This is a genomic window from Halomonas sp. AOP27-A1-41 (assembly GCF_052378605.1).
In the GTDB taxonomy this organism is placed as follows: domain Bacteria; phylum Pseudomonadota; class Gammaproteobacteria; order Pseudomonadales; family Halomonadaceae; genus Vreelandella; species Vreelandella citrativorans.
The window spans coordinates 344,581-459,923 of sequence record NZ_JBQSXT010000001.1 but is presented as its reverse complement, the minus strand read 5'-3'; the positions used below and the strand labels follow the sequence as shown (position 1 = coordinate 459,923).

Below are 115,343 nucleotides of genomic sequence, written 5' to 3'. Positions count from 1 at the left end.
TTGATCAAGCGAACGTGCCTGCCGTCACTCAGGAGTTGATGGTCTACGCCAACGTGATTGGTAATGACCTGGGACCCAAGTTCACCCCCATTGGCAGCCTCGCCACCCTGCTCTGGCTACACGTGCTAGCGGGCAAGGGATACAAAATTGGCTGGGGCCAGTATATGAAAATCGGCCTGCTGATTACGCCGCCGGTGCTACTGGCGACGCTGGTTGCTTTGGCGCTTTGGTTGCCGGTGTTGTCTGCGGGGTGAGCTATATAGGGATTTAGGTTGGATGGAAGCTAGGCAGGGATTCTGCCTAGCTTCTGGTATCGGCCAAGAACGGTCTTTTAGTCGTCTCTGATATAACACCGTAAGCAGGGGCGACTGTAAGGAGGCCTCCCCGAAGGGGTTTGCTGCCTTGCTTTATTATTCATAATTACCACGATCTCCCATTTTTACATGTGTAGACGCTGAGAAATATCCACAGCAGAGCAAATACACATTTCGATTACTCAATTCGGATCGAACTTCTTCTTGGTCACCTCTTAACTCGATTAAGCCCCTTAAGATTCCAATCCACTCTCTCACAGGGCTAGAATCAAAGGATGCATCTAGAGGGTGATGAGCAAAGTAATTTCTTACCTTTCTAATGTAGTGAAGAGTTTCAGCAGTGTTTTTTGATACTAGGCCGAAAGCTTCTGAAATAAGTATCCTTTGCGAGAAGGTTGATAAAGGGCCATTTGACCCAAACAACTCTTTCTCACTGCACTTATCTATTGTTTTATAAGCAAGATACTTTCCCAGAACATTCTCTGTGTAACTTCCTGCCAAAACTGCAGCGCCTCGATCTGATTCCGAATGAAAGACCTCAACCATCGAGTTGTAGTTTATTAGCTTCAGATCCTTTGGCTTCATTTCATGATCTCCTGTATACCTAACGCCGCGTTAAGTTGTGAGCAACGCTACCACCAAACCTCCCCCCCTGCACCGTAAACACAAAACTCAATTTAAAAATGAGAATGCCGAGCGTTGCGAATTTGTCTTAAATTCCTTGTTAAATTACTTGTTCGTATTCTTTTCACTTGCGATTGAGGGGATAGTTTTTTGAAAGATATTTAGATACAATTTCATTCACGATATCTATTGCATTATCCAAATCAATTGTATCTTTTGGGATTGCCCACCCTCTGACTCCATGCCTTGCTTCAATGCCTAAGACACCAAAGCTATTTGCTGTTCCAGTAAAAGCATTAACTTTTTTATCATCGAGTTTTAGGTTTGCAATTGCATCTTTCTGCCCATTACTGTGATAGCAAATAGTATCCCAAATACAATACAAATTACGCCAGTCAAAGCCTACTGACGATTGTCTAAGGAGATTAAAAATATCTTCGTGGTCTGTGCATAATTGAATATATGCTGTGGTTTTATGATTGAACGGATTAACAAATCGAGAACGTTGCTCGTCACCAATAAAGGGATTAGATGCAGGTATGTTATCTAAAAAATTTACCTCAGACCAATCGCTATCACGAGGCGCCCTTTTATCAGAATAAAAAATACGATCCACGGATATAGAGACATACCTCTTGTACTGATTAAAGCCATAGTCAATCGCCAATGCTCCATTTAGCAATTGAATCAACCCTTTTACCGCTGACACAACTTCTTCGACGTTATCATTACCTTGTATGTGATTAAAATTGAGGAAATATGCTTCACCTAGATGGTCTTCCGAATCTTCATAGACACTGAAATGGGGCGAAGTCATAAAATTAACCATGTTGTAGAGCACATTCCTATTACCGTTTAAAGATATTAACCAGTTCATTATACCCTCTCGTAATTTAAAAGTGACTATAACACCCTCTACATAACCTCAATGAACCCGTCGGCGAGTTTATTCAGGTTATACAGCCTTTTGTTCACGATCTATCCATAGAAATTAAATTAAGTATAAATAGGCAGCATTGCATAGATTATCGTGCCAACTATATAACACAGCTGAATCAGTATGCCGGTTTCGACGGAAGGGCCGCTTTGGGCCGATAGCGCCTATGCACGAACCTACTATTTCGGCCAAGAGCTGACGTTCAAGCCATTGTGATTAAGCTAGGGCTGAACCGCGTTGCCTTATCTGTATCGGCCCCAGCACGATGTTAGCGGAGCCCCTCCCAGCCTCATCTGAAGCTTTATGGCAGCATGCCGCAATGTCTTCGAACCTTGGATATGTCGGCCAGAAGGTCTTGAGTAGTAAAGGTGCTAAGAAGCACCTCACGATAATCCTCCGTAGCCTTTTTTAGATCTTTTAGCCGTCCCTCTGGGTCCTCTGTACGAAAGTATTCTCTTACAGCCTCGAAGAACGCATCCCCGTCATGAATATTCACATCCAATACAGTCTTTTCCCGACCGTTCCATCCGTATAAATACTTCTCCAACTCTCGGCGATCTTCTTTGGGTGGGTCTGGGGTGAACCAAAGTGTACGGTAAGCCCCGTCGGTCGAAGCCGGAAAAGCACTCGGTTCGGTTTCTGCTAACGGTAGGCGTCCGCTAGCGAGCAGCCACTCAGCATCGAACAAAATTCCAAACTTTCCTGGCATGAGGCGCCGATAAGCCTCAGCAAATTCGTTGTCGATCATACGAAGCTCGTCTAACAGATCATGTGTCAGTGTTTCCATTACGGCAAGGTTCGATGACTGCCGAGCGAGCAAGGAGGAAACATGACTTGGGTTTAGGTGGAAACGATGGCGCTCACAAACAACCTCATGGGATTCAAGAGCAGCTTGCAACTCCTCCAAAAGGATGCTGTACAGCTCTAATATCTCGTAGGACTGTACTAAGATCAGGTGTAGTCGCGCCGCAGCGCGGCGATTTCCTCGCTTCCTGACCGCTTCAGCAATGGATAAAAAGTCGAGTTTCTCTAATAAAAACTTGAGCAGTTCTAACACAGAAATGTCCTCTATCGTAATCCGCTAACACGAAGGAATCGCGTGCCACCTTTTAACGGCCAACTGTATTGACTCACGGAACGTCCCACCCCCATTTCAACCTGTCATAAAGAGCAGCGAGCTTTCTAAAGCTACTTGCATAGCTTGATATCTCGTAATAAAACTTCTCTTCATTCTCGACTAAAAACTGGTGAAGAATTTCTACATTTATTTTTTCTGAGCTAAGAAAAGGAATATAGGCCGCAGCGTTTTCAGGAGTGCAAGCCTCAATAATTTGCCCCATATCCATGTGACGATAGTTTCTAAAGAAGGGTTTTTTGTATGAAACAACCCTCAATTTTTTTAAGTCGCGGTAGACAACCTTATCCAAACTGTAACCACTTTCTCTATAATCTTTATCGTTATTAATTCCCGCTTTTCTCAAATACATGAATACAGGTACATTAGGTGTTGACTTACAGACCTTAGGGGCTACAGTATTAAGAATCTGTTCACAATCGTAAGCCTTGTCCTCATGTAGCAAGTCTTCAAATAAATCATTAGTGTTTATGCTGGCATAGCCAATTGGTGAAGGCCCCACCATTTCTTGTTGAGCAACGCCAACACCTACTAAAAATTCAACATCGTCTTTTGTTTCTATCTCATCAATATCAACGACACAAATCTTCTTCTCTGGCTCAGCTGATTGAACCAACTCGTACAACTGCTCTTTACAGTATCTCAGAACCCTAGCAGGAATTTTTCTTTTGGTAGAGTGTATAGCTTTATAAACTGGCAAAAAATCATTTGTTTTAACTAATACCAAAGGTATTTGTATCCCGTCAATAGTTAAATAAGTATCTGATATATTAGGATCTTCTCTATCAGAGAGTCTTTGTACAAATATCAAATTCCTTCTCAACTGCTCGATATTATCCTGCCCAATACAGCCAGATATAGCCTTAAGCAAGCTGCTGATATTTTCATCTGAAATAGAATATCCAATAAATACCACAGGATGTTCAACAAATAAAGTTATCAGCTTAGCTGCTAAGTACGTATTCTTATTATTGAAAGACTCATAGTCATAATCTGTTAAAACTAATGAACTTGAGCTAGTTGAACACCCGTGAATTTTATAAATTTCACCTATTTCTTGTGGGTTTGAAAATAGCAGTTCCTCTTGGCCTATATATGTTTTATAGTCTGGAAAAAGCTGCTCAATAAACATATCCCAATTCGTTGTAATAACGCCATCTACGTTCAAGTTTGCCAACAACTTAACTTCTTCTGAATGCACTGACTCCTTTGCTTTAGATTGATCCAGAGTTGACAAATAATTACAAACCTCAATCCTTAGGGCGGAGGTCTCATCCTGAATTTTTGATTTGTAGCGCTGGACATTCTGCACATATTCTGGCGCAGACCACCAATATTCATTAAAATCTTTAGCCAATAAGGCTGCTACTTTTGGATAGTTACCGTTCGCAGAAGATAAGTAGTACTCGAATGGTTTTCCAGCCACACAGAATTTGCTAAGCAACCCATTCCAGTCCTCCAGCCCCAAATATCTTCTTGAGAAACCAGAGCCCAAAAAGAGAAAAGGCCCAGCTGAACGGCTTCTGAAAATATCCACTAGCTTAGCTTCTATATCCATTCAATCCTCGTCCTCAGCCTCATCATCTAAAAGCGTTCAGCAGATATATAACTGCTATGAATGTTTATGTGTCGGCACGCTCGCTGCCTTTTCGCGCACGTCCGCTCAGGGTCGAAAGCAGGCAGTCAGCAGCTATTCACTGCAGCATCAAAAAACCACAATTAACCCACTCAACACGCCACAAGGACCAAATCTAATTAGCCCTAACGCTAGCAGATTGCACGTCCTCACGTCACTAGAAATTAGCCTTACATAACCCCGCTTCTCACTCACCTTCATTTCCTTATAGCAAACAAGCTAAGCTGAGCGACAACACTGCTACTGAGTACGTACCTGATGACCTCACACTGGATTCTCGGCCCAGGTGCCATAGGCCGCCTGTTAGCTCATTCGCTCTCTCCTCAAGCTGAGGTCACATTAATCGGCCGTCGCACACTGCCTGAGCAGCAAACGATAACGTCGCCCGAAGGTAAGCTGCGTAGCCAGCATTTAAACGTGATAACCACCTCGCAACTAGTAGCCAATACGCCAGCGCCGCCCGCTTTTGTACATATCACTACCAAGGCGATGGCTGCTGAAGCGGCGCTGGAAAGCGTGGCGGGCGTTATTCCCGCAACTACCCCACTGGTATTGTGGCAGAACGGTTTGTTGGCTCAGCCGAGGCTGACTGAACGTTGGCCGGGGCCGGTGTTGTGTGCGACCACGACGGAAGGCGCATATCTCAACGATGATGATGGCGTGGTACATGCGGGGCGTGGGCATACGTTTGTCGGGGACCTGGAAAATCGCCAAGGTGCGCTGGCACAGCAGTTAGCGCATCGGCTTAGCCAAGCCGGGCTTTCGGCCACGGCAGTGGATGATATTCGCAGCTGCCTGTGGCAGAAGCTGGCGGTGAATGCGGCGATTAATCCGTTGGTGGCGTTAAATGGGATTCGTAATGGCGAGTTGCGTGGCGCTGCTTACGCAGGCCGTGTTGAGGCGGTTGTTGAGGCAGTGGCGGCGATTATGGTGGCCGAAGGTATTCAAGCGCCCGATGGTGGTAGCGGTTTGGATGCGTGGTTGGCGTTGGTGTGGAATGTTATTGAGAAGACGGCAAATAACAAGGCATCGATGTTGCAGGATGTAGAGGGTAAGCGGCTTACCGAGCGTGGAGCGATTTTGGGGCCGTTGATTGAGAGTGGCGAACGGCATGGGATGGGTTGTGAAGTGTTGCTCGGGCTGGATGGTGAGTTGGCGGTGTTGGAGGCGGGGTTTTAGGCTTGCTCGGGCTTGGGGCGGCTTCGCCGCCCTTTCGCGGGTGCCGCGTTTCTCGCTGCGCTCGCTACTTGTTACCACGCGCTACAGGTTTGAAATTTCGCATATTTCAGATTTTATAGTTGATTGAGTGTGCCGAGCGGCGTGGGATAGATTGTGAAGTGTTGCAGAGGCTGAACGGTGAATTGACGGTGTTGGAGGCGAGTTTTTAGCCAATTCGAGTTGGGGCGGCTGCGCCGCCCTTTCGCGCCGGGCCGCCGCTGCGGGTGTCGCGTTTCTCGCTGCGCTCGCTACTTGTTACTACGCGCTACAGGTTTGAAATTTCACATATTTCAGATTTTGTAGCGCGGTGTAAGCGTTAGCGCACCCGCGAAGGGTGCGGCTATTCGTATGAGGCGGTTTAGGTAACCGGGATCATTACCACGTCGCGGAACACGGGGCGCTCGGTTAGCTGCTGATACCAGCGTTCCAAGTGGGGGCGCGGTTGCCAGGTGAGGCCGATATTCCAAAGGTTATAAACGAAGGGCGCAACGGCAATGTCGCCCAGGCCAAACGCTTCGCCTGAAAACCATGCCTGGTTGGCGAGTGCGTTATCCAGCAGTTCAAACAGCTTTTCACAGGCTTGCATGCCTGCTTCAATGGCGGCGTTATCGCGCTGCGCTTCGGGCGTTCTCACATAGCCCATTAAAATTACTCGGTGCGCAGGGGAAAGCGTGCTGTTGGCCCAGTCCATCCATTTTTCTGCCTGGGCGCGCTTGGCAGGCTGCTCAATCCACAAATTGCCTTGACCATACTGCGCGGCCAGGTAGCGGATGATGGTGTTGGATTCCCACAACAGGCTGTCGGTGGCGTCGTCCTTGAGTAACGGCACCAACCCATTGGGGTTCATGGCCTGGTATTCGGGTGTGTTGTTGACCCCGAACTGGAGCCCCGCCTGAATTTGTTCAAACGGCACTTCCAGCTCGTTAAGCACCCAGCGCACTTTTTTAACATTGGTAGAGTTATCGCGGCCCCAAAGCGTAATCATAATGTTCCTTATTGGTTGGTTTTTTAAGAGTTTACCTGATCACGCCATGAGATAAAGGTAGCTTGGGTGCGGGGGCGGCTTCACCCCTCACCCTCTTTATCCTGATAGAACTGTATCAGGCTTGAGAAGTCGAGCTGGCCGTTGCCGTTTGCCTTGTGCTGAGTAAACAGCGTGCGGGCGGCGGAACCCATCGGCACGGGGGAAGCGCTTTGCTGGCTGATATCCATGGCAAGGCCCAAGTCTTTCATCATCAGGTCCACCAGGAACCCGCCCTGATACGCGTTGGCAGCGGGTACGTTCTCCATTACGCCTGGGTAGGGGTTGTAAACATTGAGCACCCAGTTGCCGCCGGAGCTTTTTCGCATAATGTCAGAAAGCACCGCAGGGTCGAGGCCATTTTTGACGCCCATGTTGATCGCTTCGCAGGTACCCGCCATCAACACCGAAAGCAGCATGTTGTTACACGCCTTGGCCACTTGCCCTGCCCCATGGTCGCCCGCGTGGAAAATGTTTCTGCCCATTACGCCTAGCACAGGCGTCACTTTTTCAAACTGGGCCTTTGACCCGCCGACAATAAACGTCAGCGTACCCGCCAGCGCACCGCTAACCCCGCCCGATACCGGAGCATCGACAAAGTCGATCCCGCGCTGTTCGCCAATGGCCGCGACGCTGCGCGCCGTGTCGGCATCAATGGTGGAGCAGTCAATCACCAAAGCGCCTGGTTTGGTCACCTCGAACAACGCCTCATCGCCATCAACGTAAAGCGCCTTCACGTGCTTGCCTGCAGGCAACATGGAGATAACAAAGTCAGCCTCGGCGGCGGCTTCACGCGCCGAGCCTGCCACTTCACAGCCGTGATCTTTAGCGGCTTCAAGCGCTTGTTCAGAAAGGTCATACGCACGCACGGTATACCCCTCTTTCGCCAGGTTAGCCGCCATCGGGCCACCCATATTGCCTAAACCAATAAATGCCACAGTAGCCATAACGATTGTCCTTGTTGTTAATAACAAACGGTTAATAACAAACAGTTAATAAAAGCAGCTAATAACAAACGGCGAGTAACGAGCTGCTGGTAATAACCGTTGATCATGAAATGTTGGCAGTGTCCGTTTTAGCACCCCGGCGGTACGGCTTACTTACTTCAGGTCCGCGAGTGGGCTATCGGGCCACGGCGATGCTAACAGCGCATCCATAAAGTGATCTTCCACTTCCCCTACCGCTGAATACGTCCAGCCTGGCAAGCCATCTTTATCCACCAGTAATGCGCGTACGCCTTCTGGAAACTCCCGGTGGCGACAGCACTGCACAGAAAGCGCCAGCTCTGCCTGGAACACCTCAGCAAGCGACATGTGCTTGGCACGCGTTAGCTGCTCATGGATAAGCCGAATGGAGACAGGACTACCATGCGCCAGCGTCTTTTGCGCTTTGCTGAACCATTTATCCTCGCTTTCTACCGCCAGAACGGCGGCCACCCTTTGCTCGATGGTATCGTGGTCCATCAGCTCGCGTATTAATGGCGCGAAGTGTTGTATGGGGGTTTCCAGCGCGGCAAACTCTGCTTTAGAGGCTTGTTCAAGCTCGCGCAGCGCTTGATTGACCACGCCGTGGGCATCGGTCTTTTCACCGCTTCCCCAAGTGGCACTGGTCAGTTGCTGAAGCAATTCTTCCCGGCGATGGCTGGCAATGCCACGGTCGGCAAGGCCCAGGTAAAGGGCATCTGATGCATTGATCTGCGCGCCGGTCATGGCCAGAAAACGCCCCATGCCGTTCGGCAGACGGTTTAAAAACCAGCTGGCACCCACATCCGGATAAAGGCCAATCGTCACTTCCGGCATGGCCAGCCGAGAGGTTTCAGTCACCACACGATGGCTACTGGCGCTGAGCAGGCCCATACCGCCGCCCATTACAATGCCGCTGCCCCAGCAAATAATTGGTTTGCGGTAAGTGTGCAGCCGATAATCCAGGCGGTACTCTCTTTCAAAAAAGCGCTCGGGAAAGCTCGGGTCAGCTTCCCCGTTAATCGCTTTATACAGCGTGACCACATCGCCACCGGCGCAAAAGGCTTTTTCACCAGCGCTATCCAGCAGTATGGCGACAACCCGCTCGTCCGCCTCCCAGGCATCCAGCTGCGGCAGAATGGCGTCGATCATGTCCAGCGTTAACGCGTTGAGCGAACGCTCAGCGTTAAGCTTGATTTCAACCACCGTGTGGCCGTCCTGGGTGGCGTGTTCGGTAAACAGTACGCTACTCATTCAGCATCCTTACGTATCGACTCGAATGGCGACCGCGATCATGTCGGCAACCCTGTTTTTTTACAGCTCAGCGGCACCTTCGGCGAGTACCCGGCGCGAAATGATCAGGCGCATGATTTCATTGGTGCCTTCCAGAATGCGGTGTACGCGGGTATCGCGCACATAGCGTTCCATGGGGTACTCCTTAATGTAGCCATTGCCGCCATAAAGCTGTAGCGCCTCATCGCATACTTTAAAGCCTACATCGGTGGCAAAGCGCTTGGCCATGGCGCAGTAGGTGGTAGCGTCAGCATGACCGGCATCCAGTTTGGTCGCGGCCATTCTCACCAGTTGGCGGGCGGCGACCAGCTCGGTGACCATATCCGCCAGGCGAAATTGTAACGCTTGAAAATCCGCTAAACGCTTGCCGAACTGCTGGCGTTCCAGCAGGTAATCACGCGCTTTATTCAGCGCCTGCTGGGCGGTGCCAATAGAACAGGTGGCGATATTGATTCGTCCACCGTCCAGCCCCTTCATGGCAATTTTAAAGCCATCGCCTTCGTTACCCAGCAGATGATTCGCGGGCACGCGCACGTCTTCAAAGGTAATCATTCGGGTGGGCTGGCTGTTCCAACCCATCTTGTCTTCCTTGCGCCCATAGCTGATGCCTTCGGCCTTGGCATCTACTGCAAATGCCGAGACTCCACCCGCGCCTTCGCTACCGGTACGCGCCATCACCACCAGAAAATCGGTGCTGCCCGCGCCAGAAATAAATATTTTGCTGCCGTTGAGTACATACGCATCGCCCTCACGCCTGGCCGAGGTTTTAAGCGAGGCCGCATCGGAGCCCGCATTGGGCTCTGTTAAACAGTACGACCCCAGCAGCTCGCCGGTCGCAAGCTTTGCGCCCCACTGCTTAACCGCCTCTGGCTGGCCGAAGTCCGCGAGCATCCAGGTCACCATGTTATGGATGGTGAGATACGCCGTGGTGGAGGTACAGCCCATTGCAAGCTGCTCGAAGATAATGCTGGCATCCAGCCGTGAGAGACCAAGCCCTCCGACGCTTTCCGGCGCGTAAAGCGAGCAGAAGCCCAGCTCGCCAGCCTTACGAATAACGTCTACGGGAAAAATAGCTTCGGCGTCCCATTTTGCAGCATGGGGCTCAAGCTCATTTTGGGCGAAGGCTCGCGCCATATCGGCAAAGGCTACCTGGTCTTCACTCAACTCAAAGTTCATGGCCAATCTCCGCTAATGTGCGCACACATTAGATGTTGTCGTTGTAATTGACGTTTACGTTAACTTATCGCCTAAGCCAGTGCTGCGCAACCATTTGGCGCCCTCGACCTTCGGTGTAGAGTGGCACGTTTATATGTACAAAAAAGGCACCTCAAGGGCGCCCTATTCAAAGGCCTGCTCAACCAAAACAGCGCGGCTTTACACCGCCTGAAGTTACTTGAAGTTTTTACGATACATATTGCTAAGCGCCCCCACGATACCGCTTCGAAAGCTTAGTACGCAGACCACAAAGATCAGCCCCAGCAACACGCTCACCCAGTTACCCAGCGGCGACTGGGACAGAATATGCTGCAAGCTGACAACCAGCCCGGCGCCCATGACCGGCCCCAGCAACGTGCCCACCCCGCCTAACAGCGTCATCAGGATGACCTCGCCCGACATATGCCAGTGGGCATCGGTAAGGGACGCCAACTGGAACACCACGGTTTTGGTTGAACCAGCAAGCCCCGCCAACGCCGCGGAGATAACAAACGCCACCAGCTTATAGGCATCCACGTTGTAACCCAGCGAAATGGCCCGCGGCTCGTTCTCACGAATGGCTTTAAGTACTTGGCCAAACGGCGAATGTACGGTGCGCTGGATAAGCGCATACCCCAACAGAAAAACCGCAAACACAAAGTAGTACATCGTCAGGTTATTGCTCAGGCTGATAAACCCAAACAGATTGCCCCGCGGCACGCCGTGCAGGCCATCTTCTCCACCGGTAAACGGTGCCTGGATAAACACAAAGAACATCAGCTGCGCCAGCGCCAGCGTCACCATGGCAAAGTAGATGCCTTGGCGGCGAATAGACAACACGCCGAACAGCACGCCTAGCAGTGTTGCCACTAGCGTACCGGCAATAATTCCAAGCTCAGGAGTAAGCCCCGGGTAGCTTGCCAGCAAATACCCCGTTACATAGCCACCGGTTGCCAAAAACGCCGCATGACCAAACGACAGCAACCCGGCGTAACCCAGCAGCAGGTTGAAGGCGCAGGCAAACAGCGCAAAGCAGAGTATTTTCATCAAGAAAACGGGGTAAGCCAGAAACGGCGCCACCAATCCCACCACTATCAGTGCAATATAGAAGAGCGTGCGACGCTGGCTGGCCCGGCGCTGGCGTTTTGCCACCACGGAAGGCACTTTCAAGGTGTGTGATTCGGTCATAGCTATGCCTCCTTCCCGAACAGCCCTGCTGGGCGCAACATGAGCACTAAAATCATTACCAGGAAAATCACCGTGTTGGCAGCTTCCGGATAGTAGACCTTGGTTAACCCTTCAATAATGCCCATCCCTAGCCCGGTGAGAATAGCGCCCAGAATTGACCCCATCCCACCGATAACGACCACGGCAAACACCACAATCAAAAGACTTGACCCCATGGTCGGCGAAACCGGATAAAGCGGTGCCGCCAATACCCCGGCAAATGCCGCCAGCCCTACGCCAAAGCCATAGGTAAGAGTGATCAACAGCGGCACATTGACGCCGAATGCCTGCATCAGCTGCGAGTTCTCGGTACCCGCGCGCAAGTATGCGCCTAGCCGAGTGCGCTCGATCATAAACCAGGTAAACAGGCACATGCTGAGCGCGGCCACCAAGACCCATGCTCGGTATGTGGGCAGGAACATAAAGCCCAGATCCAACCCTCCCTGGAGTATTTCAGGCGTCGCATAGCGGGCACCTGACACGCCAAAGAAGTTAACCAGCGTGCCCTCAAAAATAAGCGCCAGCCCGAAGGTTAATAAAAGCCCGTATAGGTGATCCAAATGGGCAATACGGCGTAGTAGAAAACGTTCTACCAGCATGCCTAGCCCACCAATCACCAACGGCACCAGAATCAGCGCCAGCCAGTAGTTAATCCCCAGATAGCGAAACCCCAAAAGGGCCGTAAATGCGCCCAGCATGTACTGGGCACCATGCGCAAAGTTGACGATTTTTAAAAGGCCAAAAATGACGGCAAGCCCCAGGCTTAACAGTGCGTAAAACGCACCGTTGACCAGCCCCAGGGTAAGCTGCCCCATGAACACCGCCATGGGCACACCGAATATCATCGTCATAGCACGAATCTCCTCGCCGCGTGAGCCGCCTTACCCGGCGACCAAGCGGTAACGCTTAATAATGACCAAGTCGGGGCTTAGTTCTGTACCAGTTTGCACTGGCTTTCAGACAGCGGGCGGTAGGCTTCTTCGGCAGGAATGGTGCTGAGGATTTCGTAAAGATCCCACTCACCGGTGGACTCTTCCGGGGTTTTCACCTGCGCCAGGTACATATCGTGCACCATGCGGCCATCTTCGCGGATGCGACCGTTACGGGCGAAGAAGTCATTGATGGGCGCTTCAGCCATCTGGGCACGCACGGTTTCAGGGTCATCGGTACCCGCCGCTTCCACCGCTTTCAGGTAATGCATGGTGCTCGAATAGATACCCGCCTGCACCATGGTGGGCATGCGGCCAACTTCTTCAAAGTAGCGCTCAGACCACTCGCGAGCCTGGTCGTCCATATCCCAGTACCAGCCGGTGGTTAACAGCAGGCTTTGGGTGGCTTCAAGGCCCAGCGCATGCACGTCATTCAAAAATATCAGCAGGCCCGCCAGCTGTTGGCCGCTTTGCGTCAAACCAAACTGGCTGGCGGTGGTAATCGCGTTAACCGTATCTGCGCCGGCATTGGCCAGGCCGACAATTTTGGCGCCAGACCCCTGAGCCTGGAGAATATACGAGGAAAAATCGTTGGTAGGGAATGGGTGACGAACACCGTCCACAATTTCACCGCCGTTGGCTTCCACTACACTGGTGACATCCGCTTCCAGCGCATGGCCGAACGCATAATCAGCGGTGAGCAAGAACCAGCTGTCGCCGCCCTGTTCAACGACCGCTTTCGCGGTACCGTTGGCCAGCGGGTAGGTATCGTAAACCCAGTGGATATGGTTGGGCGTGCAGTGTTCATTGGTAACGCTTGAGGCGGCGGAACCCGACACAAGGCCTAGGCTATTGTTCTCTTCGAGCACTTTGGTAACGGCAATAGTGACGGAGGATGCCACCAGACCCGCCACCATATCCACGTTGCGCTGGTCGATCCATTCACGCACCGTATTGGCACCGACGTCTGCGCTGTTACGGTCGTCGGCGCTGAATACCACAATGGGCGAGCCATTAACGCTGCCGCCGAAGTCCTCAATCGCCATCTCAAGCGCTGCTAAGCCACCGGGGCCGGCCAGGTCGCGGTAGGTCCCCGACATATCGGCCAAGTAGCCAATCCGTACTTCGCCGTCACTGATCTCGGCCTGCGCTGTCGCTATTGCCATACTGGAGGCAGCTGCTACGGCAATGCTGGCAGCCAATGTTTTTTTCATCAACGTCATGTTCGTCTCCTGGCCCTTAAGCCTTTGTTGTTGTGTTGCGACGTAACCTGGTTATACCCCTAACATCGAATTGAGATGCTCCCGCCGCGCGGGCAGCTGTGCCGCGCTAATCTCTTCTACAATTTGGCCGTGATCCATCACAAAGTGGCGGTCGGCAAGCGGTGCGGCAAAGCGGAAATTCTGCTCTACCAGCACAATGGTCATTCCCTGGGCCTTGAGCAGTACCAATACCTCGCCAAGTTTTTGCACAATGACCGGTGCCAGCCCTTCGGTAATTTCATCCAGCAGCAAAAGGCGTGCGCCGGTACGTAAAATACGCGCCATGGCCAGCATCTGCTGCTCGCCGCCAGAAAGCCGCGTTCCCTGACTTTTGCGCCGTTCATACAAGTTGGGAAACATGGCGTAAATATCGTCCAGGCTCATGCCGCCCGAACTGACCGTGGGCGGCAGCAGCAGGTTTTCATGGACATCCAGGCTTGAGAAAATCCCCCGCTCTTCAGGGCAATAGCCAATACCCAGGCGAGGAATATGGTGTGGCTTCATCGCCAGCGTTTCCTGGCCATTAATGACGATAGAGCCAGTCCGCCGCCCTACCATGTTCATAATGGCCTTGAGCGTGGTGCTTCGCCCGGCGCCGTTGCGGCCTAACAGGGTGACAAGCTCGCCCTGCTTTACGTCAACATTCACCCCGTGAAGAATGTGCGATTCGCCATAAAAGGCGTGTAGGTCTTTTATCCTAAGTATCTCGCGCGACTGCGCGTGGGTGCTGGGTGTGGTGGCTTGCGTATCAATGGCTGCGGCATCGGCAATACTCATGCGCTGGCCCTCTCTTGTTCAGCGGCGTCACTGCCCATATACGCCTCACGCACCAGTGGATTACGCGACACACTTTGATAATCGCCTTCGGCAAGTACAGCGCCTCGGGCAAGCACCGTGATTTGATCGCACAGGCGGCTCACCACGCTCAGATTGTGCTCGACCATAAGGACCGTCCGCCCTTTGGAAACGCGTTTGATCAGCGCCACGATGCGGTCAACGTCTTCAGCGCCCATGCCCTGGGTTGGCTCATCCAGCAGCATCATCACAGGGTCTAGCGCCAGCGTCGTCGCGACTTCCAGCGCCCGTTTGCGCCCGTAGGGCATCTCCACCGTTAACGTGTCGGCATACTCGCGCAGCCCCACTTCTTCAAGCAGTGCCAAGGCACGCTCGTTAAGGTGATCCAGGGATTTTTCCGATTTCCAGAAATGAAAGGATGTGCCGAGCTGGCGCTGAAGCGCAACGCGTACGTTCTCAAGCGCCGTCATATGGGCAAACACCGCAGAAATCTGAAATGAACGCACTAAACCCAGCCGGGCAATCTGGTTGGATTTAAGCGCGGTAATCGGTTTACCGCGATACAGAATCTCGCCCCGCGTGGGGGGAAGAAACTTGGTGAGTAAGTTAAATACGGTGGTCTTACCGGCACCGTTAGGCCCGATTAGGGCATGAATATGGCCTTCCTGAACGCTGAGATTAACGTTATCCACCGCCGTAAAGCCACGGAACGCTTTTGTCAGCCCTCGCGTTTCGAGAACTGGCGCTTGGGAAGTGCTTGTTGTCGAAGTACTGTTTGCGGAAGTACTGTCTGCACTCATAGAGCAATAAGCCTCTTGTTGTTCTTATGCTGAGCGATTCTCGTGCTGACGTTTCACCAGCTCCTTACCGCTTTAATGAGGTAGGTTCGTTATTATTGTTAGCTGGTAATGCATCTTTACCTATACGTAAGGTTTAAGTGCAAACTAGCAACCTCTAGCAGGCAATTACAATTGCAACTTTGGTCTACAAAAAATAACGTCAAATGCCAATAAAACAATAAATGATTATTTTACATAGAGTTATAACATGTTATTAGACTATTGACCTAGGCAATGACTTCTTTACGTTAACGTAAACTTGTTTTAGCCTCATCAGCAGTGTTCCATAGGAACAGCCCCTTTTGAAGAGAATTAAACCCATGAGCAAAACCTACTCGATCAGTGAACTGGCCAGCGAGTTTGACGTCACCACCCGTAGCATTCGGTTTTACGAAGATCAGGAACTGCTTCACCCGGCACGACGGGGCCAAACACGCATTTACAGCAGTAAGGATCGAGTACGGCTTAAATTGACCCTACGGGGCAAACGGCTGGGGCTTTCACTAGCAGAGATCCGAGAATTATTTGAGCTTTGGGATGAGACCCGCAGCGGTAGTGAAAAACAGCTGCAGCTTATGTTGAACAAGATCGGCGAGCGCCGGGCAGCGCTTGAACAGCAGATGAAAGATATCACCATGGTACAGCTGGAGCTTGAAAGTGCCGAGATTCGCTGCCGCCAGGCGCTTGAGGAGTTACACGAAAAACAAGCCGATGAAGAACGCAATCAGGCTTCATCGTCTACTTAAGATTTAGTGGCGCCTCATTACCTGCCCAACAATCTTTTCAATAAACGTTTCTAACCAACAATTTCTAATAAACAGGTGATTGACCATGCATTCTCTCTACTCAGAACTGAATTTCGGTCTTGATGACGAAATGAACATGCTGCGCGAGCAGGTCAATGCCTTCGCCGCCAACGAAATTGCCCCGCGCGCCGCGGAAATCGACCGCAATAATGAATTCCCCAACGACTTATGGAAGAAATTTGGCGACATGGGCCTTTTAGGCATCACGGTGTCTGAAGAGGATGGCGGCAGCGGCATGGGCTACCTTGCCCACTGTATCGCCATGGAAGAAATCTCCCGGGCGAGCGCCTCTGTCGCGCTGTCTTACGGCGCGCACTCCAACTTGTGTGTGAACCAGATCAAGCGCAACGCCTCCGCCGAACAGAAGGCCAAGTATCTGCCCAAACTGATCAGTGGCGAGCACGTCGGCGCGCTAGCCATGTCCGAACCCGGCGCTGGCTCCGATGTAGTCTCCATGCAGCTGCGGGCTAAAAAAGTCGGCGATAACTACATTTTAAACGGCAACAAAATGTGGATCACCAACGGCCCCGATGCCGATGTGCTGGTGGTCTACGCCAAGACGGATCCAGATGCTGGCTCCAAAGGTATTACCACTTTCTTGATCGAAAAAGGCATGCCGGGGTTTTCCACGGCGCAGAAGCTCGACAAGCTGGGCATGCGCGGCTCCAACACCTGCGAGCTGGTGTTTCAGGATTGCGAGGTCCCCGCTGAAAACGTGCTGGGCGAAGAAGGCAAAGGTGTGCGCGTATTGATGAGCGGGCTGGACTACGAACGCACCGTGCTGGCTGCCGGGCCGGTCGGCATTATGCAGGCCGCTATGGATGTCGTAATGCCGTATATCCATGAGCGCAAACAGTTTAATCAGTCGATTGGCGAGTTCCAGCTGGTGCAGGGCAAAGTCGCGGATATGTACACCACGCTGAACGCCTGCCGCGCCTACCTGTATGCCGTCGCGGCCGCGTGTGATCGCGACCAGACCTCGCGCAAGGATGCCGCTGGCGTCATTCTCTACTGTGCCGAGAAAGCCACCCAGGTAGCGCTCGATTCCATTCAGTTGTTGGGCGGTAACGGTTATATCAACGAATACCCCACCGGGCGCCTGCTGCGCGATGCGAAGCTGTATGAAATCGGCGCGGGCACCAGTGAAATTCGGCGGATGTTGATTGGCCGCGAACTCTTCACCGAAAGCCAGTAGAGGCGCGCCATGAGCATTCTCAGCACTCAGATTAATCCGCGTAGCGAGCTCTTCCAGACCAATGAGCAGTCGATGCGTGGCGTGGTTACCCAGCTACATGAACTCACCGCCGCCGTTGCCCAGGGCGGCGGCACCAAATCTCGTGAGCGTCATGAGCGCCGTGGCAAGCTGTTTGTGCGTGACCGCATCGATCACCTGATTGACGAAGGCTCACCCTTTTTAGAATTTTCAGCGCTTGCCGCCCACAAGGTCTATGAAAGCGACGTACCGGCCGCCGGTGTGGTAACCGGCATTGGGCGCGTTTCGGGCGTTGAATGCGTCATTGTGGCCAACGATGCCACTGTGAAAGGCGGCACCTACTTTCCGCTGACGGTCAAAAAACATATTCGCGCCCAGGAAATCGCCCGCAAGCATCGCCTGCCGTGCCTTTATCTGGTCGACTCCGGCGGTGCCTTTCTACCCCGTCAGGATGAAGTCTTCCCTGACCGCGACCACTTCGGGCGCATTTTCTATAACCAGGCCACCCTGTCGGCCGAAGGCATCCCGCAAATTGCCGTGGTGATGGGCTCTTGTACGGCAGGCGGCGCGTATGTGCCCGCCATGGCCGATGAATCGATCATCGTTAAAGAGCAAGGCACTATCTTTCTGGGTGGCCCGCCGCTGGTCAAAGCGGCCACCGGTGAAAGCATCAGTGCCGAGGCGTTGGGCGGCGCTGATGTGCATGCCAAAGTCAGCGGCGTGGCCGACCATTATGCCGAAAACGATATGCATGCCCTGCAGCTTGCCCGCGCCTGTGTCTCGCGCCTGAACTGGCAAAAGCGCGGCAAGCTTGCCATGCAGGCGCCCGAGCCGCCCAAGCTCGACCCGTTGGAGCTTTACGGCATTGTGGGCACCGACCTTAAAAAGCCCTTTGATGTTCGCGAAGTTATCGGGCGCATCGTCGACGGCTCTGATTTTGATGAATTCAAACGCTACTACGGCGACACCTTAGTCACCGGATTTGCGCATATCCATGGCCACCCAGTAGGTATTGTGGCCAATAACGGCGTGCTGTTTTCAGAGAGCGCCGTCAAAGGCGCCCACTTTATTGAGCTGTGCGCCCAGCGCAAGATTCCGTTGGTTTTCCTGCAGAACATCACCGGCTTTATGGTGGGCTCCAGGTACGAGCACGAAGGCATCGCCAAGCATGGCGCCAAGCTGGTCACCGCCGTGGCGTGTGCCAAGGTGCCCAAGTTCACCGTGCTGATTGGCGGAAGCTTCGGGGCGGGCAACTACGGTATGTGCGGCCGCGCTTATGACCCTAACCTGCTATTCATGTGGCCCAACGCGCGTATTTCCGTGATGGGTGGCGAGCAGGCCGCCGGCGTACTGGCCCAGGTTAAGCGCGAGCAGTATGAGCGCGAAGGCAGCGAATGGACTAAAGAGGCCGAAGAGGCGTTCAAGCAGCCAACCCGCGAACAGTATGAGCACCAGGGCCACCCTTACTACGCCAGTGCCCGGCTCTGGGATGACGGCGTGATCGACCCGCTACAAACCCGTGATGTGCTGGGTTTAGCGCTGGCCGCGGCCATGAATGCTGAGATTGAAGAGACACGCTTCGGCGTGTTCCGGATGTAAGGGGCCTATCATGACGAATTCAACGTTAACCATAGATGCAGGTGTTGCCCGCTTAACCCTTAATCGCCCGGACGTTCACAACGCCTTTGATGACCAGCTAATTGCCGAGCTGAACGCACACCTCGACAAGCTTCAGCCGCTGATTAAAAGCGGTGAGGTACGCGTGGTGGTGCTGGGCTCTGAAGGCAACAGCTTCTCAGCGGGCGCGGATTTGAACTGGATGAAGCGCATGGTCGACTACGACGTTGACGACAATCTGGCCGATTCGCGCAAACTCGCCGCCCTAATGCACAGCCTGGATACGCTGCCCTGCCCCACGCTGTGCCGGGTTCAAGGTGCAGCCTTTGGCGGCGCCGTAGGTTTGGCCGCCTGCTGCGATATCGTTATTGCTTCCGATAAAGCCCGGTTCTGCCTTTCAGAAGTCAAAATTGGCCTCTCGCCTGCAGTCATCAGCCCCTATGTGCAGCGTGCACTCGGCGCGCGCCAGATGCGCCGCTACGCGTTGAGCGCTGAAGTCATCGATGCGTCTACGGCGCTCAGCCTGGGCCTGGCCCATCAGGTCGTTGAACACAGCGCACTGGATAGCGCGGTAGATGCCATGCTGGAAACGTTGCTCGCTGGTTCACCGCAGGCACAGCAGGCTACCAAAGCGCTGCTCCAAACGGTCAGCCAGTCGCCTGATTCTGACGCCACGCGCGAACAAACCTGCCAGGTAATCGCCAAACTGCGGGTTAGTGAGGAAGGCCAGGAAGGTCTGGCTGGATTTTTTGAAAAGCGTCGCCCCGCCTGGGCTGAAACGCCTCTATCCGGCAATGCCAAGGAGCGCCGCTCATGAGCCATCTAACGTCGTCTGAATCTAACCTGCGTACCACGCATTTTGACACGCTGCTGATCGCCAACCGCGGTGAAATTGCCTGTCGGGTAATGCGCACCGCACGCCGTATGGGGCTTAAAACCGTTGCCGTGTATTCCGATGCCGACGCCAACGCCCGCCACGTGCGCGAAGCCGATGAAGCCATTCGTATTGGCCCCGCCGCTGCGCGGGAAAGCTATTTGAATATCGAGGCGGTGATTGACGCCGCCAAGAGCACCGGAAGTGGCGCCATCCACCCTGGCTACGGCTTTCTTTCGGAAAACGGTGCGTTTGTAAAAGCGCTCGAAGAAGCGGGCATTACCTTTATCGGACCGCCCGCGTCAGCCATTGCTGCCATGGGGGATAAATCGGCCGCCAAAGCGCGCATGGCTAATGCCGATGTGCCGCTGGTGCCAGGCTACCACGGCGATAACCAGGATGATGACCTGCTCCGGGCCGAGGCCGATAACATCGGTTACCCAGTCATGCTCAAAGCCAGCGCCGGTGGTGGCGGCAAAGGCATGCGCGTGGTCGAAAATAGCGAGGCCTTTCAGGCGGCGTTGGAAGGCTGTCGCCGCGAGTCTAAAGCCGCCTTCGGCGATGATCGTATGCTGATTGAAAAATACCTGGTCCAGCCACGTCACGTGGAAGTACAGGTGTTTTGTGATCACCAAGGCCACGGCGTGTACCTGTTCGAGCGCGACTGCAGTGTTCAGCGCCGCCACCAAAAAGTCCTCGAAGAAGCCCCCGCCCCGGGCATGACGCCGGAACTACGTGCGGCGATGGGTAATGCAGCCGTACGTGCCGCTCAGGAAATTGGCTACGTGGGCGCGGGCACGGTTGAGTTTCTATTGGATGCTTCGCCAGGCCAAGGCGAGGCGTTCTACTTTATGGAGATGAACACCCGCCTGCAGGTCGAGCACCCGGTGACCGAAATGATCACCGGCCAGGATCTGGTCGAGTGGCAGCTGCGGGTGGCAATGGGTGAATCGCTGCCTAACACACAGGAAGATTTAACGATCACCGGGCATAGCTTTGAAGCACGGCTTTATGCCGAAGACCCTGATCAGGACTTTTTACCCGCCACGGGCACGCTTACTCGCTTTGCGCTCGATTTAGCGGGTACCGACCTGAAAGCCGAGCAGGTGCGTCTGGATAGCGGTGTGGAAAGCGGTGATACGGTTTCCATGCACTACGACCCCATGCTTGCCAAGCTGATTGTGCATGGCAGTGACCGGGATGCCGCCCTGGCTACGCTTAACCGTGCGCTAGCGGCCCTCGACATACAGGGCGTGGTCACCAACCGGGCTTTTTTGCAGCGCCTGGCGACTCACCCCGCGTTTAAGAACGTAGAGCTGGATACGCGGTTTATCGAGCGCCACGAGGCCACCCTGTTTGCCGCGCACCACTATCAGTCTGAAGAGTATGCCAGCGCCGCGTTACTGGCGTTACATCAGCTGGCCCAGGAGTGCGAAAGCAACTCGCCCTGGGATCGCCACGATGGGTTTCGGCTTAACGCGCCGCGCACGGTGCGTATTGCCTTGCATGATCCCAAGCATTCTCAGGCATCGGAGGACGCAAGCCCTCTGGTGGTAGTAGAAGGCAAGCGACACCCGGGCGACTCAGAGTGGCACCTAACCATTAATGGGCAAACCTTTAGCGCCAGCCTTCAACCGCTTACCGGCAATGCCGTGGCGATTACTCTTAACGGACACCGCCGCCGCCTGCAGGCCCAGCGCGATGGCAATGTGTTAATCATGGTCGACCCGCAGGGCGAGACCCGCCTTTACTGGCAGCGCATCGATGCGATTGATCACGGCCAGCATGAAGTGCAGGCGAGCTTTACCGCCCCCATGCATGGCACGGTGGTAGCGCTATTGGTTGAAGCCGGTACGAGCGTTGAAAAAGGCATTCCCTTGATGGTCATGGAAGCCATGAAGATGGAACACACCATAACCGCGCCGACTAACGGCCGCGTGGAAGGTTTCCGCTTTCAGGCAGGCGATACCGTTAGCCAGGGCGATGTATTACTCGACTTCGCCCTTGGCGAATAAGGAGCTTTACCATGGCACTGCGCCCATCCAGCCTACCCCAGCGCGTACGCCTGTTCGAAATGGCCCCCAGAGACGGTCTGCAAAACGAGCCGGGGGCCATGGTGCCTACCGCAACTAAAATCGAGCTGATTCATCGGCTTGCCAATGCCGGTATCCGCCATATTGAAGCGGCAAGCTTTGTATCGCCCAAATGGGTGCCGCAAATGGGCGATGCGGCCGAGGTCATGCACGGCATTACCCGCACTCCCGGCGTGGTGTACTCGGCCCTTACCCCTAATCTCAAGGGGCTTGAAAATGCGCTGGCTGCAGGCGCCGATGAAGTCGCGGTATTTGGCGCGGCTTCGGAGGCGTTTTCGCAGAAGAACATCAACTGCTCGATTGCTGAATCCCTTGAGCGATTCGAGCCTGTGCTCAAGCGTGCCCAGGAAGCCAATGTGCGCGTGCGTGGCTACGTGTCCTGTGTGCTGGGCTGCCCTTATGAAGGCGATATTCCTGCTGAGAAAGTCGCTCAGGTAGCCAAGGCCCTTTATGACATGGGCTGCTATGAAATTTCCCTCGGCGACACCATCGGGGTGGGTACGCCGCTGGCGGCCAAACGAATGATTGAAGCCGTATCCGTGCAGGTGCCGATTGATCGGCTGGCAGCGCATTTTCACGATACCTACGGTATGGCTATAGCCAACCTTTACGCGGTCATGGAAGAAGGCATTAGCGTGATTGATGCCGCGACCGGCGGTTTGGGCGGATGCCCTTATGCCAAAGGTGCCTCCGGCAACGTCGCCACTGAAGACGTGCTCTACCTGCTGGAAGGTTTAGGTATTGAAACGGGGATTGATTTGCAAGCCGTGCTGGATACCGGCAACTGGATTACCCAGGCCCTGGGCCGCAAGCCGACCTCAAACGTTGCCCTGGCCAGAGGCGGACACTCAACCTAACGCCAATCAACGCGGCCTGTTCGATCAGACAATAAAAAATACGGAGAGACATTATGGCGCTACATGACCCCAGCCTATCTACCCAAGCCCTGCCCAGCTATGCCAGCAGTACCGCTGACAAACCGCTGATTGGCATGACTATCGGTGATAAATTTGACCAAATCGCCGCGCAGTATCCCGAAAATGACGCTCTGATTGTGCTGCACCAGAACATTCATTGGCGATATCGCGAGCTTCATGAAGAGGTGAACCGCTGCGCCCGCGCGTTGCTTGCCATTGGCGTGAAGTGTGGTGATCGGGTCGGTATGTGGGCGCCTAACTGCAGCGAGTGGACATTAACCCAGTTCGCCACAGCCAAAATCGGCGCTATTTTAGTCAACATCAACCCGGCCTACCGCACTCATGAGCTTGAGTATGCACTTAACCAATCCGGCGCGCGCTTTTTGGTCAGCGCGGATAGCTTTAAAAACTCTAACTATCGCGACATGCTCTATGAACTGGCGCCGGAGCTTAAAACCAGTACGGAAGGCGCGCTTAAATCGCTAAAGCTGCCCCAGCTTGAGTGCGTGATTAACTTAAGCGTCGACAAGCATCCCGGCATGTGGCGCTGGTCAGATTTGATGCTGGAGTCAGCCAAGGTTAGCCAAACCGACGTCAACGACCTGCAAAGCACGCTTCAGTTTGATGACCCGATCAATATTCAATACACCTCGGGCACCACCGGCTTCCCGAAAGGCGCCACGCTTTCTCACCACAATATTCTTAATAACGGCTTTTTTGTGGCTGAAAGCATGGGCTTTACCAGCGAAGATCGCTTGGTCATCCCGGTGCCGCTTTATCACTGCTTCGGCATGGTGATGGGCAACCTGGGCTGTATGACCCATGGCGCGGCGATGATTTACCCCGATGAAGGCTTTGACCCCGGTAAAGTACTCAAAGCCGTACACGAGCAAAAAGCCACTGCGCTTTATGGCGTGCCTACCATGTTTATCGCCGAGCTGGATCACCCCGAGTTTGCCAACACCGACCTCTCTTCACTGCGTACCGGCATCATGGCAGGCTCGATTTGCCCAGCCGAAATCATGAAACAAGTCATCAACAAGATGAACATGAAGGGCGTACAGATCGCCTACGGAATGACTGAAACCAGCCCGGTCTCTACCCAAACGGGTGCGAATGACACTATTGAAAAGCGGGTTTCCACCGTGGGCCGTACCCAGCCGCACCTGGAAAGCAAAATCGTTGATCCCGGCAATGGTGCCATCTTACCTCGCGGTGAAATCGGCGAGCTGTGTACCCGGGGCTATAGCGTCATGCTTAAATACTGGAACAACGAGCAAGCTACGCGTGAGGCCATCGACGAATCCGGCTGGATGCATACCGGCGACCTCGCTACCATGGATGAAGAGGGTTATATTCAGATCGTAGGGCGCATTAAAGACATGGTGATTCGCGGGGGCGAAAACGTCTACCCCAAAGAAATCGAAGAGTTTCTGTATACCCACCCGGCGATTTCCGATGTGCAGGTCACCGGCGTACCCGACAAAAAGTATGGTGAGGAGTTGGTTGCCTGGGTAAAACCCAACGCCACGGCGGGAGAGATTAGCGGTGAAGATCTGCGTGAGTTCTGTAAAGGCAAGATCACCCACTTCAAGATCCCCCGCTACTTTAAATTCGTCGATGAATTCCCCATGACCGTGACGGGCAAAATCCAGAAATTCAAGATGCGCGAAATCTCGATTCAGGAATTGGGGTTGGGCGACGAGTCATCATTGTGACAATGTCTTTAGCGGCGCATTATCAGCAAGGGCTACGCGATGCCGAGGTGCTAGCGCAGATTCAACGCCATTACCCTGCGGGACCTACTCTGCATCAGTTAGCACCGCTGGACCAACTTCATATAGGCGGCGTAACGGCCTCCGCCCGGCTACTCGCCCTGCTGGACCCAGCCCTTCATCTACGGGTATTGGATATTGGCGCGGGGCTGGGAGGATTAATGCGCCAAGGGTCGGCGTTAGGTTTTCACATGACCGGCCTGGACATCACCCACCGTTTTAACGCACTTAATAAAACGCTTAGCACGCTGGCATCTTCTCAAAGCGCCTCGCTAAATTGGGTAACCGGTGATGCTTGCGCCCTTCCCTTTGCCGATAACAGCTTTGATGCGCTTGTGTTTCAGCACAGCCTGTTGAACGTGCCCAACGTTAACGAGGCACTTACCGAGAGCTACCGCGTACTGCGCCCCGGTGGGCAGTTGGTAATGCACGAAGTGGTTAGCGGCCAAAATGCAGAAGCCTTGCGCTACCCTATTCCCTGGGCGGCAACGCCCGTTCACTCCTGCCTGCTTAGCCATGAAACGCTCATTGAGCAATTAAGCTGCTGTGGTTTTATTGTCGAGCATAACGTTGACTGGAGTGATAGAGCGCTTGAGTGGCGTGAACGCCAGAGAAGAAAGGAGCAAACGCCCCAGGCATCTGTCTTGTCCCCCCAATGGGTCTTTGGTGAGCGCTTTATGGAAATGGGCAAAAATCTGGTGTTTAACCTCCAAAACCGCGCAATTAATTTGGTAGAAGTTAAAGCCTCTTGCTATGCTGGTTAGGCTTTGTACGAAAACTGCTTGCGCTCGACCATACGGCGTTAAAAATCAGCTCGTGCGCGAGTCCGATCAAAATACTCATTTACTCATGTAAACTCCGTTTTTTCGCTGATTTTTGCCTTGTCTGGCCTTCGCTCAGCGACTTTTCGTACAAACCCTAAGATAACAATCAAGACCAAGGATGAGGAACATCAATGAAACGCTTGGCTGGGGTACTCCTGTACAGCGTTGTTGGTTCAACCCTACCTTTACTCACCGCTACCGCCAATGACACGTTGCCGGTGATCGCTTATGCCTCACCCAACAGTGAACTCCTGCAACTGGACAATGGTGTGGTGCTGGAAGGCAGCGACTTAAGCAGCCTGGACACCTACACATCAGGCTTTCGAGTAACCGCTGGTTTTAGCCCTTGGCAACTCCCTCAATTGGATCTTGGCGCTGAAATCGCCTACCGCGAAAGCGAAGAAGTTCCGATTGCCTCCAGCATGTCACCAATGATTATGGATACGCTTAGTTTAGGCGGTGCCATTGTAGCGGGCGTACGTATGGGCGCTTTTAGCATGTACGCTAAATCTGGCCTGACCGAATGGCGCGGCGACACCCATGAGCTTCAGGGTGCAGACGAAGGCGGCACTGCTTGGCTTCAAGGCTTTGGTGCCACCATGACGCTTAACCAGATGGTCACGCGCTTGGAATATGAGCGCGTAGATGCGCCGACGCTAAGCCATCTCAATCAACTCAGCGCCTCGCTGCATTTGCCGTTTTAGTCATTACCTCTCAGTACGTTTGCGTTATTAACCTACCACTGGTCTTCTACAGGTACCGTCCAAATCGGCACATCCTCACGCTTGGGTTCCTGCCAGTCCTGCTGCATCGCGCTATTAAGTGACTCCTCCAGTTTCATAAATAGCTCACCATAACGCGGGCTAAAGCTGATGCCGCCTTCGATCTCTTTCCAAGCCTCAAACAGTTCGTCTTCATGGGCTTCTTCATTTTGTACAAATGACCAGGTCATTTGCTTGGCCCGCATGGGATGTACGCCCATGGCCGATAGTGCATGGCCGCCAAGCTCTAGTGCGGAATGATACGTTTCACTCACCACATCATCGGCCCCGGCTTCACGCAGTTGATAACCATGCCCACGGTCAAAAGCGCGCGCCAGCACCCACACGTTGGGATAGTAGTGTTTTACGTGTTGAGTCATCTGTACAGCACGCTCACGATCATCAATGGCGACCACCAAAAGGCGGGCGCTTTCAATCCCCGCCCTTTCCAACAGGTCAGAACGGCTGGCATCGCCGAAGTAGCTTTTAATATTGATTCGACGTGAGTTTTCGATCTGCTCCAGCTCAAGATCAAGCACTACCATCGGGATATTATTGGCCCGCAGCAGGCGGCAGATGATTTGCCCAAAGCGCCCTACTCCCGCAATGATAACGGGCGCCTGTTCCTCAATGGCATCGGCATCTCGGCCCTCTTTTGCAACCAGATAGTGCGGCAGCACCAAGCGGTCATAAGCAATAAACAGGAGCGGCGTTAAAAACATTGAAAGGGCGACGACCAGCGAGAGCACTTGCGCGGTATCTGCTGGTATCACGCTGCTTTGTACGCTGTAGGTCAGCAGTACAAAGCCAAACTCGCCTGCTTGGGCCAGGCTCAGCGCAAAGAGCCAAAAGTTGCTTCCCTTGATCTTGAATAACCAGGCAAGCGCCAATAACACGACCGCTTTAACAACAATGACGGCAATACCCAACGACACGACGGTGGCCCACTCGGCCGCCAACACATCGAAATTAATGCCTGCACCAACAGTGATGAAAAATAGCCCCAGCAGTAAACCTTTAAAGGGCTCGATATTGGCTTCCAGCTCATGCTTAAACTCACTGTTGGCAAGCACGACACCGGCCAAGAATGCCCCCAGTGCTGGTGATAAATTCACCAGGCTCATAAGTGCTGCAATACCGATAACCACCATCAGTGCCGTGGCGGTAAATACTTCGCGAAGCCCTGCGCCCACCACATAACGAAAGAGCAACGGCCCCAGGTAATACCCACCAAGTATCACCGCAGCAATGGAGCCTACCACCACTAGCGCATGGGTCCAGCCAGTCAGGTGCGCGACCAAATTGAAGCTACCATGGTCGGGCTCACCACCTGGTGCCCCCATTAATTCGGGCAGCGCTAAAAGCGGAATAAGCGCCAGCATCGGGATAACCGCTATATCCTGAAAAAGCAGAACGGAAAATGCGCTACGCCCGCCTTCGGTTTTCGCCAGGCCTTTTTCATTGAGGGTTTGCAACACAATAGCGGTAGAAGAGAGCGCAAAAATCAACCCGACGGTTAGCGCGGTTTGCCATACCAGACCTAACCACCAGGCAATCAGCGTACCTGCCGCTGCGGTAATGATTACTTGCAAGCCACCAAGGCCGACCAGGCGAACCCGCATCGCCCAAAGGCTTTTGGGGTCAAGCTCCATACCGACCAGAAACAGCATCATGACTACACCAAACTCGGCAAAGTGCTGAATGGTGTTGGTTTCCTGCCCAACCAAGCCAAATACCGGGCCAATGGTAACCCCGGCGATAAGATAGCCCAACACTGACCCCAAACCCAGCCGCTTGGCCAGTGGCACCGCAATGACTGCCGCCAAAAGGTAGATAAATGCTTGAATAAAATAGGCCGTCATACCGCACTCCTTAAACGAGATATCGCTATATTAGACGATGAGCGCCCGTTAATGCTTCGCACTTGATACGCCAGTGCCCTGCCCTTGCTGCACCAAATTACTCGTAGGGCTATTCCATCGAACGACTTGCTCTTTGAGTGACTTGCCCCTCGAACGACTTGACTTCTTCGCCAACCAATATATCGTACTAGTACACTAGTACGGCATTCAACTATTGGTGCGCGCATGTCTATATCCAGTTCTACCGATGATGTTTACCAAACTGAATTGATTAATTACCTTGTGGCCATTGATAGCTCTGAGGCCATGAATGAAGCACTTGAAAGCCTTCTGACGCCTGCAGAGTACCAGGAAATCAGCAAACGCCTGCAGATTTTTAATTTACTGCGTGATGGCGTACCACACCGCAAAATTGCTGAATTGCTGGGAGTCGGCATTGCGACGGTTTCTCGCGGCTCGCGCGCGCTAGGCACTTCTCACTCATTACTGGATCGCTGAATCATGACTATCCACGCTCAATCAGATGCTGGCCCGCGTCCGTTTACTCTGTCGCGTAAGCCCCACTACGTCACGCTTGCCGCAGACTGTGACTTTTTTGGCCTATTCAAAAAAATAGAGAAGCAGTTCGATACCTGTTACATGCTTGAATCGCTGGGTGAAGACAGCCACATCGCCCGTCATTCAATCATTGGATTTGATCCTGAATATACCATTTACGCGAATGGCCAAACGCTGACCATCGAGGATCGTGCCGGCAAGGCCGAGCACTACCCAAGCGATAATCCTTATGAATTACTGCGCAGCCTGATCCCGCAAAATATTATTTCGCGCAAGTATGCCGGCGGGCTAAGCGGCTATTTAGGCTACGATGCGATGCAGTATTTCGAGCCTACGCTTTCTTTAAAAGCCAATGATGACTTCGATACGTTTCGGTTTGGACTTTATAAAGATGGGCTTATCCTCGATAAGATGACCGGCGAGGTAACCTACTTCTATTACGACCATAGCCGCTCTGATTTCCTGCAAACGCTTATCGACGCTAAGGATATTGAGAGCGACGACCTAAAAATCACCGCGCTTGGCGACACCATGAGCCAAGCAGAACACGCCGCAGCGGTCGCCAAGGTCAAGCAGGATATTATCGATGGCAAGGTGTTCCAGTGTGAAGTCGGGTTTAAAAAGCGCTTTCGTATCGAGGGCGATACGGTCGCTCTGTACGACCAGCTGCGCACGATTAACCCTTCTCCTCAGATGTACTACATGAAGTTTGGTGATCAGAAGCTGATCGGTGCAAGCCCGGAGCTTCTCTTCCGCTTGCGCCAGGGTGAAATGGAAACTTTCCCGCTAGCAGGCACCACCACCCGAGGCCAAACGCCTCAGGAAGATACTCAGCTGGCCCGTACCCTGCTTAACGATCCTAAAGAGATTGCCGAGCACAATATGATCGTTGATCTACATCGCAATGATATTGGTCGGGTTGCCCAGTTTGGCACGGTCAAGGTGCGCAGCCTGATGGACATTAAGCGCTTTAGCCATGTTCAGCATATTTCCAGCGAAATCGTCGGCATTATTGCCGAGGGCGAAGACATGTTTAGCGCCTTGGCCAGCAACTTCCCTGCGGGCACGCTTACCGGTGCGCCCAAAATTGAAGCCATGAAAATTATCGATGACCTGGAAAACGATGGCCGGGGCCCTTACGGCGGCGCGGTTGGCCAGTTTTCGTTTAACGGTGACTGCACTTTTGCGATCCCGATTCGCACCGTGTTTGTCAACGGCGAGCGGGCCTATGTGCAGACCTGTGGTGGCAACGTGTTTGATAGTAACGCCGCCGATGAGTATGAAGAAATACGCCGTAAATTTGCCGGCACGCGTAAAGCCTTAGCCCCCTTTATGGATTCGGAGAGCCTGGCATGAAAGTGTTAATCATCGATAACTACGATTCGTTCACCTACAACCTGTACCAATTTATTGGCGAGATTCTCACCACAGAAAAAAACCGTGGCGCGGTGAATAACTTTGAGATCGTGGTAAAGCGTAACGACCAGGTTCAATTTACCGATATTGTGGCAATGGCGCCGGACCGTATTATTATTTCGCCGGGGCCTGGCTCGCCAGACGACCCACGCTACTTCGGCGTCTGCGCAGAGGTCATCAAAGAACTGGGGAAGACCACACCGCTGTTAGGTGTCTGCCTCGGGATGCAGGGAATTGTTCATGTGTTTGGCGGCCAAGTGGTGAAAGCACCGCTCCCCATGCACGGCAAGATCAGTCCCGTTACGCATACTCAGCAGTCGGTATTTAAAGGCGTGCCGGACCAGCTTGAGGTGATGCGCTACCACTCGCTAATTGCTGATGCAGGTTCGCTACCCGAGTGCCTGGAAGTGACCGCTGCGGTGGGTAGCCTGGAGGCGGCCCACTTTGAACAGCGAGAGCACTGGGAAGCCGCTGGGGAGTTCGAGCTGATGGGCGTCAAACACCGCGACTATCCGATCCACGGCATTCAGTTTCACCCCGAATCCTTTGCCACCGAAGGGGGTAAAGAGCTGATTGCCAACTTCTTGCTGGCATAATTCATTTTAAAATACGCCACAAAAAAAGCGGGAGGCCGTTTAATGACGTCTCCCGCTTTTTAATGTTGGCGAGTGGTTTAACGCCCCTTACCTTCATCGCCTAATGTAAATGAGGGCGGATCACTGGCTGGAAAGGTGTCATCAACCGTGTCGTCCACCCCTCCTTCCGTCCAGTCACCATTGACGTTATCAGCCGAGTAAACCGTGTAATTTTCAGCCAGTGTCCATTGACCATCACACTCTTTCAGGTCATGCCGTTCGACCCAGATACGGCTTCCCCCTGCCTTGAGTATCTCAACTTTTGTTTCAGCACTATCATCTGAAACCGTGCCTAGCGCACTACCGTCCTGGGTATAAACGGTGGCATCTTGAAGATTATGCTCTGCCATCATAAGGTCCTCCAATGATATCCAAGTATCAATACCTTAGTTGGCACTTTCACGAAGGGACAAGGTGTTTTCAGCAACTTTACCTTATCGCAATTTTTTGATTCCCAAGTCTCCTTCGCTTATTTTGAATGTTTCCTGGCTAATCCATGCAAGCGCTTAAAAAGCCTAGCGTTTCGTTTTGGGACGCGGCGCTTTTCCTCGCGCGGCTGGTTTACCTGCCCCGGGCTGCCCTTTACCAAAAGACTTACTACTACGCTTGCCTTGGGCTGCAGGTTTGCCCCCTGCTGCGGTTTTTGCGTTAGGGTGCGCTTTGGAAGTACCGGGCTTGCCCTTGGTGTTTGAGCGCGTTTTACTGCCCGCCGCTTTGCCAGCACTAGCGGATTTTGCCCCCGCTCCCGGTTTTCCCTTACGTGGACGTTGCCCACTAGGTGCCCGAGGCTTGGCTTTCGGCTTAGCCGGCGCTGCACTACCGTCAGCGCTCTCCGTCAGGGCAATGATGGTCTCCACCTCTTTGGGCGTTAAATCACGCCAGTCACCCAGTGCCAACCCCTTCAAAGACACATTCATGATCCGCGTGCGTATTAATTGGGTAACGTCATAACCGAAGTATTCGCACATCCGGCGTATCTGGCGATTTAACCCCTGCACTAGCGTGACAGTAAACACAAAAGTGGACACTTTCTTCACCTGGCACTTCTTGGTGACCTGGCCAAGAATCGGCACACCCTTTTGCATCCCCTCAACAAATTCCTCCGTAATCGGCTTGTTAACCGTTACCTGGTACTCTTTTTCGTGATTGTTGTTGGCACGGAGAATTTTATTAACCAGATCCCCATTATTGGTTAAAAAGATCAGCCCTTGGGAGTCTTTATCCAGCCGACCAATGGGGAAAATACGTGCTCCATGCTTTACAAACTCAACAATATTGTCTTTTTCACTCGATTCAGTCGTGCTCACAATACCGACAGGCTTATTGAGCGCAATCAGAATAAAGTCCTCTTCCTCCTGGGGCTCAATTTCCTGACCATTCACCTTTACACGATCACCAGCCATTACCTGGTCACCGGTTGTCGCACGACGGCCATTGATCCAGACATTGCCCTGCTCTACATAGCGGTCTGCCTCACGGCGCGAGCAAAGGCCGCTTTCACTAATATACTTATTGATTCGAGTCGATTTTCGTAATGACATAACACGCCGTAAGGCTAAAAGTGGATAAAAGCGCCGCTAGAAAGAGGAGCCAGGCTGTTCTAGAAAGGCGATTTCTTCATCGCTGGACGCTCTCCCCAATAGCATATTGCGATGAGGATAACGACCAAAGCGGTCAATAATCGCCTTATGACGAACTTCAAAATCAAGATTATTTTCAAGCCCGGGCTGGTCGAACAGCACCATTGCCTGGGCATGAATCGTTTTCGATTCACTATGCATATAGGGCATATATAAAAAGCTGCGCTCTTCAGGCGTTAACGCCATGTCGGCACCTGCTGCCACGGCTTCCTGGGCGAGAGCAAGCGCGAGCGCATCAAACGCAAACGCGCGGGCATTATCGCGGTACATATTGCGCGAAAACTGATCAAGCACAATAATTTCGGCCAAACGCCCCTGCGGTGTATCCCGCCATGTATAACATTCGCACTGGGCAACATGGCCGTGCAGCTCTCCAAAACGCGCCATGATAGCGGCGTCCATCTCGGCGTCTTTCTTAAACCACTGCGCCGGGGTTAGTTCATTAAACCAGAACTGCAACACCGCTTGAGCATCCAAATTCATTGCCGCCTCCTAAGAACATACATAAATGCCGCCAGCCGTACTGGCGGTATACGCACTTCTAATGTTGCCGCTAATTAACCCGTATTGCGCAGCCCCGCCGAGATACCTGCCATGGTCACCATTAGCGCCCGGGAAAGATCGCCGCTGATTGCACCATCGGCGTCGCGGTTACGCTGTAAAAGCTCAGCCTGCAACCCGTGCAGCGGGTCAATGTAGGGGTTACGCACATCAATGGCCTGGCGGATCAGTGGCGTCTTCTCAAGCAACTCATCCTGCTCGAGTATTTCCAGCACCACGTTTTCCAACCGCTCAAAACGCTCGCGAAGCTTTTTGCCCAGGGCTTTTAAGGATGGCTCATCCACTAGCCGGTGCTCATAGTACGCCGCAATGGCCACATCAGCTTTGGCCAGTAACATTTCCAACATATCCAGGTAAGTGCCAAAAAATGGCCATTGATCGCGCATGTCCTGGAGCAGCTCGCGTCCGCCGGGCTCTTCCAGGCGCTGCAGGAACGCTTCGCCACTGCCTAGCCATGCGGGCAGCATTAGGCGAATTTGGGTCCAGGCGAAAATCCACGGAATCGCACGCAGCGTTTCAACGCCACCGTCCTGGCGCCGCTTGGTGGGGCGTGACCCCAGCGGCAACCTACCGAGCGCCCCCTCTGGCGTTACCGCACGGAAGTAAGGCACAAAGTCAGGGTCCTCGCGCACCACGCCCACGTAACCGACGTGCGCAATGTGGGCGAGCTTATCCATCTCTTCGCGCCAGCGGGGGTCAGGCGCCGGTGGCGGTAGCAAGGTAGCCTCAAGCACCGCGCAAGCGTAAATCTCCATTGACCGCAGCGCGATATCCGGCTGGCCAAACTTGAAGCGAATCATTTCCCCCTGCTCGGTCACCCGCAAACTGCCGTTTACCGAGCCCGGCGGCTGCGACAAGATCGCTGCGTGAGCGGGGCCGCCCCCACGACCGACGGTGCCGCCGCGGCCGTGGAACAGGGTCAGGTCAACACCGTGTTTTTCACACACATTCACCAGCGCTTCCTGAGCCCGATACTGCGCCCAGGCCGCCGCCAGTTGCCCGGCATCCTTGGCAGAGTCGGAGTAACCGATCATGATTTCCTGCCGGTCATTAATCAGTGCTCGGTAACCAGGCAGCGACAGGAGCTGTTCGATAACCGCATCCGCGTGATCCAGGTCGTTGAGGGTTTCAAACAGAGGTGCAATGGGCAGCGTGACTTGGCCACCCACCTCTTTCATTAACAGCGCAACGGTCAACACATCTGACGGTTCGCCAGCCATGGAAATAATGTAGGTACCCAGTGCCTCTGAATGCTCCTGAGCGATGACCTTAAAGGTATCCAGCACTTCACGACACTCGGCAGAGCACTCCCAACGGCGTGGGATCAGTGGTCGACTAGACGCCAGCTCTTCCAGTAGGAATGCTTGACGCTGAGCTTCGTTCCACTCCTGGTAGTGTCCCAGGCCTAATGTGCTGGTGAGTTCTTCGATCACTTGGGCGTGGCGGCTGGCTTCTTGACGTAAATCCAGCTTGGTCAGCGTGACTCCAAACACGGCGACGCGGCGCAGCGTATCGAGCAAGGCGCCATTGGCAATGGTGTCCAAACCCACATCGCATAAAGAGCGGTAGCAAGCCAGCAGCGGCGCATAAAGTTGGTCGCGGGTTTCAATAATCGGCCCGCCGTCGTAGTTGCGGCCATCCAGCTTCGCCTTGGCCCAGTCCCGGGTTGCTTCCACCTTGGCTAAAAGGCGTTTAAGCAGTTCACGATACGGCTCAGCGACATCGCCCACTTCTGCTTTTAGTGCGCTATTGGCCTTCCACATGGAAAGCTCGGTTTTAAGCTGTTCCAGGTCGCGCAGGTAAAGGTCTGCGGCCATCCAGCGCCCCAGAAGTAGCACTTCCCGGGTGATCCGTGAAGTAACATTAGGGTTGCCGTCCCGGTCGCCCCCCATCCATGAAGCATAGCGAATGGGTGCGGCATCCAGCGGAAGGCGCTCACCGGCAGTATCCAGCAGTAAATTATCCAGATCACGATGGAAGTCAGGCACGGCTTGCCATAGCGAGTTCTCGATAACCGCAAACCCCCATTTGGCTTCATCAACCGGGGTTGGCCGCTCATGGCGAATTTCATCGGTATGCCATGCCTGGCTAATCAATTCTTCTAACCGCCCGTGAGCGCGCTTACCGCGCTCTGGATAGTCGCCAGAACCTTCGATGGCGGTTAGGCACTCATCAATTGCGTCGTATTTTTGGATTAGCGTACGGCGAATAACTTCTGTCGGGTGGGCAGTAAGCACCAGTTCCACCCGCATATTGGCGAGTGTTTCGACCAGCTTACGCGGTGAATTACCCGCCAGTTGGGCCCGTTCAAGCAGCCCGTTGAGAGTCGGCTGGGTACCGGGTTTGTAGTCTTCTACACGGCGAAAACGTGCGCGATAGTGCTGCTCGGCAATATTGGCAAGATTCAAGAACTGGTTAAAAGCACGTGTAACAGGTAGCAGGTCACGCTCAGGTAACTGGCGTAAATACTCAATAAGTGCGCGCTGCTGGAGTGAGTCACCTTGACGACCTTGCTTGGCATGCGCTCGGATCGTCTCAATTTTATCTACAAATGCCTGTCCCAGGTCGTCCGCTATGGTGCGTCCCAGACTATCTCCTAAAATGCGTACGTTATCGCGCAGCGATTCGTGCAGGTCGTGACTCATTGGCAAGGCCTCCTAGCGGGGTCGCGTCATTATTAATGATCAATTTATGCTTTATTCTTGATGTTTAGCCGCCTGCCAGTGAGCTTCCATCTCGTCCAGCGAGGCTTCCGTTATCGGTCGATGGGCCGCGTTTAAGGCATGCTCAACATAGCGAAAACGGCGTTCAAATTTACGATTGGTGCCACGTAAGCACTGTTCAGGATCAGCACCCAGACGGCGGGCCAAGTTGGTTACCGCAAACAATAAATCACCTACTTCTTCCTGAGCATGGCGTGTATCCCCTGCCGCCAGTGCTTCTTCTACCTCATCCAGCTCTTCACGGATTTTATCCAGAACGCCCTGCGTATCGGGCCAATCAAAACCTGCCCGGGCCGCGCGCTTTGAAAGCTTGTTCGCACGGCTTAACGCGGGCAACGTGCAAGGTACGTCATCAAGTACCGAAGGCACCTCAATGACACGTTGGGCGCGCTCTTCCGCCTTAAGTGACTCCCAGCGCTGATTAATCTGTTGGGTCTGTAGCACTTCAGCGCTAACATCTGGCGGCCTACGCGAGCCAAGCGTACCCTCCGGAAACACATGCGGGTGCCTGCGCAGCATTTTAGTCGTCAACGTATGTACGATATCGTGAAAATCAAAGCGCTGCTCTTCTGCACCAAACTGAGCGTAATAGATGACTTGAAAGAGTAAATCGCCAAGCTCCCCCGGCAGCTCATCAAAGGCGCGCCGCTCAATGGCATCGGCAACCTCGTAGGCTTCTTCCAGCGTATGAGGAACGATACTGTCCCAGCCTTGCTTAATATCCCACGGGCACCCTTGCTCGGGGTCGCGCAGTACCTGCATTAATGTCAGCAGGTCATCCAGATCATAGCGCATCAAGCCGCTCCATATTAGGCACCTTTTTCAGGGTCTGCGTTTCGCAGGCGGCGCACTTCGGTCACATTGGGCAGTTGCTGAATACGTGAGAAGAGCCGCCCCAAAGATTCAAGTCCATCCACTTCTAACGTAATCCTCAGGCGAGCGATGCCTTCGTTGGTATCCGTTAGCGTATTCACCGCCAGCACATTGACTTTCTCATTGCCTAGAAGGCCCGTCACATCGCGCAGTAGGCCCGAGCGGTCCCAGGCCTGGATTTCGATAGTGACCGGATAACGCGTATGGGCGCGCTCGCCCCACTCTACTTCGATGATACGTTGGGGCTCTTCCATACGCAGTTGGAGGATATTGTTGCAGTCCTGACGGTGTACGGTAACCCCTCGCCCTTGGGTGATAAACCCTACAATCGGCTCGCCCGGAACGGGGCGGCAGCAGTTAGCCATGCTGGTTTTAAGATTGCCCACGCCAAGCACGGTAATGTCACTTTTAGAGGGTTTGCTCGGCTGCTTGCGCGGTTTGGCAAGTAAACGTTCCAACTGTTCCTGATCGTCAGTCTCGCCAAATAACTGCTGGGCCTGGTGTAGTACCTGCCCAATACGCAGGTCGCCTGCCCCGATAGCGGCATACATATCATCAGCGTTTTGATAATTAACCGCGTCGGCCAATTTGGGGAGATCCAACTGGTCGACATCAAGACGGCGCATTTCTCGCTCAAAAAGTACCCGGCCCTCTTCCAGGTTTTGGCCTCTGGCCTGATGCTTAAACCATGCCTGAATTTTGGCGCGCGCTCGTGACGTGCGCACATAGCCAAGATTAGGATTGAGCCAGTCGCGGCTTGGCCCGGCTTTGGTGGCGGTAAGAATTTCCACCTGCTGGCCCGTTTTAAGCTCATAGGTCAGCGGAACAATGCGCCCGTTAATTTTGGCGCCCCGGCAGCGGTGGCCAATTTCGGTATGAACCCGATACGCAAAATCAATCGGGGTGGCAATACGCGGCAAATCGATCACATGACCGTCAGGCGTAAAGACATAGTTGCGGTCGGGGGCCACGTCACTTGAAAGCCCTTCGCGCAGATCACCAAAATCACCCACTTCGTCCTGCCACTCAAGCACTTGACGCAGCCAGGCAATTTTTTCTTCGTAGCTACGGCTTTTCGCGTTGGTGTCGTGCCCTTTATAACGCCAGTGGGCACATACCCCGAGTTCTGCGTCGTCATGCATGGCGAACGTGCGGATTTGAATTTCGAGGACTTTGTTCTCAGGCCCGACCACTGCGGTATGAAGCGATTGATAGCCGTTCTTTTTAGGATTGGCGATATAGTCGTCAAATTCGTCTGGAACATGGTGCCAACGCGAATGCACAATTCCTAATACGGTGTAACAGTCGGTGACTTCTGGCACCAAAATACGCACCGCACGAACGTCGTGTACGTCAGAAAAATCGATCCCTTTGCGCTTCATTTTACGCCAGATCGAGTAAATATGTTTGGCTCGGCCACTCACGTCATGATGGGTAATATGCTGAGCTTCCATCAACGTTTTAATCGTTTCGACCACGTCGTGGATATAGTGCTCTCTATCCAGGCGCTTCTCAGCAAGCAGCTTGGCGATCGCCTTGTACTCATCTTCGTGTAAATAGCGAAACGACAGGTCTTCAAGTTCCCACTTGATTTGCCCCACCCCTAAGCGATGCGCGAGAGGCGCATAAATGTCGGCGACTTCGCGGGCTACCTGCAGACATTTTTCAAGCGGAGCATCCTTGACCTGACGCAGCGCACAGGTGCGCTCGGCGATTTTAATAAGCGCAACGCGAACATCGCTCACCATGTTGACCAGCATTTTACGCAGGTTTTCCTGCTGGTTATGCTGGGCCATACCGTGGTTGGGCGCGAGTGGATAGCTGATGGCGGCCATTTGCAGGACGCCATCAATTAACCTGGCAACCTCACTGCCAAACCGCTTGGAGACGGCCTCCAGACTCAACAGACCTTCGCGCACGGCGCGATAGAGCACGGCCGCTTCCAGGGTCGCCTGGTCAAGCGTTAGGTCTGCCAAAATGTCTGCCATTTCAAGCCCCATACGAAAGCTTGAACCAGGAGATAACCATTCACGATGAGTACGAGGCGCCTCACGTTCGAGTTGCTCTGCCAGTTCGCAGGCTTCAATAAGGCGCTCAGGATCACTTAGACGCACATCTTCTTGCAGGCGCGTTAACCATTGTTGTATGTCTACCCTGCCGCTATCCATTAGCGGCTGGTCTTCACGCACTTTCACCATGACTCTTACTCATCCCTTCAGGGTATTCATCTTGACGGCGAATACCGTGGCTTGATGCGATAGGCGGACTAGCCTTCGTACTCGAAAAGCATAAGCGATTCCATATGTGCAGTGTGCAGGAACATATCCGCCACTGCTACTTGCTTAATACGATAGCCTGCACGAACCAGATGCGCCGCATCACGGGCAAGCGTTGCCGGGTCACACGACACATACGCAAGCCTGGGCACGGGGTAACGGCCCAGTGCCTTGCACACTGTTTCTGCACCGTTACGCGGTGGGTCCAGCACCAGTGCGTCCAAGTGCTGCTGAGTTTTCAACAAGGCTTCAACCGCTGCGCTATCGCTTAAATCAGCCTGTTGAGCACTTACCTCTAGCCGGTTACGCGCTGCGTTGCTGCTGATGCGCGCCACCATTGAAGCGCTGCCTTCAACGGCATGTACCCTAGCACCGCTCGAGGCGATGGGCAGGCTAAAGTTGCCCATTCCGGCAAACAGGTCCATAACATGCTGGCCAGGCGCAGGAGCCAGCCATTTCACCACGTGCGCCACCATTAGTTGATTGACGTCAGCATTGACCTGTAAAAAATCACCGGGAGCAAAGGTGAGCGTGAGCGGTGGTTGGCCTTCTATCTGCAGGGTCTCTTCCAGCACCGGTTCAGCGCTGTACCAGTGTAGACTGGCAGACTCGCGGCCCAGCCACGCGCCAAGCGCAACTCCTTGCTGCTTGGCAAACGCCTGCCAGCGCTCGGCATCCAGCGCATGTGCTTTCAACTGGCGAACCAACAGCACGCATTCCGACGTGGTCGCCAATAGCTCGATGTGGCCCACCAGACGCGGCGCCTCAAGCGTTGCTAACAAGGCCCTCAAGGGAGGCAAAAGCGCTTGTAAGGGCTCCACCAATACGTGGCACTGATGAATATCGACTAACCGATGACTATGGGCTGCGCGAAAGCCCAGCAACACGTTACCCTGCCCATCTATTTTGACGCCGAGTCGCGCCCGGCAGCGATAGTGCTCCGTACTGCCATGAAGCAGATGGGGGGTGCCAAGTTCAATACCCTGACGAGCAAACAGCTCGCACAGTACGTCTTGTTTATGCGTGCGCTGCGCCTCAATCGCCATATGTTGCAATTGGCAACCACCGCACTGGCCAAAATAAACGCAGGGGGGCTCAACGCGCTGTTGCGAACGGTGCAGCAGCGCTTTTACATGCGCTTCATCAAAGCGTTTGCGGTTGACATGCACGGCAGCGTCAACACGCTCGCCGGGAAGCGCCCGGTCAATAAACACGGTTTTACCTGTGGCGTCATGCGCAACTCCCCGGCCATCATGCGCCAATCGCTCAACCACCAGCGCATCACTAGTGTCAGAAGCGCTTGTTGACTTAGCAGCGGGCTTGCGTACCAGCCCTGACTTGCCTGATGCAGCGCGCGATGGGCGCCGCTTACCCAGCATGGCCATTTATAGCTCCGGGCCGAATAGGCCCATTGAGAGGTAACGATCCCCCCGATCACACACAACAAACACGATGACCGCGTTTTCGACCTGTTCCGCAATACGCAACGCACCCGCCAGGCTGCCGCCCGATGAAACACCCGCCAGAATGCCCTCTTCACGGGCCAAACGGCGCATGTTGCTTTCAGCCTCTTGCTGGCTAATATCCAGCGTAATATCTACTCGCGGAGCTTCAAAAATCTCGGGCAGATACGCCTGCGGCCAACGGCGAATACCGGGAATGCTGGCGCCATCGGAGGGCTGCAAGCCGACAATCTGAATAGCGTCGTTCTGCTCTTTAAGGTAGCGAGATACGCCCATGATAGTGCCGGTGGTGCCCATGGAGCTTACAAAATGGGTAACCTCCCCCTGGGTTTGCTGCCATATTTCAGGCCCCGTTGTACGATAGTGCGCCAAGGGGTTGTCTGGATTGGAAAACTGGTTCAGCGGCTTGCCTTCGCCCCGTTCAATCATGGCATCGGCAATATCCCGGGCCTCTTCCATACCACCGGCCTTACTGGCAGAAATCAGCGTGGCGCCGTAAGCCACCATGGCCTGCTTACGCTCCTCGGAGGCATTTTCAGGCATCACCAGGACCATGGTGTAGCCTTTGATAGCCGCCGCCATGGCGAGCGCAATACCGGTATTTCCCGAGGTTGCCTCGATCAGGGTATCGCCTGGCTTTATTTCTCCACGCGCTTCCGCTTCATTCAACATCGAAAGCGCGGGACGATCCTTTACCGAACCAGCGGGATTGTTGCCTTCAAGCTTCGCCAACAGCGTATTGTTGCGCCCGGCAGTGATCCGCTTCAAACGCACCAAGGGAGTGTTGCCAACCACATCCTCTAGCATGGGATAATTCATCACACGTTCCTTATCATTACCGTTATGCTGCATTATATCGGTGCTGTCGTACGCTGGACAGGCAACCACATTGAATCAACGAGTTTCTTCCATGTCTTTAAACACGCGTTTGCTGTTCGCGCTACTTGGCTTTCCGCTTCTGGTGTACGCCATGATGGCTATTTTGCTCATGGTGCAAAGTGATACGGCTGAACGCGCGGCGCTTCACGAGCGACTTAAAGATGCCGGTGAACTATTAACCCCAAGTTTCCAGCTTGCCATGGCAGACGCAGACTTCCAGCGTATGGAGAGGCTTTCTCGACGGCTGCTGGACCGCTATGGGCTTAGTTCTGTCAGCCTCTTCGATGAGCAAGGTAACCGTTTGTTCGTGCTAGGCCGCTCCACCCCGCCTCAGCTACGCTTAACAGCGCCCAGCGCTCCCCTGATAGAAGAAGAAGAGCATATTTGGCGACTTCTAGTCCCTCTTGATAGCGTGCTCCCCAACATAAACCCGACCGGGGTGGGCTGGCTTGAAGCCGAGGCAAACGCCCGCCCTTTGACACTGGAACGCTACAAACTGTTGGCCAGTTTAAGCCTGGGCGGCATGCTATTAGGGCTACTGCTGTTTCTGGGTGCCTTTGCTGTCAGTCGGTATATTTCCCGGCCTATTGAGGAAGCTAACCAGGCCTTATATCGCTTATCTCGTGGCGACTATCGGCTGCAATTAACGCCTGCACGGCCAAGCGAACTTCGCCAACTAGCCGTTCATGTGAACAGCCTGGCTGAGCACTTTCAGCAGTCGCAGCGCGATATGCAGACCCAGATTGAGCAGGCGACCAGCGAATTGCAGGAATCAATGGAAACCATTGAAGAGCAAAATATCAAGCTCGACCTGGCCCACCGCAGCGCGCTCCGTGCCAATGCCGTTAAATCCGAATTTTTAGCCAATATGAGCCATGAGATACGCACGCCACTCAATGGCATTATCGGTTTTTGCCGGTTACTGAGCCGCTCCAGGTTGGATAACCGCCAACAGGGGTGGTTAGAGCACGTTCACCGCGCCTGCGACAACCTGCTAATGCTCGTCAATGACGTGCTCGATTTTTCCAAGCTTGAAGCAAATCGCCTCACTCTTGAAGAAGTCGACATTGATATTGTATCGCTTTTGGATGAAGTAATTGGCCTGCATGCGCCTGAGGCGCAACGTAAACATCTGCACCTGGTGGCAATGATTTACGATGATGTGCCTACGCCGCTTAGCGGCGACCCGCTGCGTATTCATCAGGTGCTTAGTAATCTGGTCGGCAATGCCCTCAAGTTTACCCACGAAGGCGACGTTATTGTTCGTGTGATGCTCGACACCCAAGAAGGCCAGCACGTGGTACTGCGTATCAGTGTTAGTGATACCGGCATTGGTTTGAGCGAAGAGCATCAAAAACAGCTTTTTAGCGCTTTTTCCCAGGCAAAACCCAGCCATTCACGCCAATTTGGCGGTAGCGGGCTGGGCTTATCGATTTGCCGCCAGTTGATTGAGCGAATGGGCGGCACTATCAGCGTGGAAAGCGAGGTAGGCCACGGCTCAACGTTCTCCTTTACCCTTCCACTCTTGGCTAACCAAAGCGGCGAACGCCCCGCAGAGCTTACTCTGAAAAGCCCAGTCGTACGTCTTTATGAAACCCATACGCCTACTCGCAATACGCTTGAGTACTTGCTAGAGCGCTGGGGGGCTATTCCCGTCGCCTTTACCGCTAATGAGCCCGAAGACCTACTGATGTTATGCCTGGATCAAGATGAGTTCGAAATAGAGAGGAGAGACTACTGGCGAGATTTGATTGAGCAAGCCGCCTGCCCCGTATTGATTCTGGCAAACACCACCAGCTATGACTTACCGCCTTGGGAGCTTCCTCATGGCGGGGAAATGCTCTGCAAACCTTTCACTCGCGCTCAGCTGGTCACGACATTGCGCCATTTACTGCAGCCTGCAGATAAAGAAATAGCGTCCGCTCAATCAAAAGCGCCTCCGCCTACGGACCCTTCCGTCATTGATATTTTGATTGTTGACGACAATGCCTCCAACCGTGAGCTGCTTAAGGCGCTGCTTGAAACAGATCAACTGCGTATTACGCTTGCCGATAGCGGGCATGAAGCGCTTGCCTTGGCAGTTAATTACACGGCTGACATGGTGCTAATGGATATTCGTATGCCGGGTATGGACGGTGTTGAAACCAGTCAGGCACTGCGCCGTATCAATAATCACTGGTCACGCTGCCCTATTATTGCGGTAACCGCTCATGCTTTAAGCAGTGAACGTCAGCAGTGGCTGGCGGCTGGGCTGGATGATGTACTGATAAAACCTGTTGATGAGGCGCAGCTACAACAGCTGTTGCTGCGTTTTTTGGCCGTCCCCCCTTCTCTGCCTACCGTGACATCAACGGCAGCCTTGCAACGAAAAGGCACTACTGAATTTGCCAGTGAAGCACTCGCGGCCGTCGATTTAACCATGGGCACACAGCTTGCGGGCGGCAAAGAGAGCGTTGCCTATGCACAGCTTATACGCCTGATTGACAGCCTGGATGAAACAGAAACGCAAATGCGTGCCGCCTATGCCCAGAAAAACCTGGCGATGCTACTTGACTGGGTGCATGGGCTCAATGGAGCAAGCCGTTACTGCGGCGCACCTGAGCTAGCCCTATTGGTAGAAACCCTTGAGACGCGGTTACGCACCAGCGGGCTCAGTCATGTGGAGAGCCTTCTGGAAGCGTTGTACACCGCAATGGCACGCTTGCGTACTCATCGAAGCAGGCTGGCCGATGGGTCTAACGCTCCAGAATGACAAAGGCAACCGCGTACTCCGCTTCATCACTTAGCGTGATATGGCTGGTCGTCGCGCCGGATGCCTGCATTAGCCGCTTGGCCTCATGGCTCAACTGCAAAAAGGGCTTCCCCAAGGGGTCATTAACCACTTGGATGTCCCCCCACTGCATGCCGCCTCGCAGGCCAAGCCCTAGTGCTTTTACAAACGCTTCTTTAGCGGCAAATCTTTTCGCCAAGTAAGCCACCGGTTCGCCTTTTTGCTGCCATATCGCGTATTCGTCAGTTCCCAAAATACGCTGGGCAAAACGTGGCCCATGACGCTCAACTGCCCGGGTAAAACGCGCTACCCGGGCAATATCGGAACCAATCCCCACAATCATCTGTTAGTGACCACAGCAGTCATGATGACCATGCGTATGCTCATCTGCATGCTCATGGCTATGTTCATGATCGTGAGCATCTAAAGCCGCCATCAACCCCGCTTCCTGGCCTGCAATAATAAGCCGCTTCATTTCCTGAACAGCCTCTTTGAGGCCAACAAACAGCGCGCGAGCAATAATGGCGTGTCCGATATTCAGCTCATTCACCCCAGGCAGTGCGGCTATCGCTTCTGCATTATGGTAATGAAGCCCATGCCCAGCGTTAACCACCAGCCCCAAGGAAACGGCCTGAGTCGCTGCTGCGGTTAAACGCTGATACTCAGCATTTGCGGCGTCACTCCCCAGCTTCTCTTCTGCATAAGCACCGGTGTGCAGTTCAATCGTTGGGGCACCAGCGCGATGAGCCGCATCAATTTGCGCTTCATCAGGATCAATAAACAGCGATACGTCGCAGCCTGCGTTTTTCAGCCGCTCACACGCTTTGGCAACCGCATCAAAACTACCGACCACATCCAGACCGCCCTCTGTGGTAAGCTCTTCGCGTTTTTCAGGTACCAGGCATACGTGTGCTGGGCGCACCTCTTCAGCCAACGCGAGCATCTCTTCGGTCACTGCCATCTCTAAATTCATACGGGTATTCAACACGTCCGCCAACAGTCTGACATCGCGAAGCTGTATATGGCGGCGGTCTTCGCGTAAATGCACCGTAATGCCATCTGCACCCGCTTCTTCAGCCAACAAAGCAGCCTGTACCGGGTCCGGGTAGCGGGTACCACGTGCCTGACGCAGCGTGGCGATATGGTCGATATTAACGCCCAGTAGAATACGCGGAGGATGCATAACTATCTCCATTCCAAAAAAGTCATAAGCATGAACTATGGCTGACGCCGGCGGGCCAGTGCCATCATTAGCTCCCGAGAGCGCAGTGCAGCAGACCCCAAATGCGGTGCTAGTGCCGCCCGCATGACTGACTTAAGAACGCTTGCTAGCCCCGCATGTTGCCAGTCACCCTGCTCAATATAACGCAATGCACGCCCTTCAAGCCCCTGCTCTGCGGGAAGAAAAGCACGGCTTTGTGCATCAAACCGATAGCGGGCTTGCGGGTCCAGCACATTATTATCTGGCGTACAAAAACGCGGGGTAGCTTCAAGCGCATCCAACAACGCCCACTCATACCGCCGCAAGGCAAGAGCGCGCCTGGAAGGCATTGGCAGCGCTTCAAGCAGCGCCGTATAGAAGGCAAAAACATCGGGTGCAGCGAGTTCCAGGGGCAGCAGTCGGGTGGCGATTTCATTCGCGTAAAGACCGCATAGGAGCCCCTCACCTGCCAGTAATGCCGTTTGTCCACGCGACTCCATCAACGTGAGGCGTTTCAAATCGCGTTCGCCGCGCCAGCTAACAAACAGCGGCGTAAACGGCTGTAGTCGTTGACGCGACTTGGACCCCGGCCGCTGCCCTCCGTGGGCAACGGCGCGGATACGGCCATTATTAAGCGTCAGTAAATCAACTAACGCGCTGGTTTCACGATAGGGTTTACGATGCAGTAAAAAAGCGGGTTCCGCAGACATTGCGACACTCAATCGAGGTCGTAACCCAGGCTTTTCAGGGCACGCTCGTCATCGGACCAACCGCGCTTCACCTTGACCCACATATTAAGCATGACCTTGGTACCCAGCACGCGCTCCATATCCAGGCGCGCCTCGCGGCCAATGCTCTTGATCCGGTCACCGTTTTCGCCGATCAGGATGACTTTCTGCCCTTGGCGTTCCACCAGAATCAGCGCGCTGATATGCGTGACGCGCCCGGCTTCACGGAACTCTTCAATTTCAACGGTCATCTGGTAGGGCAACTCGTCACCCAACTGACGCATGACTTTTTCACGCACCAGCTCAGCGGCCATAAAGCGCAGGCTCTTGTCGGTAATCTGGTCTTCCGGAAAGAAGTGCACGCTTTCTGGCAGATGTTTAGCCACTTCCTCTTCCAGCGTTTCTACCTGAGTGCCGTGCTTGGCTGAAATAGGCACAACGGCTGCAAACTCACGCCGCGCGCCCACTTCAGCAAGCCAGGGTAGTAAGTCGCCCTTATCCTGTAGACGATCCACCTTATTGACGGCCAGAATAACCGGTGCCTTAACATGCTCAAGACGCTTGAGCACGGCCTGGTCTTCGTCAGTCCAGCGGGTACGATCAATAATAAAGACCACACAGTCAACATCACGGAGTGCTTGGGTAGCCGCCTGGTTCATAAAGCGGTTGATGGCTTTATTACGGTCTTTGGACATGATGTGCATGCCCGGTGTATCCACGTAAATAAACTGCGTATCTTCAACCGTTTTAATACCCATTACCTGATGGCGCGTGGTTTGCGGACGCCGAGAGGTAATCGAGATTTTTTGCCCCAGAATACGATTCATGAGGGTTGATTTGCCTACGTTAGGCCGTCCAACAATGGCCACAAAGCCGCAGGATTGGCTCATGATTTGTCTCCTGGTTTTTTCTCAAGGTACGAAAGCGCTTCTTCTGCCGCTTGCTGTTCAGCATGGCGGCGACTAGGGCCTTTACCGGTGGTATGCTTGCTTAGTAGCTCAATGTAGCACTCCACGGTAAAGGTCTGGGCATGCGCCTCGCCCTTTACAGAGACCACTTCATAGCGCGGCAGCGCTGACTGACGCGACTGCAAAAACTCTTGTAAGCGTGTTTTAGGGTCTTTCTGGGTATCTTGTAACGAGATATTCTCTAGACGCTCGGCGTACCAGGAAAGCACGCGTTCCCGGACAACATCCATGCCGGCGTCCAGGTAAATGGCACCAATTATCGCTTCAACCGCATCGGCGAGAATCGACTCACGGCGATGCCCTCCGCTTTTCATTTCCCCCGACCCCAAGCGCAAGCATTCTCCAAAGGTCATTTCACGGGCGAGCTCAGCAAGCGTTTGGCCTTTCACCAAACGCGCGCGAAGGCGCGATAACTGCCCTTCCCGCGCTTGAGGGAAACGTTGAAACAAGGCTTCTGCGATAACGAAATTAACAATTGAATCACCCAGAAATTCCAGGCGCTCATTGTTACGACCACCGTAGCTTCGGTGCGTCATGGCCAGTTCCAAGAGCGTTTCGTCGCCAAAGGTATGGCCGATTCGTCGGCAAAAAGCGTTTAAAGGATTACTCACAAGGCTCCTACGTCATTGACGTTAACTATTAGTGACATGACTAACCAGGGCTGACATAAACTTATTCATTCAATGCGTCGCACCGTATTAAAGCTGGGCAACCCGCCGTCCCAATGCATCCAAACAGCAAATGCACGACCCACGATATTCTCTTCCGGCACAACCCCCCAGTAACGGCTATCGTTGGAGTGATCGCGATTATCGCCCATCATGAAGTAGTGACCTTCAGGCACTTCAACTTCGCGCATTTGCGGTCCTGGGTCGCGGGGGTTGTTGTAGATAGTATGGCGCACGCTACCCAACTGCTCTTCTAATAATAGCTCTTGTGGCGAGGCATCGGGGCCTTCTTCCAATAACGTTTTAGTGACCAGTTCGCCGTTCACATAAAGCTGTTTATCTTCGTAGCGAATACGGTCGCCCGGAAGGCCTACCACCCGTTTGATAAAGTTAACCGATGGCTCATCCGGGAAGCGAAACACCATCACATCGCCACGCTCAGGCTCACCAACCTCCAAAATACGGTTGTGAACCACCGGCAAACGCAAGCCGTAGGCAAACTTGTTCACCAGGATAAAATCGCCTACTTCCAGCGTAGGCCGCATTGAACCCGAGGGAATTTGAAACGGTTCGACAATAAAACTGCGTACTACCAATACCACCAGAAGTACCGGGAAAAAAGAGCGCGCATAATCGACCGGCCAAGGCTCTTTTAAAAGTTTTTCCTGTGTTGGTGCGTCGATGTTCCCAGCAGCGGCTTCCTCTGCTTTCGCCAACCGCTCACGACGCTTAGGCCGCAGCCAAATCATATCGATAAAATAAACGACCCCTGAAATTACAACGGCCAGTACCAGCAGTAATGAAAAATCCATAAAGGAAACCTTCCCTAGTCGTTAACCTTGAGCACAGCGAGGAAGGCATCCTGGGGAATTTCAACGCGCCCCACCTGCTTCATCCGTTTTTTACCGGCTTTCTGTTTTTCCAGCAGTTTTTTCTTACGGCTTACATCACCGCCATAACATTTTGCCGTTACGTTTTTACGCAGGGCTTTTACGGTAGAGCGCGCCACTACCTGACCACCGATAGCGGCCTGAATGGCCACGTCAAACATCTGGCGCGGAATCAGCTCTTTCATTTTTTCGACCAGCAGCCGGCCGCGGCTATGGGCATGATCACGGTGAATAATCACCGCGAGGGCATCTACCTTTTCGCTATTGATCAGCACGTCCAGGCGCACCAGCTTGGCCGCTTCGAAACGCTCGAAATTGTACTCAAGCGACGCGTAACCGCGGGAGATGGATTTCAGACGGTCGAAGAAGTCCATGACCACTTCCGACATCGGCAACTCATAGGCTAACTGAATCTGGTTACCCAGGAACTGCATGTCTTTCTGGGTACCGCGGCGCTGCTCACACTCGGTAATGACGTTACCCACAAACTCCTGAGGCACCAGAATACTGGCCCTCACGATGGGCTCACGCATCTCATCCACGTCTGCCATATCCGGCAGTTTGGAGGGGTTGGAGATGTAAGTGACATCACCATTCTTCATCGCAAGCTCGTATACCACGGTCGGTGCAGTGGTAATCAGGTCAATATTGTATTCGCGCTCAAGCCGCTCCTGGATAATCTCCATGTGGAGCGTGCCCAGGAAACCGACGCGAAAACCAAAGCCCAGGGCATCCGAGTTTTCCGGTTCATACTCTAAAGAGGCATCGTTAAGCGCGAGCTTTTCAAGCGCATCCCGGAAGTCTTCGTAGTCATCAGCACTGACGGGGAACATCCCAGCATACACCTGAGGCTTCACCTTCTGAAAACCAGGCAGACGCGGCACGTCGGGCGTTTTGGTATGCGTGATAGTGTCACCCACCGGCGCACCGTGAATCTCTTTAATGCCTGCGACAATAAAGCCCACCTCACCCGCGCGCAGGATATTGGTCTCTTTGCGCAATGGAGTAAAAATGCCCACTTCAGTGGCGTTCCAGTCGCGGCCCGTTGACTTGATACGGATCTTGTCGCCCTTGCGCAGCGTGCCATCAAACAAGCGCACTAGCGAGACTACGCCCAGATAGTTATCAAACCAGGAGTCAATGATCAATGCTTGCAGGGGGGCATTCCGATCACCTTTAGGCGGCGGAATATCACGCACCAAACGTTCAAGCAGTCCTTCAATGCCGATACCGCTTTTGGCGGACACCTGGCAAGCGTCTGTGGCGTCGAGACCAATGATTTCCTCAACCTCTTGCGCCACCTTGTCCGGGTCGGCTTGGGGTAAATCGATTTTATTGAGGACCGGCAATACTTCCAGGCCCTGCTCGATGGCGGTATAGCAGTTAGCTACCGACTGCGCCTCAACTCCTTGGCCCGCATCTACGACCAGCAGCGCCCCTTCGCAGGCATACAGTGAGCGCGATACTTCGTAGGAGAAATCCACGTGGCCTGGCGTATCGATGAAATTAAGCTGATACACCTCGCCATCGGCCGCAGTGTAATCGAGCGTCACCGATTGCGCTTTAATGGTGATACCACGCTCGCGCTCAATGTCCATGGAGTCGAGCACTTGCTCTTTAAGCTCACGCTGGGTCAATCCACCGCAGGTTTGGATCAAGCGATCAGAGAGCGTTGATTTCCCGTGATCGATATGAGCGATAATTGAGAAGTTTCTTATATTCTTTAAATTACTGCTAGAAACGTCGTGGGACATCGAGAGTGGTCTGCCTTAGTGGTACGTAAGCGGCTTTATTACCAGCCGCCTCGAGAGTTTAAAGCCCGAAAACAGCTGGCATGTTGGCCACTTTGCCTATTTCCGTTAAAAAGATAAGCGCTATTGTAGCGATATGTGCGGGATAGGAACAGCAGTCCGGCGAGAACCGCCGGACTGGGTAGGCAGAGAAGGTCTTATTCCAGGCGTAAAGCTAAAAACAGTGAGCGCCCCTCACGGTAAACACGCACTGGAATTGCCCGATCACTGGGTAGCTGTTCGACAATGTCTAACAACTCATCCGGAGAAGACACGCTGCGGTGATCAACACTTACCAGTACATCGCCAACACGGAGGCCCGCTTGAGCGGCAACGCTACCAGGCTCAATCTGACGCACTGCAACGCCCCCCTCAATATTTAGGCGCTCTCGCATCGCGTCATCCAACTCGGCAACCGAAATGCCCAAACGCACCTGATTGTTGCTTTCATCACCCTGTGTGGCTGCTTCGGAATCGGGCCAATGTCCCAGCGCTACCGTCTCCGTTACCTCTTCGCCATCGCGCATTAAGGTAAGCTCCACATCACTTCCAGGCGTAACACGGCCAATTAAGCGCGGCAGCGTGCTTGAGCGATCAACCTCTTCGCCATTGACGCCAGTAATCACGTCGCCAGCACGCAAGCCGCCTTGCGCCGCAGGGCCTTCCGGGTCAAGATCAGCAATGAGCGCCCCACTTGCGTTTTCCATACCAAAGGATTCGGCCAAATCCTGAGATACAGGTTGAATCATGACGCCTAGCCAACCGCGATCAACGCGCCCCTCTTCACGCAGTTGATCAGCAACGTCCATGGCGACATTAATGGGTATCGCAAATGAAAGCCCCATAAAGCCGCCGCTACGGGTAAAGATTTGCGAGTTAATCCCGACGACTTCTCCGTCAAGATTAAACAGCGGCCCACCGGAATTACCTGGGTTGATCGCCACATCCGTTTGAATAAAAGGAACGTAGGCATCACGCGGCAATGTGCGATTAATCGCGCTGATAATGCCTGCAGTGACGGAATGATCAAACCCGAACGGAGAGCCAATCGCGGCTACCCACTCACCCACTTTAAGATCGTCAGAATTGCCAAGATTCAAGACCGGTAATTCAGAAGCATCAATTTTTAAAAGTGCAACGTCGGTCTGAGCATCGCTGCCAACCAACTCAGCGGAAAGCTCTCGATGGTCATTCAAGCGCACCAATATCTCGTCAGCATCCTGGACAACGTGGGCGTTAGTCATGATATAGCCATCATCGCTAATCACGAACCCAGACCCCAGCGACTGACGCTCTTCACCACGCCCTTGTCCGCCACTACCTGGCGGGGCTGGAAAACTATCGCCGAAAAAATGCCGGAAAATCTCAGGTATCTCTTGCCCACCGAACCCACCCATTGAAGGGCCACTACTGCGTTGCACGGTACGGCTGGTTGAAATATTGACAACGCCTGGCGCGGCCTCTTCAACCAACTCTGTGAAATCGGGTAAATTATAGGCATAGGCATTTTGGCCTATCATCAATAATGTGGCCATGCATAGCCATAATGCGGAAGGAAGAACCAAGCGCTTCATGTAAGAGCTCCTAATAAAGCAGACATCAAACGAAGGAAGTGCAACTCACCATGAGATGCAGGACGCCTAACTGACCAATTGAGGGCGAAAGCGTTCCGTTCGCCCGCTAAGCAATTTTTTTAAAATCCCACACCCAATGAACAACGTCATAAAAAAACTGGCGGGTGCCCACCACTCAGCCCCGCCTAACGCTGCAACCCCTCCTGATAACAGTAGCGCAACCAATAACGGCAGCGCATAGACAAGCAAGGCTAACAGGGTAATATCGGAACGGCCAAGAGTAAGCGTTACGCTTGTGCCAAGCGGGTAGTGTTCGCAAAGTTGAGTGGGGGCATAAGGGGTTTTGACTTCAATACGCTGATGCTGCTGACGCGCCAACACGCCCATGCCACATCCACGGCCCTGGGCACACTGCTGGCAACTCTCTTTAACCGACACATCGACTAACAGCCCTCGCGGGGTGTAGCCAACAACGCGACCGGCACGCAGCAAGGCATCACTTTCAGATTTCATCAACGCATTAATACCTTGGCTGGACTGATTGAGCTGTAGATCATGCGCACAATGTAAATAAGAAAATTTAGTCAAACTCAACCGATTGAACAATACGCTGAAGCATTGAAGGGGGAACTTCACCAATACCGACGAGCTGCCAGTACTGCTCGCCTTCAGCATATTCGTCAACCGCTATCGACGAAACACCAATTTGGTGGACGCCGCGATTCAAATCTTGCGGCCCCGCTTGAGGCTCGGCAAAAATGCTAATGGTGGCCAAACCGTCGCTATACAAACGCTGATGCGCCTCGTCATCCTGGGAGAATGTCGGCTGAGCGACAAACCCTTCGGGCAGCCATGAAGGCTGCCAAGCGGGCTCTGTGCTGACGGGCAACGCATCAATGACAACCTGACCTGCATAACGCTCGGGCTCATTTAATTGTGTTATTTGAAAGGTTTCTAAAATACGACCCGTTGAATCGCTTAGCACGTGTTTTAACAATAAGCCAGTTGCATTATCCAACCACCACTCATGGGTATAACGCTGCTGGTCATGCGGCTCAAATCGAAGCGTTGCCGCCTCGCGCCCAGCGACTCGGACGTCTTCATCCAGCGAAATATCGTAAAACTGAGAAGCGTGGTCAACCCACCCTTCCAGAGAAGGGAACGCACCGTTTTCGCTTTTTTCTGACCAAGCCAGCTGTCCTACGCGGGAGCGACGCTCGACGCTTACAGAAGGGCCATCAAGCTGCTGAACAACTTGCTGACGAACACCATCCTGAATGCGATGAGAAAGCGCTAGCGTGCGCACATCAATGGCATTAATCGCCACGGCCCGCGCTTGAAACGTATAACAATGGCTCGCCTGTAAACTTCTTTCCAGCCACACCTGAACATTGCCAGATGCATTTTCAGAGGGCACATCCGCACACATGCCCCGTTCATCAGTTTGTGCATAGAGCTGTAAAGGCAACAGGCTAATGCTCAATAACGCAGCAGAAGCCATCCACCTGTTTCGCCAGGTCACCATCATGCGGGTTTATTCCCTTGTCTATCGGTAGCCACTCTTAGCCTGCTGTTACCTGCAATCTTTCAAATGCCTATCTCGAAAACAAGGCATTTTCCCGAGTTATACCTTACGAATACGTGTTTAAAATGCGTATTCAGGTGCCTCACTCCGGAAACATTGTCATAACAGGTTAGCGTTGGCCTAGCGGTTCAGTGACAGAAGAACGCATCAATGGCATCCAGCTTTCGCCATTGCCATAAGCGGCACCCTGAGAATGCTGCTCCAGATACGACTGCAGAAGCCTGATCTGATCAACATCAATAGTGGTACCTTGCTGTGCGGGAGCACTTTGAGCCACGGCGGCTGAAGCGAAACCCGTTTCGCTTACGTTCATTAGCCCGTTTTGCGCTTGACCATTAACCCGAAAAGGCGTTGGTTCAAACATCGGCATACTGGCAGAGGTCATTGACGCTGGCTGCGAGGCGGCAAGGTTGACAGGCTGAACCTGATCCGCTGCACCTCCGCCCGTCGAGGACGTTGCCGCAATAGTGTTGCCTGGCTCAATACTTTCACCGTCAGCACCAAAGAACTGAACACCAGTAATCACCATAAGTGATACCGCTGCTGCAACACCGGCGCCGCGAGCAAAAGAGATGTTACTTGACCGAGCAGGGGTTGACGCTGGGGCGTCAGCCATCATCGGAGCAGGTTCATCCTGTAAACGCGCCATAATACCGGCGGAAAGGTCGGCGCTCACATCAACACTCCGCTCACGCTGCATCATGCTACGAGCCAAGTGGTAACGTCGCCACGTATCTGCCGCATCAGCATCATTTGGCAGTGCCTTCAACACTCGGCGTAGTTCCAGCTCATCACTTTCGCTATCCATTAATGCTGAAAGCGATTCCCGTGTGTTTTGACTCATACTTCACACCCTCACACTGTGTTAAATGAAGCCTTACCGCAGCACGGCAAATAAGCAGCGACCGCTGTAACAACTCCACTGGCCAAGATCTGATAACAACTCGCTTAGTGCAACGCACCTCGCATGATGCTGCCTCATTCTTTGGTACATCAGCCGCTTGATGCGACATGGTAGCTCTAAAGCGTCACGGCTGCTTGTTCTCATCCGTTCAACGGAAGCAACTGATGAGTATGACGCTTTGCCTGCCAGACAGTTCACAAAAAAAGGAAAAACGTAATTTTCTGTGTCCTGACCGTTACCTGCAACTTCCAGCAGCACTGTGTTTATTCAGTTCTATCGACCACTATTCGTCGCGACTGTTCCGTGCAGTCGTCACTAACGGTCGAATGTGTTCATCCACCGCTTCACGCGCGCGAAAAATCCGCGAACGCACAGTCCCCACTGGGCACTGCATTACCTGAGCAATATCTTCGTAGGCAAGGCCATCCAGTTCGCGCAGCGTAATGGCCGTACGTAGATCGTCCGGCAACTTTTCAATCGCCTCAAAAACGGCGGCTTCAAGCTGGTCACGTGCGATAGCGGCTTCTGGCGACTCGGCATCCGCCAATCGGCCACTCTGGTCGACAAGCTCTGCATCCACGATGTCCAGGTCGCTACCAGGTGGTCGTCGGCCCCGAGACACCAGATGGTTTTTAGCCGTATTGATAGCAATGCGATACATCCATGTATAGAAAGCACTTTCAGCACGAAACTTACCGAGCGCTCGATAGGCTTTGATAAACGCTTCCTGGGCCACGTCCTGGACCTCAGAGTGATCGTGTACGTAGCGACCGATCAAACCAATAATTTTATGCTGGTATTTTTTTACCAGCAGATCAAACGCGCGCGTATCACCTTTTTGGGCACGTTCGACAAGCTGTTGATCCGTTTCCCGAGTGCCCATTCACACGCCCCTCCAGCTCGTACGACATGCGTCGAGCCCTATTTCTGTCACCCCATTTGAGCGGGCCTTCACAGCAAGCAGCATAGCGTCCCTTGGGCATTAATTAATGACAATGATGACAGCGGCGACCAATATGCCGCTGTGTTTATGATTCATAACGCTAAGTGTTACGCGTTCTGTACGAGGCATCAAGCGCTTACACACTACTTGCAAAATCTTGAAGCTGACACTGCCCAACGCTTTCAAGTTCCTCAAGAATTGATTTTTACCACCCTGACACGCCATAGTAGGCGTTATTTTTCGCTCACTGCGCACGCATAGGTAGCTAGATGTCAGAACAACAGGTCCATAACCTTAACGTCCTCGCTCAGGATGTCCTCACCACGCCCGACGCACTCAAGCGGGCGGTTCCTCTTACCGATACCGCTGAACGTACGGTCATTGAAGGGCGTCAAACCATTCAGAATATTCTGGATGGTAAAGATCCACGCCTGTTAGTTGTCGTCGGCCCCTGCTCTATCCACGATGTAGACGCAGCGCTGGATTACGCCCGCCGCTTGCGCAAACTGGCCGACCAGGTCAACGATAGTCTTTATATCGTGATGCGCGTGTATTTTGAAAAGCCTCGCACAACGGTCGGCTGGAAAGGCCTTATCAACGACCCGCACCTCAACGACTCCTTTGAGATTGATGAAGGCCTGCATATTGCGCGCAAGCTGCTGGTCGACCTGGCGGACATTGGCTTGCCGCTGGCGACCGAAGCACTCGACCCCATTTCGCCTCAATATCTGCAAGACTGTATCAGTTGGTCAGCGATTGGTGCACGTACCACTGAGTCACAAACCCACCGCGAAATGGCCTCAGGCCTCTCCTCACCGGTCGGTTTTAAGAACGGAACCGATGGCAGCCTGGACGTCGCTATCAATGCGCTGCAGTCCGTGGCGAGCCCGCATAATTTCCTGGGCATTAACCCAGCCGGTCAAGTAGCCATTATTCGCACCCGGGGTAACGCATACGGCCACGTCGTTCTACGGGGCGGTAACGGCAAACCCAATTACGACAGTGTTAGCGTGACGCTGGCTGAAAAAGAGCTTAAAAAAGCCAATCTTTCTGCCAATATCATGATCGACTGTTCTCACGCCAACTCTAATAAAGACGCGGCTTTACAGCCATTGGTATTGGAGAACGTGACCAACCAAATCCTTGAAGGCAACACCTCTATCATCGGCCTGATGGTGGAATCCAATATCGGCTGGGGCAATCAAAAAGTCCCCGCGGACCTAAGCCAACTGCAGTACGGCGTCTCCATTACGGATGCCTGCATCGACTGGGATACGACGGTAGAAACGTTTACCCGCATGAACGATAAGCTGGCACCGGCACTTGCCAAGCGCATTGCGCAGTAACCTGACTGCATGCACATGCCCCGCTATGGCGTATGCCATAGCGGGGGGGGGCAGATGATTACAGGTGGCTTATGGGTGAATCTCGCGCCTGAACGGTGGTAAAGCATCCAGTAGCGCCTGACCGTAGCGCCGGGTAATCACACGCTTGTCCAACAACGTAATGACCCCTTGGTCGCTCTCTTTACGAATCAGCCGCCCACAGGCCTGCACCAGTTTAATCGAGGCATCCGGCACGCTAATACGCATAAACGAGTTCCCGCCCTGGCTCTCGATCCATTCGGCAAGCGTCGCCCCTACGGGGTCATCCGGCACTGAAAACGGCAGCCGCGTGATCACCACGTGGGTCAAATAGTCACCAGGCAGATCAATCCCTTCAGCAAAACTGGCTAGCCCAAAAATAATACTGCCTTTGCCCTTGTCGACCGCCGCGCGGTGCCGCTCAATTAACTCTCTTTTGGGCAGCGCATCCTGGGCAAGCACCCGCTCTCTGATGGCCGCTGGCAGACTTTTCTCTACCGCGCGAAGCTGCGCACGAGAAGAAAACAGCACCAGGGCCGCCTCTTTATCGGTCAATTGCGTGACAAACTGAGCGATCGCATTTTCATGTGCATCGCGATCACCCGGGTCCGTCGCCTCCTTTGGCACACGCAGCACCGCATTGGCATAATCAAACGGGCTGGGCAACGCCTGGTAGCGGTACCGATTAGCCAACCCGGCGCGCTCCTGAATGCGTTCAAATCGACCCAGTGCAGTCAGCGTTGCCGAGGTGACCACTGCACCATGGCAGCGCCCCCACAAATGCTTGGCAAGCGTATGGGCCGCTGATACAGGGCTTGCAGAAAACTCAATCTCAGGCTCACCCGCCACCCGACTTAGCGTAAGCCACCGGGCACTTGGCGGCGCGTTAGGAGCATCCTGTTCACTAAACGCTTGCCATAAGGCGTGGGCCTCCAGGGCGCGGCCATGCAGCAGAGCGACCAGTGGCAACCAGCTTTCCGCTTGCTCGCGATCAAGCCCGGTCTGTTTATCAGGATCAAGGCTTTCACGCAGAATCTCGCTGATGCTTTCCAGACAGCGTGAGAGCGTGGCAAACATCACCAGCAGTTGCTGCGCCTGTTCACGCAGTGCATCAGGCACCTGGCCTTTTTCAAACCGCGATTGCAGTGTGTTTTCTTCATCGGACAGCCCATTGGGCCGCCCTGCCAGCTGGTGCCCTACGCTAAACACATCGCCTAGTACAGGTTCCAGGCCATGGATGGCCTCGGGCAGGCTTGCCAGTAAGCGCGCGATGGTGGGCTGCACCGCCAACGCCTGATTCAGGTCGGTCAAACTGCTTTTAAGCGTGTTTAACCAACGCACACAGCCGTGTACGGCAAACCGGTGGGCGAAATGCGAAAGCGCCTTATCAGGCAGGTGATGGCCTTCATCAAAGACAAAAATGCAGTCGGCAGGATCCGGCAAAATCGCCCCACCTCCCAGCGCCAAATCCGCCAGCACCAGGTCATGGTTGGCAACGATAACATCCGCATTTTCAAGATCACGACGCGAGCGAAAAAAAGCACAGGCGCCAAAGTGGCCACAGCGCCTACCGGTGCATTGGCGGTGGTCTACTGTTAGCCGCCGCCAGTGGGCATCATCAATGGTGGTGGGCCAGTTATCGCGGTCGCCCTCCCACTTACCCTGCCCATAGGCGTCCGTCATATCAGTAGCAAGCACGGTAAAATCGCTGCTTTCAGTTTGCAGCGACTGCTCGAATAGCGAAAGCGTCGGGTTAGGCTCAGCGCCTTCCATTACCTGGTCCAGCTTGGCCACACACACATATCGGCCGCGACCTTTCGCCAACGCGTAGCGAAAGGCAATGCCACTATGGCTGGCAAGCGCGGGCAAGTCTTGGTTCAGCACTTGCTCTTGCAAGGCAACCGTAGCGGTCGAAATGACCAGCCGCTTACCACGCGCTTTCGCAATAGGTAATGCAGCGATCAGATACGCCAGCGTTTTGCCGGTACCGGTGCCTGCCTCCAGCACACAGACATGACTGTCGCTGGTGCGCTTGCCTTCGCTATCGCTTTCGATGTCCCCTAACGTGCGGGCAATCTCAGCAATCATCAGGCGCTGCCCGTAGCGTGGCGTCAGCTCAAGCTTTTCCACCACGCGACGATAAGCGTCCTGAATATCGCTTTTTAGGGCATCATCAAGCATGTGCTTTACAGCATACCTTCCGGCGGATGTTCGCAGGGCAGTTTGCCGTTGATATAGCGTTCGATCTCAGGCAATGAGAAGGCATCTTCTTCGCCCACAAAGCTGATGGAAACGCCTTTGGCGCCTGCACGACCGGTACGACCAATACGGTGAACGTAGTCTTCCGGGTCTTCAGGCAGCGTGTAGTTGATGACGTGGCTTACGTCTTCAATGTGAATTCCGCGGCCTGCCACATCCGTAGCAACCAACACTTGAATATCACCTTCGCGGAAACGCTCAAGCGTAGTGATGCGCTGGTTTTGCGGTACGTCACCCGACAGCATGGCCGCACTGATACCGGCTTTTTTCAGCAGGTCATCCAGCTTACGAACCAAATCGCGGCGATTACCGAATACCATCACACGCTCAAAGCTCTCTTGCTCAAGCAGGTTTACCAGCAGGCGCTGCTTATCGTCGTCCGAGACGAGATAAACACGCTGGTCAATATCCGCCTGGTTTTCAACCGTGACTTCAATCTCAACGTGGGCTGGGTTAACCGTCCACTGATTGGCCAGATTGAGAATATCGTCGGTAAAGGTGGCAGAAAACAGGAACGTCTGGCGCTCTTCTGTCTTCGGCGTGTAGCGAATAATACGCTTCACGTCAGGAATAAAGCCCATCGACAGCATACGGTCGGCTTCATCCAATACCAGCACTTCCACTTCAGAAAGGTCGATATCACGCTTTTGATGGAAATCCAGCAAGCGGCCTGGCGTTGCGACCAGGATATCAATCTTTTTGCCCAGACTTTCGCGCTGCTTTTGATAGTCCATCCCACCAACAACGCTGGCCACGTTCAACTGCGTAAAGCGAGCAAGCGCCTTGGCGTCTTTTTCGATTTGCAGGGCCAACTCACGCGTAGGCGCAATAATCAGTGCTCGCGGCGCACCGGGCTTTTGACCATCAGGTGCAGGCTCTTCAAGGAAGTACGCCATTACCGAGATCAAAAATGCAGCCGTCTTGCCGGTACCGGTTTGCGCTTTACCCACTATATCGCCACCCAGCAGCGTTGCACGTAGCGCTTCAGCCTGGATCGGTGTGCAGTATTCAAACCCTTGGGCATGAATGGCGCGCATCAACGGTAGCGGCAGATCAAAGTCATGAAAGCGCCATTTGCCAGCCACGGCAGGCACCTGAAACTGACGAAGATCCCAGCTAGACTGGCGGCGACGCGGTTTCCGACGGCGACGTTTCGGCTTGCGGTTCTGGGCCGATGCTATGGTCTGTTCCGACTCGCTCATAGGCTATGTATCTGTCCATTACTGTGAATGTTAGGCATCACGAAGCGCGTATTGTATCAGGGGTTGGCGCTAAGAGCGCGTCCTGCTGTCGAAGGTAGGCCAGAGCCTGTTAGAATATGGCTTAATTCGACATAAGGAGCGCGACATGACGCGTAAGAAAAAAACACGTTCTTTGGCTGACAAGGTGACGATTCGCACCGGGCGCCGCAAAGACTATAAACAGTGGCGCCATGATAACCCCGACCAAGTGACCTCATCACGCCGTTTTGTCGCCAAAAAGCAGCAGCAGCGTAAACTTCAGGCAGAGCGCAAGCTGGCGCGCCAACAGGAGGGCCAAAGTATCGCCATCCATCCTGACAAAGAGGCGGATCATACGCCAGAGGATAAATCGTAATGCGATTGGTTTCTTTCAACATCAACGGCATCCGCGCTCGGCTTCATCAGTTGCAGGCCTTGATTGATACCCAGCAGCCTGACGTTATAGGCCTGCAGGAAACCAAAGTACAGGACAGCGAGTTCCCCCTGGCCGATGTAGAGGCTATGGGCTATCACGTCTATTACCATGGGCAAAAAGGCCACTATGGGGTGGCGTTAATGTGCCGCCAAAAGCCCCAGGACATCTTTTATGGCTTTCCCGATGATGGCGAAGAAGCGCAGCGGCGCATGATTGGCGTACGCTTGCTGGCTAACGACGGCGAATCAGTCACCGTTTGGAACGGCTACTTCCCACAGGGTGAAAACGTTAGCCATCCGACGAAATTTCCCCATAAAGCGCACTTTTACCGCCAACTCACAAGTCTGCTCAACAAACATTACCGTGCGGACGAGCGTCTAGCGATTATGGGTGATTTTAACATTTCACCTGAAGATCAGGATATCGGTATTGGCGAGGCAAGCCGCAAGCGCTGGCTGCGTGAAGGCAAAGCAAGTTTTCAGCCGATTGAGCGCGAATGGCTGGCGGGCATCAAAGCCTGGGGACTAACCGACAGCTATCGCCTTTGCTACCCAGAGAACAATGAGCGGTTCAGTTGGTTTGATTATCGTTCCAAAGGCTTTGACCGCGAGCCCAAACGTGGCCTACGGATCGACTATATTCTAGTAACACAGCCGCTTGCCGACTGCATTCAGGCAGCGGGGATCGATTATGAGCTGCGCGCTATGGAACGCCCCTCCGACCATGCACCGACCTGGAGCGATTTTGCGATTACGCTCAGTACTTCTGACGTTAATTGAAATTGGCCAGCCACTGGCTGGCTTCTTCATCGCCCAACTCAGCTGCCTGAAAAAGTGCCTGCTCGGCCTGCTCTTCATTTCCCCAGGCATAAGCCAACTGCCCATATTGGCGCCAGTCCTTGGCCGCTTGGGTATATTCAGCCAATGCCTGCCAGGCACTTAGCGCATTGTCGACGTGCCGGGCCTGTTGCCAGGACGTGGCGAGCAAGCGTAACGAGTGCTCATCTCGCTCAAGCTCCCCCTTCGCCAAGGCATTTTCCACATGTTCAGCGGCCCGCGCAGGCGTTCCTCCGCTTCGATGCAACTGAACCAGTAGCCAAAAGTCATCCTTTGTTTCCAGCTTGCCCAACTGCCACGCCATTTCCCACAAGCCAGCGGCAACGCCTGGCTGGCCTGCCTGCTGGGCAAGCCCCGCTGCCTGCTGCCACGCGTCTCTATCGCTTTGTGGGCCCAGGCCTTCAACCAACCAGCCAAGCGCCTGCTCGCTTTGCCCTGAATGTCGTAGTACGGCAAGCGCCAGTGCTTGCTGGCTCTCATCAAGCGCTTGTGTTTGCTCAACGGCCTGATTCAGCCGCTCAGCGGCAGCATCCCACTGCGCCTCTTGCGCCATCAGACGCACCAACTGCCATAGCGCGGCGATATCCTGCTCGCTCTCTAGCCATTCGCTCAATAAATCAATGGCCTGCTCATTTTGCCCCGCCACACGCCGCAGCGACGCTTCTTCACGCAACCAACGCGCTGCCTGCTCTGCACCCACACCGCTGGTCTGACGCGCCAATGCGAGATGATCAGCGGCCTGAGCAGGCTTTTCCTGGCGAGCCAAAGCGCTTGCCGCCAGCTGATGGTAGAGCGCACTGGCCCAACGATCAGAAACATTTCCTCCAGCCAATCGATTCGCCTGGGCGGTGGCGCGTTCAGCCACGGTCTCAAACGCACCACTTTGCAACTGCTCTTGCTGCATTTTCAAATCACGAATGATGTCACCCGAAAGCGGTGCATCGGCCTGGGCGGCAGAAGCCCAGACACTGAACATTAGAATCCATGCTAAACGCTGCATTCCGCTACCTCAATTGAAACTCTATGCGCTGTGTGGCACGCCGGATCTGCTGGCTGCTGGCAAACTGCCACTGCCCAATAGCCTTTTGGGCGGCGTCATCAAATACACGCCGTGGCTGAGAATTCGTTACTCGAACGGAGGACCGGTCAACGCTACCATCGCGACGAATAATAAATTCCACCTCAACGAACCCTTCCATACCTCTGCGCTGCGCGCGCGGTGGATAATTGGGGTTAACACGATTGGTAGGCGCCACCTGCCCGACACTTACTGGCTCGTTGGAAGGCGGCGCTTCGGCTACCGGGGCCGCTTCACGCTGAGCGGGTGCCTCCGTGGGCGTCTCTACTGGCGCTGCTTCCTTCGGCGGCTCTGGGGATGGCTCAGGTGCAGGTTCCGGCTGCGGTGCGGGCTGAGGCTCGGGTTGAGGTTCGGGCGCTATTTCCGTTAACTCCGGCAGCTCATCATCCATCTCCACCGGCTCGACGGGTACGTCAGGTAGCTCTACATCAGGCAGCGTAATAGCACTATCGGTTACCGGAGGCGGCTCGGGTGTCGGCATGGGCGGCGGCGCCTGCTGAGGCGTGGCTTGCGCAGGCTGCGGCGCTGGCGCCTCTTGCTCAGGCGCCACTTCTGGCGCTTCCACCATATTCATGGTCATGGTCATTATCGGCGTTTCAGGCTCGCTTTCTGGCGGCGTTACCAGTAGCGCCAGCAGCCAAAATAGACCCACTGCCAGCGTAATTCCCACCAGAAAGGACACCGCATGACGCATCATGGCGCACTCCGGCTCGCAGCGACGGCCACCTGCTCTACCCCAGCCTCTTTAAGGCGATCCATAACTTCAATGAGCAGCCCGGTCGTCGATGCCTGGTCCGCCTGAATCACGGCAGACCCTTGCTCGGTCAACATACCGGCCACTTCCCGCCCTACGTGATGGACATCCACTGGCTTACCGTCCACCCAGACAGCACCTTCAGGCGTAATAGCCACCAGCACCTGCGCTTCCGGGCGTGGACTCGCCGCACTCGATTCCGGGCGTTCAATCTCGATACCGCTCTCTTTAATAAAACTGGTCGTTACGATAAAGAAGATCAGCATAATGAACACCACATCGAGCATGGGCGTCAGGTTGACTTCATTGCTTTCTGCGTTTGCGTCCATTGAACGGCGTCTACGCATCACTCTCCTCCAAGGCACGTGCCAGCCGGTCATGCAACCGCTGATCTTCTCGACGAATCACGTGCTCTAAACGACTAATAAACAGAAGCCCCACGACCGCAATCGCCATGCCGGTTAACGTAGGCAGCGTTGCACGCGCCACGCCATCAGCCATCGCGCGCGCTTGATGCGTATCACTCATCGAGAGACTATCAAATACGGTAATCATGCCGGTAACAGTACCCAGCAGGCCCAGCAAGGGGCAGAGCGCGACCAGCAGCTTTAACCAGGGCAGCGGACGACGAAGCCTGGCCACTAGTGCTTCTGTCCACACGTGGCGTAGCGTGCGCGCGCTCCAGCTGCGGTGGTCGCGGCGCTCCGCCCAGCGACGAATCAACTGCCGACGGGCGGAACGCCAGGTAATGCGGTAGTACCACCAGCGCTCTATCGCCATGCCGAACACCAGCACCGCGACCAACGCCAGCACGACCAGAACCGCACCACCGGCATCGACTAACCGCTCTACCGGTTCAAGCCAGAGAGGTAGCGTGGGCATATCAATTCACCGACGTAGCATGAGCAGTAGATTGAGCTTCCAAATGATCCGCCAAGGTCGCACTCGCCTCGCCTTCAATCACCTGGCTTAAGTGACGGCTGCGGCTTGAAAGCGCCGTTTGCGCAAACAGCAAAGGCACCGCCGTAATGAGGCCCAGCACCGTGGTGACCAATGCCTGGCTAATCCCCCCTGCCATGAGCTGCGGATCGCCAGTGCCAAACACGGTAATCGCCTGAAACGTTACAATCATGCCGGTCACCGTTCCTAACAACCCCAGCAGCGGTGCAATAGCAGCCAATAGCTTAACAATGGGCTGACCCCGCTCAATGCGCGGCAGCTCTGCTAGTACCGCTTCATCCAAACGTGCTTCTAACGCTTCAGGGGTTTGGTGCTTATCCATCTCTTTAAAGCGAAGCAACACGCGGCCTAGTGGGTTATTCGACTGCAACTGATTAAGCGACTGACGTTGGCGGCGCACGCGAAGACTCTGTAGCACCAAGTAGGCATATTGCCCCAGCGCCACCAGCAGACCCAACACCCCCAGCACGACGATGACATAACCGACGTACCCGCCCTGCTGGAAACGCTCCCACAGGCTAGGACGTTGAGAAAGCGCCTGTAAAACGGGGCCTTGAGTGGGGTCAATCAGGAATTCCCTGCTTTCTCCCTGATGGTAAGCCGCGAGCACACTTTGAATTTCGTCTGGCGTACGCGGCGCTTCGGCCAAATGACTGACGTCACCATCTTGCTGAAGTAGTGCATTTTCCGTAAACGCGGCGAAGTCACCCAATCGAACCACGTTACGGGGCGCGATCATGCCGCTGGAATCCGCGACCGGAAGCTCCAAACGTTCAACCTGCCCGGTTTTTGCAGCCAGCGTTGCCAGGCTGTCGACCACGTTTTCTAGCTGACGACGTTCAAGCACTTCCGCGTTATCCAGGCGAGGCGGCAGTATCTCTTCTTGCAAGGTTAACCAGCTATCTTCACCCAATGCGTTGCGCACTTCGGTACTGTGTCGCGCAAGGTTGGCCAACAAGCCGGAAAGCGCTTCACCCTGTTCGTTCTGGCGCTCGGTTAACTCACTGGCCTGCTCAGCCTGCTCGGTTTGCTGGGCTTGCAGCGCCTCACGCTGCTCCTCGGCTGACTGGTGGGCGGCGCGAGCCTCTTCAAGCGCTGCATTTAACGCTTGCTGATCTTCCAAAAAGCGCGCCAAGCGCTCCTGGTCACGCGCCTCAGCGGCCTGGCGTGCTTCGCGTAGCGATGAAACAGGCTCACTTTGCGCCGAGACGCCGAAACTGACGGCGACAAGCCCCACCAACAAACCAGCACTTACCAGGCGTTGCAGACGTTGACGATTGACGCTCATGGCTGACCTCCCTGCTGTTCTGCAACGGTAATGGATAGCGGCAACCTCAATAGATCCGGCGTGCGCTGGTCAGCGGCGATGCGCAGACCATTGCGGACTTCGCGCCGTGCTCGCTCATCCAACGGTAGCCATTCATGGTTGGCGGCATCCCAAACACCGCCTTCCCGAGCGTCTGGCGTCAGGTAGTAAAATCCAATTCTACCGACGCGTAGATAATCTACTTCCCGAGCATTGCCTTCAGGGCTTTGCAAACGTCCGCGCCAGTTATCAATGTCACGGCCGTATTCAAGCTCTACTCGCCATGCTTCTAATAAGCCGTTGATCCGCTCAACGGTGTTGCTGCTCTGCGCCTCATCAGAGTGCACGACTCGAGCCAAGCGCTCATCGCGCAAGAACGGCATATCCTGCTCAATCCAGCGCGTTAGCTGTGCTTGCATATCCTGCTCGATAAGCGGTAGCGCCGCGCGTGTCTCTTCCAGGGTATTCAGTGCAGTACTTAAACGCTTCTGACGTTCGGCTTCTTCTACCAAACGCGCACTTAGCGACGCGTTTGTGGCCTCCATTTGGCGAGTCTCACGCTCTAGCCGACGTAACTCTTCTAGCGCGCCCCGGGTCTCTTCATCGGCTGCATCAATTTGCTGCTGCAGGGCCGCCTGGGTTTGTTGGGCTTCTACGCTCTGGGCCGCCTGGCCCGCTGTTTCATCGCTTGCCATTAGCCCACCGCTGACTAGCACGAAGGCTAAGCAACACGTACGCACGGCAAAGAAAGACCTGTTCAGCACGTCGACTCTCCGTTACTGCCTAGCGAGCTTTACCATTAGCCACACTAGAAACCAATTAAGTATAAGAACGATTTGCGTTTAAATTCTACGCGTTAGCCTACCACCATCTCAATAAATGACAATATTTATCATTAACATTAAGACGTTTTTTTGCTTTATTTTGGGTATAAAAAAGGGCGCCAAATGGCGCCCCGCTTATAATGGTGATGCTTGATGTCTTAAACGTTCAACATGACACATGTCTTTATGGCACATGTCTTTATGACACGGTCCTTATGACATAGCCTTTGGTTAGCGGCGCGAGAGGAAGCTCCCACGCCTGCTCACGGCTTACCCATTTGGCTTCAGCGATTTCAGCGGCCGCCTCTACCGGCTCATCAATCACCAGCCCATAGAGCTGCGCTTCAATCGTCATGCCAGGCTCATTCGCCGCCGGGGCCTTCTGTACGCCCAAAGGAAGCAGCCGGTCTTCAGTGACATGCAAACCGAGCTCTTCTTTAAGCTCACGACATAGTGCTGCCAGTGCCGTTTCACCCAGGTCGATCTTACCGCCCGGCTGCATAAAGAAAGCGGTGCCCTGTTTACGCACCAGCAGCAGTCGACCATCCAGGTCACTTACAACCGCCGCTGCGATTTTCAGTACACTGGCCGTGTTTGGCGTTACATCTGGCATGGCCCTTCCCTCTTTTTACCGCTTACCGGATGAGACTATTAAAACTCCCAGTCATCATCTTCAGTGGCAATGGCTTTGCCAATAACGTACGAGGAGCCAGAGCCTGAGAAGAAGTCGTGGTTTTCATTCGCGCTGGGCGACAGAGCCGCCATAATCGTCGGGTCAACGTCGGTCACGCTACTGGGGAACAGCGGCTCATAGCCCAGGTTCATCAGCGCTTTGTTGGCGTTATAATGAAGAAATTTCTTCACATCTTCCGACAGCCCCACTTCGTCATACAGTGACTCGGTGTAGCGCACTTCATTATCATACAGCTCAAGAAGCAGCTCATACGCGTAATCCTTGACTTCCTGCTGACGCTCGGGCGTGGCTTCTGCCAAGGCTTGCTGGAATTTGTAGCCAATGTAGTAACCGTGTACCGCTTCATCGCGAATAATCAAACGAATAAGATCAGCGGTGTTGGTTAGCTTGGCGTGGCTGGACCAGTACATGGGCAGATAGAAGCCCGAATAGAACAAAAAGGACTCCAAAAATACGCTGGCCACCTGGCGCATCAACGGGTCATCAGAGCGATAGCGCTCCAGAATCAGTTCTGACTTAGCCTGGAGCGTGGGATTCTCTTCACTCCACCGGAAGGCATCGTCCACATCGCGCGTGGCGCATAGCGTCGAGAAAATCGAGCTGTACGAACGCGCATGCACCGACTCCATAAACGCAATATTGGTGTATACCGCCTCTTCATGGGGTGTGCGAGCATTTTCCATTAGCACCGGAGCACCAATGCTGCTTTGGATCGTATCCAGCAGCGTCAGGCCTGTAAACACGCGAATGGTTAGCTGCTTTTCCTGCTGGGTCAGTGTGTTCCACGATTGAATATCGTTGGAAAGCGGCACTTTTTCCGGCAGCCAAAAGTTACTGGTCAGGCGATTCCATACTTCAAGATCCTTGTCATCCTGAAGACGGTTCCAGTTGATCGCATTCACCCGCGATAAGCGTTGCGTGGTAGTCATGAAATAACTCTCATTAAAAGCGCCGTATTACATACGGCGCATCAAGTACAGAATATCAAATGCTGGCAATTTGCCAGGCACGGGTATTAAAGCGTGCAGGAAACACAGCCTTCCACTTCAGTACCTTCCAGCGCGCTTTGGCGCAGACGAATGTAATAGAGCGTTTTAATACCTTTTCGCCACGCGTAAATCTGCGCCTTATTGATATCACGCGTTGTCGCAGTGTCCGGGAAGAACAGCGTCAATGAGAGCCCCTGATCAACGTGCTTGGAAGCCTCAGCGTAGGTATCAATAATCTTCTCAGGGCCAATTTCATAAGCGTCCTGGAAGTAATCAAACGTGGACTCGCTCAAGAACGGCGCAGGGTAATAAGCACGCCCCAGCTTGCCTTCTTTACGAATCTCGATCCTGGCCGCTACCGGGTGGATACTTGAGGTCGAGTGGTTAATATAGGAAATAGAGCCCGTGGGCGGCACCGCCTGCAAGTTGCGATTATAAAGGCCGTGGGCCATTACCGAAGCCTTGAGCTCCTGCCAGTCCTGCTGAGTAGGCAGCGTGATGTCGCTACGCTCGAACAGGCCGCGTACTTTATCGGTGCGTGGCAGCCACTCCTGGTCGGTATATTTATCGAAGAACTCGCCCGTTGCATATTTGGAGTCTTCAAAGCCTGCAAACGTATCGTTATGCTCAATCGCCAAGCGGTTCGATGCGCGGATGGCATGAAAGGCGATGCAGTAGAAATACAGGTTGGTAAAGTCCAACCCCTCTTCAGAGCCATAATAAATGTGTTCGCGAGCCAGGTAACCGTGCAGGTTCATCTGACCAAGACCAATAGCGCGTGACTTGGCATTACCTTCGGCAATAGAGGGTACGCTACGTAGATTGCTCATTTCAGAAACCGCGGTTAACCCGCGAATGGCGATCTCAACGCTTTCGCCAATATTGCCGGCGTCCATTACCTTGGCGATGTTCATCGATCCCAGGTTACAGGAGATATCCTGCCCCATTTGGCGATAGCCAAGATCATCGTCGTATTCGGTAGGTGTGTTGACCTGCAGAATTTCCGAGCACAGGTTACTCATATTGATACGACCAGCAATCGGGTTCGCCCGGTTGACCGTATCTTCAAACATGATGTACGGGTAGCCCGACTCAAACTGCAGCTCTGCCAGTGTCTGGAAGAATGCCCGCGCATTGATTTTGTGCTTACGGATGCGCGCGTCCGCGACCATCTCATGGTATTTCTCGGTAACGCTGACGTCGCCAAACGGGACGCCATAAACACGCTCAACGTCGTAAGGCGAGAACAGGTACATATCGTCATTACGCTTGGCAAGCTCAAACGTAATATCCGGAATCGTCACGCCCAGCGACAACGTTTTAATGCGGATTTTCTCGTCAGCATTTTCACGCTTGGTATCCAAAAAGCTCAGGATATCGGGGTGGTGCGCATTCAGATAAACCGCGCCAGCGCCTTGGCGAGCACCCAGCTGGTTCGCATAGGAGAAGGCATCTTCCAAGAGTTTCATGATCGGGATAATACCCGACGACTGATTTTCAATACGCTTGATGGGTGCGCCGGACTCACGGATATTGCTCAACAAAAAGGCAACACCGCCGCCCCGCTTGGAAAGCTGTAGCGCTGAGTTAATCGAGCGACCGATCGACTCCATGTTGTCTTCAATACGCAGCAAGAAGCACGATACCAACTCACCGCGCTGCTGCTTGCCGCAGTTCAGGAAGGTAGGCGTCGCTGGCTGGAAACGACCGCTGATTATTTCATCAACCAAGGATTTTGCCAGCGCTTCATCGCCGCGCGCCAGGGTCAGTGCCACCATGCATACGCGGTCTTCATAGCGCTCAAGGTAACGCTTACCGTCGAACGTTTTTAGCGTATAGCTGGTGTAGTACTTGAAGGCACCTAAAAAGCTTGGAAAACGGAATTTGTAGGCATACGCCTGCTCAAACAACGCTTTAACAAAAGCGAAGCTGTATTGGCCGAGCATCTCCGCTTCGTAATAGCCCTCTTCCATCAGGTAATCGAGCTTTTCTTCCAGCGAGTGGAAAAAGACGGTGTTCTGGTTAACATGTTGCAGGAAGTACTGACGTGCTGCTTCACGGTCTTTATCCAGCTGTAGCTCACCGTTGGCACCGTACAAATTAAGCATCGCGTTTAGCGCGTGGTAATCCAAAGTACGCGCTTCGGAAGCTCCCGTAGCCGGCCGTTTGGGTTCAGCCTGGTTTTTCGTGACTAGGTTTGTCGTTTCCAAAACTCTTCTACTCCTTTGCGAACCTTGGCCACGTCATCGTCGGTGCCAAATAATTCAAATCGATACAGCAATGGCACACGGCACTTTTCTGCAATAACGCGACCAGCCAGGCCATACGCATCACCAAAATTAGTGTTACCGGCAGCAATGACGCCGCGAATAAAGCGTCTATTCTGCTCATCGTTAAGAAAGCGAATAACTTGCCCTGGCACCGCACCTTTTGCCTCGCCGCCCCCGTAGGTGGGCGTGATTAATATATAAGGTGCTGTGGCATGTAGCGTCGGTTCATCACGCCCTAGCGGAAGACGCTGTGCGGCCAGACCAAGTTTTTGTACAAAACGATGAGTGTTACCTGATTTGGTGGAGAAATAAATTAGGCTGCCGACCTGGGGTGTTGCAGCGGCGGCGTCCACCAACATAGCAATTTTACGCCAACGCTTGGATACGGTCCGGGCGGAAACCCGACCAGTGATCATCACCAGCAACGACCACTGGAAGCTGGCGGTAGCCAAGGGCTTCTACTTCTTGCTGGGCACCTGACTCAGCGGTGATATCAATAACGGTATACGCTAGACCCTGTTTATCCAGAGCACGGTAGGTAGCAGTACACTGAACACAAGCAGGCTTGCTATAAATCTGGATTGCCATGGTCATTTTCCCCTTTTCATAGCGGTATTTTTCGGGCAGAGCATATCTAGTACCTCCCCCCCTCTGAAGACATCACACATACTATATATAGACCATGGGAAAATCAATTCAAGCATATATAGTATTTTTTCATCCACAGGTTATTGACAGCTCATGCCCAGCCTACGGTCTGGAAACAAAAAAACCGCCCCACAGAGGGGGCGGCATTGTGCAGGCGCCAGCGGCTGGCATCCTGCCCGACATAGCGCTAAATTAAGCGATAGCAGCCTGATAGCGACGCTCTACGTCTTCCCAGTTAACGACGTCGAAGAACGTAGCAACGTAGTCAGGACGCTTGTTCTGATACTTCAGGTAGTAGGCGTGCTCCCATACATCCAGGACGAGCAGCGGCGTGTTGCCGTGCATCAACGGGTTATCCTGGTTCAGCGTATTTTCAACAACCAGCTTTTTCGCGGGAGTCACGGAGAGCCATGCCCAGCCGCTACCAAAACGACCTACGGCTGCCTTTTTGAACTCTTCCTTGAAGGAGTCCAGGCCGCCTAGTTCGCTATCAATAGCATTGGCAACATCGCCCTGAGGCTGACCACCACCGTTCGGCGACATCATTTGCCAGAACATGGAGTGGTTGGCATGGCCGCCGCCGTTGTTAATAACCGCTTGACGCTTGGCTTCCGGCACACGGTCCAGGTTTGAGACGAGCTCTTCAATCGCAACGTCCTCAAGGCCTGTGCCCTCAAGTGCAGCGTTGAGGTTATTGACGTACGTTTGGTGGTGACGCGAGTGGTGAATTTCCATGGTCATCGCATCAATATGCGGCTCGAGTGCGTCATAAGCGTACGGCAGTTCGGGAAGTGTATGTGCCATATTATCATCTCCTTGAGTGGCTTGCGTTGCGTTCATCATGATAGGTGTGGTCAGCCCACACCTTTTTCAACCGCTTTGGCGGCACTTTCTCACATTGCCCGTACTTTAGCCAACTACGGGCAGTTTATCTAATTTACTCTCCTAAAAAAGCCGGCTTTTAATAAGCCGGCTTGGGTAAACCAAGTCAATCCAGAAACGCCTTACAGCTTGCTCTCAAGTTCAGGCAGAATCTCGAACAAATCGCCTACCAGACCATAGTCCGCTACTTGAAAGATCGGTGCTTCATCGTCTTTATTAATCGCGACAATGACCTTGGAGTCTTTCATGCCCGCCAAATGCTGAATGGCGCCCGAAATACCTACGGCAATATAGAGATCAGGTGCCACGATCTTGCCGGTTTGCCCGACCTGCATGTCGTTAGGAACAAAGCCTGCATCTACCGCTGCCCGTGAGGCGCCTACGGCCGCCCCCAGCTTGTCGGCGATACCGTCCAGCAGCTTGAAGTTCTCGCCATTGCCCATGCCGCGGCCGCCTGAAATAACCACTTTGGCGCCACCCAGCTCGGGTCGGTCGGACTGTGCAAGTTCTTCTTTAACAAAGCTTGACTGGGTATTTTCAACCACCACATCGACCGCTTCTAGCGTAGCGCTGCCGCTGCTGGCAACGGCATCAAACGCGCTGGAGCGTACGGTAATTACTTTCAGCGCATCATCACTTTTCACGGTGGCGATGGCGTTCCCCGCATAAATGGGACGCAGGAAGGTGTCAGCGCTCTCAATGCCAATGACGTCGGAAAGCTGGCTAACATCTTTTAGGGCAGCCAAACGCGGCAACACATTTTTACCGGTTGTGGAGGCGCTCGCCAGCACATGGGTGTAACCACTGGCTAACTCCACCAGCAGCGCGCCCATGGGCTCAGCCAGTTGGTAAGCGTAAACAGCGTTATCTGCAACCCGCACCTTGCTGACGCCATCAAGCTTGGCGGCTGCTTCAGCGGCAGCCTGGACGCCCTCTCCAGCCACCAGAACGTCAATATCGCCACCGATGGCTTTGGCGGCAGCTACCACGTGAGCGGTGGCGCTGGCGAGTTGGCCGTCATTGATATCGGCAAGTACCAAAATGCTCATTAGATCAGCTCCTTTCAAAGCACTTATCTTGAAGAACTTATCTCAAAGAACTTTTCTTAAAGAACTTTGGCTTCGTTTTTTAGTTTATCGATCAATTCATCCACCGACGCAACCTTAATACCGCCTTTACGTTCTGCCGGGGACTCGACTTTCAAAAGGCTTACCCTGGATGCCACCTCAATGCCGTAATCGGCAGGGGTTTTGACGTCCATCGGTTTCTTTTTAGCCTTCATGATATCCGGCAGCTTGGCGTAGCGTGGCTCGTTCAAGCGCAAATCGGTTGTCACAATGGCAGGCAGCGTCAGCGCAACAGTCTGCAAGCCGCCATCGATTTCACGGGTAACGTTAACCGTATCACCATCAATGGCCACTTCTGAGGCGAACGTGCCTTGCGGCAAGTTGGTTAAGGCAGCCAGCATCTGGCCCGTCTGGTTATTGTCGGTGTCGATCGCCTGCTTACCCAGGATGACCAAGCCGGGCTGCTCTTCGTCAACCACCTTGGCCAGCAACTTGGCAACTGCTAGCGACTCAACTCGCTCGTCGGTTTCGATGTGAATAGCGCGGTCAGCACCCAGCGCCAGCGCGGTACGCAGCTGTTCCTGGGCGGCTTTGGGGCCAACGGTGACGGCCACCACTTCAGTAGCAACGCCCTTCTCTTTTAGGCGTACCGCCTCTTCCACCGCAATTTCGCAGAAGGGATTCATGGCCATTTTGACATTGGTAAGATCAACGTCAGAGTGATCTGCTTTGACGCGGATTTTGACGTTATAGTCGATGACGCGTTTAACCGCGACGAGTACTTTCATAGGTTCCTCGCTTGGCTGGTGGCAAAAGCCGTTAACCAAAGTCGGCACCCGCCCAGCGGACACCGCTTATAAAAGAGTCAGCCTCGCCATACGCGATGACGATGCCGAAGAGATTCATGCAAGCGTTTGATAGGCACGCAGTTACAAAACCTTGTTAATTTGCCACAGCCTGCCCAATGGCAACAATACCCATTCGCTACCGCTATAGTCGAACAATCACCAAACAGGGCTACGTTTGGGCCACTGAGCATGAAACGCGCTTTTAGCATCGTAGGCGTGACCTGACCACGGTATTATGCCTATCATGGAGCATAACCAGAAGCAAACGACCGTTTTATATTAAGGCCGTGTTTTTATAAGGCACTGCACTTATGAGAATAAGGAGAGACCAGGTGGAAAATGTTGAACGCGACGTCATGGACTTTGATGTAGTGATTGTAGGCGCGGGTCCTTCTGGGCTTGCCGCTGCCTGCCGCCTGATGCAGCAAGCAAATGAAGCCGAACAAGAACTGACCGTTTGTGTCGTGGAAAAAGGCTCTGAAGTCGGTGCGCACATTTTATCTGGCGCGGTGTTTGAGCCACGGGCGCTCAATGAACTCTTTCCCGACTGGCAAGAGCGTGGCGCCCCTTTGAACACTCCCGCCATTCGCGATGATGTTTACCTGCTCAAAGATGCCCAAAAGGCACAGAAGCTGCCCAATTCGCTGGTCCCCAAAAGCATGCACAATACCGGCGGTGATCAAACGCGCTACGTGATCAGTGCTGGTAATCTGTGCCGCTGGCTTGCCGAGCAAGCTGAAGCGCTGGGTGTTGAAATTTTCCCCGGCTTCGCCGCCCAGGACGTCATTATTGAAGAAGATGCCGTACGCGGCATTTTGATAGGCGATATGGGCGTCGCCGCTGACGGCACGCCGAAAGATGGCTATATGCCGGGCATGGAGCTGCGTGCCAAATACACGCTGTTTGCTGAAGGCGCGCGTGGTCATTTAGGCAAACGCTTAATCAAGCATTTTTCCCTTGATGCTGGACGCGACCCGCAACACTACGGCATTGGCCTAAAAGAGCTCTGGGACGTTCCCGCTGACAAGCATGAACCCGGGCTTGTGGTTCACGGTTCTGGCTGGCCGCTGGATAAAGATACCTCTGGGGGCTGGTTCCTGTATCACGCTGAAAACCAGCAGGTAGTGGTTGGCCTGATTATGGATCTTTCCTATCAGAACCCCTGGCTTTCGCCGTTTGATGAATTTCAGCGCATGAAGCATCACCCGGCGCTTAGCCAATATCTGGAAGGCGGTAAGCGTGTAGCTTACGGCGCCCGAGCGCTCACCAAAGGAGGTTTTAACTGCCTGCCTAAAATGACGTTTGCAGGCGGCCTACTAATTGGCTGTGATGCAGGAACCCTTAATTTCTCCAAAATCAAAGGCCTGCATACCGCCATGAAGTCAGGCCTGGTGGCCGCTGAAAGCGTTTTTGAAGCCCTAAAAGCAGGTGATGAAGGCGCGCAAGAACTGGCTAGCTTTACCCAAAAGTGGGAAGCCAGCTGGGCTTACGAAGAGCTTAAAGAAAGCGCAAGCTTTGGACCCGCCATGCATAAGTACGGCACCGTGGGTGGCGGCGCTTACAACTTTGTTAATCAGTTGCTGGGCAACAAGCTGCCCAATGTTCACGACACGACCACTGATTACGGCGCTCTAAAACCGGCGGCTGAGTTTGAAAAAATCAATTACCCCAAGCCGGACGGAAAGCTCTCGTTTGATAAGTCCTCTTCGGTGTTTCTCTCCAACACCAATCACGAAGAGGACCAGCCGTGCCACCTGCACCTGGACGATCCTGACATTCCGATTAAGCACAACTTACCCAAGTATGCCGAGCCGGCCCAGCGTTACTGCCCTGCAGGCGTGTATGAAGTGGTAGAGGATGATGCTGGGCAGCCACGTTTTCAGATCAACTTCCAGAACTGCGTGCACTGCAAAACCTGTGACATTAAGGACCCGGCCCAGAATATTACCTGGGTAGCGCCTGAAGGCGGCGGCGGGCCCAACTATCCCAATATGTAAGCTGTAAACAGCAGGCGCCAAACAGAGCCACTTGCACCGCCTAACAGTTAGGCGGATTGCACAGGTGGCTCTAATCGCTCAATGGGTGCGCGGCGAGCAATTAAACGTCGCCTGCCTGCTTGAACAAAACGCACATCAATGACCGGATCAGAGGGATTACCTTCTACCGAGGCAATCTCTCCCTCACCAAAAACGGCGTGATGCAGCCGCTGTCCGGGGTAAAAGTGCTCCCCTGGCGCATAAGCGGCCTGGGGCTCCTTCACCTCGGGCGCCGTTAACGTAATATCGTCACGCCCTAACCGCTCAAGATAGCGTTGTACAATCGCTGGCGAAGCCGCCCGTAACACAGCGCTTGTGGGCTCGCTCTTCGCTAGACACTCGGCAACCTGCATGCTGTCCTGCCATGCGCTTTCAGCAATAAAGCGACTTGGACGATGCGAGCCACCATCGTGCATAACCAGAAGCTGCTCTTCTGCGCGAGTAATCGCGACATAAAAGAGTCGGCGTTCTTCTTCAAGGCGCTCATCGCTCAGTGGCGTATCCCGGCTATAATGCGGGAAGTCTTCCTCATTGACGCCGGCGACTACCACAAGCGGCCACTCCAACCCTTTGGCACCATGCACGGTTGAAATCAGGACACCCCCGGCCTGGTTTTCAACCGGACGCTCTAATAACGCTATAAAGGCGTCCGGATCAGGCACGCTTTGAGCCTGTTCGATCAGCACATCCAAAAGGCGGACGTCCTCTTCGCCTTTATCCCGCCGGGCTGCGGCACGCTTTAGCGTTTTTTCAGCGTCGATGCTTTCCACCACATGGCTAAGTAATTTAGCGGATGGCCATGCACGTAGCCGGGGAAGCTCACACAATAACGTCCAGCGTTTTTTTAACGTACGCCGTTGAAGCGGCTTTAGCTCAGTAAGCACGGGGTCATGCCGTTCTGGCCACTCTTGCGTAGTGGCCAACTGGTAGGCCAAGCGCTGTAGCCGTTCCCGCGCGACAAAAGGCGTTGGCTGAGAGAGCAGTAACAGCAAGTGTTCTGGGTCGTGGAGAAGCTCAGGACGGCGAGATAGCTTTAAGTAACCCACTAACGCCTGCGCCAACGGTAAGCGAAAAACAAAACGATCTTCACGCAGTAAGCGAAAGGGGATGCCGGCCTGCAATAACGCCAGCTGGAACGGCACGGAAAGTGCCCAACTGCGCACTAACAGGCTGACCTGGTGAAAAGTGCGCCCCTGCGCACTCCAATCCATCAAGGTATCCAGCAGGACAGCACTTCCCTGCCCAACCGACACCCGCGTATGCGGATTATTTGCCGCCGCTAAACAGAGCTGATCGGGGCGTCGTTGATTGGCAACAATCGCATGATTCGCGGTTAATGCCAGCGCATGCCCATGGCGAAACGTCGTTGATAGTGGGTAATCGGTGGGCTGCCCGAAGGTCGCGGTAAAATCCTCCAGCATGGTGTCCGGTCGCGCACCACGCCACTCGTAAATGCACTGATTGGCATCCCCTACCGCCATAACCGCCGCCGTGCTACCCGCCAATACCGCAAGGAGGCGTTGCTGCGCCGCGTTGATATCCTGATACTCATCAATAATGACGTGGTCCAAAAAGCCTTCCACACGCTGGCGTAACGTAGCGTCAGCTTCCAGCGCCTGGAGCGGCCGATACAGCAAATCGGCGTAGGTCATAAGACCTTCATCCGCGAGCATTCGCTCTGCTTCGTTAAACGCGCTGGGGAAGTAATCAGTGTCCGGCTCGTAGTTAAGCCGCTCATAAAGTGCTTGAGGTTCGGCCATTTCTGCTTTGACCAGATTACAAAAATGCGCCAGCGCCTCCAGGCGCTCGCCCTCAATGGCCGCATCGCGCCGCTCAACGCTTTCACGCAGTACATGTAAACTGGCCTGGCGAAGCAAGCGCTCCAACTGCCAGTCAGCCGACAGCAATCGGCGTGGTGCGAGCACTCCCCAACGGCACAGACTTTGGGTTAATCGATGCCCCAGCGAGTGAAAAGTACGCACCGCAGGCAGCGCCTGCCCGAAGGGGGCCATGCTTACCAAGCGTTGATGAAAATCATCCCGTGCTGAGCGGTTAAACATCAATATCAACATCCGCTTGGGCGCAACCCCACCGGCCAGCAGATGCAGCACTCGGGCTGCCATGGTGGTGGTTTTACCCGCACCGGCGACTGCCGCTACTCTGGCATGGCCGTTTTCATGATGGACAACAGCGTGTTGTTCTGCGGTTAACTTCACAAAGCCTCACTCGGTGCGCCATTATCGCCGCCAGCGGCGTCCTCAGCATCCACACAGCCGAGTGGAAACCACTCACCGGCGCTCCACACACCGACTTCACACTGGCCATTAGCCAGTGTTTTCATACTTGCTGCATCAACCAGTTGATAAAACACATGGCGATGTAATCGGGCGGATAACCCATACCGGACAGCAATTTCCGGCAGCATCTCGCCACCTTGAGTCTCGCTGAACGCTAGAGGGTGTGTCGCGTCAAGGCGCACGACATCTTCAAACTGGGTCGTAAACCACCAGGCATCCTCATGAAAGTCGGCCTCAACAGCCACAAAAGGCAAATCGTCTACCTGGAGACACCAGCGCTCAACAGGCGTCACTAGGCAGTAGCCTTCCGGGTCGTGGCGCAACAGCGAGGATAGCAAACGCGCAACATCAGGGCGGGCAAACGGCTGCCCTTCGTGTAACCAGGTGCCGTCTGCTTGAATCACAATATTGATATCGCCAGACAGCGCTGGCCGCCACTGATCCACAGGCGGAATAGTGGCCCCACTTTGACGCTGCTGCAGGAGTCGATCAATATTCATTGCATCCGCCTTGCGCTAAATACCGCTTAACGTGAAGACACGAGCCCAGACTGCGCCAGGGCTTGTTTAACATGCGCAGGCGCATCGGGTACGGCCGCTTTAAACAGCTGAAAGAAGTTGGCCGTCGTTTGCATGGCCACTTCATCGACGCTGATGCCCCGCGCTTTGGCGATGCACTCTGCCACTTCAACAACCCACGCAGGTTCGTTGGGTTTGCCACGGTAAGGCACAGGGGCCAAGTAAGGACTATCGGTTTCAATAAGCAGACGATCCAGCGGCAGTTGGCGGGCCAATTCACGCAGCGACGCCGCGTTATTAAAGGTAATAATACCGGACAACGAAATATAGAAGCCAAGCCGCACCGCTTCACGCGCCATGTCCAAGTCTTCAGTAAAGCAGTGGAGCACACCACCGACACGTGGATCGCTATATTCTCGCAACAAGGCAAGCGTGTCTTCCTTGGCTTCCCGGGTATGCACGATAACGGGCAACTCAAGCTCGCGGGCAGCGATCAAGTGCTGCTTAAAGCGCTCATACTGCACCGCAACCGGCACGCTTTCCTGATAGTGGTAATCCAGCCCGGTTTCACCAATGGCAATGGCGCCGTACTGCTCTGCGGCTTCTTGAATATCACTCGCCACTGGCTCTTGCACAGGCGTATGCAGCGGATGAAGGCCCGCCGAAATAGCGACGTCGCTATGCTCACGAGCAATCGCAGCGAGCCCGGGCATATCCTCAAGGCTCACTGAAATCGCCAAAAACTGGCTAACGTTTGCAGCTCTAGCCGCGTTTAACGTGGCGGCGATATCACCACCATGCGTGTGCTCCGACAAACGATCCAAATGACAGTGCGAATCAACAAACATGAACGTCTCATCAACCAAAAAGAGAAATAAAAAAGGCAGGATAACGCTAAAGCGTCAATGAGGGAGCCGTATGATCATCAGCTTCCAGCAGCATTTCGATGTGCTCGCGCAGAGCGCTATCCTTAAAGCTAAAGTGAACGCCAATTCCCGCAACACGCTGGCTACTTATCTCGTCAGGCGATACCCATACGACATCACCCGAAACCGTCAGGTGCTCACACTCACCTGGCAACGTGAGCAATAAAGTGACCTGATCACCCAGTGCATAGGGCGTTTTAGTCGGTACAAACAGGCCTCCACGCTCCAAAAACGGCATATAAGCTGAAAATAGCGTAGACGTATCAGGCACGGTGAGGGCAAGGGCTTTTTGAATACTCATATCAACCTCGCTAGCCGGTAAATCCATGACCACCATCGTAACGACATGACTAGAAGGTGATGGTTGAAATCCATAGCCAACGCAATAACGCTATGAGCGCAGAAGCGCTGCCCAACGCACTAGCCATGCTTCAAGCACCAGTTGCGGGTTTGGATTGGCTCCAACCGCTAACAGGCGCCGCTGCTCTCGGGCGTAATCCAGCAAACGAAACCAATCCTGCGCACGGCCATTTTTGACCGCTTGGCGGTAAAGGGGTTCTAAATCGGGATTGTGCAGTACGCTTGCTTCACCTGAAATACCCAAGCGAATTAAGTCTTCAAGCCATGCAATACCGTACCACAAGATAGCGTCAATCGCTTGGCGGTCCAGCCGTGCGGCCTCCGATACCGGCTCAGCGCCTCGCACCAATTGCTCAAAGCAGTCATGAATCTGGTGGCGTAATGCCCGCTCTTCAGGCGAAGCTAATTCAGCCGCCAAAAGCGGCAAACCACCCGACACCCGCCACCAAAAATACGCCTCTTCCTCACCGCCCAACTGTTCGATTAACCAACTGCGACACGCAGTAAAAGGCACACTGGGAAACGACCACTGCTGGCACCGGGAACGAATAGTCGCCAACATGCGAGATGGCACATCAGAAAGCAGAATAAACAGCGTTTTAGCGCCAGGCTCTTCCAGGCTTTTAAGCAACGCATTGGCCGCGGCGATGTTCATGCTCTCGGCCGGTGAAAGAACAATCACACGATAACCGCCCTGTTGGGCGGTCTGTGAGACAAACCGATTAACCTCGCGAATAGGGTCAATACGTATCTGGCGCTTGCCTTCTTCCGGCGAAACCCGCAACAGGTCCGGATGATAACCCGACGCCAGCATGGAACAGCTATGACACTGGCCGCATGCCAGCACATTCGGGCTTGCGCACAACGTGCGGGCAATTAGCGCCTCTGCCAGCTGCTGCTTACCCACACCGTGAGCGCCACTTAACAAAATGGCATGGGGCATACGCCCCTCATCTGACAGCCGCACCAACTGCTGCCATGTGGCCTCATGCCAAGGCAGTAGACCACTTAACGCCATAGCGCTATCCGTTCGGCGAGCACATCCTGAATATCGGCTTGTACGCTAACCAGCGACTGATGGGCATTAATGAGCGCAAAGCGCTTAGGCTCAGCACTGGCACGCTCCAGGTAGGCGTCACGGACAGCTTGAAAGAACTCGCCCCGCTCTTGCTCAAAGCGGTCACGCTGCTCATTTTGACTGTTAAGCCGTGACTCCAGGCGCGACTGCGCCGCCGTTAACGGCATATCAAGCAGTAACGTCAGATCTGGCGTTAGCCCCTTCTGCACAAAGGCTTCAAGCTGGGCAATGCGCTCAACCGACATACCCCGCCCGCCGCCCTGGTAGGCAAAGGTCGCGTCAGTAAAACGGTCGCATACCACCCATGCACCGCGCTCCAATGCAGGCACTATTTTTTCGGCCAGATGCTGCGCTCGCGCGGCAAACATGAGTAACAGCTCAGCATCGGCGTGCAATGGCTCCTGGGGAGCAGGGTCCAGCAGTAGCGCGCGGATCGCCTCGGCGCGCGGCGTCCCCCCCGGTTCGCGGGTGCTCACCACGTCAAGACCTTGCGCTTCCAGCGCTGCGACCACAAAAGCCATATTGGTGGATTTACCTACGCCCTCACCGCCTTCAAGCGTAATAAAGCGTCCCCGCTTGGTCATTGCCATCCCTTAATCAACGCGTGCATCGTTGAGATTAACTTCATGAAAACCGACACTTTGGGTCAGCGGTTGCGAATATAGCGATTAACTGCATTATTGTGCTCACGCAGCGTACGCGAAAAGTGGTGTGTGCCGTCCCCCTTGGATACGAAGTAGAGCGTCTCGCCAGGCAGAGGATCAACCGCTGCTTCAAGCGACGCTCGCCCCGGCATGGCAATTGGCGTGGGCGGCATGCCATCAATCACATAGGTATTGTAAGGCGTGGCTTCACGCAGGTCGGCATAGGTAATGCGCCCTTGATACCGGTCGCCCATACCGTAAATCACGGTTGGATCAGTTTGTAGGCGCATGCCCTGCTCCGTCCGGCGCTTAAAGACACCGGCGATCTCACGCCGCTCTTCAGGCGCGCCTGTTTCACGCTCAATCAGCGATGCCATAATAAGCGCCTCATAAGGCGTCTCAATAGTCAGGTCATCAGAGCGTGCGGCCCATACTTCTTCTAAAATGTTTTCCATCCGCACCAACGCTTGGCGCAAAATATCGACGTCACTCATACCCAGGTGGTAGCGGTACGTATCGGGGAAAAACCAGCCTTCTGGAAAGGTGCCTTCTCTATCCAGCAAGGTCATTATTTCTTCATCGCTCAACTCCGCCGTGCGATGTTCCAGCTTGGGTGCGTTATTGAGCAGGTCGCGTAGCTGACTAAATGAGCATCCTTCTGGAAGCGTCAGCGGATACGCCACCACGCGGTTACTGCCTAACAGCGCCAGCATTTCCAGCCCGTTCATGCCAGGCGTTAACTCATATTCGCCCACGCGAAGACGGGGAATACGTTCGGGCTGAACTCGAGCCAATACTTGAAAAGCCCAGGCATCCTCAAGAATTCCTTGCGCCTCCAACTGCGCAACCACCTGATTAAAACCTGCTCCAGCAGGCACCTGATATAAAACAGGGGCTTCTAAAGCAAGAGGAGCTTCTAATCGGCTTTGCCAATAAAAATAGCTGCCTGCGACGCCAACGACGCCCAATACCAGCATAATTCCAACAGCGGCCAGTAACCGTTTCAACGTATCACCTCAACAAAATAGGTCAGGGCTTGCGGTATAAGTTGACGCATAGCCAAGCAGACGATGCGCCCGTATTTGGAACTTATCGGGCTGATTAATTGGCCAACGCTGCAGACAAACCGCATCTTCAGACAATAACGTCGCCACTGGCCATACGCCCTGTACGGAGTTCGCTACCCAAGCGCGCTCAACGGCGGGTAAGGCCTCAAGGGTAAGATTAGCTTCACGCACAGCGCCTTCAGCAATTAACGCGGCACGCAATGTACCGGCCACGCCACACGTATCGAGTGGCGGCGTAAACAGTTCACCGTGTTGCTGCCAAAACAGGTTCATACTGGTCGCCTCGACCAACTGCCCTTGAGCGTCCGCCAGCAAACCTTCGGCAATCGACACATCCTGCCACTCTTGTCGAGCCATTACATTTTCGAGGCGGTTTAAATGCTTGATACCAGCCAAAGCCGGTTGGTGAGCCAAGCGTATGCGGCAGGTACGCACCGTTACGCCGCTTTTCCAGCGCTCAACCATAGGGGCGAAAGAAGTCCGCCGACTTAGTAAACGGGGTGTTGGTGTATCAGGTAATGCATACCCCCTTCCACCACTACCCCGAGTAACAATCAGTTTTAATACCTCAAGCGGTGCCGTGGCGTCTCCCTGCCAAGTGGCATCAATCGCCTCTTGGCAGGGAACCGGAATACCGAGCCGCTGGCATCCCTTCACCAACCGTGCCACGTGGTATGTCCACAGCACCGGTTTACCGTTACGTAGCAGCACCGTTTCGAACACGCCGTCCCCATACGCCAGCCCGCGATCATCAAACGGCACCTGAGGCAGGGTCATCTTGCGTTATACCTTTTTAAACAACAGCGAGCCGTTGGTGCCGCCAAACCCAAACGAGTTGGACAAGGCAACATCAATACGCATGTTACGCGCCGTGTGCGGCACATAGTCCAAGTTGCAGCCTTCCTGGGGGTTATCCAGATTAATCGTTGGCGGTGCCACCTGATCACGAATGGCCAGAATGCTAAACACCGCTTCAACAGCGCCAGCAGCTCCTAACAAATGGCCAATCATGGATTTGGTAGAACTTACCGCCACATCCTGAGCAGCGCTGCCCATTACCCGTTCAACAGCCCGGCTTTCGGCCAAGTCGCCAGCGGCCGTGGAGGTTCCATGCGCGTTAATATAGTGCACTTCGGCAGGGTCCATTTGAGCATCTTTAATCGCATTGCTCATGGAGAGCGCAGCCCCGCGACCATCTTCAGGCGGTGCCGTCATGTGATAGGCATCATCACTCATGCCAAACCCGACAAGCTCGGCATAGATATTCGCGCCACGTGCTTTGGCATGCTCGTACTCTTCAAGTACCAGTACACCGGCACCATCAGAAAGTACAAAACCGTCGCGATCTTTATCCCACGGGCGGCTTGCTGCTTCGGGATTATCATTACGCGTTGAAAGCGCTCGGGCGGCAGAGAAGCCTCCCAGGCCAAGTGGCGTCGTTGCCATTTCAGCACCACCGCAGACCATGACATCCGCATCCCCATAGGCAATCGTGCGTGCACTATAGCCAATGTTGTGCGTACCGCTGGTACATGCGGTGGTAATAGCGATGTTAGGCCCTTGAAAGCCATGTTGAATCGCCAAATTTCCCGAGATCATATTGATGATAGAGCCCGGCACGAAAAAAGGTGATACGCGACGAGCGCCGCTCTTGTTAAGCGCATTGTGGTTATGCTCGATCATGGGCAGGCCACCAATACCTGACCCCATGGCTACCCCAATACGCGGTGCATTCTCTTCTGTACAGGTAATGCCAGCATCCTGAATTGCCTGCGCGCCAGCCGCCATGCCGTACTGAATGAACAGGTCCATCTTGCGGGCTTCTTTGGGATTCAGATAAGGGCTAATATCAAAATTCTTAACCGAACCACCAAAGCGTGTATTGAAGCTACTTGTATCAAAGTGCTCAATGGGCGCTATGCCGCTCTTACCAGCCGTAATATTCGCCCATGTTTCATCCACGTTATTGCCCACTGGGGTCACCAGGCCTAACCCAGTTACCACTACCCTTCTTCGTGCCATTAGCTTTCCTCCAGGCATCCATGGTGACTCGACCCATCCGGGTCATTTTCAGTAGAAATCAGATGACTAGTATAACGGAGATTGAACGTTATGTTCACGGTGAAGCACAAAGCAAAAAAGCCGCCCTTTAAAAGGGCGGCTTTTAAGGGGGGTGCTAGCACCACACCCTCGTTTGATGCATCAACTTGCCCTTACTGGTGGGCGTTTACGTAGTCGATGGCTTCCTGAACTGTGGTAATTTTTTCCGCTTCTTCATCAGGAATTTCAGTATCGAACTCCTCTTCCAAAGCCATTACCAGCTCAACAGTGTCAAGCGAGTCAGCACCCAGGTCTTCAGTGAAAGAAGAGCTGTTCTGGATGTCTTCTTCTTTAACGTTCAGGCGCTCTGCTACAACTTTCTTAACGCGCTCTTCAATAGTACTCATTAACGTACTCCAGTCGTTCACATTAGCCGTTTTGGATAACCAGCTATTTGGAAACCGCAAGCCAAAAGCTGCGGGGTAGTTTATAGACGCCCTTAGGCAGACGCAACCGCTAAGCCTAAGGCCATCAACGCATATTCATGCCGCCGTTTACATGCAGGGTCTCACCGGTAATGTAACTTGCAGCATCACTGGTAAGAAAACCGACAGCGGCAGCTATCTCTTCCGGACCGCCCAGGCGAGCCAACGGAATTTGCTTCAGCAGCATTTCATGCTGCGCTTCCGGCAACGCTTGTGTCATATCGGTCGCGATAAAGCCAGGCGCCACTGCGTTAACCGTAATTGCACGTGAAGCCACCTCACGCGCCAACGCACGGCTAAAACCTTCCATACCCGCTTTTGCAGCTGCATAGTTAGCCTGACCCAGGTTACCCATGGTCGCCACTACAGAGCTGATGGATACGATACGCCCAAAACGCGCCTTGGTCATGCCTCGCAGGCACGCCTTGCTTACACGATAGACGGACTTGAGATTGGTATCCATCACCGAATCCCACTCATCCTCTTTCATGCGCATCAATAAATTATCACGCGTAATACCGGCGTTATTAACTAAAATTGTCGGCGCACCAAAGCGCTCCGTGATGACCTTAAGCACGTCATCAATGCTTGCCTGGTCCGTCACATTAAGGCAAAGGCCAGCACCCTCAATGCCGTTTTGCTGCAAATCGGCATCAATTTTTTGTGCCCCGGACTCACTGGTCGCGGTTCCGATCACGATACGGTCCTGACGGCCCAGCTCGTGAGCAATCGCTCGACCAATACCACGACTGGCACCAGTAACAAGCGCAACTCGGCGTTCTTGCGTCATATTTTTTTGCCTTTAACTATTGGCTTTTTAACCACGTAAATAAGCAAGGATAGCGAAAATTTCAGCGAACTAGGCGTCACTAGTCTGCGCTTCACGTGCAAGCTCAAGCGCCGCATCCAGGCTGTCAGGATCATTGACTGCCAGCCCTTTAGCGCCACGGACAATACGCTTGTTAAGCCCTGTCAGCACTTTACCTGGGCCACACTCAATAAACACATTAACAGACTGAGCAGCCATGGCTTCAACGCATGCTGCCCAACGCACCGGCTGATAAAGCTGTTCGATCAACCGCGTACGCAGCGTATCGATGGCGGCATGTGCCTGCGCATCTACGTTTTGAATAACCGTGTAGCGTGGCGCTCGAAATTCGACACTTTCCATAGCGGCGGCCAAACGCTCGGCAGCTGGACGCATCAGTTCACAATGCGAAGGCACCGAAACCGGTAGCGCCATTGCACGCTTGGCACCCGCCTCCTGACACGCCACAATCGCCCGCTCAACCGCAGCGGCACTTCCGGCAATCACGACCTGGCCCGGCGAATTATAATTAACAGCCGAAACAATGTCCCCCTGCGCAGCACTGGCGCAAGCGGCTTCAACCGCACTATCTTCCAAGCCGAGAATAGCCGCCATACCGCCCTCACCGACCGGTACAGCGTCCTGCATGGCTTCGCCGCGAAGGCGAACCAGCTGAACGCCTTCAGCAAAACTCATCACACCCGCACACACCATGGCGCTATATTCACCCAGGCTGTGCCCGGCCATGACAGTAGGCCGAGGCCCTTCAAGCTCCTGCCACACCCGCCAAATTGCAACACTAGCAGAAAGCAGCGCAGGCTGCGTGCAAGCGGTCGCGTTTAGCGCGGCCTCGGGGCCTTCTTGGACGACTTTCCACAAGTCGTAACCAAGTGCATCCGAAGCTTCCTCAAATGTTGTTCCCACTACACTATAGCGTTCGGCTAGCTCACGCAGCATTCCAAGCTGCTGAGAGCCTTGCCCGGGAAAAATGAGGGCAAGGGGTTGAGACATGTCGTTCACCTTTGCTCTTTAGGCATTTGCTCATTTGAGCGATAAGCGTGGCTATGGCTACATCCTGCTGTCACCCATAGCCCGCAAAATAAGTTCTAACCTTTTATTATCGAGCACTTTACCTAGTAGCACTCTGCGCCCATACCCTACACCATGGTGTACACATAAGCGCCTTCCTTAATGACTGAAAATGGTATTAACGGCGCTCCCAACGCCCTGCCATACGCGCGGGTAGATTATGCTCCACCTCATGTACAGCACGCTGGATCGCATAATAAAAACCCTCTGCCTGGGTACCACCATGGCTTTTCACCACGATGCCCTTCAAACCAAGCAGGCTTGCCCCATTGTAGCGTACAGGGTTTAATTCTTGCTTTAGATAGCGCAACACAGGCCTGGCCAGTAGGCTTGCCAAACGACCGCTTAGACGCGATTCAAACGCCATCTGGACACGCTCAACCAGCATACGAGTCAAACCTTCGCTTGCTTTGAGTACGGCATTCCCGACAAAGCCATCACACACCACCACATCAAGCTTGCCTTCAAAAAGATCACCACCTTCGGCATACCCCTGATAGGCAAAGGCGGACGCATCAGGATATTCGCGCAGAAGCCGGTCTGCTTCGCGCACGTTCGCACTCCCCTTGGTAGCTTCCGCCCCCACATTAAGCAGCGCGACACGGGGCAGGCTTACATTATCAACGCACTGCGCCATGGCAGCACCCATGACGGCAAAATCAACCAACCGGTGCGCGGGCGAATCCACGTTCGCGCCCAAATCCAGTAAATAGCAGCGGCGGCCATAGCGGGCCGGAATCGCAGTACTAATAGCAGGCCGTGAAATACCTTTAAGCGTTCCCAGCTCACGACGAGCAAGCGCGACCAACGCAGCCGTATTGCCCGCGCTTACGCCAGCGACTGACTCGCCCAACCGAAGACTCCGCAACATACACGCCATACTGCTTGCCTGGCCATGACGAAGCGCCCAGGCAGCACTGGAGGCCTGAGAGATGCTTAAAGGGGCATCACTAACCGCTAAACGTGACACTGCCGCAGCCAGAGGCTGCGGCAAGCGTGAAAGCTCAGCAATAATATGCTGACGCGGACCAAACAGAGTCAATTCAAGACCAGGATGTTCAATCACTGCTCTTGCAGAGCCTTCGATAACCGCATGGGAGCCTTGATCGCCTCCCATCACATCAATCGCTAGGCGCATGCAGCACCCACTCTATTTGGCCGCTTAACAAGATAGTTAAGGCTTATACCTCAACCACCTTGCGACCACGGTAGAAACCATCTGCAGCGACATGGTGACGCAGGTGCGTCGTACCGGTTTCTTTGTCCTGAGACAGCGTCGGCGCGCTCAGCGCGTCGTGGCTACGACGCATACCGCGCTTGGAACGAGTCTTACGGTTCTTTTGAACTGCCATGGGTGTTTACTCCAGGGTGTGTAGGGTAAATAACGCTTACTTTTTGCCCTTTAAGGCATTAAGCACTGCGAAAGGGTTCGTGGCCGGCGTCGCTTCTTCTGACGTGCCGTCTGTCTTGCTGACCAGCTGCTCCGCCGAGACATGGCATTCGGTCTCATCGTGATAGACCACCTGCGGCAGACTGAGGATAAGTTCATCCTCCACTACCGTTAGTAGATCCAGCTGTTCTTTTTCCACCAGCACCGGTTCATGACTGGCAGGCAGCTCGGCGGCCAAGGCCTCGTCACTGATCATTCCAAGCAGGAAGTCACTGGACACGTCTTGGCTCAGCGGCACCAGGCAACGACGACATGGCAATGCCAGCGTCGCTTGCAAATGGCCACGAATTTCACGACGACCTTGGGCATCCACACCAAACTCAAGGACAACATGACAATCGCCCGTTTGGTCACCTGCCTCTTCGGCAAGCCGTGGCAACGAATTCAGTGCCACTACGCCTTCTAGTCGTTCGCGGCGGGCTGCAAGCTTATAAGGCTCAACCCGGCTGGGGAGTTGTGAGGTCAACATAGGCGCGCAATGATAGGCACTCCCCCCGCTGGTGTCAAAGCTTCAACTCAATTCTTCATGGTTTATCGCACATTTCCCCATAACTTATCGCCCACACCCGCAAATTAGGCACGCCCGCTGGCTTTCGCTACACTCCCCTTTTATTCCAAATCGCTTAGGAGAAATGGCGTGCCGCTTACTCAAAACGCGTCGCTGGTGCTAGGCTCAAGTTCGCGTTGGCGACGAGAGCTGTTGGAACGCTTACAGCTTCCCTATCAGCGCTATTCGCCTGATATTGACGAAACACCTCGTGCCAATGAGTCCCCCAAGGCGCTTGTGCATCGTTTAGCGCTCAGCAAAGCCAACGCCGTGGCGCCCCACTTCCCCAATCACTACATTATCGGCTCAGACCAGGTAGCGCTCTTTGAAGGCGACATACTGGGCAAGCCCCACACCCAGGAACGCGCCTGCGCCAACCTGGCGCGTTTTTCAGGTCAGCGCGTTACTTTTTTAACCGGGTTAGCGCTGCTTGATACCCAAAGGCAACGCCACTACACCCACATAGAGCCTTTCGACGTTATCTTTCGGCAGCTGACCACACGCGAAATTGAGCGCTACGTCACCCTTGAGCAGCCACTGGACAGCGCTGGCAGCTTTCGAATGGAAGGATTGGGCATCACGCTGTTTGAAGCGTTAGAAGGGCGTGACCCGAACGCCCTGATTGGGCTTCCGCTTATTGCGCTGTGTAATATGCTACGCCAAGTGGGCATGGACCCACTTGACGGTTAAGCTCGGGCTTATTGTGCCTGGTAGCGTAGCGGCGAGTGAGCCGCTTTAAGGCCAAGCACCTCCGCCGCCACTTGGGTAAAGCGTCGCGTCAACCGATCGAACGGGTCAAGGCGCGGCGTATAATCTTCCCAACTCGCCTCCCCCACCTGATCGCGCGCCACTTCTTCCAGGCTTGCCAACTGGTCCACCAGGCCAAGCTCAAGCGCCTGCTCGCCGCTCCAGATAAGCCCAGAGAATATATCTGGCTGGTCGCTTAGCCGATCGCCTCGCCCAGCACGAACATCATTCATAAATTGCTGATGTGTTTGCGTCAACACACTCTGCCAGAATGCCTGCGCCTCTTCATCAAGCGGCTGAAACGGGTCCAAAAACGCCTTGTTCTCGCCCGCCGTTAACACACGGCGCTCTACGCCTATCTGGCTGATCGCATCCTGAAAGCCAAACCCTGCATAAATAACCCCAATCGAGCCCACCAGGCTTGCCGGTGAAGCAATGATTTCATCGGCTGCCGAGGCGATATAATACGCCCCACTCGCACCGATATCCTCGATAACCGCCAGAATCGGCTTATCACCCTGTTCGCGCAGGCGCATGATTTCCGCGTAAATACGCTGCGATTGAACCGGGCTGCCACCAGGACTATCAATATGCAGTACAACGGCTTCGGTATTATCTGATTCCCAAGCGCGATTTAATCCCTGAATGATACGCTCGGCGTTCGCTGGAGCATCACTGGCAATAACGCCATTAACGTCTACGATGCCCAAGTGACGCTGCAGGGTAGACGCATCACCCGTTGCGGCCCAAAAAGCGTTATATACAACGGTCGCGACTAACGCCAGTATCAAAAAGAGCGTCATAAAACGGAAAAACAACTTCCAACGCCGTGTACGACGCTGCTCTGTTAACACGCCGCCAATCCAGCGATCCATCATTTCAACCTGCGCCAAGCGCTGCCGCTCACGCAGCGTTTCAGCATCATCGCCTGCCGCCCCCACCGGAGCAGCCTCATCTTTATAAGCCGCCACGTCAGGACCCTGCGTCCAGCGATCCTGACTTGAACGATCAGGCGTAGGGTTGTCCTCAGGCTGTTGGTATCCGCTGGCATCACTGCGGCGCCAATCATCACTCATATATCATCCTTTTTTGAGTTTAGGGACGCCAGATGATGGACCATCCACCCAGCGTCGCATCCTCTATCCATGCAGCCAGCCAAAAAGATCTTCAACGTTATGAGCGACCCACTTGGGCTGGCTTGCCGCTAGCCGCGCTGGCGTATGAACACCGTACGTTACTGCCACACGATCCATGCCAATGGCCCGCGCCATTTCCAGGTCATATTCCGTATCGCCTACCATCACTGCACGCTCCACGGGAACGTCAAGTTCTAGAAGCAACTCATTCAGCATTTGTGGGTGTGGCTTTGAACGTGTTTCATCTGCAGCGCGACTAGCATGAAACCAGCCCCCACTTCCCGTTTCAGTGAAAACCCGATCAAGGCCACGGCGGCTTTTACCCGTGGCAACGGCCAAACGCTGCTGTTCGCGCTCGCGAAGTCGCGCTACGTGCGCCTCGACTCCATTAAAAAACGGCATGGGCGTTGTGTTTCCATGCACAAACTGATGTGCATAGCGCTGACGCAAGCGTTCGGCCTGAGCAGGACCGATGCCCGGACACAGCGTGGCGATGGCTTCAGGGAGCCCCAGGCCGATAATATCTCTAATGGCCGCGACGTCCAGCTCGCCCCACTCAGCCTCCTGGGCCGCTACCTGCATACAGGCAACAATTTTCGACACCGAATCCATCAGGGTGCCGTCCCAATCAAAAATAATCAGCTCGTAACGCATTACCGCCCCTTATTACTTCACTGCCCGTACATTTATTGCCGAGCACGCTTGAGCACGTCTTCCAGAACGTCTGGCAACGGCGCCTTTACGGTCACTGGGCGGCCGTTGGTAGGCTCTGGAAACGTTAGCGAGCGGGCATGCAGAAACAAGCGGCTAACGCCTAGCTGTTTCGTCAAGTGCGCACTTTCACGTGTCGAGTACTTATCATCCCCAAGCAGCGCATGCCCCGCATGAGTCGCATGAACGCGAATTTGATGTGTTCGTCCGGTCACCGGCTCGGCTTCAATCAGCGTGGCTTTCTCAAAGGTTTCAACAACCGCAAAATGAGTGCGCGATACCTTGCCGTTTGGATCTACCCGCACTCTACGCTCACCGTTACCTGCGTCGAATCGGTCAAGACGCGCGCTTTCATAGGTTTTACGTGCAGGCCAGCGACCGCTCACAAGTGCCAGATAACGCTTGTCCATGCCATGTTTTTTTAACGACTCGTTAAGTGTCACCAAGGCATCACGAGACTTTGCCAGCAACAAGCAGCCAGAGGTATCGCGATCAAGCCGATGAACAAGCTCCAAAAAGCTCAAATCATCCCGCACCTGACGCAGTGCTTCAATCAACCCGATTTTAACCCCGCTTCCCCCATGCACCGCCAAGCCAGAAGGCTTATTAAGCACCATCCAGTCAGGGCCTTCCATAATGACGCTACCTACTAACACGTCACGCAAATTATCGCTGACTTCCTTCACCGCCTCACGCGGCGCCAAACGTAATGGCGGCACCCGGACCAGGTCACCCGCCTGGAGACGGTAGTCCACCTTGACGCGCTTTTTATTAACCCGCACTTCACCTTTACGCACGATGCGGTATATCAATGCTCTAGGAGCACCTTTCAGGCGAGTCATCAAAAAATTGTCAATTCTTTGACCTGCCTGTTCAGGGGCGATATCCACCCACTGTACTTCACGCCCTTCGGCCATTGCCGCGCACTCCTGCTGTGTCTCTATGATGCCAGGCTAAAAACGGCATTCTAACGTAGACCCAAGGGCATTGCGTCAATTGCTGGTAGTTGTCTTTACTGTTATATTCCAAATCGTTCACTACTAAGCGTGGGCAGCTTGTCGAGTATTACAGTTTTCACAAGTGCTACTACCACGTTTAGCTAAAAGCGCCTGCCCGACTAACACGCAGGCCTGAGCACAAGAAGCGGCGCCAGTGTACGCATTGCCCGAATCTTAACGTATTAAAATGCAGTCACTCTGTCGCCCGTATGATGTCGACAGATTTGCTAACGCTTAGCCCAAAACGGCAAGCGAATGCTGAATAAAACGCCACGCCCAGAACTGCCCCGTCTTTTCGTCACAAGGCGCTGGTCACTTCTGGGCGACAAGTTCAACGCTGTGCCGACGGCCGGCGTTGACGAATCGATGAATGCTAGGTGTAGGCGGTGTCAGCAGGGCCGGATGGACGTGACAGCCACCGAAACACGTCCTGCCTCCGCCACGTACTCAACCTGTCAGCCGGGTCGGTTAAAACCTTCCTGGCTTGCCGCGTCAGCATAACCATGCGCCGAGCACAAGCACGCAGCACCCACCGATTCGTCTACGTCACTCCTTAGACGGTCCGTCGGCGCGCAACGCTATGCGAGACAACATGAAACGGATGCTTATCAATGCGACCCAACCCGAAGAGCTTCGGGTCGCGCTGGTTGATGGACAACGCCTGTACGATTTGGATATTGAATCAGGTGCACGAGAGCAGAAAAAAGCCAATATTTATCGCGGCAAGATTACCCGCGTTGAACCCTCCCTTGAAGCGGCCTTCGTTGACTTTGGCGCAGGACGCCACGGTTTTCTACCGCTCAAGGAGATCTCCCGCGAATACTTTCTTAAAGACGTATCTGGCCGTCCCAGTATTAAAGAGGTACTGAAAGAGGGTCAGGAAGTTATCGTGCAGGTGGACAAGGAAGAGCGCGGCAACAAAGGCGCAGCCTTAACGACCTTTATTAGCCTGGCAGGCCGCTTTTTGGTGCTTATGCCCAACAACCCTCGTGCAGGCGGTATTTCTCGCCGCATTGAGGGCGAAGAGCGCAGTCAGCTAAAAGACGCCATGGGTCAGCTCACCGTACCTGACAAGATGGGTCTCATCGTGCGTACGGCGGGCATTGGCCGTAATCCCGAAGAACTTCAGTGGGACCTGGATTATCTGGCTCAGGTGTGGGAATCAATCACCACAGAGGCCGCCAAGCGCCCTGCTCCGTTCCTGATTTACCGCGAGTCCAACGTTATTATCCGAGCCATGCGGGATTACCTGCGCCAGGATATCGGCGAAGTGCTCATTGATAGCCCTGAGATTCATGCTGAAGCGCTGGGCTTTATCCGCCAGGTAATGCCGTCATACCAGCAAAAAATTAAACTCTATGCGGATGAAGTGCCGCTCTTCTCGCGCTTTCAAATTGAGTCACAGATCGAAACAGCCTATCAGCGCGAGGTCAAACTCCCGTCTGGTGGCTCAATCGTTATCGACCATACCGAAGCACTGGTTTCAATCGACATCAACTCCGCCCGAGCGACCCGCGGCAGCGATATTGAAGAAACCGCCCTTCAGACCAATTCTGAAGCGGCCGATGAAATCGCCCGCCAGCTGCGCCTTCGGGATATTGGCGGCTTGGTGGTGATTGACTTTATCGACATGGGCCCGGCACGCAATCAGCGCGAAGTCGAAAACCGCATGCGCGACGCTTTGAAGCTTGACCGCGCACGGGTACAGATTGGTCGCATTTCACGCTTTGGCTTGATGGAGATGTCTCGCCAGCGCCTGCGCCCTTCGCTGGGCGAAACCAGCGGCGTGGTCTGCCCGCGCTGTATCGGCCAAGGCACCATCCGCGATGTCCGTTCGCTCTCGCTCTCGATCATGCGCCTTATCGAAGAAGAGGCCATGAAAGAGCGTAGCGCACAAATTCGTGCGATTCTGCCCGTACCTGTTGCTACCTACCTGCTCAATGAAAAACGTAGCGTATTGGCCGATATTGAGTCGCGCCAAGAGGTACGCGTCGTACTGCTACCCAATCCGGAAATGCATACGCCTCATTATGACGTGCAGCGTTTACGCGATGACCATTTAGATGAAGATGACACACAAACACTGTCAAGCTTCGAGCTATCTACCGATACCGAAGTAGGCAAAGAGCCCAACCCCAACTTCGCACCGCCCACACAGCGCGCTGAAGCGGCAGTTAAGAGCATTGCTCATAATGCACCCGCACCCGCCTCGCTACAGACGGACGAGCCAGCAGCAGCCAAGGCCACCGCGCCTGCCACCAACGATGAGCAACCCAGCGTTATTGGGCGCTTTATCCGTGGGTTTGCAAAGCTACTGGGCAGCGATGACAACAGCCCAGCCGAAGCCCCTGTTAGCAAGCCAGAAGCGCCTACGCCACGTAAACAAGCCGAGCGCAGCCAACAGAAACCGGCCCCATTAGGCAGTGAGACGAAACAGCGTCCTGCCCGTAGCGAGCGCACCGAAAACAGCAAGGCAGATCAGCGGCAGACCCCGTCACGAAATGCCAATGTCGATGCCAGCGAAGAAGCCAACGATAAGCGCAGCGGCCCTTCTCGCACTCGCAATCGTCGCCGGAACCAGCAGCAGGACGATACTAAAACGCAGGAGAGTGGCAGCAAAAACAGCCGCCAGAATCAGAAAGAGACCTCTCCCGCAAAAGACGAAAGTCTGGATACATCGAAGAAAGCGCCTCAAAAAGAGTCACGTCGAGAGGCTCAACGCGACAATAAACCGGCAAAAGAAGCTGCGCAAAACAACGCAGAACAGCCGACTCCCCAGGATGATGGCAAACCGAAGCGTACACGCAACAACCCGCGCAACCGTTCACGCAAGCAGGCAGTCAGCCCTCAGGCGGAAGCCGAGCAGTTAAAGCTGCAGGCCCAGGCAGCCGAAGAGGCAACGCACTCAGACGCTACAGCCCCAGTGGCGGAAACGCCCGAAGCTGCAGCACCGAAACAGGAAGTCGCTCACGAAAGCCTTTCTGAAGCCTCTGCACAGTTGCCTGAAACGCAAGCCGAAGCTTCGCCTGCCAGCAGCATTGCAGATAGCAATCACGCTGACAGCCAATCGCATCAAGCGACCGCTGAGGAAAACACTCAGGAAACCGTTCAGGAACTTTCTCAAGCACCATCTCAAGCACCAGCTCAGGAAAGTCCCAAGCCTCAAGACGCGGAAAATACCGGCGTTAGCGCTGCTGACGAAACGACTCCGGTAGCGGCAGTTGAACCCGCCGAAACACTTAAAGCGGAACAGCCCTCTCCGAAAGTCGCCGAGCATGACGTTGCGTCAGCTGAAGCAACAGCACCGGCCCAGCAAGAGACGCCCGCAGCTGCCGAGCCTGAAAGCGCACCGGTCTCGGAAGATGAGCCGAAAACGGCAGATGAAGCGAAGAGTGACGATGTCATATCTCTTCCGCAGCAGACCGATGAAAAGCTCGAAACCGACGCAAGTAGCGACGTCGATACTACGCTCGCGCCATCGCCCACTGAATTGGCCGAAAGCGGCGTAGTCGATGACCCCCAACAGTTGGCACCGGTCAATGCGTTGGCAGACGCTACACCTGTTCAGGAACCTGTAGAAAGCAGCACACCTGCGGATAACGCACCTGCCGACAAATCGCTTGCCCAGGAAGATGTGCAGCCTGACGCCACTAACGTTGACGTTGCGCCACACGCCGCTAAACCGGTAGACGCACCTGTCGCCGAAGAAGTGGCTGAAGAAGTGCCCAAGCCGCGTCGTCGCCGCACCCGTGCGCATAACGACCCTCGTGAGCTACGCAAGCAGGCACAAGAAGCCAGCAAAGAGTAATTTGCTGACTGCGTAAAAAACCCCGCCTGGCGGGGTTTTTTTATGCGTTAGTGCTCATGTATTTATCAACCTTGAACCAAGCGTGGCTCTGGCTCCAGCCGTACATTAAAACGAGCCTGCACACGGTCGATAATCTTGCCTGCAAAGCGCAGCAATCCCTTACGGTCGCCGCCGCCAAAATGAACCAACACTAATGCCTGGCGGTCATGCACGCCAAATTCGCCCTCACATACACCTTTAAGACCGCACTGATCAATCAACCAACCGGCCGCCAATTTGGTCTTTCCTTCGCCTAAAGGGAAATGTGGCATGTCAGGATAGCGGGCCAATAGCGCCTGCCCTTGCTGATCTGAAACAATGGGATTCTTGAAAAAACTGCCTGCATTGGCAAGCTGCCCCGGGTCTGGCAATTTTTCCTGGCGAATAGCTGCCACTGCCTCTGCAACATCCAACGGGGTGGGCGTATTCGGCAAGCGCGAGGCAAGATCGCCATAGTGAACCTTCGGTGCGGGCTGCCTGGAAAGGCGCAATACCAGCCGAGTAATCACGACACGATCACACAGCGCACCCTTGAAAAGGCTATCGCGGTAGCCAAACGCACACTCAGCATTCTCAAGCCAGCGCGTGCTTCCTGTCGCAATCTCCATGACCTGCACGGCCTGAAGGCTATCGGCAAGCTCAACGCCATAGGCGCCGATGTTTTGCACGGGGGCCGCGCCACAATCACCCGGAATCAGCGCCAGGTTTTCAATTCCCCAGAACCCTCGGGCCGCCATATTGAGCACCAGCGTATGCCAGTTAACACCAGCCCCCACATGCGCCAACACATTATTACCCGCCGAGGTCAGCCACCACTGCCGTAGTGCCGGGCGTATCGCAATCCCTGTTAAGCGCGGCGGCAAAAGCACGTTGCTCCCTCCGCCCAAAAGCGTTACCGGCCAGCGCTGATGCTGGGCGATAGCAAGCGTCGCACGTAAGGCGTCTAGCGTGGTGGGTTCAGCGTAATAATCAGCCACGCAGGGCAAACGTAACGTATTGGACGATGACAGATCCACGTGTTCGTTAATGAGACAAGCCGAGTTTTTAAGGGCTGAAGCTGTCACACGCGGTCACTTTTCAGGTGCTGGATTAACCCCTGTGACGCCGTTTCGATCATATCAAGCACGTCTTCAAATCCCTGCTCACCGCCATAGTAAGGGTCTGGAACCTCTGCTCCCGGCGTTCCAGAGAACTCCAGAAAAAGCCCGACATAAGCGTTGCTTTCGGCAGGTTTCAAGGCATGCATTGCCCGCAGATTGTCGTTATCCATGCCCAGTACATAATCGAATGTCAGAAAATCTTCTGCGGTCAGCTGCCGGGCACATAGCTGGCTCAGGTCAATACCTCGCCGCTTGGCTGCTGCTTGAGCGCGCGAATCGGGTGCTTTCCCGATGTGCCAAGCACCTACTCCGCAAGAGTCAATACTGACACGTTCACTCATACCTGCGTTTTCCAGCGCACGTCGAAAAATGCCCTCGGCAGTGGGCGAGCGACAAATATTTCCTAAACAGACAAAAAGTACCCGCGTCACAACGCGCTCCCTGTACGTTGAAAAGTATTAACCAGATGGCGCTAACAGCGCGCGAACACGCGCTAAATCTTCCGCCGTGTCGACACCTGCTGGGTTAACCTCGCACGCCAATGCCACCTGAATTAAATGGCCATGCTGCAAAGCGCGCAGCTGTTCAAGCTGCTCTAACTGCTCCAGCATTGAGGCTGGCCAGTCCCGATAGGCGGCTAGAAAGCTCGCGCGGTAGGCATAAATCCCGATATGGCGCAGCCATGCATCCGTTTCAAGCAGTGCAGGCTGCTGCTTGAACTGCTCACGATCCCAGGGGATGGGCGCACGTGAGAAATACAGCGCCCGCCCCTGCAATGAGCGCACTACTTTGACCACGTTGGGATTAAAGAGTGATGCTACATCGTTAATCGGCTCAGCCAACGTCGCAATGGAGGCTTCTGCGTCATCAGCTAAGCGCAGTGCCACCTGATCAATTAACGCGGGCGGAATGAGCGGCTCGTCACCCTGCACATTCACCACTAGCTCGTCTTCACCCAAAGAAAGGCTCTGGGCAACTTCGGCAAGCCGATCCGTTCCCGAGGCGTGATCATCGCGCGTCATGACGACCTCAGCCCCATACGGCAGCATCGCATCACGGATACGTTCATCATCGGTCGCAACAACGACACGAGCCGCCTGGCTTTGACAGGCACGCCGCCACACATGGGCGACCATAGGCTCACCAGCAATATCCAGCAGTGGCTTACCTGGCAACCGGGTTGAACCATAGCGGGCAGGCACAACGGCTATAAATGCAGGAAACGCCATTACAGGTCTCCCGTGCGACCTGGCGAGGTTGGGAGCTTTTCGTCAGCGTCCATTACCCGGGCTTCCTCAGGCAGCATAACCGGGATACCTTCTTGTATCGGATACGCTAGACCGTCATAAAGACAAACCAGTTCCTGCGCTTCGCGGTCGTACTTAAGCTTGCCGTTACATAACGGGCAAACCAGCATTGCCAGCAGTTCCTTATCCATTTATGCATCCCCTTCAGGACAGGGCTGACAGCCTGGCTGCCAGCCAATGTTCAAATTCTAATGGAAGCGTTGCCTCCACTTCTAATATCCAGCTATTGGGTGGCGCAATTCCCATGCATTTCACCGCATCTTTGGCGGTCATGACCACGGGCCGCTGTTTCGCCGGAGTAAATATATCCGCACTAAAACGCTGATGGTCTGCCAACGCCAGCATCTCACCGTTTACGCCTAAATCACGCAATGTAGTAAAAAAGCGCGCGGGGTGTCCGATACCGGCCACGCCAAACACCGGCACGCTAAAAGGTAGCGGTGTCAGCGGAAAGCGCTTGCCATCATTTAGGCGCCGCCAACTTATCGGCATTAGCTGCATGGAAGTGGCGCTCACCGAAAGTGATTGGCGCATGTCTCCCTTCGCTATTTCACCATTCACTATTTCACCATTAACAACCACCGCATCTACACGCGCTAAACGTTCGGGCGACTCACGCAGTGGCCCCGCAGGCAGGCAGCGACGATTACCCAACCCTCGCGCCCCATCAATCACCACGATCTCAATGTCTCGCTCAAGCGCCAGATGCTGCAGCCCGTCGTCACTCAAAATAATATCGCAACCGAGATCGACCAACGCTTGAGCGCCACGCGCACGCTTGGGGTCTGCTACCACGGGTAACAAGGTTTGCTGGGCCAACATAACCGGCTCGTCACCGCTTTGCGCGGGATCCGTCGATGGCGTTACCTGGAGCGGGTAGTGCTCAGCTTTACCGCCATAGCCACGCGTGACAATACCCGGCGTCCAACCTTGTGTGACCAACCAGCGGCTTAACCAGGCCACTAATGGCGATTTCCCGGTTCCACCCAGGGTGATATTACCCACCACGATGACCGGCACTGGCGCACGCCATGTGGCCTTTTGGCCACTCACATACGCGGCTTCACGACGCGCCATGGCATACTTATAAAGTGCGCCCAATGGCCTTAGCGGCAATAGCCATGGGCTATTGTGATAGCCCGCTTCAAGCCAGCGCTGCGCCAGCGTCATTATGCTTCCTGAAACTGAAGTTGATACAGCGCAGAGTAGGCACCACCTTTGTCCAGAAGCTCCTGGTGCGCTCCTTGCTCAATAATACGCCCCTGGTCCATCACCAGGATTCGATCTGCACGCTCAATCGTGGACAGACGATGGGCAATGACGAGTGTCGTGCGTCCCTGGCAGACGTGCTCCAGCGCTTTTTGGATGTAACGTTCAGACTCGGTATCCAGAGCGGAGGTTGCCTCGTCCAAAATCAATATTGGGCTATCTTTGAAAATCGCCCGGGCGATCGCCAGACGCTGACGTTGCCCACCCGATAGCATGACCCCGTTTTCACCCACCACCGTTTCATAACCTTGTGGCAGCTTATCGATAAATTCGCTGGCATACGCCGCCTTGGCAGCAGCTTCAACGGCCTGACGATCAGGGTTCGCCGTGCCATAAGCAATATTATCGGCCACCGTGGCGTTAAAGAGCGTCACTTGCTGTGTGACCAAGCCAATCTGCTGACGCAATGGGCCTAACGCATACTCATTAATATCCACACCATCGATTAAAATGCGTCCTTCATTAAGACGATAAAAGCGTGGTAATAGGCTAACGAGGGTTGATTTTCCGCTGCCTGAGCGACCCACAATCGCCACCATCTCACCAGGCGAGACGTGCAAATTGATGTCATGCAGCACGTTTGGCTGGTCGTCGGCATAGCGAAAGCCAACATTTTCGAGCATCAGCTCGCCCGTTAGACGCTTGGGCACACGCTGGCCGGTGTCTTGTTCCGGTGCTGTATCCATCAACCCAAAGAGCTCTGAAGCGGCGGCAAGTCCTTTTTGAATTTCACTGTTAATTTCAGTGAGCTGGCGTACCGGCTTGATCATCAAGGCCGCTGCGGTAATAAACGCAACAAACTCACCTGGCGTCATATTGGCCATTATCGCCGGCGCCATGGCCAGCCACACCAGCAGCGCCATGGATATCGCTACCAGCATAAGAATAACCGGGGAGCTTATCGCCCGCGTCATTGACTCTTTCATACTCTGTTTACGGTTCTCTTCGCTTACCCGTGCAAACCGTTGCTTTTCATAATCCTCAGCGCCGTAGGTGCGCACAACGCGGTAGCCTGACAAGCCTTCGGAAGCGACATGAGTGACATCACCCATCGAGCTTTGTATGCGTTTTGAAATACGCCGAAAGCGCTTACTGACATAGCTCACCACCACGCCAATAATGGGGGTAACCCCTAAAAACAGTAGGGTTAGCATCCAGTTCGTCCAGAACAAATAACCCACCAATCCCACAACAAACAGGCCTTCACGCAAAATAACGGTGACAGCGTTCGTTGCAGCGCCCGCCACTTGCTCTACATGGTAGGTCACGCGCGAAACAAGGTGACCGCTTGAGTGCTGGTCAAAAAACCGTCCAGGCAGATGCAGCATGTGGGCAAAAACGTCGCAGCGCAGCGTGTGGATCACATAGCGTCCTACATACGCCATATAGTAGGTGCTTAGAAAAGTGCCTACACCACGCGAAGCAAACATCAAAATAACAAACAGCGGAAGAAACAGCCGAAAAGCAGCATCAGGGTTTTGGATACCGTCGATTAACCGCTTCATCATCTCAGCAAGTGCCGTACTTGATGCGGCATATACCACAAACCCAACAGCGGCCAAGCCAAATGCTTGCCAGTGTGGTTTTACGTAGCTAAGTAGCCGTTTATAAATAACCCAACTTGAATCGGTCACACGCGCTCCTGGCAATAGTGTGCAATGCGCTGGATTCTACCTTATGGCGAGGCGCATCAACACCGCTTAACGCCACCATGTTGAACACTGCCGGATGGCCAACGCATTGGTGTAATAGACACAGGATGATCTTTTTGAAGCCAAAACCGCAGTGCCCCATCGTGCCCGGTACTCCACAGGCAACTCTTATACGCTCGGAAGCGGCGTACCACATCATCGACCGGATGCTGGAAAGCATTATTGCGACCTGCACTAAAGATCACATGCAAAGGCGTCGTATGTTGGACAAACTGAACACCTGAACTTGTGCGGCTACCGTGATGTCCGGCGACCAATACGCTGAGCGGCACATCAATATCTTTTAGAAAACGCCGCTCTATATCACGGCTGACATCCCCGGTAATTAATAATTGATGCTCTCCCGCGCTGACTTCCAGCACGCAGGAGCGGTCATTGGCCGAGTAATCATTGGACCCGGCAGGCGGCCATAAAAACCGATACGTAATTCCATCGCGCTGCCACTGCTGGCCACGCTCGCACGGGGTGGCCGTTACCGGTAGAGCTTCACCTAGAGGCGCACGCCAGTGCGTGACTGCATGGCTCTCCAGTAGCGCGCCTATACCACCTGCATGGTCACTGTCGGCATGGCTAACAATCACCTCATCAAAACGCTGGCCTGGCGACCACAATGTTTGCAGAGGCATAAAGCCTGCCTGAAAACGTGGCCCAGTATCGTATAAAAGCCGGTACTGCTGGCTGCGTAGCTCGATAAGCTGACCTTGGCCCACATCATGCACCGTTACGCGCAACGTGCCTTTAGGTATTTGCTCCAACGGAAGCCACCAGGCAAGCGATACCACTAGGCACGTAGCCCCCACTTTCAACCAGGACACCACGCCAGGCAGACCCCAGCACAAAGCCAACAAAAGAAGAGCGCCGCTTAATGGGTACACTAGCGCATGATCAGGTTCCCACAGCGGCCATCGTTCTGACGTAACGGTCAGAAAAACGTAAAAAACCGACAGCGCTTGCTCAAACAACCACCACATGCCCGTGCCCAGCCACGGCAGAGGTGAAAATATCCAGCCCAGCAGCGCCAACGGCACCATGATTGAACTTACCCAGGGCACGGCGATTATATTAATAATGGGCGCGCCCGGCGCCATACGTCCAAATGCGATCAGCACGGCGGCGGCCATTAGCGGGGCCAGTAACAGCTGGGAACGCAGCAACGCCCAGCACCAGCCTTTAACCCCTTTTGGACGCGTGCGCCCTTGCCAAATAATGATCAACCAGGCAACAGCCACAAACGATAGCCAGAGCCCAGGGCGCCATAAAGAGAGCGGATCAAGCAGCAGAATAATGGCAAGTGCCAGCCACCAGGCCTGCCAAGTGGCTGGGGAGTGTCGACCACTGAGCACCCACAGCCCTACCAGCGTCATGACCATGGCGCGCATGGCGGGCGGTTCCATACCGGCCAGATAGGCATAACCGATGGTGACCAGCGCGGCCACCCACCAGGGCCACACGCGCATTCGCCAGTTCAAAGGCGTTGTTAGCCGTGCGATGAGCTTTGCCAGCAATAGCGCAAACCCGGCCACCAGCCCCACATGCAAGCCTGAAATAACCACCAGATGCGTCGTTCCCGTGGCATTGAGTAGCGACCAGTCCTCCTGGGTTAGCTGGCTGCCCTCCCCCAGCGTTAAGGCTGCGAGCCAGCGGCGCGTTCGTTCACCGAGTGGCTGCCTCTCCAGCACATCAAGCGCCAGCTTTCGTACAGAAAACCCAGCCGTGGCCAATTGCGTCGGCGCTGGCTCCTGGCGTACATACCCCGTTGCATGAATGCCTTCTCGCCAGAGCCACTGTTCAAAATCAAACGTACCAGGGTTGGCAAATCCGCGAGGCGGGCGCAGGCGTAGCGTCATTCGCCACTGCTCTCCCGCATAGTAAGTCGGCGCGTTATACGCCGTTACACGGACCTTGTTAAGCGTATCGCAAGCGGGGTGATGAGTAGGTCCTTCACAGGTTTTTACCGCTAACAGTAACCGCTGTGCATCACCCAACGGGGTTACGCTCAGCACCCTTGCTTTTACAACGACATCTTCGCCGTTGAGACCTTCGGGCAAGCGACTGCCCCACTCCTGATGAATGCCAACCATTACCCAGCCACCCAGTAATAGCCAGAAAGCCGCCTTGGCGCGCCAGGCCATCAGTAGCAGCACGCCCAATAAGCTAACGCCAACAAAAGGGTTCATTGCCCCCGTTATACCGCTTAATCCCGCGATTACTGCCCCTAACAGTGCCGCTAGCGCTGCCGGTATCGCCATGCCAAACGGCATACGACTCTCCTTGGCTTAAGAACTTCATCTACTTGGCATAGCCGAAGCGCTACGCGATATGGATAATAGGGTGCACTAATAGGCAAGAGTACCTGACATGCCGCGCCGGTTCCTGCAGCGCTACATGCCCAGACCCGACACGCTACGGCGACAGCGGTCGCTACGCTTTATAGCACCGCTAATTGCCGACCCCGGGCTGTGGCTTTTAACTCGGCGAAGCGTTGCCAACGCCTTTAGCGTTGGCTTGTTTTGCGCCATGCTACCGATTCCATTTCAAATGGTAGTCGCTGCCGTGGGCGCTCGCCTAAGCCGTTGTAATTTAGCACTTTCGGTAGGCCTTGTCTGGATTACCAACCCACTCACCATGCCGCTGATTTTTTATTTTAACTATCGAATTGGCACATTTATGCTTGGAGCCCCGGTACGTGAAGCACCTACGCGTATTTCAACGCGCTGGATTGCCGAACAAATGCACGATATCGTACCGCCACTGATTGTTGGCTCATTTATTACGGCTATTGTGCTAGCAGTGGCCGCCAATATCGGCATTCGCCTTATTTGGCGCTGGCATGTCTCTCATAATTGGAAACGCCGCCGCCTAAATAGGCAGCGGCGTCGGGCATGTATCGAATCCGAGTTCGATGATTAAGGCATGCGAGGCTGCTCAACCAACTTGCCCGCGTCCAGTTTAAGCACCCTGTCCTGATGTGCAGCCAGCCCCACGTCATGCGTCACGATAACAAACGCACACGCACTCTCTTTGGCCAACTCATCCATCAGGGCTAGAATCGTGGCTGCCGTCGTTTGATCCAGGTTACCGGTAGGCTCATCCATTAGCACCAGGCTTGGGTCTGTTACCAAGGCACGCGCAATGGCGACCCGCTGGCGCTCACCACCGGAAAGCTCGCCAGGCTTATGATCAGCCCGCGCCTTCATCCCTACACGCTCAAGAATCTGCATAGCGCGTTTTTCAGCGGTTTTTTTCGACTGACCACGGATAATTAACGGTAACGCTGCATTCTCAACGGCGGTAAATTCTGCCAGCAAATGGTGAAACTGGTAAACAAACCCAATGTAGCGATTACGAAACGTCCCTAAGGCCGCTTCGTTTAAGTTGGAAAGTGGCTCACCAGCGATCACCACCCGACCATCGCTTGGGCGATCCAGACCGCCCAGCAAGTTTAAAAGCGTGGTTTTACCCGACCCAGAACTACCCACAATCGCCACCCGTTCGCCCGCACGAACGGAAAGTTCAAGCTTATCAAGCACGGTCAGGTCTTGTGGTCCTTCGCTATATACCCGCGTTAAACCTTGGCAATCCAACATAACAGGCGGCTCGTTCGCTCCCCCTGCTGCGGCTGGCGTAGCGTTGGACGGCGTGGAAGTTGACTGCATAGACGTTAACGGCCCAGTAGTAGACATGGAAGCATCCTTATTCATAGCGCAGAACATCCGCCGGTTGAACGCGAGCAGCGCGCCATGCTGGGTACAGCGTGGACAAAAACGTTAGACCGAAGGCCGCCAACACAATATTGCGCACGTCATCCCACCTAAGCTGGGACGGCAAATCGCTGATAAAGTAAACGCCTGCATCCAGAAACTTAATCCCAAAGGCCGCTTCAAACCAACCGATCAGATCAGATACTGTCAGCGCCAGCAGTATGCCCACAGCAACGCCAATCGCAATACCAATCAAACCAATGGCCATGCCTTGTACGATAAAGATGCCCATGATCGAGCGTGGCGTAGCACCAATGGTACGCAAAATAGCGATATCGGCACGCTTGTCGGTGACCACCATGACCAGAGTAGAAACAATATTGAACGCCGCAACGGCAATGATCACCGTTAGCAGCAGTGCAATCATGCGCTTTTCCATCTGAATGGCCTGGAAAAGGTTGCCATGCGAGTACGTCCAATCGGTGCCGCGGTAGCCTGGTCCCAGGTCGTTCACAATGGCCTGGGTCTCGCTGCCCGCAATAAACAGATCATCAAGCTCAAGGCGCAAACCACCTACCGCGTCGCCAAGGCGCGCGAGGGTTTTCATATCTTCGATATTGGCGTAAGCGAGATTGGCGTCCAAATCGGCGCCCACGCTGAAAATACCGCTAACGGTAAAGCGCTTTAACCGCGGGAAGACACCCGCTGGGGTGATAGAAGCTTCCGGCACCAGCAGCGTCACTCGATCGCCTACACCCACCCCCAGCTGACGAGCAAGCATAGAGCCAAGCACCACATTCCACTCATCTGGCACTAATTCAGCCAACGTGCCTTGGCGCATATGCTGACCAATAATCGAGACCTGGTCTTCCCAATCGGGATCAATACCGTTGACCATGGCTCCCTGGTTGCGGCCACCCGCGGAAAACATGCCCTGCTGCTCAACATACGGTGCAGCCCCCATCACGTGTTCACGCTGCGTCAATCGGTCTGCCAGCGCCTCCCACTCCACCAGGCCATCGGTTGCTTCAATTTTAGTGTGCGGCACCATTCCTAAAATACGGGTACGCAGCTCATGGTCAAAACCATTCATAACCGATAACACCAGGATGAGTACCGCCACACCCAGCATTAGGCCCAGCATCGATGTTAGTGAAATAAAAGAAATAAAGTGGTTCCGGCGTTTGGCGCGCACGTAGCGCAGCCCCACCAGAAAAGGCAAACGATCAAGCATGGCGTCATTCCTTATTAATAAGCGCTCATGGTACGGTTTTTTTAGCCATACTGCATGTGCAAACGGGCATTAGAGTAACAGACCCCAGGCCCGTTCCCTGAAACCACGTAACGCTTGCAAGTTCTTCGACGACGCCCTACATTGCGCCCATTTGCGCTGGCTAAATCGGTGAGCGCTTTACTTCAAATAACGTTACCAAGAGACTTCCTAACCTTGGCCAATATGACATATCGCTTGCTGCCGGAATGGCACCCCCAGGATGGTCTACAGCTGACCTGGCCACGCCCTGATGGCGATTGGGCATCGCTTCTATCGCGTATAGAAGCAACGCTTGAGCGCATCGTGCTGGCAACCGTTCGTTACCAGCAGGTAGTGATCAGCATGCCAGATCAAGCCACCTGTGACCGCGTACGCAAAACGTTCGATGCCTATGGTGTGCCTGCTCATAAGCTATTGCTGATCATAGCGCCTACCGATGATACCTGGGCGCGTGACCACGGCCCGATTAGCGTTGTTGATGATGAAGGCCAGCCGCTACTGTTGGATTACACCTTCACCGGCTGGGGCGGAAAATTCCCTGCCAGCAACGATAATCGGCTGACGCAGGCGTTAGCCGATGCAGGCGTCTGGGCATGCCCAGTGGCTTCACGCGATATGGTATTGGAAGGCGGGGCTATCGAAACCGATGGCGCGGGTACGCTGCTGACGACCGAAGCCTGCTTACTCAATCCTAATCGCAACCCGCATTTAACACGCCAGGACGTTGAAGCCTTGATAGGCGATGATTTCGGCGTCGACCGGGTGCTTTGGTTAACCAATGGGCATCTGGAAGGTGATGATACCGACAGCCACGTTGATACATTGGCGCGATTCTGTAATCCATCGACCATTGCTTATGTGCGCTGTGATGACCTACAAGACCCGCACTACACAGCCCTACACACCATGGAGCAAGAGTTAAAGGCATTTCGACAACGCAACGGCGAGCCCTACCAGCTTGTCCCGCTGCCTTGGCCACAAGCATGCTTTGACCCTGAAGACGGCCATCGGCTGCCAGCCACTTATGCCAACTTTTTGATTATTAATGAAGCAGTACTGGTGCCAACCTACGGCGACCCGGCTGATGCGTTAGCACTCAGTGCGCTGGCCGAAGCGTTCCCCAACCATGCGCTCATTCCCATTGAGTGCTCGAGCGTTATTCGTCAACATGGCAGCTTACACTGCCTGACCATGCAGTTGCCCAAGGGCACGCTCACCACCTCTTTTCATCAGTAAGGAGCCAGGATGTCTATCAAGGTAACCTCTGACCTAACGGTTGGCGTAGTGCAACAGTTTGCCTGGCCCGATAAAGCGCAGAGTCTGGCAGCCAGTGAAGCGGGCATTCGTGATGCCGTAGAACGTGGCGCTCAGCTTGTCATGCTGCAAGAGCTGCATGCTACCCACTACTTCTGCCAGTATGAAGATCCGGCCCTGTTCGACCTGGCCGAACCGCTGGATGGCCCGACCGGACAGCACCTGGCCGCACTTGCTCGCGAATTGGATATCGTGCTGGTCGGCTCGCTGTTTGAGCGGCGCGCACCAGGGCTTTATCACAACACGGCGGTGGTATACGACCGAGATAAAGGCCGGGTGGGTCAGTATCGGAAAATGCACATCCCTGATGACCCAGGCTTTTATGAGAAGTTTTACTTCACCCCTGGTGACCACGATGCGAGCCGTGCAGAAGGCTTTACACCAATTGATACTTCGCTTGGCCGTTTGGGCGTGCTGGTGTGCTGGGATCAGTGGTACCCGGAAGCGGCTCGCCTGATGGCCTTGGCCGGAGCAGACTTGCTGCTCTACCCCACGGCGATTGGGTGGGATCCTAACGATGATATTGCGGAACAAACCCGCCAAAAAGATGCCTGGACGTTAATCCAGCGCTCGCATGGCGTCGCCAATGGCTTACCGGTGATTGTTGCCAACCGCGTGGGATTTGAAACCGACCATTCAGGCGTGGGCGATGGCATTCAGTTTTGGGGAGGCAGCTTTATTTGTGGGCCTCAGGGCGAGCTACTTGCCCATGCCGGTGAAGAAGCTGAACAACTGGTTGTGACCATTGATATGGCGCGCTGCGAAAATACTCGCCGTATCTGGCCTTACCTGCGTGATCGCCGTATCGATGCCTATAGCGATCTAACCCGCCGCTTTCGCGACTAGGCGTTATCGATCTATAGGCCAGTTTAACGTAGCGGTCTTTGACGGAAAACGCCTGCCAAAATCATCTGGCAGGCGTTTTTTCTAGTACCTATTTCTGCACGTACCGCAGCGCTGACTTACGCCATTACGTCAGCAGTAACAAACTTATCACTTCCAGAAATCGCGAATCGAGGCGATGCCTTGGGCGCCTACGGCGCGGGCGTGATTGGCATCAAAGCGTGTCATTCCACCCAGCGCAAAGACCGGCATTCCGGCACGCTCAACCAGTTGTTGAAAATCATGCCAGCCCATCGGCGCTACTTCCGGATGTGAAGGCGTAGTGCGAAGCGGTGACAGCGTCACAAAATCACACCCCAGCAGCGCCGCTTTGGAGAGCTGAGTTTGGTCATGTGTCGAGGCAGAGAGCCACTTTTGCTCGGCAATCGGACGTCGATCCAGCTGCATCAAGCGCTCGCTGGTTAAATGAATACCATCGGCATCCACATGTTCAAGCAGCGCAGGCTCGCCGTTGAGTAGAAGCTTGGCGCCATACTCATGACACATGCGCAAAGCGCGTTCAGCGCGCTTAAGATAAGCGGCTTCATCAAGCTGCTTGGCACGCAGCTGCACCAAGCGAATGTTGTCTTCTTTCAAGGCCCGCTCCAGGAGCGTATCAAAACGCGCCTCGTCAGCCTCTTCTTTTGTAATCAGATATTCAGTGGGCAGCATCACAGCACGCAGGATCGGCAGGTTGGCCGCCGGGAACGGATAATTAGCCAACTCCTCCATCGGCACCCAACGCACGGCTTGGCCTTCGCGACCAAAAGGCTCGCCAGCAAACTCATGAACCTGCCAAACATCTAACAAAATATGCTTGTCAGGATATTCGTGATGCACACGGATCAAGGGCTGCGCACGTACAATCTCAACACCAAGCTCTTCGTGCAGCTCGCGCTTAAGGCCCTCAAGTCCTGTTTCATAAGGCGCGAGTTTCCCACCCGGAAACTCCCACAAGCCACCCTGATCGACATTCGAGGGCCGACGTGCAATCAGCACTTGCTTCTGATCGGCACTAATGATGGCTGCTGCCGCAACATGAACTCGTCGTTTTACCATTACATTCATTACGTCTTTATCCACTGTGTGCGCACCGGCGGATCAGTGCCGGCGCTTACTCGCTGCGTGAGCCCTTTATGACTGCCAAACCCAGTCGGTGACTGGCTAACTAGCTACGATAGTCTGCGTTGATCGACACATAGTCATGGGAAAGATCAGAGGTCCATACGGTGGCACTCTCCTGACCACGCCCTAAACTGATGCGAATCGTAATTTCGTCTTGCGCCATGACGGCACTGCCTGCGGCTTCCGTATACCCAGCCGCACGACCACCTTCTTCAACCAGGCGAACATCTGCCAGGTCAATGACAATGCGGTCCACGTCAAAATCAGCCACAGGCGCTCGCCCTACTGCGGCCAGAATACGCCCCCAGTTAGCATCAGAGGCGTAAAGCGCTGTTTTCACCAAGGGTGAGTGGGCGACGGTAAATGCGACATCCAGCGCTTCCTGACGACTTTCTGCGCCATCAACCTGGAGCGTCACAAACTTTGTCGCGCCCTCACCATCACGGATGATCGCCTGAGCCAAGCTCGTCATTACCTGCTGCAATGCATCACGGAAGACAGCGATATCCTCGTCGTCTTCAATCGCCGTTCCCGTACCTGTCGCTGCAAGCATGCACGCATCATTGGTTGAAGTGTCGCTATCCACGGTAATGCAGTTAAACGAGGTATCCACCGTCTCGCGTAACAAGCGATCCAGTAATGACTGTTCAATAGCAGCATCCGTGACGACAAAGCCCAACATGGTCGCCATGTTGGGTTTAATCATGCCTGAGCCTTTAGTGATGCCATTGATAGTAACTGACCCGTCACTAACCTTCACGGTAACGCTGGCACCTTTGGCTCGGGTGTCGGTGGTTAAAATCCCTTCACCGGCATGTTGCCACGCCTGACTATTGTCAGCACCTGACGCAAGCGCTGGCGTGATACCGGCTAAAAGGTGCTCCATGGGAAGTGGTTCACCGATAACCCCCGTTGAGAAAGGCAGTACCTGATGCTCGGCAACGCCAGCTTGCTCTGCTACCGCTTTACAGCTGGCGTAGGCATCATGAAGCCCCTGTTTGCCGGTGCCCGCATTCGCATTACCGGTATTAATTAGCCAGTAACGCGGTGCCTGGCCCTGCTCGCGGCAGCGCTCAATATGCGCCTTGGCAACCGACACCGGGGCAGCGCAGAAGGCATTTCGCGTGAACACACCAGACACGGTTGCCGAGGCGGGTAGCTCAATAACTACCATGTCACGACGACCCGGCTTTTTAATACCCGCCATTGCACTTCCCAAGCGCACCCCAGCCAAGGGGGGCATCACCGGAAAGGGACTATTTCCCACCGCCATGATCGTCTCCTCTACCTAAATCCAGACCGCTTCTGATTAGCTTAATTTACCGCAGCACTGCTTGTACTTCTTACCTGAACCACATACACACGGGTCGTTGCGGCCGACTTTCGGCCCTTCGCGACGGACAGGGCGTGCGTCCTGCTCAGTGCTTTCCACATCACTGTTTTCACCGCTTAATCCGCTTTCACTGGAAGAAGCATCATCGTGACGATTAGCGGCCGCGGCTTTTTCGCGGGCCAACTCTTCACGCCGCTTTTGCTCCAGCGCATCAACTTCTTCAGGCTGACGTACCTGAACATGGCTTAGAATACGGGTGACATCCGCTTTAATATTGGTCAGCAGGTGCTGGAACAATTCAAACGATTCACGCTTGTACTCTTGCTTGGGGTTCTTTTGTGCGTAGCCGCGTAAATGGATGCCCCGACGCAGGTGATCCATGGACTGCAAGTGCTCTTTCCAACGCGTATCCAGAACCTGAAGCATGACCTGCTTCTCAAAACGACGAATCAGGGTCGCGCCTGCGGCATCCACCTTGGCCGCATAAGCGTCATGGTGCATGTCTTGCAGACGCTCACGCAGCTTCTCTTCGCTAAAGCGCTCATCATCAGCGGCCCACTGGACCACCGGGGCATCCAAGTTGAACTCTGTCTTAAGGTGCATTTCAAGCCCAGCCAGATCCCACTGCTCGGCTAAACTCTGCGGCGGAACGAAGTCGTTAATGGTGTCTTCCATGACTTCTTCACGAATACCCACGATAGCTTCTGCAATGTCATCAGAGGCCAGAACCTCATTGCGCTGCTCGTAAATAACCCGACGCTGGTCGTTTGCCACGTCATCATATTCAAGCAACTGCTTACGAATATCGAAGTTACGCCCTTCCACTTTTTTCTGGGCACGCTCAACGGCGTTAGATACCATTTTGTGCTCAATGGCTTCGCCGCGCTCCAGGCCCAATGCCTGCATGAGACGCTTAACGCGGTCAGAACCAAATAGCCGCATCAGGCTATCTTCCAACGACAAGAAGAAGCGCGTTGAACCTGGATCGCCTTGACGACCAGAACGTCCACGCAACTGGTTATCAATGCGCCGAGACTCATGGCGTTCCGAACCAATAACGTGCAGGCCACCGGCTTCCAGCACACCATCGTGACGCTGCTTCCACTCGGCTTTTAATGCATCAATCTGCGCCTGGCTTGGGTTTTGCAGCTTGGCAACGTCAGCTTCCCAGTTGCCCCCCAACATAATATCGGTACCTCGACCGGCCATGTTGGTGGCAATAGTGATCGCGCCAGGACGCCCTGCCTGAGCAATAATCTCGGCTTCACTCTGGTGCTGCTTGGCATTCAGGACATTGAACTTCAGCCCCGCTTCGCGCATTAAGTGCGCCAGATATTCAGACGTCTCGATGGACGCCGTACCTACCAACACCGGGCGGCCTGCCTCTGTCTCGACCTGAACGTCCTTAATAATCGCCTCGTACTTCTCTTCGGCGCTAAGGTAGACCAGGTCGTTAAGGTCTTTACGGGCTAACGGGCGATTGGTGGGGATGACGATAACATCAAGCCCATAAATCTGACGGAACTCAAAGGCTTCCGTATCAGCAGTACCGGTCATGCCTGCCAGTTTTTCATACAGACGGAAATAGTTCTGGAAGGTGGTGGATGCCAGCGTCTGGCTCTCGCGCTGAACGGTCACCCCTTCCTTCGCTTCAACAGCCTGGTGAAGCCCTTCAGACCAACGGCGGCCAGGCATCGTCCGTCCAGTATGCTCATCAACGATGACCACCTGGTCTTCCACTACAATGTAATCAACATCCTTGTTGTAGAGATGGCGTGCCCGGAGCGCAGAATGCATGTGCTGAAGTAAATTCAGGTTTTGAGCGGCGTAAAGCGATTCACCCTCTTTAAGAAGGCCTTCCGCCTGCATCAGCTCTTCAACCCTGTTATGCCCCTGCTCGGTCAGCTCAACCTGCTTTTGCTTCTCCTCCAGCACAAAATCGCCAGTTGCAGGCTGGTCGTCATCTTCCGAGACCTCACCCTCTTCCAACTGCTGGGCAAGCTGATTAACGACGTTATAAAGATTGGTATTTTCATCCACCGCACCTGATATGATCAACGGCGTACGCGCCTCATCAATCAGGATAGAATCCACCTCATCAACAATGGCATAGTGCAGGCCACGCTGCACCTTATCCTCCAAAGAGAACGCCATGTTGTCGCGCAGGTAGTCAAAGCCAAATTCGTTATTGGTACCGTAGGTAATATCACACCGATAAGCATGGCGTTTCTCCTCCCCGGTTTGGCCGGAAAAGATAACCCCAACAGAAAGCCCTAAAAACTCATACAGCGGGCGCATCCACTCGGCATCACGGCGGGCAAGGTAGTCATTGACGGTGACAACGTGTACGCCCTTTGCAGGCAGCGCATTGAGATAAACGGCCAGTGTTGCTACCAGCGTTTTACCTTCGCCGGTTTTCATTTCAGCAATACGACCACGGTGCAGGGTCATGCCCCCCACCATCTGTACATCAAAATGCCGCATACCCATGACGCGCTTGCTGGCCTCTCGCACAATCGCAAACGCAGAAGGCAACAAACTATCCAGCGCCTCGCCATTTTCCAGGCGCAAACGCAGCTCCGCTGTCTTACCTTGTAATTCAGCGTCGCTTAATCCTTCAAGCTCAGCTTCGAGCACGTTCACACTGCGAACGTTTTTGTGCATGCGCTTTACTTCACGGTCGTTCTTGGAGCCAACAACCTTGCGTAACAAATTATTAATCATGAAATTTCCAAATCATCTTGAGCGAACCAATGGGCTTCGCCCTGTTCCGTATAAGGCAAGTAAAGTACGTTTTAGAAAACCGTGAGTTAAGCGGGCGGACCGCGCTGGGTAAGCACATCGTGTGCGGCTACCTGGCGCTTTATAAAATCATAAACAGGTAAAAAGTGGCGCTGCACCGCGATACGTTTAAATCGCTGCTGCCAACCGCGCAATGCGCGTCGCCTTTTGGCGATCCAATGCGATTGAGCACGTAAAATAGCCGGTACCCACAAACACACGCAGACGTTACGCTCAGCCCCCCGCATGGCATCAAAAGGCACTAAACTATTGGGCAGTAAGCAGCTTACCAGGAGCCCTGCCAGCCACCAACGCGCCAAGCCATAGCGACGGTTACGTCGCGGCAAAGCAGAAAAGGTGTTAAGCGTGGAGGGCATGCTGTGGATTGGCTCCTGAGCGTGTTAGGCTCTGCAAATAAGTAATGCATCCGTGTCGATGCCGCTACTTGGCTATATATTGAGGGGTTACCCCAGGATTCAAGCGTATGAGTATAAAGGTTAAGCGTTCTCGCGCACAGCCCATCGCCCGTCTGCTAAACAAGTCAGGGGATATTGGCCAATTAATGCGTCTGTCTCGCTTGATAGATCAAGCCCAGTGTCATTTAAGAGCCCATCTGCCAGAAGAGATGCGCCCACATATCTTTGTCGGCGGCTTTCGCGATGGGCGCTTAACCCTGATCAGTGGGCAGGCAAGCTGGCTGACATGGTTGCGCTTTGAACAGCAGCGGCTGTTGACGCTGCTACATCAACTGCCAGGCTTTGAGGCTGTGAACGGCTTTACCTTTAAAGTGCGCCCCGTCCGTCCAGTTGAGGCGCCTTTGCGTAATACCCGACACTTATCCGCCAGTGCGGGAAAAACGCTCAGCGAGTGCGCAAGCGACACACACAATCCTGCGCTGCGTAAAGCGTTAGAGCGCCTTGCGTCTCACGCACCAAAATAAGCGTGCCGCGCGCCTTGCGCACTTTTCAAATGCCAGAAACGCAAAAGCACCGCCTGAGCGGTGCTTTTTTTCATCAAGGCCAGTTATCGAGCTTGAGCACTACCAAAGGAGAAACCTGGATAGCGCGTCATAGCGAATATCTGACACTCCTGCTTGGCAGTTAGGCCATTGCAGGCGCTGCGTACGAAATAGGCGCAACGGTTTTTTCATCTTC

Annotated in this window: 107 protein-coding genes (2 of these 107 only partly in view); 25 read left to right on the top strand and 82 right to left on the bottom strand. The window is 54.1% G+C overall.

Annotated elements, in window-relative coordinates; genetic code table 11:
- Window positions 1-254, top strand: partial view of an arsenic transporter gene (locus tag ACT3TC_RS02045; RefSeq protein ID WP_444638926.1) — the 3' portion only. 1,057 nt of this gene lie to the left of the window's left edge; 254 of the gene's 1,311 nt are visible here — the last part of the coding sequence; its start codon lies beyond the left edge, outside the window; its stop codon occupies window positions 252-254.
- Window positions 255-410: 156 nt separating this feature from the next.
- On the opposite strand, the gene ACT3TC_RS02040 is transcribed toward ACT3TC_RS02045, so the two are convergent.
- The 4 genes from ACT3TC_RS02040 to ACT3TC_RS02025 form a co-directional block, all read right to left on the bottom strand.
- Window positions 411-899: a hypothetical protein gene (locus tag ACT3TC_RS02040; RefSeq protein ID WP_444638925.1), complete on the bottom strand. Its 489-nt coding sequence runs from the start codon at window positions 897-899 to the stop codon at window positions 411-413.
- Between the two features lie 163 nt (window positions 900-1,062).
- Entirely contained in the window at window positions 1,063-1,815 is a 753-nt protein-coding gene (locus tag ACT3TC_RS02035; RefSeq protein ID WP_444638924.1) for a hypothetical protein, read from the bottom strand.
- Window positions 1,816-2,176: 361 nt separating this feature from the next.
- Complete coding sequence (locus tag ACT3TC_RS02030; protein ID WP_444638923.1) at window positions 2,177-2,932, bottom strand: hypothetical protein; 756 nt, start codon at window positions 2,930-2,932, stop codon at window positions 2,177-2,179.
- A 73-nt stretch (window positions 2,933-3,005) separates the two neighbouring features.
- Window positions 3,006-4,568, bottom strand: a complete 1,563-nt coding sequence (locus ACT3TC_RS02025; protein ID WP_444638922.1) for an SIR2 family protein — start codon at window positions 4,566-4,568, stop codon at window positions 3,006-3,008.
- Between the two features lie 336 nt (window positions 4,569-4,904).
- On the opposite strand from ACT3TC_RS02025, the gene ACT3TC_RS02020 reads away from it, so the two are divergent.
- On the top strand, window positions 4,905-5,825 hold the full coding sequence (locus ACT3TC_RS02020) for a ketopantoate reductase family protein (RefSeq protein WP_444638921.1): 921 nt from the start codon (window positions 4,905-4,907) through the stop codon (window positions 5,823-5,825).
- A 397-nt stretch (window positions 5,826-6,222) separates the two neighbouring features.
- Here the strand turns inward: ACT3TC_RS02020 and ACT3TC_RS02015 are convergent, their stop codons facing one another.
- The 9 genes from ACT3TC_RS02015 to ACT3TC_RS01975 all read right to left on the bottom strand — a co-directional run bounded on the left by ACT3TC_RS02015 (window position 6,223) and on the right by ACT3TC_RS01975 (window position 15,347).
- Window positions 6,223-6,849, bottom strand: coding sequence for a glutathione S-transferase family protein (locus tag ACT3TC_RS02015; RefSeq protein WP_172116438.1), 627 nt, complete (start codon window positions 6,847-6,849; stop codon window positions 6,223-6,225).
- Between the two features lie 80 nt (window positions 6,850-6,929).
- Window positions 6,930-7,832, bottom strand: a complete 903-nt coding sequence (mmsB, locus tag ACT3TC_RS02010) for a 3-hydroxyisobutyrate dehydrogenase (RefSeq protein WP_172116437.1) — start codon at window positions 7,830-7,832, stop codon at window positions 6,930-6,932.
- Between the two features lie 153 nt (window positions 7,833-7,985).
- A complete protein-coding gene (locus ACT3TC_RS02005; RefSeq protein WP_444638920.1) occupies window positions 7,986-9,101 on the bottom strand; it encodes an enoyl-CoA hydratase/isomerase family protein in 1,116 nt (371 codons plus the stop codon).
- A 60-nt stretch (window positions 9,102-9,161) separates the two neighbouring features.
- Window positions 9,162-10,316, bottom strand: coding sequence for an acyl-CoA dehydrogenase family protein (locus ACT3TC_RS02000; protein ID WP_444638919.1), 1,155 nt, complete (start codon window positions 10,314-10,316; stop codon window positions 9,162-9,164).
- 213 nt (window positions 10,317-10,529) lie between these two features.
- Window positions 10,530-11,522 (bottom strand): branched-chain amino acid ABC transporter permease, encoded by a 993-nt coding sequence (locus ACT3TC_RS01995; RefSeq protein ID WP_172116434.1) that lies wholly within the window; start codon window positions 11,520-11,522, stop codon window positions 10,530-10,532.
- 2 nt (window positions 11,523-11,524) lie between these two features.
- A complete protein-coding gene (locus ACT3TC_RS01990; protein WP_172116433.1) occupies window positions 11,525-12,412 on the bottom strand; it encodes a branched-chain amino acid ABC transporter permease in 888 nt (295 codons plus the stop codon).
- A gap of 77 nt (window positions 12,413-12,489) precedes the next feature.
- Window positions 12,490-13,713, bottom strand: a complete 1,224-nt coding sequence (locus tag ACT3TC_RS01985; RefSeq protein ID WP_172116432.1) for an ABC transporter substrate-binding protein — start codon at window positions 13,711-13,713, stop codon at window positions 12,490-12,492.
- Window positions 13,714-13,764: 51 nt separating this feature from the next.
- Window positions 13,765-14,529, bottom strand: a complete 765-nt coding sequence (locus ACT3TC_RS01980) for an ABC transporter ATP-binding protein (RefSeq protein WP_216657930.1) — start codon at window positions 14,527-14,529, stop codon at window positions 13,765-13,767.
- Complete coding sequence (locus ACT3TC_RS01975) at window positions 14,526-15,347, bottom strand: ABC transporter ATP-binding protein (protein WP_172116431.1); 822 nt, start codon at window positions 15,345-15,347, stop codon at window positions 14,526-14,528. Before ACT3TC_RS01975 ends, ACT3TC_RS01980 begins: the two co-directional genes overlap by 4 nt.
- Before the next feature lie 359 nt (window positions 15,348-15,706).
- Between ACT3TC_RS01975 and ACT3TC_RS01970 the strand changes: the two genes are divergently transcribed.
- The 9 genes from ACT3TC_RS01970 (at window position 15,707) to ACT3TC_RS01930 (ending at window position 26,209) form a co-directional block, all read left to right on the top strand.
- Window positions 15,707-16,132 (top strand): MerR family transcriptional regulator, encoded by a 426-nt coding sequence (locus ACT3TC_RS01970; protein WP_172116430.1) that lies wholly within the window; start codon window positions 15,707-15,709, stop codon window positions 16,130-16,132.
- An 85-nt stretch (window positions 16,133-16,217) separates the two neighbouring features.
- Window positions 16,218-17,387, top strand: coding sequence for an isovaleryl-CoA dehydrogenase (locus ACT3TC_RS01965; protein ID WP_172116429.1), 1,170 nt, complete (start codon window positions 16,218-16,220; stop codon window positions 17,385-17,387).
- A 9-nt stretch (window positions 17,388-17,396) separates the two neighbouring features.
- The gene (locus ACT3TC_RS01960; RefSeq protein ID WP_172116428.1) at window positions 17,397-19,004 is read left to right on the top strand and encodes a carboxyl transferase domain-containing protein; all 1,608 of its coding nucleotides are present in this window, start codon (window positions 17,397-17,399) and stop codon (window positions 19,002-19,004) included.
- 10 nt (window positions 19,005-19,014) lie between these two features.
- Complete coding sequence (locus tag ACT3TC_RS01955) at window positions 19,015-19,839, top strand: enoyl-CoA hydratase/isomerase family protein (RefSeq protein WP_172116427.1); 825 nt, start codon at window positions 19,015-19,017, stop codon at window positions 19,837-19,839.
- Window positions 19,836-21,911, top strand: a complete 2,076-nt coding sequence (locus ACT3TC_RS01950) for an acetyl/propionyl/methylcrotonyl-CoA carboxylase subunit alpha (protein WP_444638918.1) — start codon at window positions 19,836-19,838, stop codon at window positions 21,909-21,911. Before ACT3TC_RS01955 ends, ACT3TC_RS01950 begins: the two co-directional genes overlap by 4 nt.
- Before the next feature lie 11 nt (window positions 21,912-21,922).
- A complete protein-coding gene (locus ACT3TC_RS01945) occupies window positions 21,923-22,846 on the top strand; it encodes a hydroxymethylglutaryl-CoA lyase (RefSeq protein ID WP_172116425.1) in 924 nt (307 codons plus the stop codon).
- Between the two features lie 53 nt (window positions 22,847-22,899).
- The gene (locus tag ACT3TC_RS01940) at window positions 22,900-24,624 is read left to right on the top strand and encodes an AMP-binding protein (protein ID WP_444638917.1); all 1,725 of its coding nucleotides are present in this window, start codon (window positions 22,900-22,902) and stop codon (window positions 24,622-24,624) included.
- A 2-nt stretch (window positions 24,625-24,626) separates the two neighbouring features.
- On the top strand, window positions 24,627-25,445 hold the full coding sequence (locus ACT3TC_RS01935) for a class I SAM-dependent methyltransferase (protein WP_444638954.1): 819 nt from the start codon (window positions 24,627-24,629) through the stop codon (window positions 25,443-25,445).
- A gap of 191 nt (window positions 25,446-25,636) precedes the next feature.
- Window positions 25,637-26,209, top strand: coding sequence for a hypothetical protein (locus ACT3TC_RS01930; protein WP_193054109.1), 573 nt, complete (start codon window positions 25,637-25,639; stop codon window positions 26,207-26,209).
- Between the two features lie 32 nt (window positions 26,210-26,241).
- Here the strand turns inward: ACT3TC_RS01930 and ACT3TC_RS01925 are convergent, their stop codons facing one another.
- Window positions 26,242-28,128, bottom strand: a complete 1,887-nt coding sequence (locus tag ACT3TC_RS01925) for a monovalent cation:proton antiporter-2 (CPA2) family protein (RefSeq protein WP_444638915.1) — start codon at window positions 28,126-28,128, stop codon at window positions 26,242-26,244.
- Between the two features lie 225 nt (window positions 28,129-28,353).
- On the opposite strand from ACT3TC_RS01925, the gene ACT3TC_RS01920 reads away from it, so the two are divergent.
- Genes ACT3TC_RS01920 through ACT3TC_RS01910 form a run of 3 tightly spaced genes read left to right on the top strand, consistent with a single transcriptional unit; the run spans window position 28,354 to window position 30,698 of the window.
- The gene (locus ACT3TC_RS01920) at window positions 28,354-28,626 is read left to right on the top strand and encodes a Trp family transcriptional regulator (RefSeq protein ID WP_444621446.1); all 273 of its coding nucleotides are present in this window, start codon (window positions 28,354-28,356) and stop codon (window positions 28,624-28,626) included.
- 3 nt (window positions 28,627-28,629) lie between these two features.
- Window positions 28,630-30,042: an anthranilate synthase component I family protein gene (locus ACT3TC_RS01915; protein ID WP_444621445.1), complete on the top strand. Its 1,413-nt coding sequence runs from the start codon at window positions 28,630-28,632 to the stop codon at window positions 30,040-30,042.
- Window positions 30,039-30,698 carry an anthranilate synthase component II gene (locus ACT3TC_RS01910; protein WP_444638914.1) on the top strand — a complete coding sequence of 220 codons (660 nt, stop codon included), beginning with the start codon at window positions 30,039-30,041 and terminating at the stop codon, window positions 30,696-30,698. Before ACT3TC_RS01915 ends, ACT3TC_RS01910 begins: the two co-directional genes overlap by 4 nt.
- 77 nt (window positions 30,699-30,775) lie before the next feature.
- On the opposite strand, the gene ACT3TC_RS01905 is transcribed toward ACT3TC_RS01910, so the two are convergent.
- The 8 genes from ACT3TC_RS01905 to cysM form a co-directional block, all read right to left on the bottom strand.
- Window positions 30,776-31,090, bottom strand: a complete 315-nt coding sequence (locus ACT3TC_RS01905) for a hypothetical protein (protein ID WP_172116419.1) — start codon at window positions 31,088-31,090, stop codon at window positions 30,776-30,778.
- Window positions 31,091-31,252: 162 nt separating this feature from the next.
- Window positions 31,253-32,278, bottom strand: a complete 1,026-nt coding sequence (gene rluF, locus ACT3TC_RS01900) for a 23S rRNA pseudouridine(2604) synthase RluF (protein ID WP_444638913.1) — start codon at window positions 32,276-32,278, stop codon at window positions 31,253-31,255.
- Between the two features lie 36 nt (window positions 32,279-32,314).
- Window positions 32,315-32,860: a DUF924 family protein gene (locus ACT3TC_RS01895; protein WP_193053718.1), complete on the bottom strand. Its 546-nt coding sequence runs from the start codon at window positions 32,858-32,860 to the stop codon at window positions 32,315-32,317.
- Window positions 32,861-32,934: 74 nt separating this feature from the next.
- Window positions 32,935-35,583: a phosphoenolpyruvate carboxylase gene (ppc, locus tag ACT3TC_RS01890; protein WP_444638911.1), complete on the bottom strand. Its 2,649-nt coding sequence runs from the start codon at window positions 35,581-35,583 to the stop codon at window positions 32,935-32,937.
- A 51-nt stretch (window positions 35,584-35,634) separates the two neighbouring features.
- The gene (gene mazG / locus ACT3TC_RS01885) at window positions 35,635-36,456 is read right to left on the bottom strand and encodes a nucleoside triphosphate pyrophosphohydrolase (protein WP_444621441.1); all 822 of its coding nucleotides are present in this window, start codon (window positions 36,454-36,456) and stop codon (window positions 35,635-35,637) included.
- Between the two features lie 14 nt (window positions 36,457-36,470).
- Window positions 36,471-38,732 carry a GTP diphosphokinase gene (relA, locus tag ACT3TC_RS01880; protein WP_193053717.1) on the bottom strand — a complete coding sequence of 754 codons (2,262 nt, stop codon included), beginning with the start codon at window positions 38,730-38,732 and terminating at the stop codon, window positions 36,471-36,473.
- A gap of 68 nt (window positions 38,733-38,800) precedes the next feature.
- On the bottom strand, window positions 38,801-40,195 hold the full coding sequence (gene rlmD / locus ACT3TC_RS01875; protein ID WP_444621440.1) for a 23S rRNA (uracil(1939)-C(5))-methyltransferase RlmD: 1,395 nt from the start codon (window positions 40,193-40,195) through the stop codon (window positions 38,801-38,803).
- Window positions 40,196-41,092, bottom strand: coding sequence for a cysteine synthase CysM (gene cysM, locus ACT3TC_RS01870; protein WP_172116412.1), 897 nt, complete (start codon window positions 41,090-41,092; stop codon window positions 40,196-40,198). It lies immediately after the preceding gene.
- A gap of 91 nt (window positions 41,093-41,183) precedes the next feature.
- On the opposite strand from cysM, the gene ACT3TC_RS01865 reads away from it, so the two are divergent.
- Window positions 41,184-43,904 carry an ATP-binding protein gene (locus tag ACT3TC_RS01865; RefSeq protein ID WP_444630133.1) on the top strand — a complete coding sequence of 907 codons (2,721 nt, stop codon included), beginning with the start codon at window positions 41,184-41,186 and terminating at the stop codon, window positions 43,902-43,904.
- Here ACT3TC_RS01865 and acpS read toward each other — a convergent pair.
- The 12 genes from acpS to rpoE form a co-directional block, all read right to left on the bottom strand.
- Window positions 43,888-44,265, bottom strand: coding sequence for a holo-ACP synthase (acpS, locus tag ACT3TC_RS01860; protein WP_193053713.1), 378 nt, complete (start codon window positions 44,263-44,265; stop codon window positions 43,888-43,890). The genes ACT3TC_RS01865 and acpS overlap by 17 nt on opposite strands.
- Window positions 44,266-44,268: 3 nt before the next feature.
- Window positions 44,269-45,105: a pyridoxine 5'-phosphate synthase gene (gene pdxJ, locus ACT3TC_RS01855; protein ID WP_172116409.1), complete on the bottom strand. Its 837-nt coding sequence runs from the start codon at window positions 45,103-45,105 to the stop codon at window positions 44,269-44,271.
- A gap of 35 nt (window positions 45,106-45,140) precedes the next feature.
- Entirely contained in the window at window positions 45,141-45,833 is a 693-nt protein-coding gene (gene recO / locus ACT3TC_RS01850) for a DNA repair protein RecO (RefSeq protein WP_444627300.1), read from the bottom strand.
- 8 nt (window positions 45,834-45,841) lie between these two features.
- Window positions 45,842-46,741: a GTPase Era gene (gene era, locus ACT3TC_RS01845; protein ID WP_172116407.1), complete on the bottom strand. Its 900-nt coding sequence runs from the start codon at window positions 46,739-46,741 to the stop codon at window positions 45,842-45,844.
- Complete coding sequence (rnc, locus tag ACT3TC_RS01840) at window positions 46,738-47,430, bottom strand: ribonuclease III (RefSeq protein WP_087109215.1); 693 nt, start codon at window positions 47,428-47,430, stop codon at window positions 46,738-46,740. The genes era and rnc overlap by 4 nt, the downstream gene beginning before the upstream one ends.
- Window positions 47,431-47,495: 65 nt before the next feature.
- On the bottom strand, window positions 47,496-48,299 hold the full coding sequence (gene lepB, locus ACT3TC_RS01835; protein ID WP_444638910.1) for a signal peptidase I: 804 nt from the start codon (window positions 48,297-48,299) through the stop codon (window positions 47,496-47,498).
- A gap of 14 nt (window positions 48,300-48,313) precedes the next feature.
- The gene (lepA, locus tag ACT3TC_RS01830; RefSeq protein WP_172116405.1) at window positions 48,314-50,131 is read right to left on the bottom strand and encodes a translation elongation factor 4; all 1,818 of its coding nucleotides are present in this window, start codon (window positions 50,129-50,131) and stop codon (window positions 48,314-48,316) included.
- Window positions 50,132-50,325: 194 nt separating this feature from the next.
- On the bottom strand, window positions 50,326-51,741 hold the full coding sequence (locus ACT3TC_RS01825; protein ID WP_444638909.1) for a DegQ family serine endoprotease: 1,416 nt from the start codon (window positions 51,739-51,741) through the stop codon (window positions 50,326-50,328).
- A 66-nt stretch (window positions 51,742-51,807) separates the two neighbouring features.
- Window positions 51,808-52,254, bottom strand: a complete 447-nt coding sequence (locus ACT3TC_RS01820; RefSeq protein ID WP_444621432.1) for a SoxR reducing system RseC family protein — start codon at window positions 52,252-52,254, stop codon at window positions 51,808-51,810.
- Window positions 52,255-52,321: 67 nt separating this feature from the next.
- The gene (locus tag ACT3TC_RS01815) at window positions 52,322-53,269 is read right to left on the bottom strand and encodes a MucB/RseB C-terminal domain-containing protein (protein ID WP_444638908.1); all 948 of its coding nucleotides are present in this window, start codon (window positions 53,267-53,269) and stop codon (window positions 52,322-52,324) included.
- Between the two features lie 166 nt (window positions 53,270-53,435).
- Window positions 53,436-54,170: a sigma-E factor negative regulatory protein gene (locus ACT3TC_RS01810; protein ID WP_444638906.1), complete on the bottom strand. Its 735-nt coding sequence runs from the start codon at window positions 54,168-54,170 to the stop codon at window positions 53,436-53,438.
- A 343-nt stretch (window positions 54,171-54,513) separates the two neighbouring features.
- The gene (gene rpoE, locus ACT3TC_RS01805) at window positions 54,514-55,113 is read right to left on the bottom strand and encodes an RNA polymerase sigma factor RpoE (RefSeq protein ID WP_172116400.1); all 600 of its coding nucleotides are present in this window, start codon (window positions 55,111-55,113) and stop codon (window positions 54,514-54,516) included.
- Between the two features lie 329 nt (window positions 55,114-55,442).
- Here rpoE and ACT3TC_RS01800 point away from each other — a divergent pair, with 329 nt between their 5' ends.
- Complete coding sequence (locus tag ACT3TC_RS01800; RefSeq protein ID WP_444630128.1) at window positions 55,443-56,519, top strand: 3-deoxy-7-phosphoheptulonate synthase; 1,077 nt, start codon at window positions 55,443-55,445, stop codon at window positions 56,517-56,519.
- Window positions 56,520-56,588: 69 nt separating this feature from the next.
- Here ACT3TC_RS01800 and dinG read toward each other — a convergent pair whose 3' ends face one another.
- Complete coding sequence (dinG, locus tag ACT3TC_RS01795) at window positions 56,589-58,718, bottom strand: ATP-dependent DNA helicase DinG (protein ID WP_444638905.1); 2,130 nt, start codon at window positions 58,716-58,718, stop codon at window positions 56,589-56,591.
- A gap of 5 nt (window positions 58,719-58,723) precedes the next feature.
- Entirely contained in the window at window positions 58,724-59,998 is a 1,275-nt protein-coding gene (rhlB, locus tag ACT3TC_RS01790; RefSeq protein WP_441677079.1) for an ATP-dependent RNA helicase RhlB, read from the bottom strand.
- 145 nt (window positions 59,999-60,143) lie between these two features.
- Between rhlB and ACT3TC_RS01785 the strand changes: the two genes are divergently transcribed.
- Complete coding sequence (locus ACT3TC_RS01785; RefSeq protein WP_172116396.1) at window positions 60,144-60,392, top strand: hypothetical protein; 249 nt, start codon at window positions 60,144-60,146, stop codon at window positions 60,390-60,392.
- Entirely contained in the window at window positions 60,392-61,231 is an 840-nt protein-coding gene (gene xthA, locus ACT3TC_RS01780) for an exodeoxyribonuclease III (protein ID WP_193056307.1), read from the top strand. The genes ACT3TC_RS01785 and xthA overlap by 1 nt, the downstream gene beginning before the upstream one ends.
- Here xthA and ACT3TC_RS01775 read toward each other — a convergent pair.
- The 14 genes from ACT3TC_RS01775 to ACT3TC_RS01710 form a co-directional block, all read right to left on the bottom strand.
- On the bottom strand, window positions 61,224-62,288 hold the full coding sequence (locus ACT3TC_RS01775) for a hypothetical protein (RefSeq protein ID WP_193056306.1): 1,065 nt from the start codon (window positions 62,286-62,288) through the stop codon (window positions 61,224-61,226). The two genes, xthA and ACT3TC_RS01775, sit on opposite strands and share 8 nt — an antisense overlap.
- 4 nt (window positions 62,289-62,292) lie before the next feature.
- Window positions 62,293-63,063, bottom strand: a complete 771-nt coding sequence (locus ACT3TC_RS01770) for an energy transducer TonB (protein WP_193056305.1) — start codon at window positions 63,061-63,063, stop codon at window positions 62,293-62,295.
- A complete protein-coding gene (locus ACT3TC_RS01765) occupies window positions 63,060-63,467 on the bottom strand; it encodes an ExbD/TolR family protein (RefSeq protein WP_193056304.1) in 408 nt (135 codons plus the stop codon). The genes ACT3TC_RS01770 and ACT3TC_RS01765 overlap by 4 nt, the downstream gene beginning before the upstream one ends.
- Window positions 63,460-64,002, bottom strand: coding sequence for a MotA/TolQ/ExbB proton channel family protein (locus tag ACT3TC_RS01760; protein WP_172116391.1), 543 nt, complete (start codon window positions 64,000-64,002; stop codon window positions 63,460-63,462). Before ACT3TC_RS01760 ends, ACT3TC_RS01765 begins: the two co-directional genes overlap by 8 nt.
- A 1-nt stretch (window position 64,003) precedes the next feature.
- The gene (locus tag ACT3TC_RS01755; RefSeq protein WP_444621428.1) at window positions 64,004-65,368 is read right to left on the bottom strand and encodes a MotA/TolQ/ExbB proton channel family protein; all 1,365 of its coding nucleotides are present in this window, start codon (window positions 65,366-65,368) and stop codon (window positions 64,004-64,006) included.
- The gene (locus tag ACT3TC_RS01750; RefSeq protein ID WP_444638904.1) at window positions 65,365-66,150 is read right to left on the bottom strand and encodes a DUF3450 family protein; all 786 of its coding nucleotides are present in this window, start codon (window positions 66,148-66,150) and stop codon (window positions 65,365-65,367) included. The genes ACT3TC_RS01755 and ACT3TC_RS01750 overlap by 4 nt, the downstream gene beginning before the upstream one ends.
- A 259-nt stretch (window positions 66,151-66,409) precedes the next feature.
- Window positions 66,410-66,823 (bottom strand): NUDIX hydrolase, encoded by a 414-nt coding sequence (locus ACT3TC_RS01745; protein ID WP_193053755.1) that lies wholly within the window; start codon window positions 66,821-66,823, stop codon window positions 66,410-66,412.
- A gap of 38 nt (window positions 66,824-66,861) precedes the next feature.
- A complete protein-coding gene (gene nrdF, locus ACT3TC_RS01740) occupies window positions 66,862-67,833 on the bottom strand; it encodes a class 1b ribonucleoside-diphosphate reductase subunit beta (protein ID WP_087109253.1) in 972 nt (323 codons plus the stop codon).
- 86 nt (window positions 67,834-67,919) lie between these two features.
- On the bottom strand, window positions 67,920-70,103 hold the full coding sequence (gene nrdE, locus ACT3TC_RS01735; protein ID WP_253926942.1) for a class 1b ribonucleoside-diphosphate reductase subunit alpha: 2,184 nt from the start codon (window positions 70,101-70,103) through the stop codon (window positions 67,920-67,922).
- Window positions 70,085-70,522, bottom strand: a complete 438-nt coding sequence (nrdI, locus tag ACT3TC_RS01730) for a class Ib ribonucleoside-diphosphate reductase assembly flavoprotein NrdI (protein ID WP_172116387.1) — start codon at window positions 70,520-70,522, stop codon at window positions 70,085-70,087. Before nrdI ends, nrdE begins: the two co-directional genes overlap by 19 nt.
- Before the next feature lie 7 nt (window positions 70,523-70,529).
- On the bottom strand, window positions 70,530-70,751 hold the full coding sequence (nrdH, locus tag ACT3TC_RS01725; protein WP_087109257.1) for a glutaredoxin-like protein NrdH: 222 nt from the start codon (window positions 70,749-70,751) through the stop codon (window positions 70,530-70,532).
- A 252-nt stretch (window positions 70,752-71,003) separates the two neighbouring features.
- Window positions 71,004-71,615, bottom strand: coding sequence for a superoxide dismutase (locus ACT3TC_RS01720; protein ID WP_193053757.1), 612 nt, complete (start codon window positions 71,613-71,615; stop codon window positions 71,004-71,006).
- 200 nt (window positions 71,616-71,815) lie between these two features.
- The gene (locus ACT3TC_RS01715; protein ID WP_172116385.1) at window positions 71,816-72,742 is read right to left on the bottom strand and encodes an electron transfer flavoprotein subunit alpha/FixB family protein; all 927 of its coding nucleotides are present in this window, start codon (window positions 72,740-72,742) and stop codon (window positions 71,816-71,818) included.
- A gap of 56 nt (window positions 72,743-72,798) precedes the next feature.
- On the bottom strand, window positions 72,799-73,548 hold the full coding sequence (locus ACT3TC_RS01710; RefSeq protein WP_192526376.1) for an electron transfer flavoprotein subunit beta/FixA family protein: 750 nt from the start codon (window positions 73,546-73,548) through the stop codon (window positions 72,799-72,801).
- A gap of 392 nt (window positions 73,549-73,940) precedes the next feature.
- On the opposite strand from ACT3TC_RS01710, the gene ACT3TC_RS01705 reads away from it, so the two are divergent.
- Window positions 73,941-75,605 (top strand): electron transfer flavoprotein-ubiquinone oxidoreductase, encoded by a 1,665-nt coding sequence (locus ACT3TC_RS01705; RefSeq protein ID WP_192526375.1) that lies wholly within the window; start codon window positions 73,941-73,943, stop codon window positions 75,603-75,605.
- Between the two features lie 47 nt (window positions 75,606-75,652).
- Here the strand turns inward: ACT3TC_RS01705 and ACT3TC_RS01700 are convergent, their stop codons facing one another.
- The 15 genes from ACT3TC_RS01700 to ACT3TC_RS01630 form a co-directional block, all read right to left on the bottom strand.
- A complete protein-coding gene (locus ACT3TC_RS01700) occupies window positions 75,653-77,860 on the bottom strand; it encodes an ATP-dependent helicase (RefSeq protein ID WP_444638903.1) in 2,208 nt (735 codons plus the stop codon).
- A complete protein-coding gene (locus tag ACT3TC_RS01695; protein ID WP_444638901.1) occupies window positions 77,857-78,441 on the bottom strand; it encodes a DUF1285 domain-containing protein in 585 nt (194 codons plus the stop codon). The genes ACT3TC_RS01700 and ACT3TC_RS01695 overlap by 4 nt, the downstream gene beginning before the upstream one ends.
- A 26-nt stretch (window positions 78,442-78,467) precedes the next feature.
- Window positions 78,468-79,307 (bottom strand): TatD family hydrolase, encoded by an 840-nt coding sequence (locus ACT3TC_RS01690; RefSeq protein ID WP_444638900.1) that lies wholly within the window; start codon window positions 79,305-79,307, stop codon window positions 78,468-78,470.
- Window positions 79,308-79,353: 46 nt separating this feature from the next.
- The gene (locus tag ACT3TC_RS01685; protein ID WP_444638899.1) at window positions 79,354-79,686 is read right to left on the bottom strand and encodes a PilZ domain-containing protein; all 333 of its coding nucleotides are present in this window, start codon (window positions 79,684-79,686) and stop codon (window positions 79,354-79,356) included.
- Between the two features lie 90 nt (window positions 79,687-79,776).
- Complete coding sequence (locus tag ACT3TC_RS01680; protein ID WP_193053762.1) at window positions 79,777-80,763, bottom strand: DNA polymerase III subunit delta'; 987 nt, start codon at window positions 80,761-80,763, stop codon at window positions 79,777-79,779.
- Window positions 80,754-81,407, bottom strand: a complete 654-nt coding sequence (gene tmk / locus ACT3TC_RS01675) for a dTMP kinase (protein ID WP_441677068.1) — start codon at window positions 81,405-81,407, stop codon at window positions 80,754-80,756. Before tmk ends, ACT3TC_RS01680 begins: the two co-directional genes overlap by 10 nt.
- 62 nt (window positions 81,408-81,469) lie before the next feature.
- A complete protein-coding gene (mltG, locus tag ACT3TC_RS01670) occupies window positions 81,470-82,474 on the bottom strand; it encodes an endolytic transglycosylase MltG (RefSeq protein WP_444638898.1) in 1,005 nt (334 codons plus the stop codon).
- A gap of 9 nt (window positions 82,475-82,483) precedes the next feature.
- The gene (gene pabC, locus ACT3TC_RS01665) at window positions 82,484-83,311 is read right to left on the bottom strand and encodes an aminodeoxychorismate lyase (protein WP_444638897.1); all 828 of its coding nucleotides are present in this window, start codon (window positions 83,309-83,311) and stop codon (window positions 82,484-82,486) included.
- A 6-nt stretch (window positions 83,312-83,317) separates the two neighbouring features.
- On the bottom strand, window positions 83,318-84,556 hold the full coding sequence (fabF, locus tag ACT3TC_RS01660) for a beta-ketoacyl-ACP synthase II (protein WP_444638896.1): 1,239 nt from the start codon (window positions 84,554-84,556) through the stop codon (window positions 83,318-83,320).
- A 191-nt stretch (window positions 84,557-84,747) separates the two neighbouring features.
- Window positions 84,748-84,981 (bottom strand): acyl carrier protein, encoded by a 234-nt coding sequence (gene acpP, locus ACT3TC_RS01655; protein WP_008956801.1) that lies wholly within the window; start codon window positions 84,979-84,981, stop codon window positions 84,748-84,750.
- A 124-nt stretch (window positions 84,982-85,105) separates the two neighbouring features.
- Window positions 85,106-85,849 (bottom strand): 3-oxoacyl-ACP reductase FabG, encoded by a 744-nt coding sequence (fabG, locus tag ACT3TC_RS01650; protein WP_444638895.1) that lies wholly within the window; start codon window positions 85,847-85,849, stop codon window positions 85,106-85,108.
- A gap of 69 nt (window positions 85,850-85,918) precedes the next feature.
- Window positions 85,919-86,878, bottom strand: coding sequence for an ACP S-malonyltransferase (gene fabD / locus ACT3TC_RS01645; protein ID WP_444638893.1), 960 nt, complete (start codon window positions 86,876-86,878; stop codon window positions 85,919-85,921).
- 196 nt (window positions 86,879-87,074) lie between these two features.
- The gene (gene plsX, locus ACT3TC_RS01640) at window positions 87,075-88,094 is read right to left on the bottom strand and encodes a phosphate acyltransferase PlsX (protein WP_444638891.1); all 1,020 of its coding nucleotides are present in this window, start codon (window positions 88,092-88,094) and stop codon (window positions 87,075-87,077) included.
- 43 nt (window positions 88,095-88,137) lie between these two features.
- On the bottom strand, window positions 88,138-88,308 hold the full coding sequence (gene rpmF / locus ACT3TC_RS01635; protein ID WP_087109291.1) for a 50S ribosomal protein L32: 171 nt from the start codon (window positions 88,306-88,308) through the stop codon (window positions 88,138-88,140).
- Between the two features lie 36 nt (window positions 88,309-88,344).
- Entirely contained in the window at window positions 88,345-88,875 is a 531-nt protein-coding gene (locus ACT3TC_RS01630; RefSeq protein WP_087109293.1) for a YceD family protein, read from the bottom strand.
- A gap of 168 nt (window positions 88,876-89,043) precedes the next feature.
- Between ACT3TC_RS01630 and ACT3TC_RS01625 the strand changes: the two genes are divergently transcribed.
- Window positions 89,044-89,643 carry a Maf family protein gene (locus ACT3TC_RS01625; protein ID WP_444638890.1) on the top strand — a complete coding sequence of 200 codons (600 nt, stop codon included), beginning with the start codon at window positions 89,044-89,046 and terminating at the stop codon, window positions 89,641-89,643.
- Window positions 89,644-89,651: 8 nt separating this feature from the next.
- Here ACT3TC_RS01625 and sppA read toward each other — a convergent pair whose 3' ends face one another.
- The 3 genes from sppA to ACT3TC_RS01610 all read right to left on the bottom strand — a co-directional run bounded on the left by sppA (window position 89,652) and on the right by ACT3TC_RS01610 (window position 92,464).
- Window positions 89,652-90,776 (bottom strand): signal peptide peptidase SppA, encoded by a 1,125-nt coding sequence (gene sppA, locus ACT3TC_RS01620; protein ID WP_444638889.1) that lies wholly within the window; start codon window positions 90,774-90,776, stop codon window positions 89,652-89,654.
- Window positions 90,777-90,839: 63 nt separating this feature from the next.
- Window positions 90,840-91,490, bottom strand: coding sequence for an HAD-IA family hydrolase (locus ACT3TC_RS01615; protein WP_444638888.1), 651 nt, complete (start codon window positions 91,488-91,490; stop codon window positions 90,840-90,842).
- Window positions 91,491-91,522: 32 nt separating this feature from the next.
- On the bottom strand, window positions 91,523-92,464 hold the full coding sequence (locus tag ACT3TC_RS01610; RefSeq protein ID WP_193053769.1) for an RluA family pseudouridine synthase: 942 nt from the start codon (window positions 92,462-92,464) through the stop codon (window positions 91,523-91,525).
- A gap of 673 nt (window positions 92,465-93,137) precedes the next feature.
- Between ACT3TC_RS01610 and rne the strand changes: the two genes are divergently transcribed.
- On the top strand, window positions 93,138-96,353 hold the full coding sequence (gene rne, locus ACT3TC_RS01605) for a ribonuclease E (protein WP_444638887.1): 3,216 nt from the start codon (window positions 93,138-93,140) through the stop codon (window positions 96,351-96,353).
- A 65-nt stretch (window positions 96,354-96,418) separates the two neighbouring features.
- Here the strand turns inward: rne and murB are convergent, their stop codons facing one another.
- The 7 genes from murB to ACT3TC_RS01570 are packed head-to-tail and all read right to left on the bottom strand — an operon-like array spanning window position 96,419 to window position 104,041.
- Window positions 96,419-97,408: a UDP-N-acetylmuramate dehydrogenase gene (gene murB / locus ACT3TC_RS01600; RefSeq protein WP_444638886.1), complete on the bottom strand. Its 990-nt coding sequence runs from the start codon at window positions 97,406-97,408 to the stop codon at window positions 96,419-96,421.
- Between the two features lie 44 nt (window positions 97,409-97,452).
- The gene (locus tag ACT3TC_RS01595; protein ID WP_193053771.1) at window positions 97,453-97,923 is read right to left on the bottom strand and encodes a low molecular weight protein-tyrosine-phosphatase; all 471 of its coding nucleotides are present in this window, start codon (window positions 97,921-97,923) and stop codon (window positions 97,453-97,455) included.
- 27 nt (window positions 97,924-97,950) lie between these two features.
- Window positions 97,951-98,721, bottom strand: a complete 771-nt coding sequence (gene kdsB, locus ACT3TC_RS01590) for a 3-deoxy-manno-octulosonate cytidylyltransferase (protein WP_193053772.1) — start codon at window positions 98,719-98,721, stop codon at window positions 97,951-97,953.
- Window positions 98,721-98,930 carry a Trm112 family protein gene (locus tag ACT3TC_RS01585; protein ID WP_172116363.1) on the bottom strand — a complete coding sequence of 70 codons (210 nt, stop codon included), beginning with the start codon at window positions 98,928-98,930 and terminating at the stop codon, window positions 98,721-98,723. Before ACT3TC_RS01585 ends, kdsB begins: the two co-directional genes overlap by 1 nt.
- A 13-nt stretch (window positions 98,931-98,943) precedes the next feature.
- Entirely contained in the window at window positions 98,944-99,969 is a 1,026-nt protein-coding gene (gene lpxK / locus ACT3TC_RS01580) for a tetraacyldisaccharide 4'-kinase (RefSeq protein ID WP_193053773.1), read from the bottom strand.
- Window positions 99,969-101,702, bottom strand: coding sequence for a lipid A export permease/ATP-binding protein MsbA (gene msbA / locus ACT3TC_RS01575; RefSeq protein WP_193053774.1), 1,734 nt, complete (start codon window positions 101,700-101,702; stop codon window positions 99,969-99,971). The genes lpxK and msbA overlap by 1 nt, the downstream gene beginning before the upstream one ends.
- Window positions 101,703-101,758: 56 nt before the next feature.
- Window positions 101,759-104,041 (bottom strand): DNA internalization-related competence protein ComEC/Rec2, encoded by a 2,283-nt coding sequence (locus ACT3TC_RS01570; RefSeq protein ID WP_193056291.1) that lies wholly within the window; start codon window positions 104,039-104,041, stop codon window positions 101,759-101,761.
- A gap of 97 nt (window positions 104,042-104,138) precedes the next feature.
- Between ACT3TC_RS01570 and ACT3TC_RS01565 the strand changes: the two genes are divergently transcribed.
- Window positions 104,139-104,690, top strand: coding sequence for a DUF2062 domain-containing protein (locus ACT3TC_RS01565; RefSeq protein WP_172116359.1), 552 nt, complete (start codon window positions 104,139-104,141; stop codon window positions 104,688-104,690).
- Here the strand turns inward: ACT3TC_RS01565 and ACT3TC_RS01560 are convergent.
- Both ACT3TC_RS01560 and ACT3TC_RS01555 read right to left on the bottom strand, forming a co-directional pair.
- Window positions 104,687-105,367 carry an ABC transporter ATP-binding protein gene (locus ACT3TC_RS01560; RefSeq protein WP_193053882.1) on the bottom strand — a complete coding sequence of 227 codons (681 nt, stop codon included), beginning with the start codon at window positions 105,365-105,367 and terminating at the stop codon, window positions 104,687-104,689. The genes ACT3TC_RS01565 and ACT3TC_RS01560 overlap by 4 nt on opposite strands.
- A gap of 106 nt (window positions 105,368-105,473) precedes the next feature.
- Window positions 105,474-106,715: a lipoprotein-releasing ABC transporter permease subunit gene (locus ACT3TC_RS01555; RefSeq protein WP_193053776.1), complete on the bottom strand. Its 1,242-nt coding sequence runs from the start codon at window positions 106,713-106,715 to the stop codon at window positions 105,474-105,476.
- A gap of 222 nt (window positions 106,716-106,937) precedes the next feature.
- Between ACT3TC_RS01555 and ACT3TC_RS01550 the strand changes: the two genes are divergently transcribed.
- Window positions 106,938-107,990, top strand: a complete 1,053-nt coding sequence (locus ACT3TC_RS01550; RefSeq protein WP_193053883.1) for an agmatine deiminase family protein — start codon at window positions 106,938-106,940, stop codon at window positions 107,988-107,990.
- Between the two features lie 9 nt (window positions 107,991-107,999).
- Window positions 108,000-108,914, top strand: coding sequence for a carbon-nitrogen hydrolase (locus ACT3TC_RS01545; RefSeq protein ID WP_193056290.1), 915 nt, complete (start codon window positions 108,000-108,002; stop codon window positions 108,912-108,914).
- Window positions 108,915-109,061: 147 nt separating this feature from the next.
- On the opposite strand, the gene ACT3TC_RS01540 is transcribed toward ACT3TC_RS01545, so the two are convergent.
- The 4 genes from ACT3TC_RS01540 to ACT3TC_RS01525 all read right to left on the bottom strand — a co-directional run bounded on the left by ACT3TC_RS01540 (window position 109,062) and on the right by ACT3TC_RS01525 (window position 114,566).
- A complete protein-coding gene (locus ACT3TC_RS01540; protein WP_193053778.1) occupies window positions 109,062-110,009 on the bottom strand; it encodes a Nudix family hydrolase in 948 nt (315 codons plus the stop codon).
- Window positions 110,010-110,118: 109 nt separating this feature from the next.
- Window positions 110,119-111,348 (bottom strand): bifunctional glutamate N-acetyltransferase/amino-acid acetyltransferase ArgJ, encoded by a 1,230-nt coding sequence (gene argJ / locus ACT3TC_RS01535; RefSeq protein ID WP_444638885.1) that lies wholly within the window; start codon window positions 111,346-111,348, stop codon window positions 110,119-110,121.
- Between the two features lie 36 nt (window positions 111,349-111,384).
- The gene (gene secA / locus ACT3TC_RS01530) at window positions 111,385-114,132 is read right to left on the bottom strand and encodes a preprotein translocase subunit SecA (RefSeq protein ID WP_444638883.1); all 2,748 of its coding nucleotides are present in this window, start codon (window positions 114,130-114,132) and stop codon (window positions 111,385-111,387) included.
- An 86-nt stretch (window positions 114,133-114,218) separates the two neighbouring features.
- A complete protein-coding gene (locus tag ACT3TC_RS01525; protein WP_444638882.1) occupies window positions 114,219-114,566 on the bottom strand; it encodes a hypothetical protein in 348 nt (115 codons plus the stop codon).
- A gap of 107 nt (window positions 114,567-114,673) precedes the next feature.
- Here ACT3TC_RS01525 and ACT3TC_RS01520 point away from each other — a divergent pair, with 107 nt between their 5' ends.
- Window positions 114,674-115,129, top strand: a complete 456-nt coding sequence (locus tag ACT3TC_RS01520) for a DUF721 domain-containing protein (RefSeq protein ID WP_444638881.1) — start codon at window positions 114,674-114,676, stop codon at window positions 115,127-115,129.
- A 160-nt stretch (window positions 115,130-115,289) separates the two neighbouring features.
- On the opposite strand, the gene lpxC is transcribed toward ACT3TC_RS01520, so the two are convergent.
- On the bottom strand, window positions 115,290-115,343 hold the 3' portion of the coding sequence (lpxC, locus tag ACT3TC_RS01515; protein WP_444638880.1) for a UDP-3-O-acyl-N-acetylglucosamine deacetylase. 858 nt of this gene lie beyond the right edge of the window; the window shows 54 of its 912 coding nt (coding positions 859-912); its start codon lies off the right edge, out of view; its stop codon occupies window positions 115,290-115,292.

Coding starts and splice junctions, on each gene's coding strand:
- argJ (WP_444638885.1), bottom strand. CDS start 111,348: ATGGCGGTGGGAAATAGTCCCTTTCCGGTGATGCCCCCCTTGGCTGGG.
- ACT3TC_RS01925 (WP_444638915.1), bottom strand. CDS start 28,128: ATGACGGCCTATTTTATTCAAGCATTTATCTACCTTTTGGCGGCAGTC.
- ACT3TC_RS02015 (WP_172116438.1), bottom strand. CDS start 6,849: ATGATTACGCTTTGGGGCCGCGATAACTCTACCAATGTTAAAAAAGTG.
- ACT3TC_RS01930 (WP_193054109.1), top strand. CDS start 25,637: ATGAAACGCTTGGCTGGGGTACTCCTGTACAGCGTTGTTGGTTCAACC.
- ACT3TC_RS01950 (WP_444638918.1), top strand. CDS start 19,836: ATGAGCCATCTAACGTCGTCTGAATCTAACCTGCGTACCACGCATTTT.
- mazG (WP_444621441.1), bottom strand. CDS start 36,456: ATGCGCTATGATCTGGATGACCTGCTGACATTAATGCAGGTACTGCGC.
- ACT3TC_RS01995 (WP_172116434.1), bottom strand. CDS start 11,522: ATGACCGAATCACACACCTTGAAAGTGCCTTCCGTGGTGGCAAAACGC.
- ACT3TC_RS01545 (WP_193056290.1), top strand. CDS start 108,000: ATGTCTATCAAGGTAACCTCTGACCTAACGGTTGGCGTAGTGCAACAG.
- ACT3TC_RS01585 (WP_172116363.1), bottom strand. CDS start 98,930: ATGGATAAGGAACTGCTGGCAATGCTGGTTTGCCCGTTATGTAACGGC.
- ACT3TC_RS01940 (WP_444638917.1), top strand. CDS start 22,900: ATGGCGCTACATGACCCCAGCCTATCTACCCAAGCCCTGCCCAGCTAT.
- ACT3TC_RS01680 (WP_193053762.1), bottom strand. CDS start 80,763: ATGGCGTTAAGTGGTCTACTGCCTTGGCATGAGGCCACATGGCAGCAG.
- ACT3TC_RS01570 (WP_193056291.1), bottom strand. CDS start 104,041: ATGCCGTTTGGCATGGCGATACCGGCAGCGCTAGCGGCACTGTTAGGG.
- xthA (WP_193056307.1), top strand. CDS start 60,392: ATGCGATTGGTTTCTTTCAACATCAACGGCATCCGCGCTCGGCTTCAT.
- ACT3TC_RS01810 (WP_444638906.1), bottom strand. CDS start 54,170: ATGAGTCAAAACACACGGGAATCGCTTTCAGCATTAATGGATAGCGAA.
- lepA (WP_172116405.1), bottom strand. CDS start 50,131: ATGTCCCACGACGTTTCTAGCAGTAATTTAAAGAATATAAGAAACTTC.
- ACT3TC_RS01720 (WP_193053757.1), bottom strand. CDS start 71,615: ATGGCACATACACTTCCCGAACTGCCGTACGCTTATGACGCACTCGAG.
- ACT3TC_RS02005 (WP_444638920.1), bottom strand. CDS start 9,101: ATGAGTAGCGTACTGTTTACCGAACACGCCACCCAGGACGGCCACACG.
- ACT3TC_RS01935 (WP_444638954.1), top strand. CDS start 24,627: ATGTCTTTAGCGGCGCATTATCAGCAAGGGCTACGCGATGCCGAGGTG.
- rne (WP_444638887.1), top strand. CDS start 93,138: ATGAAACGGATGCTTATCAATGCGACCCAACCCGAAGAGCTTCGGGTC.
- fabF (WP_444638896.1), bottom strand. CDS start 84,556: ATGGCACGAAGAAGGGTAGTGGTAACTGGGTTAGGCCTGGTGACCCCA.
- ACT3TC_RS01955 (WP_172116427.1), top strand. CDS start 19,015: ATGACGAATTCAACGTTAACCATAGATGCAGGTGTTGCCCGCTTAACC.
- ACT3TC_RS01895 (WP_193053718.1), bottom strand. CDS start 32,860: ATGAATTTGGATGCTCAAGCGGTGTTGCAGTTCTGGTTTAATGAACTA.
- ACT3TC_RS01760 (WP_172116391.1), bottom strand. CDS start 64,002: ATGCCCACGCTACCTCTCTGGCTTGAACCGGTAGAGCGGTTAGTCGAT.
- ACT3TC_RS02020 (WP_444638921.1), top strand. CDS start 4,905: ATGACCTCACACTGGATTCTCGGCCCAGGTGCCATAGGCCGCCTGTTA.
- ACT3TC_RS01825 (WP_444638909.1), bottom strand. CDS start 51,741: ATGAAGCGCTTGGTTCTTCCTTCCGCATTATGGCTATGCATGGCCACA.
- ACT3TC_RS01800 (WP_444630128.1), top strand. CDS start 55,443: ATGTCAGAACAACAGGTCCATAACCTTAACGTCCTCGCTCAGGATGTC.
- ACT3TC_RS01770 (WP_193056305.1), bottom strand. CDS start 63,063: ATGATGCGTCATGCGGTGTCCTTTCTGGTGGGAATTACGCTGGCAGTG.
- ACT3TC_RS01970 (WP_172116430.1), top strand. CDS start 15,707: ATGAGCAAAACCTACTCGATCAGTGAACTGGCCAGCGAGTTTGACGTC.
- rpoE (WP_172116400.1), bottom strand. CDS start 55,113: ATGGGCACTCGGGAAACGGATCAACAGCTTGTCGAACGTGCCCAAAAA.
- ACT3TC_RS01815 (WP_444638908.1), bottom strand. CDS start 53,269: ATGATGGTGACCTGGCGAAACAGGTGGATGGCTTCTGCTGCGTTATTG.
- pabC (WP_444638897.1), bottom strand. CDS start 83,311: ATGACCCTGCCTCAGGTGCCGTTTGATGATCGCGGGCTGGCGTATGGG.
- ACT3TC_RS01985 (WP_172116432.1), bottom strand. CDS start 13,713: ATGACGTTGATGAAAAAAACATTGGCTGCCAGCATTGCCGTAGCAGCT.
- recO (WP_444627300.1), bottom strand. CDS start 45,833: ATGTCTGCGGAACCCGCTTTTTTACTGCATCGTAAACCCTATCGTGAA.
- ACT3TC_RS01610 (WP_193053769.1), bottom strand. CDS start 92,464: ATGGCCGAAGGGCGTGAAGTACAGTGGGTGGATATCGCCCCTGAACAG.
- ACT3TC_RS01915 (WP_444621445.1), top strand. CDS start 28,630: ATGACTATCCACGCTCAATCAGATGCTGGCCCGCGTCCGTTTACTCTG.
- ACT3TC_RS02040 (WP_444638925.1), bottom strand. CDS start 899: ATGAAGCCAAAGGATCTGAAGCTAATAAACTACAACTCGATGGTTGAG.
- dinG (WP_444638905.1), bottom strand. CDS start 58,718: ATGCTTGATGATGCCCTAAAAAGCGATATTCAGGACGCTTATCGTCGC.
- ACT3TC_RS01965 (WP_172116429.1), top strand. CDS start 16,218: ATGCATTCTCTCTACTCAGAACTGAATTTCGGTCTTGATGACGAAATG.
- sppA (WP_444638889.1), bottom strand. CDS start 90,776: ATGAGTGATGATTGGCGCCGCAGTGATGCCAGCGGATACCAACAGCCT.
- ppc (WP_444638911.1), bottom strand. CDS start 35,583: ATGAGTCACGACCTGCACGAATCGCTGCGCGATAACGTACGCATTTTA.
- ACT3TC_RS01745 (WP_193053755.1), bottom strand. CDS start 66,823: ATGCCAGATGTAACGCCAAACACGGCCAGTGTACTGAAAATCGCAGCG.
- ACT3TC_RS01785 (WP_172116396.1), top strand. CDS start 60,144: ATGACGCGTAAGAAAAAAACACGTTCTTTGGCTGACAAGGTGACGATT.
- rhlB (WP_441677079.1), bottom strand. CDS start 59,998: ATGAGCGAGTCGGAACAGACCATAGCATCGGCCCAGAACCGCAAGCCG.
- kdsB (WP_193053772.1), bottom strand. CDS start 98,721: ATGGCGTTTCCTGCATTTATAGCCGTTGTGCCTGCCCGCTATGGTTCA.
- ACT3TC_RS01960 (WP_172116428.1), top strand. CDS start 17,397: ATGAGCATTCTCAGCACTCAGATTAATCCGCGTAGCGAGCTCTTCCAG.
- ACT3TC_RS01755 (WP_444621428.1), bottom strand. CDS start 65,368: ATGAGCGTCAATCGTCAACGTCTGCAACGCCTGGTAAGTGCTGGTTTG.
- ACT3TC_RS01920 (WP_444621446.1), top strand. CDS start 28,354: ATGTCTATATCCAGTTCTACCGATGATGTTTACCAAACTGAATTGATT.
- ACT3TC_RS01690 (WP_444638900.1), bottom strand. CDS start 79,307: ATGTTTGTTGATTCGCACTGTCATTTGGATCGTTTGTCGGAGCACACG.
- ACT3TC_RS01910 (WP_444638914.1), top strand. CDS start 30,039: ATGAAAGTGTTAATCATCGATAACTACGATTCGTTCACCTACAACCTG.
- ACT3TC_RS01695 (WP_444638901.1), bottom strand. CDS start 78,441: ATGAATATTGATCGACTCCTGCAGCAGCGTCAAAGTGGGGCCACTATT.
- nrdI (WP_172116387.1), bottom strand. CDS start 70,522: ATGTTGGTGGACGCCGCCGCTGCAACACCCCAGGTCGGCAGCCTAATT.
- ACT3TC_RS01630 (WP_087109293.1), bottom strand. CDS start 88,875: ATGTTGACCTCACAACTCCCCAGCCGGGTTGAGCCTTATAAGCTTGCA.
- rpmF (WP_087109291.1), bottom strand. CDS start 88,308: ATGGCAGTTCAAAAGAACCGTAAGACTCGTTCCAAGCGCGGTATGCGT.
- ACT3TC_RS01710 (WP_192526376.1), bottom strand. CDS start 73,548: ATGAAAGTACTCGTCGCGGTTAAACGCGTCATCGACTATAACGTCAAA.
- ACT3TC_RS02000 (WP_444638919.1), bottom strand. CDS start 10,316: ATGAACTTTGAGTTGAGTGAAGACCAGGTAGCCTTTGCCGATATGGCG.
- plsX (WP_444638891.1), bottom strand. CDS start 88,094: ATGCGCCTAGCGATTGATGTGATGGGAGGCGATCAAGGCTCCCATGCG.
- relA (WP_193053717.1), bottom strand. CDS start 38,732: ATGGTGAAAGTGCGTGAAGACCAGCCGCTAATGGATAGCGGCAGGGTA.
- acpP (WP_008956801.1), bottom strand. CDS start 84,981: ATGAGTACTATTGAAGAGCGCGTTAAGAAAGTTGTAGCAGAGCGCCTG.
- ACT3TC_RS01550 (WP_193053883.1), top strand. CDS start 106,938: ATGACATATCGCTTGCTGCCGGAATGGCACCCCCAGGATGGTCTACAG.
- mmsB (WP_172116437.1), bottom strand. CDS start 7,832: ATGGCTACTGTGGCATTTATTGGTTTAGGCAATATGGGTGGCCCGATG.
- ACT3TC_RS01775 (WP_193056306.1), bottom strand. CDS start 62,288: ATGCAGCGTTTAGCATGGATTCTAATGTTCAGTGTCTGGGCTTCTGCC.
- rluF (WP_444638913.1), bottom strand. CDS start 32,278: ATGTCATTACGAAAATCGACTCGAATCAATAAGTATATTAGTGAAAGC.
- ACT3TC_RS01975 (WP_172116431.1), bottom strand. CDS start 15,347: ATGAGTGCAGACAGTACTTCCGCAAACAGTACTTCGACAACAAGCACT.
- nrdF (WP_087109253.1), bottom strand. CDS start 67,833: ATGACTACCACGCAACGCTTATCGCGGGTGAATGCGATCAACTGGAAC.
- ACT3TC_RS01765 (WP_193056304.1), bottom strand. CDS start 63,467: ATGCGTAGACGCCGTTCAATGGACGCAAACGCAGAAAGCAATGAAGTC.
- ACT3TC_RS01820 (WP_444621432.1), bottom strand. CDS start 52,254: ATGAAATCTGAAAGTGATGCCTTGCTGCGTGCCGGTCGCGTTGTTGGC.
- ACT3TC_RS01905 (WP_172116419.1), bottom strand. CDS start 31,090: ATGATGGCAGAGCATAATCTTCAAGATGCCACCGTTTATACCCAGGAC.
- ACT3TC_RS01865 (WP_444630133.1), top strand. CDS start 41,184: ATGTCTTTAAACACGCGTTTGCTGTTCGCGCTACTTGGCTTTCCGCTT.
- ACT3TC_RS02025 (WP_444638922.1), bottom strand. CDS start 4,568: ATGGATATAGAAGCTAAGCTAGTGGATATTTTCAGAAGCCGTTCAGCT.
- pdxJ (WP_172116409.1), bottom strand. CDS start 45,105: ATGCATCCTCCGCGTATTCTACTGGGCGTTAATATCGACCATATCGCC.
- ACT3TC_RS01980 (WP_216657930.1), bottom strand. CDS start 14,529: ATGAGTATTGCCGATGCCGCAGCCATTGATACGCAAGCCACCACACCC.
- fabD (WP_444638893.1), bottom strand. CDS start 86,878: ATGTCTCAACCCCTTGCCCTCATTTTTCCCGGGCAAGGCTCTCAGCAG.
- cysM (WP_172116412.1), bottom strand. CDS start 41,092: ATGAATTATCCCATGCTAGAGGATGTGGTTGGCAACACTCCCTTGGTG.
- fabG (WP_444638895.1), bottom strand. CDS start 85,849: ATGACGCAAGAACGCCGAGTTGCGCTTGTTACTGGTGCCAGTCGTGGT.
- ACT3TC_RS01520 (WP_444638881.1), top strand. CDS start 114,674: ATGAGTATAAAGGTTAAGCGTTCTCGCGCACAGCCCATCGCCCGTCTG.
- secA (WP_444638883.1), bottom strand. CDS start 114,132: ATGATTAATAATTTGTTACGCAAGGTTGTTGGCTCCAAGAACGACCGT.
- tmk (WP_441677068.1), bottom strand. CDS start 81,407: ATGACCAAGCGGGGACGCTTTATTACGCTTGAAGGCGGTGAGGGCGTA.
- ACT3TC_RS01555 (WP_193053776.1), bottom strand. CDS start 106,715: ATGCTTGATCGTTTGCCTTTTCTGGTGGGGCTGCGCTACGTGCGCGCC.
- ACT3TC_RS01715 (WP_172116385.1), bottom strand. CDS start 72,742: ATGAGCATTTTGGTACTTGCCGATATCAATGACGGCCAACTCGCCAGC.
- ACT3TC_RS01525 (WP_444638882.1), bottom strand. CDS start 114,566: ATGCCCTCCACGCTTAACACCTTTTCTGCTTTGCCGCGACGTAACCGT.
- nrdH (WP_087109257.1), bottom strand. CDS start 70,751: ATGGCAATCCAGATTTATAGCAAGCCTGCTTGTGTTCAGTGTACTGCT.
- ACT3TC_RS01565 (WP_172116359.1), top strand. CDS start 104,139: ATGCCGCGCCGGTTCCTGCAGCGCTACATGCCCAGACCCGACACGCTA.
- lepB (WP_444638910.1), bottom strand. CDS start 48,299: ATGGATTTTTCATTACTGCTGGTACTGGCCGTTGTAATTTCAGGGGTC.
- rlmD (WP_444621440.1), bottom strand. CDS start 40,195: ATGGCCATGCTGGGTAAGCGGCGCCCATCGCGCGCTGCATCAGGCAAG.
- era (WP_172116407.1), bottom strand. CDS start 46,741: ATGAGCCAATCCTGCGGCTTTGTGGCCATTGTTGGACGGCCTAACGTA.
- lpxK (WP_193053773.1), bottom strand. CDS start 99,969: ATGACGCTGGCGCAGCGCTGGCTTGAAGCGGGCTATCACAATAGCCCA.
- ACT3TC_RS01945 (WP_172116425.1), top strand. CDS start 21,923: ATGGCACTGCGCCCATCCAGCCTACCCCAGCGCGTACGCCTGTTCGAA.
- acpS (WP_193053713.1), bottom strand. CDS start 44,265: ATGATTGTGGGGATTGGTTCCGATATTGCCCGGGTAGCGCGTTTTACC.
- ACT3TC_RS01685 (WP_444638899.1), bottom strand. CDS start 79,686: ATGAGTATTCAAAAAGCCCTTGCCCTCACCGTGCCTGATACGTCTACG.
- ACT3TC_RS01990 (WP_172116433.1), bottom strand. CDS start 12,412: ATGACGATGATATTCGGTGTGCCCATGGCGGTGTTCATGGGGCAGCTT.
- ACT3TC_RS01615 (WP_444638888.1), bottom strand. CDS start 91,490: ATGCGTTACGAGCTGATTATTTTTGATTGGGACGGCACCCTGATGGAT.
- ACT3TC_RS01560 (WP_193053882.1), bottom strand. CDS start 105,367: ATGTTGGATTGCCAAGGTTTAACGCGGGTATATAGCGAAGGACCACAA.
- ACT3TC_RS01540 (WP_193053778.1), bottom strand. CDS start 110,009: ATGGTAAAACGACGAGTTCATGTTGCGGCAGCAGCCATCATTAGTGCC.
- ACT3TC_RS02035 (WP_444638924.1), bottom strand. CDS start 1,815: ATGAACTGGTTAATATCTTTAAACGGTAATAGGAATGTGCTCTACAAC.